The 87,770-nt window shown below is 36.0% G+C and carries 79 protein-coding genes, 1 pseudogene, 1 riboswitch and 1 other annotated feature; of the genes and pseudogenes, 15 read left to right on the top strand and 65 right to left on the bottom strand.

Annotation, left to right across the window (positions count from 1 at the left end; genetic code table 11):
• Positions 1-778 precede the first annotated feature (778 nt).
• The 12 genes from lysS to pth form a co-directional block, all read right to left on the bottom strand.
• Positions 779-2,275: a lysine--tRNA ligase gene (gene lysS, locus EVI01_RS04360; protein ID WP_010750192.1), complete on the bottom strand. Its 1,497-nt coding sequence runs from the start codon at positions 2,273-2,275 to the stop codon at positions 779-781.
• A gap of 118 nt (positions 2,276-2,393) precedes the next feature.
• A complete protein-coding gene (gene dusB / locus EVI01_RS04355) occupies positions 2,394-3,389 on the bottom strand; it encodes a tRNA dihydrouridine synthase DusB (RefSeq protein WP_010750191.1) in 996 nt (331 codons plus the stop codon).
• On the bottom strand, positions 3,390-4,277 hold the full coding sequence (gene hslO, locus EVI01_RS04350) for an Hsp33 family molecular chaperone HslO (RefSeq protein ID WP_010750190.1): 888 nt from the start codon (positions 4,275-4,277) through the stop codon (positions 3,390-3,392).
• Between the two features lie 168 nt (positions 4,278-4,445).
• Complete coding sequence (gene ftsH, locus EVI01_RS04345; protein ID WP_010750189.1) at positions 4,446-6,533, bottom strand: ATP-dependent zinc metalloprotease FtsH; 2,088 nt, start codon at positions 6,531-6,533, stop codon at positions 4,446-4,448.
• Positions 6,534-6,622: 89 nt separating this feature from the next.
• A complete protein-coding gene (hpt, locus tag EVI01_RS04340) occupies positions 6,623-7,168 on the bottom strand; it encodes a hypoxanthine phosphoribosyltransferase (RefSeq protein WP_010750188.1) in 546 nt (181 codons plus the stop codon).
• The gene (gene tilS, locus EVI01_RS04335; RefSeq protein WP_010750187.1) at positions 7,168-8,604 is read right to left on the bottom strand and encodes a tRNA lysidine(34) synthetase TilS; all 1,437 of its coding nucleotides are present in this window, start codon (positions 8,602-8,604) and stop codon (positions 7,168-7,170) included. The genes hpt and tilS overlap by 1 nt, the downstream gene beginning before the upstream one ends.
• Before the next feature lie 111 nt (positions 8,605-8,715).
• Positions 8,716-9,198: a S1 domain-containing RNA-binding protein gene (locus tag EVI01_RS04330; RefSeq protein WP_010750186.1), complete on the bottom strand. Its 483-nt coding sequence runs from the start codon at positions 9,196-9,198 to the stop codon at positions 8,716-8,718.
• Between the two features lie 44 nt (positions 9,199-9,242).
• Positions 9,243-9,656, bottom strand: a complete 414-nt coding sequence (locus tag EVI01_RS04325) for an FtsB family cell division protein (RefSeq protein WP_010750185.1) — start codon at positions 9,654-9,656, stop codon at positions 9,243-9,245.
• 63 nt (positions 9,657-9,719) lie between these two features.
• Positions 9,720-9,995 (bottom strand): RNA-binding S4 domain-containing protein, encoded by a 276-nt coding sequence (locus tag EVI01_RS04320; RefSeq protein ID WP_010750184.1) that lies wholly within the window; start codon positions 9,993-9,995, stop codon positions 9,720-9,722.
• Positions 9,996-10,004: 9 nt separating this feature from the next.
• On the bottom strand, positions 10,005-11,606 hold the full coding sequence (locus tag EVI01_RS04315; protein WP_010750183.1) for a putative polysaccharide biosynthesis protein: 1,602 nt from the start codon (positions 11,604-11,606) through the stop codon (positions 10,005-10,007).
• 15 nt (positions 11,607-11,621) lie between these two features.
• Positions 11,622-15,143 (bottom strand): transcription-repair coupling factor, encoded by a 3,522-nt coding sequence (gene mfd, locus EVI01_RS04310; RefSeq protein ID WP_010750182.1) that lies wholly within the window; start codon positions 15,141-15,143, stop codon positions 11,622-11,624.
• A gap of 16 nt (positions 15,144-15,159) precedes the next feature.
• Positions 15,160-15,720: an aminoacyl-tRNA hydrolase gene (gene pth, locus EVI01_RS04305; protein WP_010750181.1), complete on the bottom strand. Its 561-nt coding sequence runs from the start codon at positions 15,718-15,720 to the stop codon at positions 15,160-15,162.
• 353 nt (positions 15,721-16,073) lie between these two features.
• Here pth and EVI01_RS04300 point away from each other — a divergent pair, with 353 nt between their 5' ends.
• The 3 genes from EVI01_RS04300 (at position 16,074) to EVI01_RS04290 (ending at position 19,241) form a co-directional block, all read left to right on the top strand.
• On the top strand, positions 16,074-17,048 hold the full coding sequence (locus EVI01_RS04300) for an L-lactate dehydrogenase (RefSeq protein WP_010750180.1): 975 nt from the start codon (positions 16,074-16,076) through the stop codon (positions 17,046-17,048).
• Between the two features lie 169 nt (positions 17,049-17,217).
• Positions 17,218-18,624: a L,D-transpeptidase family protein gene (locus EVI01_RS04295; RefSeq protein WP_010750179.1), complete on the top strand. Its 1,407-nt coding sequence runs from the start codon at positions 17,218-17,220 to the stop codon at positions 18,622-18,624.
• 113 nt (positions 18,625-18,737) lie between these two features.
• Positions 18,738-19,241: a hypothetical protein gene (locus tag EVI01_RS04290; protein ID WP_010750178.1), complete on the top strand. Its 504-nt coding sequence runs from the start codon at positions 18,738-18,740 to the stop codon at positions 19,239-19,241.
• 182 nt (positions 19,242-19,423) lie between these two features.
• Here EVI01_RS04290 and EVI01_RS14225 read toward each other — a convergent pair whose 3' ends face one another.
• The 3 genes and pseudogenes from EVI01_RS14225 to EVI01_RS04275 form a co-directional block, all read right to left on the bottom strand.
• Positions 19,424-20,758: a S8 family peptidase gene (locus EVI01_RS14225; RefSeq protein WP_010750177.1), complete on the bottom strand. Its 1,335-nt coding sequence runs from the start codon at positions 20,756-20,758 to the stop codon at positions 19,424-19,426.
• Positions 20,759-21,175: 417 nt separating this feature from the next.
• Positions 21,176-21,295, bottom strand: a pseudogene (locus EVI01_RS04280) (protein adenylyltransferase Fic); the annotation flags it as partial.
• Positions 21,296-21,454: 159 nt separating this feature from the next.
• Positions 21,455-21,961, bottom strand: coding sequence for a VanZ family protein (locus tag EVI01_RS04275; protein WP_010750176.1), 507 nt, complete (start codon positions 21,959-21,961; stop codon positions 21,455-21,457).
• A 121-nt stretch (positions 21,962-22,082) separates the two neighbouring features.
• Between EVI01_RS04275 and EVI01_RS04270 the strand changes: the two genes are divergently transcribed.
• The gene (locus EVI01_RS04270) at positions 22,083-23,882 is read left to right on the top strand and encodes a M3 family oligoendopeptidase (protein ID WP_010750175.1); all 1,800 of its coding nucleotides are present in this window, start codon (positions 22,083-22,085) and stop codon (positions 23,880-23,882) included.
• A 273-nt stretch (positions 23,883-24,155) separates the two neighbouring features.
• On the opposite strand, the gene EVI01_RS04265 is transcribed toward EVI01_RS04270, so the two are convergent.
• Positions 24,156-24,566 carry a hypothetical protein gene (locus EVI01_RS04265; protein WP_010750174.1) on the bottom strand — a complete coding sequence of 137 codons (411 nt, stop codon included), beginning with the start codon at positions 24,564-24,566 and terminating at the stop codon, positions 24,156-24,158.
• A 184-nt stretch (positions 24,567-24,750) separates the two neighbouring features.
• Between EVI01_RS04265 and EVI01_RS04260 the strand changes: the two genes are divergently transcribed.
• Positions 24,751-25,185: a helix-turn-helix transcriptional regulator gene (locus EVI01_RS04260; RefSeq protein ID WP_010750173.1), complete on the top strand. Its 435-nt coding sequence runs from the start codon at positions 24,751-24,753 to the stop codon at positions 25,183-25,185.
• A 206-nt stretch (positions 25,186-25,391) separates the two neighbouring features.
• Positions 25,392-26,132 (top strand): hypothetical protein, encoded by a 741-nt coding sequence (locus EVI01_RS04255; RefSeq protein ID WP_010750172.1) that lies wholly within the window; start codon positions 25,392-25,394, stop codon positions 26,130-26,132.
• 379 nt (positions 26,133-26,511) lie between these two features.
• Here the strand turns inward: EVI01_RS04255 and EVI01_RS04250 are convergent, their stop codons facing one another.
• The 18 genes from EVI01_RS04250 to EVI01_RS04165 all read right to left on the bottom strand — a co-directional run bounded on the left by EVI01_RS04250 (position 26,512) and on the right by EVI01_RS04165 (position 44,877).
• Entirely contained in the window at positions 26,512-28,029 is a 1,518-nt protein-coding gene (locus tag EVI01_RS04250; protein ID WP_010750171.1) for a C40 family peptidase, read from the bottom strand.
• A gap of 218 nt (positions 28,030-28,247) precedes the next feature.
• Complete coding sequence (gene mreD, locus EVI01_RS04245; RefSeq protein ID WP_010750170.1) at positions 28,248-28,757, bottom strand: rod shape-determining protein MreD; 510 nt, start codon at positions 28,755-28,757, stop codon at positions 28,248-28,250.
• 3 nt (positions 28,758-28,760) lie between these two features.
• Positions 28,761-29,615: a rod shape-determining protein MreC gene (gene mreC, locus EVI01_RS04240; RefSeq protein ID WP_010750169.1), complete on the bottom strand. Its 855-nt coding sequence runs from the start codon at positions 29,613-29,615 to the stop codon at positions 28,761-28,763.
• Positions 29,616-29,771: 156 nt separating this feature from the next.
• Positions 29,772-30,410, bottom strand: a complete 639-nt coding sequence (locus EVI01_RS04235; RefSeq protein ID WP_010750168.1) for a thiamine diphosphokinase — start codon at positions 30,408-30,410, stop codon at positions 29,772-29,774.
• Positions 30,411-31,061, bottom strand: a complete 651-nt coding sequence (rpe, locus tag EVI01_RS04230; protein WP_010750167.1) for a ribulose-phosphate 3-epimerase — start codon at positions 31,059-31,061, stop codon at positions 30,411-30,413.
• Positions 31,062-31,073: 12 nt separating this feature from the next.
• A complete protein-coding gene (rsgA, locus tag EVI01_RS04225) occupies positions 31,074-31,973 on the bottom strand; it encodes a ribosome small subunit-dependent GTPase A (RefSeq protein ID WP_025480580.1) in 900 nt (299 codons plus the stop codon).
• Between the two features lie 318 nt (positions 31,974-32,291).
• On the bottom strand, positions 32,292-34,358 hold the full coding sequence (pknB, locus tag EVI01_RS04220) for a Stk1 family PASTA domain-containing Ser/Thr kinase (protein ID WP_010750165.1): 2,067 nt from the start codon (positions 34,356-34,358) through the stop codon (positions 32,292-32,294).
• Entirely contained in the window at positions 34,355-35,095 is a 741-nt protein-coding gene (locus EVI01_RS04215; RefSeq protein WP_010750164.1) for a Stp1/IreP family PP2C-type Ser/Thr phosphatase, read from the bottom strand. Before EVI01_RS04215 ends, pknB begins: the two co-directional genes overlap by 4 nt.
• A 12-nt stretch (positions 35,096-35,107) precedes the next feature.
• Positions 35,108-36,466: a 16S rRNA (cytosine(967)-C(5))-methyltransferase RsmB gene (gene rsmB, locus EVI01_RS04210; protein WP_010750163.1), complete on the bottom strand. Its 1,359-nt coding sequence runs from the start codon at positions 36,464-36,466 to the stop codon at positions 35,108-35,110.
• On the bottom strand, positions 36,466-37,407 hold the full coding sequence (gene fmt / locus EVI01_RS04205) for a methionyl-tRNA formyltransferase (RefSeq protein WP_010750162.1): 942 nt from the start codon (positions 37,405-37,407) through the stop codon (positions 36,466-36,468). The genes rsmB and fmt overlap by 1 nt, the downstream gene beginning before the upstream one ends.
• Positions 37,400-37,891 carry a peptide deformylase gene (gene def / locus EVI01_RS04200; protein WP_010750161.1) on the bottom strand — a complete coding sequence of 164 codons (492 nt, stop codon included), beginning with the start codon at positions 37,889-37,891 and terminating at the stop codon, positions 37,400-37,402. The genes fmt and def overlap by 8 nt, the downstream gene beginning before the upstream one ends.
• A 13-nt stretch (positions 37,892-37,904) precedes the next feature.
• Positions 37,905-40,313 carry a primosomal protein N' gene (gene priA, locus EVI01_RS04195; RefSeq protein WP_010750160.1) on the bottom strand — a complete coding sequence of 803 codons (2,409 nt, stop codon included), beginning with the start codon at positions 40,311-40,313 and terminating at the stop codon, positions 37,905-37,907.
• Positions 40,314-40,570: 257 nt separating this feature from the next.
• Positions 40,571-40,876, bottom strand: coding sequence for a DNA-directed RNA polymerase subunit omega (gene rpoZ / locus EVI01_RS04190; protein WP_010750159.1), 306 nt, complete (start codon positions 40,874-40,876; stop codon positions 40,571-40,573).
• Positions 40,877-40,880: 4 nt separating this feature from the next.
• Entirely contained in the window at positions 40,881-41,495 is a 615-nt protein-coding gene (gene gmk / locus EVI01_RS04185) for a guanylate kinase (protein ID WP_010750158.1), read from the bottom strand.
• Positions 41,496-41,760: 265 nt separating this feature from the next.
• On the bottom strand, positions 41,761-42,045 hold the full coding sequence (locus EVI01_RS04180) for a hypothetical protein (RefSeq protein WP_010750157.1): 285 nt from the start codon (positions 42,043-42,045) through the stop codon (positions 41,761-41,763).
• Positions 42,046-42,061: 16 nt separating this feature from the next.
• On the bottom strand, positions 42,062-42,952 hold the full coding sequence (locus EVI01_RS04175; protein ID WP_010750156.1) for a YicC/YloC family endoribonuclease: 891 nt from the start codon (positions 42,950-42,952) through the stop codon (positions 42,062-42,064).
• A gap of 18 nt (positions 42,953-42,970) precedes the next feature.
• The gene (locus EVI01_RS04170) at positions 42,971-43,189 is read right to left on the bottom strand and encodes a YdbC family protein (RefSeq protein ID WP_010750155.1); all 219 of its coding nucleotides are present in this window, start codon (positions 43,187-43,189) and stop codon (positions 42,971-42,973) included.
• On the bottom strand, positions 43,159-44,877 hold the full coding sequence (locus tag EVI01_RS04165; RefSeq protein ID WP_010750154.1) for a patatin-like phospholipase family protein: 1,719 nt from the start codon (positions 44,875-44,877) through the stop codon (positions 43,159-43,161). The genes EVI01_RS04170 and EVI01_RS04165 overlap by 31 nt, the downstream gene beginning before the upstream one ends.
• Positions 44,878-45,156: 279 nt before the next feature.
• On the opposite strand from EVI01_RS04165, the gene EVI01_RS04160 reads away from it, so the two are divergent.
• Entirely contained in the window at positions 45,157-45,933 is a 777-nt protein-coding gene (locus EVI01_RS04160) for a hypothetical protein (protein WP_010750153.1), read from the top strand.
• Positions 45,934-46,079: 146 nt separating this feature from the next.
• On the opposite strand, the gene thiT is transcribed toward EVI01_RS04160, so the two are convergent.
• From thiT to mprF, 9 genes are all read right to left on the bottom strand, one after another.
• The gene (gene thiT, locus EVI01_RS04155; RefSeq protein WP_010750152.1) at positions 46,080-46,640 is read right to left on the bottom strand and encodes an energy-coupled thiamine transporter ThiT; all 561 of its coding nucleotides are present in this window, start codon (positions 46,638-46,640) and stop codon (positions 46,080-46,082) included.
• Positions 46,641-46,729: 89 nt separating this feature from the next.
• A riboswitch (TPP riboswitch) is annotated at positions 46,730-46,832 on the bottom strand.
• 19 nt (positions 46,833-46,851) lie between these two features.
• Positions 46,852-47,820 carry a ribose-phosphate diphosphokinase gene (locus EVI01_RS04150; protein WP_010750151.1) on the bottom strand — a complete coding sequence of 323 codons (969 nt, stop codon included), beginning with the start codon at positions 47,818-47,820 and terminating at the stop codon, positions 46,852-46,854.
• 93 nt (positions 47,821-47,913) lie between these two features.
• Entirely contained in the window at positions 47,914-49,287 is a 1,374-nt protein-coding gene (glmU, locus tag EVI01_RS04145) for a bifunctional UDP-N-acetylglucosamine diphosphorylase/glucosamine-1-phosphate N-acetyltransferase GlmU (RefSeq protein WP_010750150.1), read from the bottom strand.
• Positions 49,288-49,677: 390 nt separating this feature from the next.
• Positions 49,678-50,499, bottom strand: a complete 822-nt coding sequence (gene purR, locus EVI01_RS04140) for a pur operon repressor (protein ID WP_010750149.1) — start codon at positions 50,497-50,499, stop codon at positions 49,678-49,680.
• 165 nt (positions 50,500-50,664) lie between these two features.
• Complete coding sequence (locus EVI01_RS04135; protein WP_010750148.1) at positions 50,665-51,489, bottom strand: metal ABC transporter permease; 825 nt, start codon at positions 51,487-51,489, stop codon at positions 50,665-50,667.
• On the bottom strand, positions 51,462-52,142 hold the full coding sequence (locus EVI01_RS04130; protein ID WP_010750147.1) for a metal ABC transporter ATP-binding protein: 681 nt from the start codon (positions 52,140-52,142) through the stop codon (positions 51,462-51,464). Before EVI01_RS04130 ends, EVI01_RS04135 begins: the two co-directional genes overlap by 28 nt.
• A 17-nt stretch (positions 52,143-52,159) precedes the next feature.
• Entirely contained in the window at positions 52,160-53,098 is a 939-nt protein-coding gene (locus EVI01_RS04125; RefSeq protein ID WP_010750146.1) for a metal ABC transporter substrate-binding protein, read from the bottom strand.
• Between the two features lie 559 nt (positions 53,099-53,657).
• Positions 53,658-54,506, bottom strand: a complete 849-nt coding sequence (ispE, locus tag EVI01_RS04120; RefSeq protein WP_035007921.1) for a 4-(cytidine 5'-diphospho)-2-C-methyl-D-erythritol kinase — start codon at positions 54,504-54,506, stop codon at positions 53,658-53,660.
• Positions 54,507-54,757: 251 nt separating this feature from the next.
• Complete coding sequence (mprF, locus tag EVI01_RS04115; protein ID WP_010750144.1) at positions 54,758-57,331, bottom strand: bifunctional lysylphosphatidylglycerol flippase/synthetase MprF; 2,574 nt, start codon at positions 57,329-57,331, stop codon at positions 54,758-54,760.
• A gap of 175 nt (positions 57,332-57,506) precedes the next feature.
• Between mprF and proC the strand changes: the two genes are divergently transcribed.
• Positions 57,507-58,310, top strand: coding sequence for a pyrroline-5-carboxylate reductase (gene proC, locus EVI01_RS04110; protein WP_010750143.1), 804 nt, complete (start codon positions 57,507-57,509; stop codon positions 58,308-58,310).
• A 125-nt stretch (positions 58,311-58,435) separates the two neighbouring features.
• Here the strand turns inward: proC and rny are convergent, their stop codons facing one another.
• From rny to yfmF, 7 genes are all read right to left on the bottom strand, one after another.
• Positions 58,436-59,992, bottom strand: coding sequence for a ribonuclease Y (gene rny, locus EVI01_RS04105; protein WP_010750142.1), 1,557 nt, complete (start codon positions 59,990-59,992; stop codon positions 58,436-58,438).
• A gap of 513 nt (positions 59,993-60,505) precedes the next feature.
• Positions 60,506-61,546 carry a recombinase RecA gene (gene recA, locus EVI01_RS04100; protein WP_010750141.1) on the bottom strand — a complete coding sequence of 347 codons (1,041 nt, stop codon included), beginning with the start codon at positions 61,544-61,546 and terminating at the stop codon, positions 60,506-60,508.
• A gap of 105 nt (positions 61,547-61,651) precedes the next feature.
• Positions 61,652-62,899, bottom strand: a complete 1,248-nt coding sequence (locus EVI01_RS04095) for a competence/damage-inducible protein A (protein WP_010750140.1) — start codon at positions 62,897-62,899, stop codon at positions 61,652-61,654.
• Between the two features lie 329 nt (positions 62,900-63,228).
• Positions 63,229-63,807: a CDP-diacylglycerol--glycerol-3-phosphate 3-phosphatidyltransferase gene (pgsA, locus tag EVI01_RS04090; protein ID WP_010750139.1), complete on the bottom strand. Its 579-nt coding sequence runs from the start codon at positions 63,805-63,807 to the stop codon at positions 63,229-63,231.
• A 483-nt stretch (positions 63,808-64,290) separates the two neighbouring features.
• Positions 64,291-65,181: a RodZ domain-containing protein gene (locus EVI01_RS04085; RefSeq protein WP_010750138.1), complete on the bottom strand. Its 891-nt coding sequence runs from the start codon at positions 65,179-65,181 to the stop codon at positions 64,291-64,293.
• A gap of 233 nt (positions 65,182-65,414) precedes the next feature.
• Complete coding sequence (yfmH, locus tag EVI01_RS04080) at positions 65,415-66,704, bottom strand: EF-P 5-aminopentanol modification-associated protein YfmH (protein ID WP_010750137.1); 1,290 nt, start codon at positions 66,702-66,704, stop codon at positions 65,415-65,417.
• Positions 66,697-67,968: an EF-P 5-aminopentanol modification-associated protein YfmF gene (yfmF, locus tag EVI01_RS04075; protein WP_025480578.1), complete on the bottom strand. Its 1,272-nt coding sequence runs from the start codon at positions 67,966-67,968 to the stop codon at positions 66,697-66,699. The genes yfmH and yfmF overlap by 8 nt, the downstream gene beginning before the upstream one ends.
• Before the next feature lie 231 nt (positions 67,969-68,199).
• Here yfmF and mscL point away from each other — a divergent pair, with 231 nt between their 5' ends.
• Positions 68,200-68,658, top strand: coding sequence for a large conductance mechanosensitive channel protein MscL (mscL, locus tag EVI01_RS04070; RefSeq protein WP_010750135.1), 459 nt, complete (start codon positions 68,200-68,202; stop codon positions 68,656-68,658).
• 795 nt (positions 68,659-69,453) lie between these two features.
• Here the strand turns inward: mscL and EVI01_RS04060 are convergent.
• The 12 genes from EVI01_RS04060 to EVI01_RS04005 form a co-directional block, all read right to left on the bottom strand.
• Positions 69,454-69,888, bottom strand: coding sequence for a GNAT family N-acetyltransferase (locus EVI01_RS04060; RefSeq protein WP_010750134.1), 435 nt, complete (start codon positions 69,886-69,888; stop codon positions 69,454-69,456).
• Positions 69,889-69,982: 94 nt separating this feature from the next.
• Entirely contained in the window at positions 69,983-70,228 is a 246-nt protein-coding gene (locus EVI01_RS04055) for a Veg family protein (RefSeq protein ID WP_010750133.1), read from the bottom strand.
• Between the two features lie 113 nt (positions 70,229-70,341).
• Entirely contained in the window at positions 70,342-70,920 is a 579-nt protein-coding gene (locus EVI01_RS04050; protein WP_010750132.1) for a sigma-70 family RNA polymerase sigma factor, read from the bottom strand.
• 80 nt (positions 70,921-71,000) lie between these two features.
• Positions 71,001-71,528 carry an NYN domain-containing protein gene (locus EVI01_RS04045; protein ID WP_010750131.1) on the bottom strand — a complete coding sequence of 176 codons (528 nt, stop codon included), beginning with the start codon at positions 71,526-71,528 and terminating at the stop codon, positions 71,001-71,003.
• Between the two features lie 4 nt (positions 71,529-71,532).
• On the bottom strand, positions 71,533-72,402 hold the full coding sequence (gene rlmB, locus EVI01_RS04040) for a 23S rRNA (guanosine(2251)-2'-O)-methyltransferase RlmB (RefSeq protein WP_025480577.1): 870 nt from the start codon (positions 72,400-72,402) through the stop codon (positions 71,533-71,535).
• Positions 72,395-72,790: a Mini-ribonuclease 3 gene (locus tag EVI01_RS04035; RefSeq protein ID WP_010750129.1), complete on the bottom strand. Its 396-nt coding sequence runs from the start codon at positions 72,788-72,790 to the stop codon at positions 72,395-72,397. The genes rlmB and EVI01_RS04035 overlap by 8 nt, the downstream gene beginning before the upstream one ends.
• The gene (gene cysS / locus EVI01_RS04030; RefSeq protein WP_010750128.1) at positions 72,787-74,199 is read right to left on the bottom strand and encodes a cysteine--tRNA ligase; all 1,413 of its coding nucleotides are present in this window, start codon (positions 74,197-74,199) and stop codon (positions 72,787-72,789) included. The genes EVI01_RS04035 and cysS overlap by 4 nt, the downstream gene beginning before the upstream one ends.
• Complete coding sequence (gene epsC / locus EVI01_RS04025) at positions 74,196-74,732, bottom strand: serine O-acetyltransferase EpsC (RefSeq protein WP_010750127.1); 537 nt, start codon at positions 74,730-74,732, stop codon at positions 74,196-74,198. Before epsC ends, cysS begins: the two co-directional genes overlap by 4 nt.
• 75 nt (positions 74,733-74,807) lie before the next feature.
• Positions 74,808-75,047 (bottom strand) — a binding site (T-box leader).
• On the bottom strand, positions 75,035-76,504 hold the full coding sequence (gene gltX, locus EVI01_RS04020) for a glutamate--tRNA ligase (RefSeq protein WP_010750126.1): 1,470 nt from the start codon (positions 76,502-76,504) through the stop codon (positions 75,035-75,037). It overlaps the preceding feature by 13 nt.
• 236 nt (positions 76,505-76,740) lie before the next feature.
• Positions 76,741-77,886 carry a PIN/TRAM domain-containing protein gene (locus EVI01_RS04015; protein ID WP_010750125.1) on the bottom strand — a complete coding sequence of 382 codons (1,146 nt, stop codon included), beginning with the start codon at positions 77,884-77,886 and terminating at the stop codon, positions 76,741-76,743.
• Between the two features lie 25 nt (positions 77,887-77,911).
• Positions 77,912-79,282, bottom strand: coding sequence for a DNA repair protein RadA (gene radA / locus EVI01_RS04010; RefSeq protein WP_010750124.1), 1,371 nt, complete (start codon positions 79,280-79,282; stop codon positions 77,912-77,914).
• 51 nt (positions 79,283-79,333) lie between these two features.
• Complete coding sequence (locus EVI01_RS04005; RefSeq protein WP_010750123.1) at positions 79,334-79,864, bottom strand: dCTP deaminase/dUTPase family protein; 531 nt, start codon at positions 79,862-79,864, stop codon at positions 79,334-79,336.
• A 205-nt stretch (positions 79,865-80,069) separates the two neighbouring features.
• Between EVI01_RS04005 and proB the strand changes: the two genes are divergently transcribed.
• From proB to EVI01_RS03990, 3 genes are all read left to right on the top strand, one after another.
• Positions 80,070-80,876: a glutamate 5-kinase gene (proB, locus tag EVI01_RS04000; RefSeq protein ID WP_010750122.1), complete on the top strand. Its 807-nt coding sequence runs from the start codon at positions 80,070-80,072 to the stop codon at positions 80,874-80,876.
• Positions 80,873-82,117 (top strand): glutamate-5-semialdehyde dehydrogenase, encoded by a 1,245-nt coding sequence (locus EVI01_RS03995; RefSeq protein WP_010750121.1) that lies wholly within the window; start codon positions 80,873-80,875, stop codon positions 82,115-82,117. The genes proB and EVI01_RS03995 overlap by 4 nt, the downstream gene beginning before the upstream one ends.
• A 104-nt stretch (positions 82,118-82,221) precedes the next feature.
• Entirely contained in the window at positions 82,222-82,566 is a 345-nt protein-coding gene (locus EVI01_RS03990) for a hypothetical protein (protein ID WP_010750120.1), read from the top strand.
• 136 nt (positions 82,567-82,702) lie between these two features.
• On the opposite strand, the gene EVI01_RS03985 is transcribed toward EVI01_RS03990, so the two are convergent.
• From EVI01_RS03985 to EVI01_RS03975, 3 genes are all read right to left on the bottom strand, one after another.
• Positions 82,703-83,014, bottom strand: coding sequence for a hypothetical protein (locus EVI01_RS03985; RefSeq protein ID WP_010750119.1), 312 nt, complete (start codon positions 83,012-83,014; stop codon positions 82,703-82,705).
• Between the two features lie 486 nt (positions 83,015-83,500).
• Complete coding sequence (locus EVI01_RS03980; RefSeq protein WP_010750118.1) at positions 83,501-83,941, bottom strand: DUF2798 domain-containing protein; 441 nt, start codon at positions 83,939-83,941, stop codon at positions 83,501-83,503.
• A gap of 300 nt (positions 83,942-84,241) precedes the next feature.
• Positions 84,242-85,090 carry an SDR family oxidoreductase gene (locus EVI01_RS03975; protein ID WP_010750117.1) on the bottom strand — a complete coding sequence of 283 codons (849 nt, stop codon included), beginning with the start codon at positions 85,088-85,090 and terminating at the stop codon, positions 84,242-84,244.
• Between the two features lie 128 nt (positions 85,091-85,218).
• On the opposite strand from EVI01_RS03975, the gene EVI01_RS03970 reads away from it, so the two are divergent.
• The 3 genes from EVI01_RS03970 (at position 85,219) to EVI01_RS14020 (ending at position 87,048) form a co-directional block, all read left to right on the top strand.
• Positions 85,219-85,686, top strand: a complete 468-nt coding sequence (locus EVI01_RS03970) for an Rrf2 family transcriptional regulator (RefSeq protein WP_010750116.1) — start codon at positions 85,219-85,221, stop codon at positions 85,684-85,686.
• 127 nt (positions 85,687-85,813) lie between these two features.
• Positions 85,814-86,323 (top strand): SWIM zinc finger family protein, encoded by a 510-nt coding sequence (locus EVI01_RS14025; RefSeq protein WP_010750115.1) that lies wholly within the window; start codon positions 85,814-85,816, stop codon positions 86,321-86,323.
• Positions 86,324-86,343: 20 nt separating this feature from the next.
• Positions 86,344-87,048: a hypothetical protein gene (locus EVI01_RS14020; RefSeq protein WP_051093413.1), complete on the top strand. Its 705-nt coding sequence runs from the start codon at positions 86,344-86,346 to the stop codon at positions 87,046-87,048.
• Positions 87,049-87,770 lie beyond the last annotated feature (722 nt).

Below are 87,770 nucleotides of genomic sequence, written 5' to 3'. Positions count from 1 at the left end.
GTTTCAGCAACTCATTTACCATAACTTATCGTTTGTTATTTGTCAAGAACTTTTTTGAAGTTTTTCTTGATGAAACCAAGCTTCTTCATCGGTTCTTTTTTAACGACTTCGTTATCTTATCATGTGATCTCTCACACGTCAAGAACTTTTTAAAGTTATTATTTAATTTGTTCAGAAATTATGATTCATAACTTTTGAACAAATAATAATATACCAACTAAAACTTTATCGGTCAACGAATTTTTCGTATTTTTCCAAGTTTTTTTCAATCAACGATCAATCTCTCTATTCTTAAAATAATCATTCGTATTTTACGCATCATTGTTAGTCATTTCTATTTATAAAAATACAATCATTCGTCATCAATTTATCATTTATATTCAAACACTAGTGGACTATCGTTATCTTGACATTCTAACATACTCAAAATTGATCATTTTTATGATGGTCAACCACTTTTTAGGTAACATCTTTTGGGACAAAGTCCCTCCTAAAAACATAGAATGCCATAAATGTATTTAAACGATAATTTTTTTCACTTCACGTTGAAATGTTCTAACTCTATTAAGGATGATGAAAAAGTAAAGAGCATGAGAAAAAAGTAAAGAATACTTTCTCCTCACGCTCTAAAATGTATAAATTTCAATCAAAGTATTGCTTCTGCGAAATTTATGCTCAAAAATCCAAAAATATGAAAAGCTATTTTAGAAGACTATCTTTTAATTGCGCAGAGTAAAATACTTCTGTCGTTGCCATTTTTCGGCAATTAATGAATGGATTAGCGCATTGTTGGGAATAACAAAACATCTCGGATCGATTGCGCATCTGTTAGTAACATAACTAAACGGTCAATCCCGATACCTAATCCGCCAGTTGGTGGCATACCATATTCTAAAGCTTCTAAGAAATCTTCATCCACACCATGAGCTTCGTCATTTCCTAACTCACGTTCTTTTTCTTGTGCTTCAAACCGTTCTCTTTGATCAATAGGGTCATTTAATTCCGTAAAGGCATTTGCAAATTCTCTACCAACGATAAATAATTCAAAACGATCTGTGAAACGAGGATCTTCTGGGTTCTTTTTCGCTAGTGGAGATACTTCTACTGGATGTCCGTAAACAAAAGTAGGTTGTGTCAAAGTTTCTTCTACAAATGTTTCAAAAAATTCATTGACTACGTGTCCGACACCCATCGCTTCTGTTACCTCTACGTTGTGTTCATTAGCAATTGCTAAAGCTTCTTCTAATGTCATTTCTTTCCAGAAATCTACACCAGTTTGTTCTTTAATCGCATCAACCATATGAATTCGTTTAAAATCACTTTCTAAATCAACCGCTTGTCCATCATAAGTGATTTTCGCTGTTCCAAGCACTTTCTGGGCAGCGTTACGAATAATTCCTTCTGTTAGATTCATAACGTCTTGGAAATCAGTGTACGCTGTATAAGCTTCTAACATCGTAAACTCTGGATTATGAGTTGTGTCGATACCTTCATTACGAAAAACGCGTCCAATTTCGTAAACTTTTTCCATTCCCCCGACAACTAGACGTTTTAAGTGAAGTTCTAATGCAATACGTAAATATAGATCAATATCAAGTGCATTATGATGCGTAATAAATGGACGGGCAGCAGCGCCACCTGCTTCATTGTGTAGGACAGGTGTTTCTACTTCAATATACCCGTTTCCATCTAAGTAACGACGAATTTCACTAATAATTTGGCTACGTTTCATAAAACGGTCGAAACTTTCACGGTTACTGATCAAATCAAGGTAACGTTGACGGTAACGTTGTTCAATATTTGTTAATCCGTGGTATTTATCTGGTAACGGACGTAAAGCTTTTGATAAAATTGTGATTTCTGATGCTTTGACTGAAACTTCTCCAGTATCAGTTTTCATAATTTCACCTGTTACGCCAAAGAAGTCCCCTAAATCAGCATGTTTAAACACCTCATAGGCTTCATCTCCTACTTGGTCTTTGCGTACATAAATTTGGATTTGTCCTTCACGATCTTGTAAATGAGCAAAACCTGCTTTTCCTTTTCCTCGACGTGTAACCATACGCCCTGCAATACTCGCAGTTAATCCCATTTCTGCTAATTCTTCTTTTGTTCTTGGATCAAATAATTTATGCAACTCTTCTGAATTGTGCGTACGCTCAAATCGCTTACCAAAAGGATCGATCCCATTTTCTCTTAATTGTTCCATTTTTTGACGACGAACAAGCATTTGATCATTTAAATCTTCTACTTGATGTTGTTGTTCCTGTGTCACAAAAGTTCCTCCATTCTCATGTTATTCTCTTTCCTATAATGCCAATGAAACACAAAAAAAGCAAGCCGAACTTAAAGTTCGACTTGAAAACTCACAAAAAATTTAGAATCTCACTGTATCATTTTACAGATATTTTTTCTGTTTTCTCTAAAAACTGATCCAACAGCTTATTGATTTCTGCTTGTTTTTCTGCTTGATTAATGGCAACTTTTACTTTTGCTGCCCGAGAAACTCCCTTTAAATAATACGCAGCATGCGTTCGAAATTCTCGGCAAGCAATCCCCTCGCCTTTTAGATCAACTAAGCGATTTAAATGAAGTTTGGCTGTAGCTATTTTTTCTCTTGGCGTAGGTTCTGGTATCAGTTCTCCAGTTTCAAGATAATGCTGTGTCCGATGGATCATCCAAGGGTTCCCTAAAGCAGCTCGTCCAATCATGACCCCATCTGCGCCAACGTATTCTAACATTCTTTTTGCATCTTCAGGTGTTTTTACATCCCCATTCCCCATAAACGGAATTTTAAGATGACTTTTCACTTCTTTTAATACTTCCCAGTTCGCTTGGCCTTCATACATTTGCACTCTCGTACGACCATGCATAGCAATGGCACTGGCACCTGCAGCTTCAGCGGCCAATGCATTTTGTACAGCAAAAATATGTTGTTCATCCCAACCAATTCTCATTTTTACGGTTACTGGGATATCTACTGCTGAAGAAACTGCTTGAACCATTTCATAGACTTTATCAGGATCTAATAACCATTTGGCACCTGCTTCTGCTTTAATGACCTTATTCACTGGACACCCCATATTGATATCAATAATATCAGCTGCGGTATTTTCTTGAACAAACTGTGCTGCCTCAACGAGAGTATCTTTGTTCCCACCAAAAATTTGTAAACTTAATGGGTGTTCAGTTTCTTCTATATGAAGCATCTCTAACGTTTTTTTGTTTCGAAAATGAATGCCTTGGTCACTGATCATTTCACAAACGACTAATCCAGCACCAAATTCTTTAACAGTTACGCGAAAAGCAGCATTAGTAATTCCTGCCATCGGTGCAACGACTACTCGATTGGGGATCTCCACCTGACCAATTTTCCATGTATGTTCCACTTAACTTCCTCCTAGTGCTTCCGCTTTTAGCTTGTACAAATCTTCTTCGCTATATTCATATTTACTATTGCAAAAAGAACAGACAGCTTCTGCACCATGATCTTCATCAATCATTGCTTGAATCTCTTTTGCCCCTAACGCAATAATCGCTTCACCAAATTTTTCTTTTGAACAATCACATTTAAATTGCACAGACATTTTTTCTAGAATATTTAACTCGTTCGTATCAAGTAATCCTTCTAAAATTTCTTCAGGCGTTAAGCCTTCATCTAATAACGTAGAAATTCTTGGCGTTGTTTTTAACTGTTCTTCAATTTTACTGATCGTTTCTTCATCTGCACCCGGCATAATCTGAATCATAAAACCACCAGCTGTTTTGATGCTATCATCTGTATTAACCAAAACACTTAATCCAACAGCAGAAGGAATTTGTTCGGAGATCGCTAGATAATAAGTAAAATCTTCGGCAATTTCACCAGAAACAATTGGTGTTTGTCCAGAGAATGGTTCCTTTAGGCCCAAATCTTTGGTCACGCTAAACATTCCTTGCGTTCCCACAGCACCACGAACATCAATTTTTCCAACCTCATTTAAAGGCAGGCTTAGATGTGGATTTTGGATATACCCTTTGACCTCCCCTTTTCCGTTGGCATCCACGACAATCCCATTTGCTGGCCCATTCCCTTGGATTCGGACGGTTAACTTATCTTCTCCTTTTAAGGTTGCGCCCAATAAAAGCCCCCCCACTAATGTACGACCTAACGCAGCAGAGGACGTGTGCCAAGTATCATGTCGTTCTTGAGCTTCTGCGACAGTGTTTGTTGCCTGAACAGCGTATGCGCGTACAAACCCATCGTAAGCTAGAGCTTTAATTAAATAATCTTCCATTTATGTACCTCATTTCCCGTTTTTGAACTCATAGTGAATCATACTAGTTACGCTGATAATTTTCAACTTATGAATTTTATCTTTTCGTTTATTTATTGTTTTGATAATAAAATAGACAATAAACGTATAAAAAAGAACCACGACTTTTGTCATGGTTCTTGTCTTCTTCTATTGATCTTTTGAATCATCTTCTGAAGAAGTAGAATGATGATCTTCTTCATTTAATTCTTTTTTCTCTTGTTCAAAATCTTTCTTTTCTTCCGCTTGTTTTTCTGCGTCTTTTTCTTCCAAAGCACGTTTTGCTTCTTCAAAAGTTTGCGCTTCTTTTTCGCTTGGATAATTAGCTGATTCTGAACCTTCTGGCATGACACCTTTTTCAAATAAAGATTTGATTGCTTTAGCATCTAATGTTTCAAACTCTAACAGTTTTTCAGCGATTAATTTATGTTGTTCACGATGCGCTTCGATGATTTCGTGCGCTTTTTGATGTGCTTCCATCAAAATCTTACGAACTTCTTGATCAATCTCAAAAGCGACTTGTTCAGAGTATGATTTTGTTTGACCGTAGTCGCGTCCAACAAACACTTGATGATTTCCTTCATATTGAACTGGTCCTAAGCGATCACTCATTCCATATTCCGTAACCATGCTTCGTGCTAATGCCGTTGCTTGTTCAAAGTCATTTGAAGCCCCTGTAGATTGTACATTGAAGATGATTTCTTCAGCTGTACGTCCACCAAGTAATCCAACGATTTGTTCAAACATATCTTCTTTTGTCATCAAAAATTGATCTTCTTTTGGCAGAGCGATCATATAACCGCCAGCACGTCCGCGTGGGATGATCGTTACTTTATGAACGACACGTGCACGACTTAAGACTAAACCAACAATGGTGTGACCAGCTTCGTGATAAGCCACCATTTCGCGTTCTTTTTTACTGATCACACGATCTTTCTTAGCTGGACCAGCGATTACACGATCTTCTGCTTCATCAATATCAGAAGCATCGATTTTCTTTTTATTACGACGAGCAGCAACTAGCGCTGCTTCGTTTAAAACATTTTCTAAATCTGCACCAGCAAAACCTGGTGTTTGTTGTGCAACAACTTTCAAATCAACATCGTCTGCCATCGGTTTATTTCGAGCATGCACGCGTAAGATCGCTTCACGACCTTTAACATCTGGGCGACCTACTAAAATTTGACGGTCAAAACGTCCTGGACGTAAAAGAGCAGGGTCAAGTACATCAGAACGGTTTGTCGCAGCGATGACTATTACTCCTTCGTTTCCATCAAATCCATCCATTTCAACAAGTAGTTGGTTTAACGTTTGTTCACGTTCATCATGACCACCACCCATGCCTGCGCCACGTTGACGACCTACAGCATCAATTTCATCAATAAAGATAATGGCAGGTGCGTTTTTCTTCGCTGTTTCGAACAAGTCACGAACACGACTTGCCCCAACACCGACAAACATTTCCACAAAGTCAGAACCTGAAATAGAGTAAAACGGTACACCCGCTTCTCCTGCTACAGCTTTTGCAAGTAATGTTTTACCAGTCCCTGGAGGTCCTTCTAAAAGAACTCCCGCTGGTATGCGTGCGCCCAGTTCAACGAACCGTCGTGGATCTCTTAAGAATTCAACTACTTCCACAAGTTCTTGTTTTTCCTCTTCCGCACCAGCTACATCTGAAAAACGGACACGATTTGCTTTTTTGTCTGCTTCTTTGGCTTTTGATTTTCCAAAGTTCATGACACGGCCACCACCGCCGCCGCCACCGCCTTGTTGTCCCATCATCATGTAGAAGAAGAAAATGATGATAATGATCGGCAAGAAGCTTAACAATAAGGATACCCATACACCACTACTTGATTCTTCTTTGACTGTCGTAGCTACATTATGTTCTTTGGCCAAATCAGTTACTTGGCTAAGTGTGGTATCATTTGGCAGAATAATCGTTGTAAAATGGGTTGTTTTTGTATCTGTCGAACCTAAGATAGCAAGTCCACCGCTATTTGCGACTGTTTGCTGTTCTTTGTATTCACCAGTGATTTTATATACACCATTTGCAGGTTGGACTTCAAATTCTTTGATCTTCCCTGCTTGTAATTGTTCTGTAAATTTTGTGTACTCGATATCTGACGATCGTTGGCCGTTGTTACCAAAAATAAAATAGACGACCATTACCATCGCTAAGATTACGAGGACATAATACAAGGCATTTTTCATCATGCCATTGTTCTTTTTGTTCATAGTTGCCCTCCCTATGCGTTATTTTAATTTAGCATTTTTTTATCAATCCTGACCATTCTATTGTAACACAATTCATAGCAGATACAGCATTAATTTGATTGATAAACGCTTGGTTTTAAGACGCCGATATATGGTAAGTTACGATATGCTTCAGCATAGTCTAATCCATAGCCTACGACAAATTCATTTGGCACGTTAAATCCGACGTAGTCCGCTTCGATATCTACTACTCGACCTTCTGGCTTATCAAGCAAAGTCACGATTCTCACTGATTTTGCTTTACGATATTTAAAAAGATCCACTAAGTAAGCAAGTGTTCTTCCACTATCAATAATGTCTTCAACGATCAGTAAATCACGTCCTTCAACATTTGTATCCAAGTCTTTAACGATTTTTACTTCTCCTGATGAAACAGTTGCATTACCGTAACTTGAAACATCCATAAAATCAATTTCTAAGTTTGCGTCAATCGAGCGTATGATGTCCGCCATGAAAGGGACAGCGCCTTTTAAGACACCAACAACGAGTGGATTATTATCCTTATAAGTTTCTGTTAATTCTTTGCCCAGTTCTTCACAACGAACTTGTATTTCCTCTTTTGTAATTAAAACTTTCTCAATATCCTTTGCTAACATCAGGTTCTCCTTCCAATTGCTTCTTCGTGATATTTATAAAGAAGTATGTAGTGTATTTTATCAGTTTCTACACTAATACTCAAATGGGAATAGGTAAATGGGACTAAACTATAAATATTTTTATTTTCATCTCTGACAACCCACGCTTTTTGTCTTTGTGCAGTAGGTATTTTATTATCAATAAAATATCTTGCTATTTTCTTATTTAGTTTTTTAGTTAACGCAATACGCTCACCCGCTTGTTGCTTTCCTACAACTAATTCTTGTTGCGGAGATAACCAAAGCTCATGAGAAAATTCAGACCAGTTGTCTATAGTTCTAGCTTTTTCGATTTTTTCTGGTGTGAATAATCCAATCCATTCAGTTTCATTCAAAACAATTCGTTGGTTCGGTTTTAATGGATAAGTTTCTTCCATTGGTTTTTTCTTTTTGTTCTTATTTTTAATTAAATAAACCTCTTCATAAATGCGTTGTAACACCCATCCACCTTCAAGCATAATTTGCCATTGCCCTTTTGGTTGATAGATTTGTTGCATAATCAAATGAATTTGTTGTTCTTTTATAACAATTTTCGTTTTTGCAACCGTATATTCAAATAGCGCATACAAAAAATAATAGCACTCTTCTCGGGGCATTGTCTCTAACAACTTCCAAGAAAAACGAAACGCATTCTTTTCTTCATGAACATTGGCTACGAGAATTTGCTTCATGTATCTGCTGATGAGTTGATCCGCCCACTGTATTTGTTGAGAAAATTGTTGAAAGTGAGACATTGCTTTTGGGTTTTCTTTTTTTAATTGTGGAATCACTAAGTGCCTGAGACGGTTTCTTTGAATATCAAGTGCTTGGTTTGTGTGATCCTCAAAGTAAACCAGCTGTTGTTCTGCTGCATATTGATATAACTGCTCTTTACTAAACTCTAACAAGGGGCGAATCAATTGACCGCTAGAAAAAGGTTGGTTTTCTTTGATACCAGCATACGTACCCAGTTGACCACCACGTAACACTTTCATTAAAACCGTTTCCATTTGGTCATCTCCATGATGCGCCGTCATCAAACAATGATGATTGGCTAACTTCATATGTTTATCAAACATCTGATAACGAAATTCCCTTGCTGCAGTTTCTATTGCTTTTTTTGCTGGTTTCTCCCATGTTTCTATTATCAAAGGCAGTTGATGAAGATGACAATATTCCTTTAGATAAGCCTTTTCTTGAACTGATTCTTCCCTTAACTGATGATTAATATGGATTACTTCTAAAAAGAAATTCCATTTTTTTTGTGCCTCCACCATTAAATCCAGAAGAACCATGGAATCCACGCCCCCAGAAACAGCGAGTAATACGCTCGCATTTTCACTCAGATATCCTTGTGTTTCCCCTTTTATGAAAAATTTCTGTCTGAGTTTTCTTGTCACTTCCCCCTCTTTGTTCATCCGGTCATCCCCTTTTTATTACTTACATCCATCAAGAGAACTCTTTCAGCTTTAAAAGAAAAAAAGAGCGGACAAAAGTCTGCGACAATTGCCTGCTCTTAAGTTGTGATTTTAGCTACGACGTCCGCCGCGTCCGCCACGTTTACCTTCTGTGTTACGTTTCAAGGAAGTCAATCGATCATCACTATCCTTTAAAAATGAACTCATTAGCGAATCGAAGTCTTCTTTATGATTGTTAGAAGATTGACTGCGAGAAAAAGGTTTTTTCTGTGTTGAACGACCTCGATTATCTCGAGTATCTCTTGGTTGATATTTTTTTGGACGCTTGTCGTCAGTTAACTCTGTTGATTCTGCTGGTTTTTCTTGTGTCTGACGAATAGATAAACCAATTTTACCATCATCGTTGACCGAAATAACTTTAACAGTTACTTCATCACCTACACTTAAAACATCATGAATATCTTTGATATAGCCATTTGATACTTCGCTGATATGAACTAGTCCAGTCTTTCCAGCTCCTAAATCAATAAATGCGCCAAAATTTGTAATCCCTGATACTTTTCCTTGCAGTTTTGCTCCTACCTCGATTGACATAAAAAAAATGTTCCTCCTAATTATTAACCTTTTTATAATACTGCCTAGTTAGCAGTTGTTGAACTAGTTGTCTGATTGGCTTCGTCCGTATTAGATTCTAATACTGGATAAACCTGCTCGCCCTCTTTTGAATAAAAGTATTTGCTTCTCGCAAGTTTAGCTACGTAGTCATCATCTTTTAACATTGTCACTTCTTCTGTAAGCTGATTCACATCAGCATTGACTTGGCTCAATTCCGTATTTGCTTCTACTTTCAATTCATTTAATTGATTCATTCTTTGCATATCACGAAAAATTTGAAAACCTAAAATTGCGAAAATGACCAAAGCGCCTATAAAAATAACTGCTAATCGCCGTCTACGAAAAATCAATTGACGTTGTTGTTGTTGAAATTCGACATATTTTTTCTTTGCATACTCTGTATCTAAAGCAGCAATTTTGTTGCTTTTTTTCGTCACTTCACTTCGCTCCAATCTTTTTTTGATTGTCGTTTTCATTATACCAATATCATTGAGGCTTGTCTAATCTATTTCGTCAGTGATTTGCTTACGTGTTTCAGAGATGATTTCATACATTTTTTGTGCATCTTCTTTTTTAGTTGATTCATGCAATTCGTTGATTTTTACTTCCATCGTTTTATTACCAAATTGAATTTTTAGTTGGTCACCAACTTTTACATCTGTTGATGACTTCGCTAGTTTTCCATTGACTTGAATTCTTCCTTTATCCGCCACTTCTTTGGCTACAGAACGGCGTTTGATAATTCGTGAAATTTTAAGAAATTTATCTAATCGCATCATTATTCCTCACTTTTTATTTTTAATTTGTTTGTTCCATCGTAAGATTTTTTTCCCAAAAGGCAACATCAGCCATTCTCTAATTGTAAATAACTTTGTCCAAATGACAGCATTGATAAAAACGAACACGCCTATCCCTACTCCTGCTAGACTTGCAAAAAATGCAGTCGAGCGATGTGCCACCGGACCGAAAAGAAACGTTAATACTCCATAATATAAAAACAACGATAGGATCATCCAGCCTAAACATTGGGCTAGTTTTTTACCAAAGCTGCGTTCTTTCCAAAACTGATTGATTTCACTTGTTTCTGCATGAACGAAATAGCCGAGGGTAACCGCCAATCCTAATAACGTAGATACACTAGCACCTACTGTACCAAGATACCCTGTCAGTAAAGGAGTGGCTAAAGCTTTAACAAATAATCCCCATCCAGCTGCTTTTAAAGATGGACGAAAAGAATTTTTGCTTTGAGCGATACTCTGATAGGTCTGAATTACTGCTGTTAATGCAATCGAAAAGACAAATAGCACTAATGCAGCATTGCCTGCATAATCTTTAAACAGGGCATAGTTGATATACGGAAGGAGCATGGCTAGTCCTACTGTAGCAGCTAAAGCTAATGTCGTTGTTAAACGTAGGTATATTTTTGCTGTTTTTAAAAATTGACTTTGTACAGCATTCACCAAATAACGAGTTAAAGCGGGTAAAAACGTAGCACTTAATGCCGTTGCAATCACCAAACCCAACTGCACTAAAGGCTGTCCTCGATCATAGACTCCTTTAGCGATTTTGGCGCTGTGTTCAGATAATCCATAAACTTGTAGTGCGTTTTTTACAAAAAACGAATCAATTAGTTGAAAGAAAATCAATAATCCACTATAAATTGATACTAAACCACCCTCAATAAGAAAACGACGAATCAATCGTTTAGACGATCGTTTTAGAATAGAAAAATGGCGAAAACTTAAGGTACCACCATGAATTTTTTGTTCGTAATAGCGCAAAACACCGTATGCACATAATCCCCCGATAACTGCACCACTCATAGCTGCTGTTCCGGTTTGATAAACCGACCAACCAAATAGGCGAAAGGCAAAAGCGCTAAATACAATAATAGAAACTCTCACAAATTGCTCAACAACCTGGGAAACAGCTGTAGGTTCCATCAAAAATCTTCCTTGAAAATTTCCTCGATAAAAAGATAGTCCCGGCATAAGCAAGAAAGTGAAGGAAACAATTTGTATTAACGGTTTCAGTTGCTGGTCGCCCATCATTAGTGCAATCCAGTGGCTGAATAAAAAAACGAACAGCCATAATAGCAACCCCGTCCAAAAGACTAATGGATAAAGCATTTGAAGTGCTTCTTTACGTTTCACAGGGTCTTTTCTTTCAGCCACATATTTTGAAATGAATTGTGGCAAGCCCGATAATGCTAAGGTCATCGCGATCCCATAAATGGGGTATACTTGTTGGTACACATAAAAACCTTCATCACCAACTAAGTTTTGGAGCGGAATTCGATATAGCGCACTCAATACTTTTGCTATAAAAGAAGCAATCGTCAAGATAAATGCTCCATGCATCACTCGACGCATCTCTTTATGATCCAAATTCTTCGCTCCTTCCTAAGCCACTAAATATTTTTGTTCACGTAATGCTTTAACGAATTGTTGTAGTTCTTGCATCCACACAGCATCATCTGTTTGATTAGGGATCGCTAAGCGGATCACCATCTTTTCTTTTTCAACACCCAAGCTAGCTTTTAATTTAGTAGCAGATAAAGCTTCAAATAGTTGCTCAACGGTGTAACGTTTTGTCCCCACTTTACTTAAAGTAAAAGTGATGGTTTGTTGATTCTTGCGAATTGTTTCGATCAATGCGCGGTCGCCATCCATTTTGATTTGTCCAATCGTTAATAGATGGGCAACTTCTTCTGGGTATTCACCGAAACGGTCTAAAAGATCATCTTCTAATTCATCCAACATTTCTTGCGAATCCAGTTCTCGAATACGTTTATAAATTTCAATTTTTTGACGTTGATCAGAAACATATGTCTCTGGTAAATAGGCATCCACGCCAAGATCAATCTCTACTGCTGTTTTTTCGACTTGGTTGTTTTTCCCTTGTTTACGTAAAACTGCATCACTTAACATTTGTGAGTACATATCAAATCCAACTGCATCAATAAATCCATGTTGTTGCGCGCCTAAAAGATTGCCGGCACCTCGGATCGATAAATCACGCATAGCAATTTTAAAACCAGAGCCCAGCTCTGTAAAATCTTTGATTGCCTGGAGTCGTTTTTCACTCACTTCATTTAGTATTTTTTGTGGTTCGTACATAAAATAGGCATACGCTACTCGATTACTCCTACCAACACGTCCGCGGAGTTGATAAAGTGTGGATAACCCCATATAATCTGCATTTTCTACGAATAAAGTATTCGCATTAGGGATATCAACACCTGTTTCTATAATGGTCGTTGTTACTAATACGTCATACTGTCCTTCAATAAAATCAAATAACGTATTTTCCAGTTGTGCTTCTGTCATTTGACCATGGGCATAGCCAATACGCGCTTCTGGAACCAACTCTTGAATTTCTTCTACTTTTTGTTCAATCGTTTCCACTCGATTATAAAGATAAAATACTTGTCCTCCTCTTCCCATTTCGCGATGAATGGCTTCTCGAATCGCACCAGGATTTTTTTCCATCACATAAGTTTGGATTGGGTATCGATTCGCTGGAGGCGTCTCAATAACAGAAAGATCACGTACACCTAGCATTGACATATGAAGCGTGCGCGGAATCGGGGTAGCCGTCAAGGTCAATACATCAACTTGCGCACGTAATTGCTTCAATCGTTCTTTATGTTTTACACCAAAACGTTGTTCTTCGTCAACAATCAATAAGCCTAAATCACTAAATTCAATGTCTTTAGAAAGAATTCGGTGCGTTCCCACTACAATATCGATTTGACCCGTACGCAATTGTTCAATCGTTTCTTTTTGTTGTTTCTTTGTACGGAAACGGCTTAATAGTCCAATATTTACCGGAAATCCTTCAAAACGTTCAAGCATCGTTTCGTAATGTTGTTGCGCAAGGATCGTTGTTGGGACCAAAAAGGCAACTTGTTTGCTTTCCTTTACCGCTTTAAAGGCTGCACGTAAGGCAACTTCTGTTTTACCATAACCTACGTCCCCTACGAGTAATCGATCCATCGGTTTTTCCTTTTCCATGTCCCGTTTGATTTCAGCAGCACTTCTTAACTGGTCATCTGTTTCAGAATAAGGAAAGGCATTTTCAAATTCTTTTTGATACCCATCATCTGGACCAAAAGCATAGCCTCTTTCTGATTCTCTTGCAGCATATAGTTTGATTAGATCATCTGCAATATCTTCAATTTTAGACGAAACTTTCCGCTTGGTTTTCGTCCATTCACTACTACCCAATTTATTAATACGTGGCGCCTTTGATTCAGAGGCAACATATTTTTGAATCAAGTTCAATTGCGTCACAGGAATGAATAATTTATCATCGTTTTGATAAAGAATCGTCATGTAATCTTGATGGACACCGTCCACTTCCAGTGTCTCCATACCGATGTATTTACCAATCCCATGATTGGCGTGAACAACATAATCCCCAGATTTCAACTCATTATAACTTTTCAAGCGTTCTGCATTGGTCACTGTTTGTCTTCGTGTTTGTTTTTTTGTTGTTTTTTGAAAAATCTCTTTTTCGGTGATGGTGACTATTTTTTCTTGAGGAAGTTCAAACCCAGACTGTAGTGCTCCTTCGACTAATTGGACTTGCCCTCTAATCAGTTTGTCTTTTTCTGTTTCCACTACCAATATGTCTTCATCACGCAACATCTGCTCCGCTTTTCTGATCCGTTCTTTCGTAGGAATAAAAATGACGACTGTTTGTTTTTGTTTACGCCAACGATCCATTTCTGTTTTCAGCAATGACATTTGTCCAAAAAATTGTTGCATGGTGCGATATTGAAAATTATAAATGGCTTGAAATCGTAAATTACCCATTCCTTTTTGAAAGAGTGCAAAGAAAGTCGTGACAAATTTTTCTTTTTGAATTAATTTATGCACATCACTCACAAATGTTTGCTCTGAAAAAACACGTAATTCGCTAATTTTTTGTGTCTGCCATTCTGCCGCCTCTCTTTCGATTTCACGATTCGTTTCCATGATCCTTTGATAATCATCGACAATCAATAGACTATTGGTAGAAAAATAATCAAGAATCGTTGTTTCTTCTGAGTAAAGAAAATCTGCATATAGTTTTGCTTCTTCCGTTGGATTTCCTGCTTGCCATTGAGACACCAACTGACCAAAATAATCTTGCAAGAACTGGCGATCTGTTTCTTGAGAAGTTGTCGCTAATTTCTTTTCTAATAATTTTTCTAATTGTCCAATTCCATGAAGCAAATCTTCTTGACCGTAGATTTGTTCACTTGTTGGAGCAATCCATATTTCTTCCATCTTTTCAATGGAGCGCTGTGTTTCTGCTTCAAAATACCTCATGGAATCAATCTCTACATCGAATAATTCGATTCGTACAGGATATTCTAAGTTGATCGGATAAATATCAATAATACTTCCTCTGATACTATACTCACCGGTTTTTGCTACCATTTCAACCCTTTCATACCCTAGTAAAGACAGTAGATGTGGCAGTTTGGCTACATCTATTTCCTGGCCTGTTTGCCAATTCAATTGGGCCTGTTTCCATGTTTTAGGAGTTGGTAAACGTTTATGCAACGCTGCGACTGGCAATAAATAAACGCCCGGTTGTTTTTGTTGTAAAGCATTGAGAGTAGTCACCCGTTCCCTTCTTGCTTCTGGCGAAGAAAAAGCCATTTCTGCAGAAAGTATTTCATCCACTGGAAAAGAATGGATTTGTTCTGCCGGTAAAACGTGTTGTAAATCTTCTGCTAATTGATTAGCATAGTAGAGATTAGGCATCAATATGATTAAGTTCTTTTTGGTTGATTTAAAAGCTCTGGCAAAAAGAAGTGTTTTCGCTGAACCGGCTAATCCGGTGATCAATTGCCTAGGCATCTTTTCTTCTAGATGATCGATCCATTCCTTCACTTGCTGATCTTTACCTATTAATTGAACGATATCCATTGTTTTCCCTCCTTATCTAATTGAATTTATTCATGGTATCCACAAATGAATGACCTTCAAGTATAAATTCTAGGGCTGCCACAGATTGATCAATACTCATTTCAATGAGCGGTTGAGTTTCTTTTGTGAACGGACTCAACACGTGTTGAACCACAGTCTTATTCCCCTCTGGTCGTCCAATTCCTACTTTGATACGATTAAATACATTTGTATTCAAATGTGAGATAATGCTTTTGATGCCATTATGACCGCCAGCACTTCCTTTTTGGCGTAAACGAATCTTACCAATCGCAAGATCCAAGTCATCATAAACCACGACTAATTCTTCTGGATAGATACCAAAATAAGTCATCAACGGCCCAACAGCACGTCCAGATTCATTCATAAAAGTTTGTGGCTTAACTAATACTATTTTTTCTCCTTCATAAAAAAACTCCGCTACTTCGGCTTCAAAACTATTCTTTTTAAAAACAGCTTGATACTTTGCAGCCATGCGATCAACGACCATAAAGCCGATATTATGTTTTGTTTGTATATATTTTGTCCCTGGGTTTCCAAGCCCTACGATCATTTTCATTATCCATTCCACCTAATCTAAAAAAGCAGCACAAAAGGCTGGAGTGCAAAAAAGCAATCCAGTCTCTGACACATTTTTTCTTTTTTTATTTTCTACTATAGTAGTATAACACATTTATGCATATTTCAACCAGAAGGTAAAACTTAACAAATGATAAATAAATTAAAAATTTCTCTAAATTCTAACAAAATTGTTTCCTTAATAAAATAGTGAAACGTCGCACATGTAAGCTTTTACATATAATACAACCTTGTTATCTGTTATATTTTATAGCCAAATAGCGTGACAGCAAGCTTGATACATGTTAGCATAGGCATGGGAAAAAAACAAATCAATGGAAGGATTGATATATAATGACTGCAGTTGCAGAAAAAAAAGACCACCAAAAAGTGATTCTTGTCGGAGATGGCGCCGTAGGTTCTAGCTACGCTTTCGCATTAGTTACTCAAAACATTGCTCAAGAAGTAGGTATCATCGATATCAATACAGCAAAAACTGAAGGAGATGCGATTGACTTATCACACGCTTTAGCATTTACTTCACCTAAAAAAATCTACTCTGCTACTTACGCAGATGCTCACGATGCTGATTTAGTTGTGATCACTGCTGGCGCACCACAAAAACCAGGTGAAACACGTTTAGATTTAGTAAACAAAAACTTAAAAATCAACCGTGACGTAGTAACACAAATCGTTGAATCAGGCTTCAATGGTATTTTCTTAGTTGCTGCTAATCCAGTAGATATTTTAACTTACTCCACTTGGAAATTCTCAGGATTCCCTAAAGAACGTGTCATCGGTTCAGGTACTTCACTTGACTCAGCTCGTTTCCGCCAAGCACTTGCTGAATTAGTTGACGTTGATGCACGTAACGTCCATGCTTACATCTTAGGTGAACATGGAGATTCAGAATTTCCTGTTTGGTCACATGCGAACGTTGCTGGTTTACAAATTTATGAATGGGTTAAAAACAATCCAGACGTTGATGAAGAAGCAATGGTTAACTTGTTCTTTGGTGTACGTGATGCCGCGTATACAATCATCGAAAAGAAAGGTGCTACTTTCTATGGTATCGCTGTAGCATTAGCACGTATCACTCGTGCTATCCTTGATGATGAAAATGCAGTTCTTCCATTGTCTGTATTTATGAATGGTGAATATGGCTTGAATGATATCTACATTGGTGCCCCTGCGGTAATTAACCGTCAAGGAATCCAAAAAGTCATTGAAATCCCTCTAAGCGACAGCGAACAAGACCGTATGACTGCTTCAGCTAAACAATTAAAAGATATTTTAGACGAAGCTTTCGCTAAATTAGACGCTGAGTAATAAGAATATGTTGTAATGGATAAGGCAGAATTTGTATAAATTCTGCCTTATTTTTTTACTAAAAGATCGTTAAATTTTCTATAAGTCATTCGTTGGTTTCGTCTTTTTTTTTAAATTATGCTATGATTAAAATGTTATATTTTACATTATCAATTAAGGAGTTGTCCTAATGACAAGATCTTCTCATCGAAAAAAATTAAAAGCGTGGCACATCGGTCTGTTCTCTGTATTGGGTGTAATCCTTGTATTCATCAGCTTTTACGCTTACCGTAGTACATATTACACAAAACATTTCTTGCCTAATACCCACATTAATTCCATTAATGTAAGTAATCTAACGGTACAACAGGCAAATGCCAAATTAAAAAATACCTATTCCAACCAAAAGCTCTCTATTGAAGAAAATGGAAAAGTTTGGGAGGAAATAGCAAAATCTGAGCTAGGCTATAAAGATGATTTTTCTTCCGACTTATCACGTCTATTAAATCAACAAAATGCTTGGTCATGGGGAATGACTTATGTTTCTGCTGCTGAAAAACAAGAAATTGATCCACAAGCGACTGATCACCAAAAATTAGATGCAACAATTGAAACAGTGACAAATAAATTAACAGATTTAAACAAAGAACGCACACAAACACAAGATGCTACCATTGAAAAATCTGGCAATTCTTTTAAAATTAAACCCGAAGTCAATGGTAACGCTATTGATGTAACTGCTGCAGTCCAAGCATTGAAAAGTAGTGTTAAAGATGGAAAAAATAAGATTGACTTAACAGAATTTCAAACAAAACCAAAAATAACCTCCTCTGATAAAAAACTAACTGAACAGCTAAATACAATGACTGCTATTGCGAATGTTAAAGGAACTTATAGCATTAATGGAGACACCTTCCAGATACCTGCTTCTGCTATTTCTAGCTGGCTGACTTACTCGGATGGTCAGGCACAACTGGATACAACCAAAGTAAAACAATATGTAACAGATTTAGGTAAGAAATATAACACAAGTACCAATGAAACCAAATTTAAAAGCACAAAACGTGGCGAAGTAACAGTTCCCGCAGGCACTTACAGTTGGACAATCCAAACAAATGCAGAGACGGAAGCTTTAGAAAAAGCCATTCTAGCAGGAAAAGATTTTACACGCTCTCCGATTGTTCAAGGAAGCACAACAGCTGATCATCCATTAATAGAAGATACGTATATTGAAGTTGATTTAGAAAATCAACATATGTGGTATTACAAAGATGGAAAAGTTGCTCTTGAAACAGACATTGTTTCTGGGAAACCAACGACGCCTACCCCAGCTGGTGTCTTCTATGTATGGAATAAAGAAGAAAATGCGACACTAAAAGGAACCAATGATGATGGTACACCTTACGAAAGTCCTGTAAAATATTGGATGCCTGTAGACTGGACGGGCGTGGGTATTCATGACTCAGATTGGCAACCTGAATACGGTGGCGATTTATGGAAAACCCGTGGCTCTCATGGCTGTGTCAATACGCCTCCAAATGTCATGAAAGAATTATTTGGTTTAGTCGAAAAAGGAACACCAGTATTAATTTTTTAAACCTTTCTATTAAAATAGTAAATCATTAAAAAACTAGTCCATTGAAAAAGTTTATTTTAAACTTTACAATGGACTAGCTTTTTTATTTTAAATAAATTTATGGGAGGAAACCAATGGAACAATCATTTCAACAAAAAGCATCCTACTATGATCAGCTACTTCGGTTTACAAACAAACAACTTGAAACTTTAGAAGAAAAAATCACTTTAAATCAAGCTACTCTCCAAGTAAGAGATTTTAAAGAACAGACAAAAATAAGGGCAACGATCATCCAAGACCAAGAAAAACAGCAAAAACTCGTCACAGAAAAAACACTCATTCTATTAATTCTAGATACGCTATCTACTGTTAGCACTTTGATGAATAATGAAAGTAAAAAAACTCATTGGTCTTATTTTTTCAACTCTTCCTCAAAAGAATTAACTAAACAACAAGAATTATTGAAAACATATGAAGATTCTTATACCAAGTTAAGTCAGAAATTACATATAACAAAATCCAATCATGCACAAAATCAAAACTCACTCCAAACAAGGCTAAAACAAATGAAACCAGCTGAAGGTTCTCTATCAACATCTTTAAACCTTCACAAATCAAAGAGTAGTCAACAACGTTAGTCACTACTGCCAAATTTCTTACAATAAATACAAATTTTGTGACTTATATGATTATTAGGCATTTGAAAGAAATAGCTAGAGACTTGAAAAATTTAGGGTGATTTATAAAAAAGCGTGAGGCAAACTCTCAAGAGTGTTTGCCCCACATTTTTCTAGTACTATACACTATTATCGTATTTAAATTAATCTAAAAGTTTCGCAGTATTTAAACGTCCACCTGTTTGACAAAACTCTGATAATGAAGCTTTTTTATCAACTGAATTTAAAATTTTATTTTTTAATTGACTTGTCGTTAAATTAGGATTTTGAGCCAATGCTAGCGCTGCACTACCTGCAACATGTGGAGCTGCCATTGATGTACCGCTCTTAGTCCCATAACTACCAGGGATCGTACTAAAAATGCTTTTACCCGGAGCAAATAAATCCACTTTTGTTTTGCTGTAACTTGAAGATGAAGAACGTTGATCTTGTTGGTCTGAATTTCCTACAGTGATCATATTTGAAATATCTAAAGCAGGTGGATAACATGGATCTGATTCTAAACTAACGCCTTTGTTCCCAGCCGATCCAACAAATAACCCTGGGTAATTTTTAATAGCTGTTTCTTTTGATGCACTATACTTGTCACCACTTATACTATAATTAGCAATGGGGATCTTTTTTTCTGTTGCCCAGTTAATACCTTTTAATATATTCGAAGTACTTCCTTTCCCCTCATTATTTAAGACGCGAATCGGTACTATTGTTACGTTCCAGTTAATTCCTGGTACACCTAATCCATTATTTGCTTTTGCTCCAATCGTTCCTGCAACATGTGTTCCATGTCCTTTTCCATCCTGTGGATCAGCATCATTATCTACAAAATCATAACCCAGACTAACATCAACGTTTGCAGCTAAATCAGCATGTTTATAATCAACACCAGAATCAATGACTGCTACCTTCACATTTTTAGAGCCAGTAGTTTTATTCCATGCAGTAGGCATTTCGATTTTTTGTAATCCCCACATTTGACTCCAATATGGATCGTTGGGAATAATTTGCGTTGCTTTTAACACATGATTTGTCTGTTCCGTTGAAACTGTGGCTGGTTCTACTTCATCAGAACTAACCACGTAATTGGGTTCGGCATATTCTACCTCTGGTAACTTATGTAGCTGCTTGATCACTTGGGATAATTCCAATGCTGTAGAAAATTGAATTAATAGTACTTGGTTATGGTTTCGGCGCTCTTTTTCATTTGTGCCTAAAGTCAAATCATCAACGACTCTTGCATTAATACCAAATAAATTGGATGATGATTTTTCTTTTAGATCGATACGATGATTTCCTGATAGTCCTACTATCAGTTCACCTGGAATAAAGCTTTCTTCTTTATCATCCAATTGATCTACTTGAGTTTCAATTAGTTGTCTTTGTTCAGCTGTAACATCCGCATGTACATTTGTCTGACTTAAAAAAAGACAACTCATTAAAACTGCTATTCCTAAACCAACCTTACCCTCTAATTTTTTCATAACCTTTTAACTCCTTTGATAATTAGTTTTTGTGAAGAATTTTATCTTCTTCACAAATAGTTTACCAACGTATAAACTAAATGTTTTTTTTTAATCAAAAAATAGCTTTATATCGTCAAAACCGTCACTAATCATTTACAACCAGAAAATTAAAAAAGCCTATAAATCAACATTTCATTGAATTTAATTATTAAAATATTCAGAATATTTTTATGTTAATATAAAATAAAGATGTTATTTTATTGCGTTTTTTATTTATTAAATTGAGAACGATCTCATTTTGCTCCAGTAAATTTTTTCGAAAAAAATTTTATTTTATCCCACTACGTTCAATAATTGTTGCATTTATTCTTTTATAGTTGGAGAAGCAGTTGAAACGCATACATTCTCATGTTTCGTCATTTATTTCATCTTCGTTTACAAATCACCAATTGTATATTCGGAATATCCTTCATAGAAATAACTAACATCAATTCCTTTCATGTATAGTTCACGATCGAAAATTTTATCTGTTAGTGCATTAGAAATCAAGTATCGGAAATATTTTTAGCTAGTTTATGAGTACCTAACATCTCTACAAAAACGACACCCATCACCCATCGGTAGAAGATGTAGGATAGATGCCGCAATTTGTAAAAAACATTACAACGATTCGTACACACACAATTAGATATATGGCTAGTGAGAAATAGTAGATTATAGCTTTCTCTTGATCCATCCGATAAGTATACATAAAACAATCGCTGTTAATGCTCCCATGGAATCAAGCATGACATCTTGAAACATCGGTGATCGTCCGCCTGTTATCATTTGATGAAATTCATCTAAACCAGCATAACCAGTGGCTGAAAGCCATGCTAGAATACCTGTTAACCACCAAATTTTCATTTTAGGAAATACACCTAAAAATAGGCTCCCTCCCAAAATAAAATATGTTCCAAAATGAGCACCTTTACGGATAAAAAATTCGATGAATTTACCATAACCTAAATGATCAATACTAACCATGCTATCTCCATAGGTAAAACGAATATTACTCAAAGCTTGTCTGAACGGATGATTAGGAAACCATTCCTCGATCCTTGAAACTTGGGATTGTTGTTCATAAGTTTGTGATGAACTATAAAATAAAACAGCCACGATAAGTACGGCCACAACTAAATAAAAATTCCCATTTTTCATTTGTTTTTTTATTGAATTCATAAGTCACCTCTGCTATTTATAATAGCTCTTTTTTTACCAAACAACAAATTTTTCCTAGAGACTTCTATGAGAAAATAATGATATACTAATAATTGTATTATAAAATGAAAGGAGTTTTTACATGACATATTCTTTAAATTGGGATCTCGATTCAATTTTTTCAGGAGGTAGTGATTCTCCAGCATTAAATGAGCGCTTAAAACAATTAGAGGCTCAAATCAATTCATATTACCAATTGGTTAGTCAGTGGGATCATTCGACAAATACAAACGAAGAACTTGCAGCACTTATCGAATTGCAAGAAACAATTACTGAAGGTTTTTCTCAATGTAATAGCTACATTACAGCTTTATTATCAGCAAATGTTAAAGATTCTCAAGCAAAAATCTTATCCGGAAAATTGTACGCACTGTTGCCAAGATGGCAAGCAGCAGAAACTGTTTTATCTAAGAAATTTGCAGAAATATCTGACAATGATTGGCAAGCTGTGCTTCAAAATGACGCATTTTCATCGATTGCTTTTCGAATGAATGAAATCAGAAGAGACGGTAGTCGCCTATTATCTGAATCAGAAGAAAACATCATTAATACCCTTTCATTAGATGGACTCAATGCTTGGAGCAATCACTATGATACGATCGTTGGAACCATTTCGATTCCATTTGAAGAAGATGGCAACGTATCTTCTCTTTCTGCTGGACAAGCTTTTAATAAAATGATGGGTGATCCTGATCCACTCGTTCGCGAAAAACTGTTTATCGCTTGGGAAGAAGCTTGGCAAGAAAAAGCCCCTTTATTGACTGATACATTGAATCACTTAGATGGATTCCGTTTGTCTACTTACAAACTTCATAATATGAACAATTATTTACAAAAGCCTTTAGAATACAATCGCTTAAAAAAAGAAACCCTTGATGTCATGTGGGCGACCATTCAGAAAAATAAACAACCGCTTGTTGATTACTTAACTAGAAAAGCCAATCTCTTCGGTAAAGAAAAGATGGCATGGCAAGATCAAGATGCACCGATTATTTTAGGTAATCTAAAAGAAAAAAGTTTTACTTTTGATGAAGCTGCTAGCTTTATTATTGAAAACTTCAAAAAATTTAGTCCTAAAATGGCTTCATTTGCACAATCAGCATTTGAAAAAAGTTGGATCGAAGCAGAGGATCGCCCTGGAAAACGTCCAGGTGGTTATTGTACAGAGCTTCCAGAAACCAAAGAATCAAGAATTTTCATGACTTATAGCAATTCGGTGAATGAAGTGGCTACTTTAGCTCATGAGTTAGGTCATGCATTTCATAGTAGCGTCATGTGGGATTTACCTGCACTAAATCGTGATTATGCTATGAACGTTGCTGAAACTGCCAGTACATTTGCTGAATTAATCGTAGCAGATGCGACATTAAAAGCAGCCAAGTCAAAAGAAGAAAAAATTAACTTACTTGATACAAAACTTCAAAATGCTCTAGCCATGTTTATGAACATTCATTCTCGCTTTATTTTTGAAAATCGTTTCTACTCTGCTCGTCAAAATGGTCTCGTTTCAGAAGAAGAAATAACTAAAATGATGATTGAGGCACAGCAAGAAGGCTATCACGATGCATTGGCTACCTATCATCCTTATTTCTGGGCAGCAAAATTACATTTCTTTATTGATGATGTGCCTTTTTATAATTTCCCTTACACTTTCGGCTATTTGTTTAGCCTTGGTATCTATGCTCACGCAAACCAACAAGGCACTAGTTTTGAGCAAGAATATATTGACTTATTAAGGGATACAGCTTCTATGACAACCGAAGAGTTAGCTCAAAAACATTTAGGAGTCGATCTAACAAAACCAGATTTCTGGCAAGCAGGAATTAACATGGTCTTGGAAGATATACAAGAGTTCATGGAGCTTTCTGAAGAATTTATTTAGTAATTTTTCTAGTAAGTGGATGAAGAAGCTAAAAAGTAGAAGTATTTTTCTACATTTTATCATTAGAACATCAAAAGAAAATGGAACAAAAAATCAGATTTTTTGCTCCGTTTTCTTTTTTATCAGATATTTTTAGATTTTTGAAACATGTAAAATATACTAGAGGTGACACCAAAACTAAACGCAAGAACATATAACTCTTTAAACAAACATACTAGCATCAATAATATAAAAATGATTTGAAATAGACGCAATCTTTTTTTAATACTTCTCTTAGATCCCATAGAAATAATCATCAAATCCTATAGCAGCAGGAATACCCGCTACTGCTGAAATACCAGCTCTCCACCACCAGCGATTGGATTTATAACTAGGAGCACTTAAACCAAAACGTTTATGCGCTTCACTAGCCGCCCAGTGTCCAGCAGCGTATCCTGCTCCAGCAATAACTATCAATTCTAAAACATCATCAATGCCAATTATTCTTCCTGAAATACGTTTATTTAAAAGTTGGTCTATTTTTTCTTGTTGCTCTTTAGTCAGAGTAAATGAAATCGTTCTATTAATAGAATGCATAAAATCATCACTCAAATTGAATTGTTGCTGAATATCGCTTTTAGTAACAGAAGTAGCGCCTTGAGAAATCAATGGTTCAGTTTCTGAAGCAAGTGTTGTAATTGGCATGATCGCACTCCCAATTGTCATAAAAGTAGTCACTAATGTTCCATAAAACAAAAAATTTTTTTCATATAGCCTTCCTTCTTTTATTTTTTTAAATTACAATTTTATTATGCCAAATTGTTTAAAAAACGTCTGTCTAAATCCTTTTACATATGCTTTACATCAATAAAACTGGAGGTATGATGATATGAAAGAAAAATTAAAAAGATTAAGAAAAGAACATGGTTTAACACAAGAAAACTTAGCTGAAAAGCTTCATGTTTCTCGTCAAACTATTTCAAATTGGGAAAATGGGAACACTTTACCTGATATAGAAAATCTGAAATTACTTAGTCAATATTATCATGTTCCTTTATCTTTTTTATTTACTGAAAAAGAAGAAACCTGTTTACCTCTAGAAAGACCGAATAAAGATTTAAAGAAATTCTTACTCTTTTTATCTATTGCTTCATTTATCACACCTTTAGCTAGTTTTGTTCTATTATATTTTTTGATTGAAGAAAAAACAAAGCTTTCAATGAAATTTTATAAAACACTCTTTTACTTTGCTTTAACTATTTCTTTGGTAAATGTACTGTTCATTTTATTTTTCTCTATAGATAATTTGTTTTTAATTAAATAATTGGAGTAATTTGTATTACTTAAATTACTATAATTTATTTTTGAATACTTTTTTCAATTTTATGGTTCCAATTCAAATTAGAATTTTTAGCCCCAGACCTATCAATAATGTATTGGATTTTTTTTTAAGAAAAAATTGAGTTAGAAAAAATTTATTTTTTTGTATAATTAATTAAAAGATATTTTTGCAAATAAGGAGTGATAAATTTGGATCAAGAATCAAATAATACCTTTCAAGACGATGGAATATCTCATAAAAGTACATATGCATCAGAATTGCTGGATTTTTTTGTTGCTATTCTCAATAAAATAATTGTAGATTCAGCAAATCTACCTACAACTACTATGTTAAATAGATTAACTACTTATTTTACATCAATGAGTATAACTGTACCAACTTATATAAATACAATTATTGATAGACTTAATTTAGATGTGGATACACGTAAGAAATTCAAAACAGAACAACTTGTGCCAGCTGAAAGAGCTCGTTTAGATAGACGACAATGTTCCCTTGAAAATCATGATCTATTTTCTGGAGTTAGTAACCCTATGGATATAATTGCACACAATATTGTATTTGAAGCTAGAGAACGTTTCTCTTTTTTGGAAGCAAAAATTGACTTATCAGGTCAGCAAAAAGTTGCACAACGAGAAAAAATATTTGAAAAATTACTTTTAGAAAGCTTACGTGAACATGAAACTTCTGGGGTTTATAAAGAACTAAGTATAAAACTTTCTGAATTATTTCCAGAAAAGCAAAGGGAGGTACAAAAAAAATTAGAAAAAGTTGTTCCAAGTTCTTCAAAAAGATTTAAGGAAGTTATAGAAAATGGCACTACTAGAAGATTTAATGAAGCAGTGAAACCATACGAGAATGACATGAATAAAGCGATTAATGAAAGACTTTCCAAAGAAAAGACAAAGGGTCTTTCGCTGGAAAGGTAGATTTATTATCCATCATCTTATTCAGATAATGATAACGATAAATAGACGTCCTGGAAACATTCTAACGTTCAGCAATAAACTTGAGTGATGTGACACTGTCTACTACACACAAAACTTTATTTCATAACTGAAGAGAAATAGAAGCAATAAGACTGTACACGAAAATTTGCAAGTTTGCAGTAAGGATGCTACACTTTAAGCACGAAATGTGATAATTTGGTTTATTACAACACGAAAGCCGACCCTATGCCAGTAGGGTCGGCTTTATTTTTTATTTAATAGAGGACATTTGGGTATACTCTATTGTCACACCCTCAAGTAGGTTACAAAAACCAAAAAAAGAGTTAGAACTATTCTCACGGTCTAACTCTTTTCATTATTACATGCTTACTGCAAAGTCAGGTGCGTACCATTGAACTGAACCAACTTTAACATTTTCACCTGGTTGAGGTGCATGGATATATTGTCCGCCACCTAATGCAATGGCTACATGGTAAGTTCCGCCTGGTGATCCCCAGAATAATAAATCGCCTGCTTTTGCTTGAGAAACAGAAATTTTAGCTCCAGCTGATTCTTGAGGAACAGTCCAACCACCGATGTCACGACCAGTTACTTGTAAGTAAACATAGCGTGTGAATCCTGAACAGTCAAATCCACTTGGATCTTTACCGCCCCAAACATATGGTGTACCAATATACTTGTATGCTTCTGCGACAATCGCAGCACCGTTTACGCTACCAGAAGGCGTTGATGGTGTTGACGGAGTCGTTGGTGTTGTAGCATTATTTGAATTATTGCTATTGCTAGTATTTGTACTTGTTGTTGAATCTTGTGTAGAAGATTCAGGAACTGTTGAACTTTCTGTTACTGATGATTCAGTAGTAGAAGAGTCAGTTGATGAATTTTCTGTTGTTGTAGAAGATTCAGGAACTGTTGATTCTTCAGTTGTCGTTGTTGAAGACTCAGAAGTTGTTGATTCTTCAGTTGTCGTTGTTGAAGACTCAGAAGTTGTTGATTCTTCGCTTGAAGATTGTGCAACTGATGAGCTTTCTGTTGTTGAAGATGACACAGTTGATGAACTTTCTGTTGTTGAAGTTGCTTGTGATAAAGCAGCTTGTGCAGCGGCTTGTTCACGTGCTTCTTTTTCAGCTTTTTCTTGAGCTGCTTGTTGACGAGCTTGTTCTGCTAAACGAGCTTGTTCACGAATACGTGCTTGCTCTGCTTCTGCTTCTGCTTTTTTACGGTTCAAGTCAGCTTTCTTATCTTCTGCTGTTGCTTGTTCAGCAGCCAATGAAGTTTTTAAGACATTTAGATCAGCTTGTTTTGCTAGTAAATCACCTTTTTGTGATTCTAAAGCAGCTTGGTTTTCAGCAAGTTCTTTTTGTTTTGCTTCATTTTCAGCTTTTTTCGCTTCTACTGCTTGCTTATCTTCTTTTTGCTGTTGTACTAAGTCTTGGTTCGCTTTTACGATGGAAGACATTGCTTGGATACGACCAACAGCATCTGCTAATGAATCGGCATTTAATACAGCATCAATATAGTTTGAGCTAGTATTTTTTACTTGAGTTTCACGTGCTTGTTTTTGGATTGTTGCTTCACGTTTTTCAATACGTTCTTGTAAATCTGCAATTTCTTTTTTTAATTGAGTAGATTCTTTACGTAATGTATCTTGTTTTGCCAATAAATCTTGTGCTTTTGTATTGATAGCAGAAACTTGACCTTCTAATGCTTCAATTTGTGATTGTGCACTTAATTGTTGGTTTTGTAAATCTGCAATTTTTTTGTCTTGTTGTTGTATCTGTGAATCAAAATCGTCCGCCGCGGCAGCGATCGGTGATCCCACGGCAGTTAAAGCGATTGAACTTAGCATTACCGCTGATAATAAACTCTTTTTCACTCTTCATTCCTCCGACTGGCTTAATTTAATAAATATCTAAATATATTTAAGTCTTTCTTAACGATATAAAAATTGTACCATAGCAGTATGTCAACGAGATAATAGTTATGTTACAAAAACATTTCAAAATAAAATTTTAAAATGACAAAATTGAAAGTTTCATTCTTTATTCATTGAACACTACGTACATTTCAGAAAAATGCATAAAAAAAAAGAAATTATTCATCACTGAATAATTTCTTAAAGGGAAAAACGAAGACGACAAAAAGAATCATCGTTAGTAATAATGTTGGACCGAGGTATCTTGTAATAAAGTACGTGTTATTTACAGAGACCAATTTGAAGATCAGTTGGACAACTAGCGTAAATAATTCATAGCCTGTCACAAAAATGATCATACTAAAAAATTCTGTAAATATATTGAAATGGATGTAGGCGCTCATTGAATACATGAGTAATACCATCAATGGGATCGCTACAGCATAAATACCAATTACTCCTATATAGTAGGTATCAAAGATCGCACCTAAAATGATGGTTGTAATCAACAAATACCTTTTTGAAAATTTCAAACTACAAAATAGCAAAGCTAAAATTAGAAAATGTGCACTAGCCATGTATTCTCCGTTTGACCATTCAATAAACATTCTAGTTAAATGTCCATCGATCAACATAAAAAGAAATAATACAACTGGCAAATAGTATTTCATTGTTTCTTTTTTCAGCATACATTAATCCTCCACTAGCCGCTGCACGATCGTCACCACTGGCAAATCATACATCCCGGCATAAGGTTTAACATATACTTCTCGATCCAATCCATAACTGTCTGGTTTAGTTTTGATTACTGTGCCAATTGGTAAATCTGCGGGTGAATTTCCACCTAAACCAGAAGTTTGAACAACATCGCCTTCTTTGATATTAGTATCACCAGTCAATTGTGTAATAACCAAAGCTTGCAGTTTTTCATCGTAATTTTTTAGCAACCCAAATGCTTCGCCACTAGAAGAAGATACACGTACTGGGAAATGATTTGAACTTTCATTTGATGATGTGAGCAATTCAATTTTAGATGAAGCATTATTCACTTCCACTACACGACCAATCAGCCCTTTTTGTGCCATCACGGCCATGTTGACTTCAATACCATCTTTTGAACCTTTATCAACGATCAACATATCTTGCCACGTATCCGGTGAACGTGTAATAACGTTTGCGGTTACCTTTTCATAATTAGTCAATGTTTGATTTAAGTTAAGTTCTTTTTTTAAAGCTTCGATTTCTTTTTGAGAATTTTTATTTTTTAACGCTAGTTCGTCATAACTATCGATTTTCTCTTTTAGGCGCTCGTTTTCAGAATACGTAGAAAAGAGATTATGGACGGAATCCACGCCATTTTCCACCCATCTTACTGGCGCAGAGATAGCACGATCAACAAATGAAACACTGTCATTAACGAGAGATTGGAAGAAATTTGGTTTTCCTTCATTCGCTCGCTGCGCAGCTGTCACACTTAATATCGTCACCACAATGATAACAATAACTAAGGTAATAATAATATTTTTATTAGGATTGAACTTCTTCACAAAGACACCTCGAATTAATTAGACTCTTACGCTCAATTTTATCACTAATTGAGGCGAAACAAAAGATAAGACACCTCTCTTAAGCTTTTTTTTAGTAAATAATTTGATTTGTCTTTTTTTAACAGCTTCTGTCCAACTGAGGAACAAAATGCCAACTTAATCTTTACTTTGAATAACTGATACCATTCCAGATGTAAATGAAAAGGTGGCAGTATTTGAAATAAATTCATTGCTTGCATAAGAAGTCGCCTGTAAGACATCTGTCGTTTCTAATTCATATTTGCTATTTTTTATGGTTAACTCCTTTACTGGGGTTAAGCAACAGTAGGCCAAATAACTCATTTCTGGTATTTTGGTAATGACGTGTTCTCCTGGCAAGTAATAAGTCACATAATTTTGGTTATCCCAAATGATTAGATTTTGAGCATATGGCTTAAACCGTGGCTCTAGTGGTAACCAAAGATTGGCGAGAAGATGGTCTAAACGTCCTCCCGTTGCTCCGATAATCGTTATTGTCGCTTTAGGATAAAGCTCAATGGCTTTCTTTAAACCTAATTGTGTATCCGTGTCATCTTTTTCTGCAGGAGCTTGAATAAAATGAGTGGCTTCTTTTCTAATTACTTCTTTTTCTTTAACGGACAACGAATCAAAATCTCCAATTGCTAAATCTAATGGAAAATCATGTTGAAGAAGGTTCCATGAACCACGATCAACTCCTATATAACAATCATAACTTTTTTTAAGTTCTTGCGGCCAATTTTCAGGAGAACCTCCTGCCACTAATAAGACCTGCATTTAACTCAAAGCCTCTTTAAGCTTCGTAATCTGTCCTACTGGATTTTCTGAGCCATAGACATAAGAACCCGCAACAAAAATATCTGCTCCAGCCTCTTGGCAAATTTGAGCTGTTTCTGGCACAATTCCTCCATCCACTTCAATTAAGTAATGCCAATCGTTTTGTTCACGTAAGTCTGCTAATTCCACAATTTTATCCACTGTTTCATTTATAAAACTTTGTCCCCCAAAACCAGGGTTAACGGTCATAACTAAAATTTGATCCACCATTGATAAAACTGGCTTAATCATCGATACAGGTGTGCCTGGATTAATGACCACACCAGCTTTTACACCTAAATCTTTCATCATTTGAAGTGCTCGATGGATATGTGGGGTTGCTTCAACGTGTACGGTAATTATATCCGCTCCAGCTTTTGCAAATGCTGGAATATAATTTTCAGGATCAACGATCATTAAATGAACATCTAAAGGTAATTTCGTAATAGGGCGAATTGCTTGGACAATATTTGGCCCAAAGGTAATATTTGGAACAAACTGGCCATCCATCACATCTACATGGATATAATCGGCTCCGCCTTTTTCTACTAATTCAATGTCCTTTTGTAAATTAGCAAAATCTGCACTTAAGATAGATGGTGCTATTTTCATCAATCATTCCTCCTACTTTCGTTTTCCCTCTTTTTTTGAATACATTGGTTTACGATTTTCGATTTCTTGTAAAAATTGTAAATAATTATCATAACGTGTTTGTGCAATGTCACCAGCGCTTACTTGTCGCTTTACTTCACAGTCTGGTTCTTTCGCATGCATACATTCTCTAAACCGGCAATGCTTTGCTGCAAGGACAAATTCAGGAAATTGTTTTGGTAATTCTGATGCTTCGATCGTTAAAAAATCGATTGAACTAAATCCAGGAGTATCTGCTACTAGTCCATCATACAGTGGAATCAGTTCTACATGTCTAGTTGTATGTCTGCCTCGCCCTAACGAATCAGAAATCTCGCCAGTTTCCAAATTCAATTGTGGTGAAATTTGATTTAACAATGTTGATTTCCCAGCTCCAGATTGTCCCATAAAAACAGATAGGCGTTCTGGGAAATAACGTACTAATTCCTCTGTATCCCCTGGATGGTCGGGAATAATCACTGGGTAACCAATTGCTTCGTACGTTCGTTTAATTTCATCAATCATAGGGTCATTAGGTGCTAAATCTGTTTTAGTTAAAAAGATAATTGGTTCAATTAATTCGTATTCCAACATCACTAAAAAACGATCCAATAAATTATAAGAAAAATTGGGTTCGACTAGACTCGTAACCACCACACCTAAATCAACATTGGTCACTGGTGGTCGTACCAGTTGATTTTTACGAGGCATCACTTCTAATAAATAGCCATCTGTTTTATTTTCGCTTTCAAATAGAACCTGATCACCAACTAAAGGAGTGATTTTTCGGTTACGAAAGTTCCCTCTGCCTCTGGTTTGATAGGTCTCACCATCTGAGTATACATAATAAAATCCACTGATTGCTTTTCTGATTTGTCCTTTGATGTGCGCCACCTCCATTTTTATTTATTTTACCACAGGAAGGAAAAATCATGTGCCATTCCTTGCTAGAAACTTAGCGAAATCCAATAAAAAAAGGACAACGTTCATCTATGTACATAAGATTTTGAATTGATTCTAGCGTTTTCAAAAAAAATTGGTTGTCAATCGTTTTCTTCTTATATGATTGCTTTTACAATCATTCATTATAGGCGGAGTGACGATATTTAGAAAATGATGAGGAACGTTTTGCCCACAAGTTTATGAGCTCCTTTTTGACAGAGATTAAAAAGAAGAGACAATCATGAATGAATGTCCCTTCTTTTTTCACATTTATTTTTCTGTAGAACTAGTAGTGCTTTCTTCCTCTTTTGACGTGCTACTACTTGTACTGTCTTTACTGCTACTTGTTGTCTCTTTTTGAGTACTAGAGGATTCTTTTTCTGGTTCAGGTCCTTTTGAGTAAATAACATTAACAACCGTTCCTGGTGTGACAGAAGCTCCCACCCCAGGTACTGTACGAATCACTTTGTCTTTTTCAACAGTGTCAGAGTATTCATAGGTTTCATGTCCGATATATTCTGCGCCAATATCTGACAAATAGCTTTGGGCATCACTCTTCGTATAACCTGAAATATCATTTAGCGTTTTGGCCTTTGGTCCTTGGCTAACAACAAAACTTATATAACTAGATTCTGTCAATGGCTCACCATAACTAGGTAATTGACTAATGATAGAACCTACTGGAACCGTATCACTATAGTCATAAGTTGAGCTGATATTCTTATAGCCGTTTGAGCTTAATATGCCACGGACTGTTTCATAATTTTGCCCAGTATAATCACTCATAACTGTTTCATAATTTTGCCCAGTATAATCACTCATAGTTGGTTGAGATCCTTTACTTACAACAAATGTGATGGTATCTGTCGTTGGGTCAACTTTCGTTCCCTCATCATCTGATTGAGAAATGATTCGACCGTTTTCGACTTCATCACTAAATTCTTCTTCCTTTTTGATACGATCAGATGAAAAGCCAAGTTTTTTCAGTTGATTGTTTACCTCATCGTAACTCATGCCACTGTAATCATCTAGTTTGATTTTTTTCTTGCCTGTACTCACATAAAGTGTGATTTCACGTTTTTGTTTGACTGTTGTTCCTGCTGCAGGATCTGTTTTAACTACATCGCCTTCTTCAATCTTGTCGTCAGGAATTTCTTCTGTTTTTGTCGCTACTTCTAATTTAGCTTGTGTTAATGTATCTCTTGCTGAGGCTTCTGATAATCCAGAGACATCAGGAACCACTACTTCACCACGTCCACCAGAAGCAAATAAGACAGCTGTCCCGACCCCTAATAATGCTAAAATAACTAATAAAATGATCCACCATTTTTTATGTTTTTTTGTTTTTGGATCTGGAACAGTTTCTTCAGCTAACTCTGATTTTTCTTCTTTTTCTTGTGGCAATGGCATAGACTTAAACGATTCTGGCATAGGCATATCTTCATCCACAGGCGAGAGCACTTTGGTTTCATTGATCATGGCATGCGGTTGCCATCTGGCTTCTTGGGCTCTTGCAGGAGATAAAGCCGTTGCTAAATCTTCTGACATTTCTTCAGCTGTTTTATATCGATCAGCGGGTTCTTTTGCTGTCGCTTTCAACACCACATTTTCTAAAGCTTGTGGTGTTGTTGGATCTAATTCTTTAATTGAAGGTAGCTCATCTTGAAAATGTTTTAATGCAATAGTGACAGCTGATTCTCCATCAAACGGGACACTGCCTGTCAGCATTTCATAAAGGATAATCCCCAGTGCATAGATATCTGACTGTTTAGTAGCCATACTTCCTCTGGCTTGTTCTGGAGACAAGTAATGGACAGAACCTAACATCGTATTCGTTTGAGTGATTGATGTTTCAGATAAAGCAATGGCAATCCCAAAATCGGTAATTTTGACAACACCTTCATTATCAATCAAAACATTTTGCGGTTTCAAATCACGATGGATGATTTGATGATTATGTGCTAAAGAAATCGCCGATAAGATTTGCTGCATAATATTGACAGCTGTTTCATAAGGAATGGGATAATGCGTTTGAATATATCTTTTTAGATCCATTCCCTTGACATACTCCATCACTAGATATTGCATGTCATCTTCTTCTCCTACGTCGTAAACACTAACGATGTTGGGATGAACCAGTTCTGTCGCAGCCAATGCTTCTCGTTGAAAACGTCGGATCGCTGTTTGATCGTTTTGAAAATCAAATCGCAATACTTTTATTGCTACGTCACGATCTAAAATAAGGTCATGAGCTAGAAAAACGTTTGCCATGCCTCCACTTCCGATATTCCCAGTAATCTGGTAACGTCCATTCAATTTTTTGCCAGGCTCGATCATGCGACGTCCTCCTTATATTCAATCAGAAGAACGGTGATATTATCTGCGCCACCGGCTTCATTGGCGCGTTTAATCAATTCCGTTACTTTGTCTAGCAAATCTCCATCTTGGTTGACGATCGTACCAATCATCTCTTCAGACAACATGTTAGTCAAACCATCAGAACACAATAACAAGCGATCTTTCAGTTGCCAAAAATAAGTAGAGACATCCACTTCTACTGTTCCAGGCATACCGACTGAACGAGTTAAAATATTTTTTCGTGGGTGATTAACAGCCATTTCTTCACTAATCTCTCCCGATTTCACAAGTTCATTCACTAAAGAATGATCTTCCGTTAACTGAATGATTCTGTCTTCGCGAATAAGATAAGCACGACTATCCCCTACATGAGCAATAGTGAACTGATCTTTTGACAAAGCAGCAGCAACAATTGTCGTTCCCATTCCATTATATTCAGGTTGTTCTTGTCCGCGCTGATAAATACGCGTGTTTTCTTCCTGAATGGTTTGAATGAACCATTGAGCTACTTTTTCATCATCGCTTATACTCAAACTTTCCCAAGCAGTTCCTAAATTTGTAACAGCCATTTGGCTAGCAATATCGCCGGCACGATGCCCGCCCATTCCATCAGCTAACACGGCTAATTTGATTCCAGCTTGATTAGTAAAGACGCTTGCATAATCTTGATTTGTATTACGTCGTTTTCCTACATCGGATTGATATTCAATCTGCATTCTTTCACCTCATTACTTTTTACGCAAACAACAAATGAAAAACCCATCTGTATCGAATTGATGTGGGTATAAAGTCAACATCTTATCTTCGATTGATGATTGTAGCACAGGATCAACTAAAACATCAATCCTCTCAAAATCAGAATGTCGTTTCAAAAATGTTTCAATCACTTCTTGGTTTTCTTCTTTAAGAATCGTACAAGTACTATAAGTCAATATTCCAGAAGATTTTAACACACTTGCACAGCTTTCCAAAATCGCTAACTGAATCGCTGGTAAATTAGCTAAATCTTTGGCATTTTTTTTGTAACGAATATCAGGTTTTCTTCTAAGTAGTCCCAATCCTGAACAAGGTGCATCTACTAAAATACGATCAAATGTTGCAGTGGCAAATTGATCTTTTACTTCTCTTGCATCCATTTTTTGCGCGTATACAGCAGAAAAAACACCTAAACGCTCAGCATTTTCTTCAATTAACTTTACTTTATGTTCGTGAACATCTAATGCCGTCACTTCTCCACCACATGTAGGATCCAAAAATGTTGCGATATGGGTTGTTTTACCACCAGGCGCGGCACAAGCATCTAATACATGATGCTCTGGCTCAATTTGCATCGTTGGTGCTACGAGCATAGAACTTTCATCTTGAATAGTCATTATCCCATCATGGAATAAGGAACTTGAAGCTAAACGTCCTTTTTCAGCAACAACTCCATACGGACTCAGCTGGCTTTCTTTGGCAGAAATTTCTTCTGATTGCAAAGTCATGATCGCTTGCTCTCTCGAACATTTTCTAGTATCTACACGTCCACTCACCCGACTCGGTTGATAGAGAGAAAGACCTAGCTTTTCCGTTTCTTCATAGCCGATTTGTTTAATTAAACGTTTGGTTAACCATATCGGTAAACTAATCTTTATGGCTAAACGTTCAACAGGCTCACTGATTTTTTCTACGTCTGGCTTTTCCTGACGTTGATAGTTTCTTAAAACACCATTAACAAATTTCCCAGTCCCTGGATTTCCTTTGATTTTAGCAATTTCAACAGCCTCATTTAAAATCGCATGAGCAGGTACTTTATCTAAAAATTCTAATTGATAAACCGATAAACAAAGCAATGTTTTCACCCAGTCATCCACTTTTTTTGCATGAGTAATCAACGGAGCAATATAAAATTCAAGCAAAAGTTGACGACTAATGGTTCCATAGACTAATTCAGTAAATAAACCGACATCTTTTTGATTTAAATTACCTTGTTTGATCATTTCATTTAATAATAAATTTGAATAAGCTCCACCTTTGTTCACTCTTTCAAGTGTGACAAGCGCCATATAACGTACTGATTTTTTCATTTTTTTTGGTATTTTTGCCATTATTTCACCTGCTGACCAATCGTTACTTGCTGGCCACTACCATTTAAAAATTCGCTAATGACTTGCTTGCTTTTGCCTGCTGGTTGTAATTCTTTGATAGCTAGTACTGTTTGATTGCCACAAGCAACCCAAAGATTTTTCTTATCTTTCTTAATAATGGTTCCTGGTTCAGCCGTTGTTTTTTCATCCAACACTTCAACAGCCAAGAGTTTCCAACGTGTTTTTTCATATGTGGTAAATGCAATTGGCCATGGACGCATCCCACGTACTTGATGATCAACTTCTTCAGCTGTTTTCTTCCAATCAATTGCTTCTTGTTCACGTGTAATATTTGGTGAAAAAGTGACTTTTGATTCATCTTGCGGATATGGCATAAGGTTGCCATTTAAAATACCAGGTAATGTTTTTAATAATAACTGTTTACCTAAAATACTTAATTTCTCAAACATACTACCTACATCGTCTTGTTTGGTAATCGGTATGCTCTCTTGGGCATAAATTCCACCAGCATCCATTTTTTTGATCATTTCCATGATTGTCACACCGGTTTCTTTTTCCCCATTAATAATTGCATAATGAACAGGTGCACCACCTCGATATTTTGGTAGCAAGGACGCATGGACATTCACGGCGCCATGCGTTGGTACTTGTAATAATTTTTCTGGTAAAAATTGTCCAAAGGCTGCTGTAACAATCACGTCTGGTTGTAAAGCAATGATTTTTTCCATTTCTTCTGAACCAGCTATTTTTTCAGGCTGCAACACCAGTAATTCGTGCTTGACTGCGGCTTCTTTTACTGGCGAAGGGGTAATAACTTTTTTCCGTCCGACCGGTCGATCAGGTTGAGTAACAACCGCTACCACTTCGTAACCTTCTTCTAATAAGCCCTCAAGGATCGGCACCGAAAAAGCAGGTGTTCCCATAAATACTAATTTAGTCATTCAGATGTTCCTCCATATAATTTTCTAAATCGGCTTCTGGAATTTGCTCAATCATTTTTTCAACAAATAATACGCCATTTAAGTGGTCAATTTCATGCTGAAATGCTCGAGCCAAGTAACCAAAAGCTGTCACTTCTATTTCTTCTCCTTCACGATCATAATAGCGAACTGTCACTTCGTCAAATCGCTTGACTGTTCCATATACATGAGGAATACTTAAACATCCTTCTACATCAATGTCTTCACCTTTTGCATCAATAATTTCTGGATTGATTAGTTCAAATTTTTCCCCTTCATCAACTTCAACGATGGCTATTCGTTTGTTTTTTCCTACTTGTGGTGCAGCAATACCGATGCCATCATTGGCCACCATGGTTTCATAGAGATTGTCTAGTAAGTCAATGGTCTCATCAGTGATGATGTCTATGGGTTGAGAAACACATTTTAATTTATCATTGGGGTGGATCAATATAGGATAACGCATATTATTTCCTTTCTTAAATAAAGTTTAAAGGTTCATTATCGATGGCCACAAATAATCCTTGTCGCTGATCTTTTTGGCTTTGATCTAAAATATTTTTTAAGATATGGGCTAAATCAGGTTCTTGTTTATACTTAATAATCAGTTGATAATGGTAGCGATTTTTAATACGGTTCACTGTACTAGGTGTTGGCCCTAACAATAGACTTTGCGCTCCCAGCACTTCTTTTAACTGCTGGGAAATTTCAAAGATTTTCTTTGCTGCAACTTGCTCTTCTTGATGGCTCGTTGTGATCTTTACGGTAAAATAATAAGGAGGATAGCCACTACGATGACGAACAGCCATTTCTTGTTGATAAAAACGTTCATAATTTTGTTCTTTAGCCAATTCAATCGCATAATGTTGTGGATTAAATGTTTGAATAATCACTTCTCCTGCTTTTTCGGCACGTCCAGCACGACCAGAGACCTGCGTGAGCAATTGAAACGTATGTTCACTGGATCGAAAATCGGGAAGATTAAGCGAAGTATCAGCATTAAGAACACCGACCAAAGTAACATCTGGAAAATCCAATCCTTTTGCGATCATTTGAGTTCCCAATAAGATATCTGCCTTTTTTTTCCCAAATTGTTGTAAGATACGTTCATGAGCGCCTTTTTTTCTTGTTGTATCAACATCCATACGTAAAATACGAGCTTCTGGATAAAAGTCTTTTAATTCTTCTTCTACTTTTTGTGTCCCCGTACCATAATAACGGATTTTATTGCCTCCACAATTTGGACAACGATAAGGAATTGCTTCTTCATGCCCACAATAATGACAACGCATGGAACGCGTATCCATATGAAGAGTCAAAGAAATATCACAGTTTGGACAAGGTAGGACAAAGCCACAATCTCGACACATCACAAAAGAAGAATAACCACGACGGTTTAGTAGCAATACCGTTTGTTCTTTTTTTATTAAACGATCTTGTATTTTTTCTTGCAATTGTTTTGAAAAAGTAGAAGTATTTTGTTGTTGCAATTCCTGCCGCATATCTACGATTTCAATTGCCGGAAGTTGCGCAGAAAACTTTGCTCGTTGATTCAAACGCAATAACTCATAAACGCCTTTTTGTGCCCGGGCTCGTGATTCAAGTGATGGCGTGGCACTTCCTAATACTACTGGACAATGATGATATTGCCCTCTCCAAATAGCTAAGTCTCTTGCGTGGTAACGTGGGGTTTCATCTTGCTTGTAACTTGATTCATGCTCTTCATCAATGATGATTAACCCTATATTCGTCAACGGTGCGAAAATCGCAGAACGCGCACCAACAACAACTTGTGCTTCCTCTCTTTCGATTTTACGCCACTCATCGTATTTTTCTCCTTGAGAAAGCCCGCTATGTAAAACAGCAACAGCTTCTCCAAATCGACCTTTAAAACGTTCAACCATTTGCGGTGTTAAAGCAATTTCTGGAACTAGCATAATCGCTGTTTTATTTTGAGATAATACTTCAGCAATTGCTTGAAGATAAACTTCTGTTTTTCCGCTTCCTGTAATTCCTTCTAATAAAAAAGTTTGACTCGCTTTTTCTTGTCCAGCTTTAATGATCCGCGTCACTGCATATTCTTGTTCTTCGTTTAATTTGAATGCCTTAGTTTGTTCAAAAATTCGATTTTCATAAGGATCACGATACCGTTCTACCTCTACAAAGGACAGCCATCCTTTTTCTTTTCCTTGATTTAAAGTGGCTAAACTGATTCCTCTTTCTTTGTAGTAAGAAACTGGTTCAGCTTTTTTTTGCTCAGCTAAACATAAAAGTAATTCTTTTTGTTTTTTTGCATTTTGCCTTAATTTATTCCATTCTTCCTCAATTTGGACTTTATTTAAATTCTTTTGAACTAATCTTATTGTTTTAACTTTATTTTTCGTGCGGACTTCGTATCTGATATCTACTAACTTTTCTTGTCGCCAACGAATCAATTGAGATAAAACGCCTTCTTCTTGTGCTTCTTTCCAAGAAATTTCTTTTCGACCTTTAAAAAGATTGGTTATTGCTACAGTATCGGTCAATGGATAAATTTGCTTGTCATATGCAGCTTTCATGACACTTGGGAGCATTGTTTGTAGACAAGTAATCTTAAACGCATAAGTGATTTGTTTCATATAATCAGCTAGGCGAAGTAATTCTTGATTAACAACAGGCGCTAAATCCAATAGTTGAATAATTGATTTTAATTCGTTCAAGGTATTTCTATCTGTTTCTCGTAAATTTATGATAAAGCCTTGGACATGACGGTTACCATTACCAAAAGGAACTTCAACTCGCATTCCAATTTGTATCGCTGTTTCCAATTCAGAAGGAACCAGATAAGTGAAAGGTTGATCGGTTTGCATAGTGGGTACATCTACGATTACATCAGCAATTACTGACATGGCTTCCTTCCTCCTTTATTTTTTCTAAATAAATAGACAAAGTCATTTTTGCTTATTTTACTAGAGATTTCTTTGTTTGTCTTATTCTCTGATGAATTCTAACAAAAAATTAACGGCACAAAAGTCACGTAGAAAAATCTCTTTATTTCCGATAGGCATAAATCCAGAAACTTTTCGAAAAATAAGCCGAAATTTCACAAAAATTTGCGGATACAAATTTCGGAAATTTCGGCTTATCCAAAGAATCTGACAAATGTTTATTGATTTTGTTCTTCACGGATACGTAACTCTAATTCTTGTTGTTCACGGTCTTTTTTTGCTTTACGTTCTTCCTCTTCCATTCTTAAGCGTTCCCGTTTTAATTCAGGATGTGGATCGTTGATCACATTTCCTGCTTCAATTTCTTCTAGTGCTTGCCCCACACTTTTTACTGATTCAAATGAATCCAATGTTGGTTGTGCCTTAGCATCTAATTCATGCGCTCGTTTGCTTGCTAAAATAACTAGAGAATACTTTGAATTTACTCGATCTAATAATGAGTCGATTGAAGGTTTTAACATCATAAGACTACATCTCCTTTAACATTTTTATATATTTGCCGATTACACGGTCCACACGAAAGTGTTCACTCGCAATAATATTTTTAATCCGTTCTACTGCTAGTGGCACTTCGTCATTTACTACAGCATAGTCGTAAAGAGCCATCATTTCAATTTCTTCTTTTGCAACACTCATTCGTTTTTCGATTACTTCATCTGCATCTGTCCCACGTCCGACAATTCGTGATTTTAACTCTGCTAAATCGGGGGGAGTTAGAAAGATAAAGACGCCATCTGGTACTTTTTCTTTTACTTGTTGGGCACCTTGGACTTCGATTTCTAAAAACACATCTTTTCCTTCGTCCAACGTTTTATTGACATAAGACAATGGCGTTCCATAATAATTCCCCACATATTCTGCATATTCTAGCATTTCGCCCGCTTCGATCATTGCTTCAAATTCTTCTTTGCTTCTAAAGTAGTAATCGACTCCTTCAACTTCTCCTTCACGCATCTTACGTGTAGTCATTGAAATCGAATATTGGAAATCATTATCCTCACTCTCAAAAATTGCTTTTCGCACTGTGCCTTTTCCTACACCTGATGGTCCAGACAACACGATTAATAATCCACGCTCTGACATGACGACGTCCTTTCAACTAGTCTTTTTATACTAACGTTTATTTTGCACTTTTTTTCGACAACTTTCAAGGGCATCTTTCATTATAGCAAAAAAAATGCCTACTTGCTTGAGAATCCTTTGTTGTTTATTTTATTTCTCATCTCTTTTCTCAACTATTTTTTGACAATTATTATAATTAGTATCATATACAAAAAGAAAGCAGCAAAAAAATTTTGCCGCTCTCTTTACCGTTACTTTATTTAAATTTATTTTTTGTATCTTTTTGCTAAAACCCCATGTTTGATAAGGTATTTACTACACCCATAATTTCGTCTTTTCGAGATTGTGCTTTTTCGGCAGGATCTGTTACTTCTTGTGCATCAATTCTTACGATAAACTGGCGATTCATCACAACATACGTTCCATCATTTACTAAAAGTTGGATCTCTTTATCATTAATCATCACACAAGCATCTTGCCACGCTTCAAACCCTTCTTTTTCTGACGGGATGTTTCTTTTGATGACCGTTTTACCGCTTAGTTCATGAAAAGTAATATCATAATATTTCATTTTTTTCGACTCCTTGCTATTCAATATTTTGGATTTGTTCGCGAATTTTTTCTAAAATTGTTTTTAATTGGATGACTTGATTTTTAATTTCAATTGCACTTGACTTGGAACCAATCGTGTTGATTTCTCGATTCATTTCTTGAATCAAAAAGTCAAGTTCTCTACCCACTGGCTGTTTCGCTAAGAGCAGTTCATCAAGTTGTTGAGTATGAATGACTAAGCGGTCTAGTTCTTCATGAATATCTCCTCGTTCTAATAAGATAGCTAATTCTGTTAGGAGCCTTTGTTGATCAACGGAAGTTCCTAGAAAATCTTCTAATTTCTTTCGATATTTCTCTTGATATTCTTGTTCATACAAATCAACAAACTGTTGTAATTGTGCCAACACTTCTTTCAATTCATTGCTTTTTTTCTTGAGAATAGAAGCTAATGCAGTCCCTTCTTTTTGACGACTGTTTTCAATTTCTGCAAGTGCCTCATGAACTGTATAAAGGACGAGTTCAGCCAATTCGTTCGTATCATTGTCTACTTTTTCTTCAATGATAACAAAAGATTCATTCGTCGTTAATAATTCATACAGTCGGCCAATATCTAATTGTGTGTCTTTTCCGTAACATTGTGCGATTCCTTCGGTTAGTTCGCAAACCAATTTATCAATCAACGGCCAATCAATAAAAAGTTGCTTATGATTTTTTCCTATCTGCGTGAGATTGATAAAAACCTCTATTCGACCACGACTTAAATGTTGTTTGATGAACTGGCGGATTTCATTTTCAAGAAAATTTAATACTTTGGGGCTACGTATCTGTACATCTAAAAAGCGTTGATTGACGCTTTTAATCTCAACTTCCAATTGGTATTCCTGCGTTTCGCGGGTGGCTTTGCCAAAACCAGTCATACTTTTCATTCAACAGGGTCCTTTCTGTTACATATTTTCGATTGCTTTTTGTAACGCTTCAAATTCTTCATTCGTAAGCGTCAATCCTTTGCCCATTTTTTCATGGTCAGGCGCCCAATCACGCAGATCAAATTTAGGTGGACGTCCGTTCCAACTAACTAAATTTAATTCTTTTTTCCAACCTTTGTTGTTTTCGGATAAAACAGCAATCTCTTCTATGATTTCATATGAAAATTCTTGTGCCATATTTGTTCCTCCTTTAGATAATATAAATATAGGTTTAATAACGACTCAAACGGCTGCGTGCGAATTTGTGCTTGTAATTTTTCTTGTTTACTTTGTTTGATTAAAGAAACAATTTCTATAAATTTTTTCTGGTCATTTTTTTGTTTTTTTCGATATTTTTGTAGTCTTCGCCATTCGTCATTATTTAATTGCCCAATTTCTCGGATGCTTTCATTCGTTTCTATCCACATTTTACTTTTACAGATTTTTTCAATCATTTCATGGACATGATAGACTTTATTCGGTAAAACCAACTTTCGTTTTGCTAATAATTCTAGCATTGCCACCCCACATGTTTCAATTACCACCCTGTCTTTATATATATTACGCAAGGATTGCAAAAATTTCAGATCATAAATAAAAGATAAATCTAAACGAAGTTCGTTTAATAGATACTTCAAGAATTTTCGCCAATAAATTGTCGCATCCTTCGTGGAATAAAATGTATACCAATGCCCCTCGTAGTCACCTAAGCTTTTTTTGGCTTCTAAATATCCTAATTGAATGTTAAATTGATTCCGCTGACAATCAAAAATCAAAAAACTACCTAGCGACCAAGCAGATTGGCAAGACCACTGAACAACTTCTTCTGGTAAAGTCATTCGCTTATTTATTCCCGGGCCGTACACATCTACGACGAAACACTCGGTTGCTCCTTCTTGAATCGCTACATCCACAGGCAAGTTGTTACGATAACCACCGTCAATGTACTTTGTCCCTTTAATTTGTCGATAGGCCATGGCTGGATAAAAAGAAGCAGAAGCAAGAATCCAATCAGCTATTTCATCTGCTGGTAGTTGTTGAATGGGCGTAACAATTTCCGTAAAATCTGGAAGCCGTGTTGAAATTGTAAATAAGCGCGGATGTTTCACCTTTAGAACTTTATGGGGATCCAACTTTCTTTTGAGTAATTTTTCTAAAGGTGCAATTGATGCGCCACCTTCAGTAATGGCTGATCTTGTCATTAAACGTGTTTCTTGGATAAATCGTTTTCTAAGGTCTTCTGATAAGTCAACTTCTGAAAGCTGTAATACTTGGTTTGTTGATAATGTTTGCCATAAAGAAATAGCTTGAGGCAAATCGTCTTGTAAAATCAATGCCCCATTTAAAGCCCCAACTGAGGTTCCAGTGAGTATGTCAAAACAAATACTTTTTTCTTTTAATGCTTTCCAAACACCAATTTGATAAGCGCCATGTGCGCCACCACCACCTAAAACTAACGCCATATGATATGCCACTTTTTTTTGCCACCCATGTTGGATCCTTAAAGTGTTGTCTTGCATATATCCATAACGAGACAAAAGAGAGATCCACTGCATATGTAGCGAATCACTAAATTGAAGAAAACAAATTTTTTTAAAGAAAAAACGAGCACACCACTCTATGTCCTTAAAAAATGAAGTCCAACTGGGCAACTTGCCCTTTACTAGTAGATTTTTGATAACCAATTGTTCTTTTGTACGTTCAGCTACAATATACATCGTTCGTTTTTTGTTCACGATTTGCCAAGCTTCATTTTTCTTCACCGATTGCCAAAATTCTCCCCGGCTTTTTTGATGAGACGAGTAAAACGGTAAAATTTGTTTAGACTCTCGAAGGGCACGGTGATGTATAGCTTTTTCTGAGCCGTATACCTGTTGAATATACATTGCTTTCTCCTTTTTATTATAACAAGTACTTACCCAAATGTAATAGAACTAAGCTTTCATTTAAAGTATACTATGTTTTATTGGGAACTAAAACGAATTTATCATCTGGTTTAGCTAATAGGATGGGAGCGAGCAATGCCCCTTAAACACAAAGATTAACTATTCATCTATTTCTCAGTAAAGCCGTGTTTTTGTAATGGAATTTTAAAATAAAAGAAACAAGCTTTTTTGTAATAAATGTTGTAAAATGAAAGTGATAAAAACAAAAGGAGGAGCATGATGGCTGAGTCAGTTTATGTACATATTGATACTACAAGTAATGCAGTTGTGACCAAGGGACTGACTATTAGTGATTTTTCTAACAGCATCGTGCATTTCCCACAAAATTTGTTGTTACTAGATCCTTCAGCAAGTGCTGGAGATTATGAATCACACACCGGTTTAAAAGTCATTCGTGGGACAGAAAACATCCAACGCTTTTTTTCTTCTGCACGCAATAAAAGTCAAGTTGGTGATTTAAAATGGATTGACTTTAATGATTTAACAATGCTAAAAGAATTAACGCCTTTGGAAATTTCTGAATTGCTTTATTTTGGTCACATGAAAACTCATCTTCATTCGCCATTTTTCTATAAATTACAAAATAATTTTGTTTATTTTGACCTTAATGACCAACTAGAACGTATCTATTATCGTTATTTAGATGAATTTTATCGCATCTTTGCTAATAAACTAAGTGCAATTTTGTCAAAAAAAGTTAACGAAAAAAAATCATTTTTTAAACGAGACATTCCTGTCGAAAAAATCAGTGTGGAATTACTGAAAAATATGCGTAACTTAATGCAAGAAGGAATTATTTTTTCTTTTGAACAAGGTGGTTTGATTGATAACGACTACCACATTCCTATCTATGTCATCGAAGATTATATTTGGAAGCTAAAGGGAACAAGATATCTGGAAGAAGAAGCAATTGGTACGTTAGTTTATCATTCTGCTGAGAGAACTTGGGAACTCTTAGGTGAAGCTGCTGACGTCAATTACAACCCCTTAGGATAATAAAGAACAAACCAAACTTTTTGAAGTGAGGTCCAATAGTTTAACCAAAAATGTTGGAACCTCCAAATGTAGTGCACTCCATAACTTGGACAAATATCCAAGTTATGGAGTGCACTACATTTATGGTCTAACTTAGGGAGCTTTCTTTATTTCTTTCCTGTGAATAATGATGGAATCGTACGTTTAATACCAAGTAAAACGATTAAGGTTACGATTCCTGTAGCCAGTCCACTTGCACCATTCATGACTAAAGAAAATAGCCAAGGATTCATTCCCCATAAAGCATAGCTCCCCCAAAAAACAACACCTGCCACAAAATGCCAAAAGTACCTTGCCCCTACGCCAACAAAAGTCCCCCATACAATATTTGCTGTTACGCCTTTCTTATTTCCATTTTTTAAGCTCTGTTGTAATCTACTAGAAAATAATCCAGCAAAACCAGCAAACGTAAAAGCGATCGGGTATTCAATCAATACTTGGATCACACTAAGGTAATAAACTTGCCCAGTAGGAAAATGTAGAATCCCCCATATAAATCCTGCGAATATCCCTGCTTTCCAACCTCTTCTAAGTGCAAATAACGTCAATGGAATTTGACCAAGTGAAATAGAAAAGCTACTACCTATTTGAAGAGGAATGAATGATAACACCAATGCTAATGCTGCTACAATTGTTCCTTCGATCCATACCTTATATTTTTTTTCCATAAAAAAACTTCCTCCTTTAATTTAAAATCACAAAGGAGGAAGTAAAGTTGTTCCAATTACTTCTAAAAATAGAGGCTAATCAATTAGCCACTATTGATCGTCACAATTCCTACGCTCGCATAACCGATACAGGTACGAAGGGTTTAGAAAAAATTCAATCTCAGCCTAAATCAGGCTCCCCTTTGTGATAGTATTTAATTTTTATTTCCTTTTATTTTTTTGTTTCAAATAAAGGGCTAACTGGTTTATTTTCGTGGATACGTTTGATGGCATCTCCCATCAAACCACCGACACTTACTTCATCAATTTTATCAATTTTACGATCATCTGGAAGATAGATAGAATCTGTTACAACTAAACGTTCAATTGCAGAATCTTCAATACGTTGTAAAGCTGGACCTGATAATACTGGATGTGTACATGAAGCATAGACACTTACTGCTCCTGCTTCTTTCAATGCATTTGCAGCTAGCGTGATCGTCCCAGCTGTATCAATCATATCATCAATCAAGACGCAGGTTTTTCCTTCTACTTGCCCTATGATATTCATTACTTCTGCTACATTCGCTTTTGGACGTCGTTTGTCAATGATCGCAATCGGCGCTTTTAAAAACTCAGCTAATTTACGTGCACGTGTTACACCACCATGGTCAGGTGAAACAACAACCACGTCGTCCCCTTTAATCCCTTTTTCTAAGAAGTAATTTGCAATTAATGGTGCACCCATCAAGTGATCCACAGGAATATCAAAGAACCCTTGAATTTGGACAGCATGCAGATCAAGTGTCAACATTCTGGTTGCTCCCGCTTTTTGGATCATATTCGCAACTAATTTTGCAGTGATCGGCTCTCTTGCGCGAGCTTTACGATCTTGACGCGCATAACCGTAGTAAGGCATAACCACATTGATTGTTTTTGCACTGGCGCGTTTTAAAGCATCAATCATGATCAACAATTCCATTAAATTATCATTGACAGGGCTACTCGTTGATTGAATAACATACACATGTGAACCACGAATACTTTCTTCAATATTGACTTGGATTTCTCCATCACTAAATTGAGTAACCGATGATTTACCCAATTCGACACCCACAGCTGCAGCAATTTTTTCTGCTAACGGACGGTTTGAATTTAACGCAAAAATTTTTAATCTTGGGTCAAAGTAATGTTTTGACATGGGGACCTCCACTTTCTTTTTCACAACTCTAGAATTCTACCAATTAAATACTAGTCATATTTTCTAAATAAATCAAGGCTTTTTGTAAAAGTCTTAGTTTAGATAAGGGAGTTTTTTAGCGTATTCTTCTTTATTTACTTGTCTAGCACGTGCAATAGCCATTGCATATTCAGGAATATCGTCAGTAATTGTCGATCCCGCAGCAATAGAAGTATGCTTAGCCACTTCAACTGGAGCAATGATATTGGCATTTGAGCCAATAAAGCTATGGTCACCAATGGTTGTTCGATGTTTGCTTTTTCCATCATAATTGACGAACACAACACCACAACCTACATTGATCTCTTCACCTAAAGTCGCATCACCAACATACGTTAAATGCCCAACTTTAGTATTTTTACCAATTTCGGCATTTTTTACTTCAACAAAATTCCCAATATGCACTCCTTCACCGATTTCAGCATTTGGACGTAGATGAGCAAATGGTCCTACATCAGCATGGCTTTTCACATGACTATTTTCTATTACAGAATTTTCAATAACCACATGTTCTTCAATGACACTATCAACGATACGTGAATGTGCACCAATGACACAATCTGAGCCAATTACTGTGTTTCCTTGTAGTTGTACTCCTGGTTCAATTACTGTGTCTGCACCAATCACGACACCATCATCAATATACGTCGTTGCTGGATCAACAAAACTTACCCCATTGACCATATGCATCTTGTTGATACGATGTCTCATGAGCTCATTAGCTTTTGCTAAAGCTATGCGATCGTTAACACCCATCGATTCGTCAAAGTCTTCTGTTTGATAAGCAGCTACCGTGTTTCCAGCCTCTTTGAGAATTTCAATGATATCTGTTAAGTAATATTCCCCTTGTGCATTGTCTGTACCAATTTTATTTAAAGCTTCAAAAAGTGCTTTATTATCAAAACAATAAGTTCCTGTATTGATCTCTTGTACTAAAGCTTCTTCTGGTGACGTATCTTTTTGCTCGACGATTTTTTCAACGATTCCAACGTGATCACGAATAATTCGACCATAGCCGGTTGGATCTTCGGCTTGTGCCGTTAAAATCGTAGCACTAGCATTTTTTCCTTGATGATATTCAAACAGATTATTTAATGTTTCAGTCGTTAGTAAAGGAGTGTCTCCACTAATCACAAGCGTTGTTCCTTCTTTGCCTTCTAAAAAAGAAGCGGCTTGTAAAACCGCATGACCAGTTCCCAATTGCTCAGCTTGCAAAGCATATTCGCTACGTTCTCCTAACTGCGCCTTTACTTGTTCTGCGCCATGTCCTACGATCGTAATAATTTGATCTGGATTTGTTTCACTTACACGATTGATAATATGTTCAACCATTGGCTTTCCTGAAACTGGATGTAAAACTTTATATAATTTTGACTTCATACGCGTACCTTTTCCCGCTGCCAAAATAATTGCATAACGTCCGTTCAACTGAGTCACTCCTAAATATATTTGATATTTGATGGTTTTAAGTTTAGCCTACTCTTCTTATTTTTTCAACCAAGACACCTATACTCATGAACTAGACCATTTTTCTATCTGAACTTAAGAAAGTACCAAAAAAAGTGTCTGAAAAAATAAAGTTTACTTTTTGCTCATCTTCTAAACCAGAAGAAACAGTAAAAAAAGAAGTATCCTGTTCGAAAAATAAGCCAGAATTCTCAAAAATTTGAAAAAGAAATTTTCGTGAAATCTGGCTTATTGTGTCTGTGGTTACTCGCCACAGTTATTTTCTAGTTAGTACTTTGAAACAAGTGTCGCTATTGAAAAGTACCTACTTGTATACTTCAGCTTAATACTTCTGTGCTGAACACTATCTAATCATTTATCATTAAAATAATTTCCTGGTACAACTGTAATATTTTTTGTCTTTGTATCCACATCTTTTACATAAAGTAAAGAGGTATAATCATCAATCGCCCGGTGTCCATTGAATTTTGATTCTGCAAACACAGTAATCCCTACTAGCTCTGATTCAAATTCTTCGATTAAGCTCTTCATTCCATTCACTGTGCCGCCGCCTTTCATAAAATCGTCGACAACTAAAACACGTGAACCACGTTTAAGACTTCTTTTTGACAATTCCATTTTTTCAATACGTTCAGAAGAACCTGAAACGTAATTGACGCTAACGGTTGAACCTTCTGTAATTTTAGAATCGCGACGAACAATAACAAATGGCACATTTAGATAATAAGATACTGCTTGAGCAATCGGAACGCCTTTCGTTGCTACCGTCATGACTGCATCAATCTTCTCACCTAAATATTTAGAAGCAATAATTTTTCCCACTTGTCGCAACAATTCCGGTTCCCCAAGCAAATCAGATAAATAAACATATCCTCCAGGTAGTAAACGATCTTGTTCAGATAATCGCTCCGCTAACGACTCAATATATTTTTTTGCTTCTTCGTAAGAAATTTCCGGTATAAACAAAACGCCTCCAGCAGCTCCTGGAATGGTTTCTAATGTTCCGCAACCTCTTTCCTTAAATGTTTTTTTTATAATGGCTAAGTCCTCACTAATGGAAGATTTAGCAGATTCATAACGTTCGGCAAAACTTGTTAATGATATTAATTCATGAGGATGGTCTAATAAATATTGAGTCATATCAACAAGTCGTTCACTGCGACGTACTTTCACATATTTCAGCTCCTTTTAAGAAATTATATCGTTTTACATTATATAAGTTTTCACTTAAAAATTCGAGCATTTTGTAAAAAAATAAGAAAATAGTTCGGTATTTATTTTAAAAAAAGAAAAAGCAACGAAAATTTTTCGTTTTCATTGCTTTTTCTTTTTACTATTTTATCTATTTTTTCTTTTGAACGATACGGTTAGTCGTTTAATCAGATTAACCAATAAAAATAAAGCAATAAAGACTAAAGTAATTGTGGCCCCTGGTGGAGTATCTAAATAAAAGGAACTGGTTAAACCTGACAGCATTCCAATAAAGCCTACACCAATACTAATAGCAATTACTACATTGAAGCTTTTTCCTAAACGCATGCCAATAGCTGCTGGAAGGACCATGATTGCTGAGATCAACAAGGCACCTGCAATCGGAATCATTACGGCAATGGCCACGCCAGTAATCACGTTAAAGAGCATTGACATACGATGGACTGGGAGCCCATCCACATGTGCCGTATCTTCATCAAAAGTTAAAACATACATCGGTCGCTTGAATAAGAAAAACAAAATACCAATAACGATAAATAAAATACCTAAAAAAATTACTTGATCCCAAGTAATTGTCACGATTGAACCAAATAGATATGACTGGATACTTGTAGCTGAATTTCCGCCACTTAGATTCATCAAGACTAGCGCAAGTGCAAGTCCACCTGCCATTAAAATAGCAATTGAAATTTCTGAATAGGTTCGATAAATGGTGCGTAAATATTCTAAAATCACGGCTGCTAGTGCCACAATGAGCATAGTCGTCATCGTAGGATTGATATTCAAAAAGAAGCCTAAAGCAACCCCTGCTAAAGAAACATGAGAAAGTGTATCTGCCATCAAAGATTGCCTGCGAATCACCAAAAAGACACCTAACATCGGCGCAATTCCAGCAATGAAGACAGCGGCTAAAAATGCCCGTCTCATGAATTCATATGAAAGCAACGCCATGGAGAATCCTCCTTCCTGACCAAACGAATTTGTCGATCTGCATATTGTTTAATGTCTTCATGGTCATGAGTAATCATCAAAATTGCTTTCCCATGTTTATGAGCACTATGTCGGAGCAAGCGATAGAATTCATTGCGAGATTCTTCATCCATTCCTGTTGTCGGCTCATCTAATATAAATAAATCTGGATCAGTCGCAAAAATACGAGCTAGGCTAATTCGCTGTTTTTGTCCACCAGACAATTCGCCAATTCGACGGTGTCGCATTTCCCACATACCTACTGATTCTAAAGCACGTTTTACATGCTGATGGTCTTTTTCCGAAAGGCGCTTGAACCAACGCCCCCTTGGATACCGACCCGATCGAACTAACTCTAATACTGTACTAGGAAAACCTGCATTAAAAGAAGCAACTTGTTGTGGGATATAACCGATGCTTAATCTCTGTCCGTCTTGATTTTTTTTTGCAATGGTTATTGTTCCTTTTGAAGGTTTTAACAAGCCTAAAGAAGCTTTGATCAATGTTGATTTTGCTGCACCGTTTTCTCCAGTTAAAATAACAAATTCCCCTGCATCGACATGATAAGATACATCTTCTAATACAGGTTCATCGTCATAATAAAAAGTTAAATTGGCTATTTCGATATAACGCACGCGCCATACCTCCGTTCTTATTTAATACTTTCTTTTAATGCTTCTAAATTCTTTTCCATCACCGTAATATAATTTTCTCCAGCTTTCATTTGATCGTTGGTTAAACTTTCTAATGGATTTAATACTTCTAATTTTACACCTGTTTCTTTCGATAACGTTTCAGCCACTTTAGAAGAAGCATTTTCTTCAAAATAGATCACTTGAACGTTATTTTTATTAACAAAATCTTTTAATTCCGCTAAACGGCTTGGGGTCGGTTCTTGGTCTGGTGTCACGCCTGCAATGGCTTGTTGATTCAAATCATACTGATTCGCTAAGTAAGCAAATGCGGCATGTTGTGTCACAAATGTTCGATTTTTTGCATCTTTTAATTCATCAATATATTTTTGATTCAATGCCTCTAATTTTTTCGTATATGCCTCGGCGTTTTTATCAAAGGTTTCTTTCTTCTCTGGGTATTTTTCACCGAGTTCAGAAGCAATCGTTTGAACTTCTTTAATAGCTAGAACAGGGTCTAACCATACATGTGGATCATATTCATGAGAATGATGGTCTGAATCCTCTTCTTCATGTTCGTGCTCTTCCTCTTCTGATTTTAAGCGATCAATACCTTTTGCTGCTTCGATCATTAGTGTTTTTTTCGTGTCAACAGAGTCTTTGAGTGAATCTACAAAAAATTCCATATCTGGACTATTATAAACAAAAACATCGGCATCAGCAATTTCTGCTTGTTGTTTCGCACTTGGTTCGAAGTCATGTGGCTCAGTTCCAGCAGGTACCAATAGTTTTACATTTCCTTCATCCCCAACTACTTCTTTTGTAAATTCATACATCGGATAAAAAGTAGCAACAATCGTTAACTCATCATTTTTTGAAGTTTCTTGCGAAGTATTTCCACAAGCCGTCAATAGAAACATTCCTACAGCTAATGCAGCACCAAAAAGATATTTTTTCATAATATTCTCCTTTCATTCAAATCGTAAAATTACGATTTATCAACGGAACTTAATTTATCAGAATAAAAAAAGAGAGTCAATAGAAATCCTTCAATTTCTGATTTATACGAATAATTTCAATATAAAACGTAAAATGAATGACAATCTATTCATGTTTATATAGTAATATACTTGATGGTTCTTCGGCAAAAAGAGAGAGAAGAAATAGGTCTTTCTCCTCTCTCTAATTAAATTAAACAATATGAAAAGCCATTTTCCCTGTTTGTTCTTATTGCTTGATGTAGACCAGCCTTCTCACAACCAATCCACGGCATTCAAGTAGCACCTCCTCAACAATAAGCGAGTATTTTTCAAAATATGGAAAGCTATTTTAAAATTTATTTGCTTATTTGCTCGGAGCTAAACGCTACTTTCATGACCTTATCCACGATGTTCCATAGCCAACTCTTCGGTATTAAGTCAAAACCAGAAAAAATGAAAGAGCCATTTTCTCTGGCGTTTCCTTAATACTCAGAGCTAAGCGGCTCTGTCACAACCTATCCACGGTGTTTACAACCTTTTATAACGTACGGACTAAGTATACTTCATCGCAGAATCCTTTTAGTCCGTTGAAAACTCTTTGTGCTCTTGAATAGTGTCGGCATAAAGCAAAGACTGTTGGTCCACTGCCACTCATTAGTGCCGCATCTGCGCCATATTTTAACATGCGTTCTTTAATTTGATGGATAATTGGATGACGTTTACCAGTAACGTCTTCTAAACTATTCCCCATATGAGCAATCATTGATTGATAGTCTTGTTGTTGGATCGCTTCGACCAAACCATGAATTTTTTGATGGTTGATTTGTTGCATATCTACTTCTTTAAAAATAGTTTTGGTAGATACACTCATTTTAGGTTTTACTAAGATTACCCAACATGGTGGCATGGAAGGTATGACTTGAACATTTTCTCCCTTTCCTCCAACAAATGCTGTATTTCCATAAACACAATAAGGAACATCTGTGCCAACCGCTAATCCAATTTCTGCTAATTCCTCTAGAGAACAATCAAGATTCCATAATTGGTTAATCCCTCTTAGTGCAGCAGCACAATCTGTACTTCCCCCGCCTAGTCCCGCTGCCACTGGGATATTTTTTTTAACAAAAATTTTGATTCCTTTTTTGATTTGATACTTATTTTTTATTAATGATGCAGCTTGATAAACATTGTTTCGTTGATCTACTGGTAAAAAAGCCTTATTCGTCTCTACAATGATTTTATCTTCAGGTAGCTCTTCAAAGAATAAGTGATCTGCCAAATCTATACTCGACATCACCATTTCCAATTCATGGTAACCATCGGGGCGTTTATATAATACATCCAGCCCTAAATTAATCTTAGCTGGTGCTTTTTCTATCAGTTCCATCCTCTCACCCATTCAAATAGTCTAAGTCGAAAGTATTCTATCACAGAGAAAAATAAAAGTATAGCTTATACTCAAGTTCTCCTTACTTTCCTATTCATTTTTCTTTCATTCTTTTTATAAACAACAAAAAATAATAGTATCTAACTTTTGAAAAGTACATAAAGTAAATCTTCTCTAGCTTTCTCTCTCGAAAATATCAATTTCTACAAAAGTAATTGTGCCAATGTCGCTCTACTAACAAACTTTGGGAATTATAATTCTGTTAGTACTTCTTCTGCAAAACTGATTGTTTTTTCTTTGCCTTTCCCAATTAAAATGAACAATTGCAATGTTGCAAATAAAAAACTACTGCCCTTCATATAAGCAAAGTACCTACCTTCCCACCGAGTAACATAACGAAGTTTTTCCTCATAAGCAGATTGAAAAGAATAAAAAAAGTTACCATAATTATAAACAATATGCATCATTCGTTCTTGAAAGAAAGAGAAATCTGTTTCTCCAACGTTTGCTAGTGGTGCCAAACCAAGATTTGCTTCAAGGTAACCTTTTTCTCGGTATATGATAAATAGATTAACTAGTAAATAATCTGCAAGTTCTTGCGGTTCATCAGGTAGTGTACGTAGTAAATCATAGCCTGCTTGGTGAGCTGAAATAGTTTGTTCAGTAATAAATCCTACTATTTTTTGTTCTTTGCGTACAATCCCTATACCACTAGTTAGTAGATATTCTTCATTAAAGCGCCCAACTGAAAAATGTTTTTCTCTAGCACCATGTAACCAACTCTTTGAAACTTCTCTCACGGCAGACAATAGCTCCTCCGGCAAACGGTTATACCAAGTGAAATGGTACCCATCATTTGTTAAACGTTGGTATTCTAATTGTTGGTTAACCCAAGGCATTTCTTCCGTTGTCAAATCAGCAATTCCTGCTTCGCCAACTTTTGTAAAATAAAAACCCGCTTCATGAAGCATAACCACATGTTTTTCTGAAATTTTATAAAAAGCAATTTGATAACCTAAACAATCAGCTTTTTTCATAAATTCAGTTATAGCCGGGCGGATCAATTTTGGGTTACCAATCGGATCACCTAAAACAAAACATTTATTCCCTTTCATTTGATACCCAAAAACCACTTGATCTTCACCGTTTTGTTGATAATAGTAATATTTATACCCAGGCAAGAGGAGGTAATGGCTAGCAGAAGTCCCCGAATATGTTGATAATAATTTCTCAAAGCGCTCTTTTTGTAAAGTCGTGCCTAACTCACAAGGTTCAATCGCTAGATATTGATACAGGGCAACTAACGCAAGTAAAGAAACCCCTAAACCAATCAAACCTGAAAACCAAACTTCATCTGATGGAAATAAAATAAAATGGTTAGCGGTCAATCGGTTACCCCAAAAACTACCACTATGGTATCCAGCAATAGCATATACAATAAATAAAAAGCCAAATAAACAGGAATCAAAGAGAATTGCTCCCCACGAATAAACAAACTTCTTCCGATAAAATTCTTTCCGAGATAACCAAACGGCAAGTAAGATTAAGACATAAACTAAAATCAATTGCCAAGACAATGTTCGAGTGACGGTATTGAGAATACCAAATACTAATAAAATAATCGTGGGTAAAAAAGCTTTTTTCACTTTCATTGCCAATGCTCGACCTAGACCAAGTAATAAAAAGCCGATCAACAAATTCAATGTCTGATCTAAAAAATTAAATGAAAAAGGAAGCAAAATTTGAAATAAACGACTAATTGCAGAAAGATTTGTAATTGTAGAAAGTAGTACCATCATAATCCCTGCAAAATAAACCGCTGTAACTAATACAAAATGTGCAAATTTTTGAAAAAGTAAGCGAGGAATATTATCAAAAAAACGATTCACTTTAACTCCTGTATGTGTCAAAAATAAAAACAAACCAATTACAAAGGGCACTACATAATAAAACAAACGATAATAAAGCAGCCATACTACAGCAACATCTTGACGTACGGATAGCTGAGTCATCCCTAAAATCATCAAAACATCGAATGTTCCTGCTCCGCCAGGAACCATCGTCAGCATGCCAATCAACGTAGCGATAATGAACATTGGATAAATAGAAAATAAGGAAATATCCACATTCATTAAATAACCAAGCACTAAAAAAACAGCCAACGCTCCCGTCCATTGTCCCACAGACGCAAACAGCAATCCTATAACACCCTTGGGATAAAACTCTGAAAATAGTGTTCTTCTTTTCAAGTAAACAAATAAAAAAATAGCCGGTACGATCAAACTACCGCCAAGTAACCAAATCCAATACCCTCGAAAAATACTCGTTGTTTGCAGAAAAAAGACATCAATAAATGTGAAAAAAGACCAAAAAGACAAACCAGTAAGCATAAATAATGCAACTTTTGAAACCGTAGCAAGTACCATTTTACGATTGGTTTCTTTTCCATAAAAACTTGCGCGAAGGCTCGCACCAACGATCCCACCAAAACCCGCCAAATTATTAATCGTATTTGTAATAAAAGCGGCTAAGAAAAAATCTTGTGTCTTCATTTTTGGTTTTCCTTGTTTTTCCAAAACACGAATGGTGACCCCGTCATACAGCAACATTGGTATCACGCCAAGCAAGCCGACTAAAATCATCAAACTCATGGTAAGATAACTTTGTTGTCTCATCGTTTGCCAAATATTTTGCCAAGTCATGCCGTGAGCAATATTTACTACTTGATTCGCCACAAAAACTAAAATAGAACCAAAAAAGATTAACTTTATAATTAAGCTATGGTCTTTCAACCATTGAAACACTATGCGGCGTTTATTTTTCACATTTTATCCTTCCTAACTTGAAGAGTTTCGTTATATAAATCAATGTTATCTTATTTACTTTGTTTTTTCCACTTTTGCACCATTTCCTCTTTTTTATTCATTTAGAAAATCTCCCCATTCTTTTCTTGCTCTTCATTAAAAAGAAAGCTATGCTAAAACTAAAGGAGAGGATAATATGAAAATTGGATTTATCGGCACAGGAAACATGGCACAAGCCATCATCAATGGGTTAATTGAAAAAGAAACTGTTGCTAAAGAAAATATTTTTGTATCAAGCGGTCACTATGAAAATGCGCAACGTTTCGCAGAAAAAACTGGCGTTAACGCTTGTCAAAACAATCAAGAAGTAGCTGAACAAACAGATATTCTTTTACTTGCTGTCAAGCCAAAAATCATTGAACAAGTGTTGCAGGATTTAAAAAATTATAGCAACAAGTGTCTCTTTATTTCGATTGCTTCTGGGAAATCACTTAGTGACTTAGAAAAAGCCTTGAAGAATCCAGAGGCTAAAATTATTCGTGTCATGCCCAATGTAAATGTCAGTGTAGGTGCAGGTGTATCGGCTATTTGTAAAAATCATCGTGTATCATTTAGCGAATTCAAGCAAGCAACAGAGATTTTTGAAGCGATTGGTAGTGTCTATCCATTAGCAGAAACTGATTTTAGTACATTTATTGGGTTGGCGGGTAGTTCACCAGCATTTATCTATATGTTGATTGATGCAATGGGACGAGCTGGTGTATTTAACGGCTTGCCTAAAAAAATGGCGACTGAAATTGCAGCAAAAGCTATCATGGGTTCTTGCCAAAAACTTCTTTCAAGCGAAGAGAATCCTTGGGAACTTGTAGATCAAGTTTCTTCTCCTGGAGGAACAACGGTCGCAGGGGTGGTTGCTTTAGAAGAAGCTGGGTTCATTCCTGCAATCATCAAAGGCATTAATACAACAATTGAAAAAGACCGCGAAATGCTAGATAAGTAAGCCATAAAAAAGTGGAATATCTCCAAAATGAATCATAGAAACCATGATTTTATTTTTTGATTTAAGAATAAACAAAAAGACCTATTTTGATCTTGAATATCAAAATAGGTCTTTTAGCATTCATTTTATTTGGCGTAATCTGTCGCGCGTGTTTCACGGATGACAATTACTTTAATATGTCCTGGATAATCCAGTTCTTCTTCAATTCGTTTTCTAATATCTCTCACTAGGCGAACAGCATCTAAATCAGAAATTTCTTCTGGTTTGACCATCACGCGAACTTCTCGTCCTGCTTGAACGGCAAAACTAGATTCTACACCAGCAAAGCTATTAGAGATATTTTCTAGGCTTCTTAAGCGTCGAATATAGTTTTCTAATGATTCACTTCTAGCTCCTGGACGAGCCGCTGAAAGGGCGTCTGCTGCTGCTACTAATACTGAAATAATCGAAGTTGCTTCAACATCGCCATGATGAGAAGCAATTGCATTGATTACTACAGGATTCTCTTTGTATTTTGTCGCTAATTCTGCTCCAATTTCCACGTGGGAGCCTTCAATTTCATGATCTAACGCTTTACCAATATCGTGAAGTAACCCAGCTCGTTTCGCTAATTGGATATCTTCTCCTAGTTCAGCAGCAAGTATGCCTGATAATTTAGCCACTTCTACTGAATGTTTTAAAACATTTTGACCATAGCTCGTTCTAAAATGAAGACGACCCATAATTTTGATTAAATCTGGATGAAGCGTGTGTGCGCCCACTTCAAAGGCTGCTTCTTCACCATATTCGCGAATACGTTCATCCATTTCTTTACGAGATTTTTCGACCATTTCTTCAATTCGTGCAGGATGAATACGACCATCTTGGATCAATTTTTCTAGCGTCATCCGTGCGATTTCTCTACGAATTGGGTCAAATCCTGAAAGTACCACTGCTTCTGGCGTATCATCAATAATTAAATCAATACCAGTCAATGTTTCCAGTGTTCGGATATTTCGACCTTCACGCCCAATGATGCGGCCTTTCATTTCATCATTTGGTAAAGTAACCACAGATACGGTTGTTTCAGATACTTGGTCTGCCGCACAGCGTTGAATGGCTAATGACAAAAGGTTTTTCGCTTTGCGATCTGCTTCTTCTTTTGCTCGCTGTTCCGATTCTTTCACCATTATTGTCAATTCATGGTTCAACTCTTCTTCGGTTGATTTCATGATGACTTCTTTTGCATCTTCTTTTGACAAACCAGCAATTTTTTCTAGTTCTTTTTGTTGTTCTTCAATTAACTTTTCAACGTCTTTTTCTCGCTCTTCAATCAATTGCTGTTTTGAACTAAGTGCTTCTTCCTTGCTTTCAAGTGAGCTCTCACGTTTTTCTAATGAGTCATCTTTACGATTCAACGTTTGTTCACGTTGAATCAATCGATTTTCTTGAGATTTTAATTCTAACTTGCTTTCTCTCAGCTCACTTTCAACTTCAGAACGATATTTCTGATTTTCTTCCTTAGCTTCTAACAATGCTTCTTTTTTTAGAGTTTCTGCTTCTTTTTTTGCACTATCAATAATTCCGGCTGCTGATGATTGTGCACCAGCAATTTCTTTTTCGTGACGTGACTTTGCAACCATAAACCCTAAACCAAGACCGACAATTAAACCGATGATAGCGAGGAGAATGTTGACTACCATAAAATCCACCTCCATACTATCTTTTTCATTTTTATCATCTACATAACTTTTATGATAAAGTACTCTAAACTTGTTAATATGCATCATGCATAGGTGTACAAAAACATGCACAAGTTTATTCTAATGTTTGTTCCCCGTAGTGTCAACTTTAAATGCGTAAGTAACGGCTTTCTTCTTTTTCGTTTAAGGATCATTTTATGAATAAAAAACAATGTTAAATAATAACGTAAACAGTTTAAAAACAATTACTTTTTATTTAGACAGTGAAACAAAACGTTTTTTATACAATTTTTACTGCTTAAACGTTCTTAATAAGTAGCGAAAGCGATTACTTCCTTTGCTGAAAAAAATACGCTTTGCTTTATCCATCCGTTTCAGATAGCCAAAGATTGTCATACATACAAAAATAAGCCGAAATCTATTAAAAATTTCGGCTTATCAAATGAGAATAGACAGCAAGTAACCTTCGCCCATTTTTCATGTTTTTATTCTTATTTAGCTATTTTATTTCTTTTATTCTTCTAAAGGTAACTCTTCTTGTGTTTCTTCAGGTATCTCTACTTCTTCTCCAATACCATAAGCTGCACGAACTAGAGCAGAGATTTCTGCCATCATTTCTGGATGATTTGCCATATAAATTTTTGCATTCTCTCGACCTTGTCCAATACGATCTTCCTTATAAGAATACCAAGCACCACTTTTATCTACAATATCTTTTTCAACCGCCATATCTAGTAATTCTCCTTCTTGAGAAATACCTTGTCCATACATTACATCAACTTCAGCAATTTTGAATGGTGGTGCTACTTTATTTTTGACTACCTTGATCTTGGTACGGTTACCAACGATATCTGTTCCTTGTTTCAATTGCTCTGCACGGCGCACTTCTAAACGAATTGTCGCATAAAATTTCAGCGCACGCCCACCAGGTGTGATTTCCGGATTACCAAACATCACGCCAACTTTTTCACGAATTTGGTTAATGAAAATGGCAATTGTTTTTGTTTTGTTGATTGAGCCAGATAATTTACGCAATGCCTGTGACATTAGTCGAGCTTGTAGACCAACATGTGAGTCACCCATTTCGCCGTCGATTTCAGCACGTGGAACTAAGGCTGCAACCGAATCCACCACGACAATATCCACAGCACCACTAGACACTAAAGCATCTGCAATTTCTAAACCTTGTTCGCCAGTATCTGGTTGCGAAAGAAGTAGTTCATCAATATTTACACCGAGTTTTTGTGCATATTGTGGGTCTAAAGCATGCTCAGCATCGATAAAAGCAGCCGTTCCCCCATTTTTCTGCACTTCGGCAATCGCATGTAATGCCACCGTCGTTTTACCTGAACTTTCTGGTCCATAAACTTCAATAATCCGTCCACGCGGATAACCACCCACACCTAATGCAACATCTAATGCAAGAGATCCACTTGGAATAGTAGAAACTTGTTGGTCGATTTTTTCGCCCAATTTCATAATAGATCCTTTGCCGTAGTTCTTTTCAATTTTTTTCAACGCAGCATCCAAAGCTGCTTTACGATCATCTGCCAATACGATAATCCTCCTTATATTCACAAATCAGTGCGTCATTTCATTAAGCTAATCATATCGTTTTTATCCATAAAAAGCAAGAAAAAACCGAACAAATATTCGTATTTATTTTTTTCTTAATAGTTCTCTTCTAATAAGATCAAATCCTTGCATTACCGCACTCTTTCTTATATACGCACGATCTCTAGTAAAGCGATATTTCTGTGAAAAAACCTTTCCATTCCTTGAAGCAACAGCAATCCAAACTGTACCAGCTGGTTGGTTCTCTAAAGCATCAGGACCTGCTACACCAGTAAATGAAATACTGTAATCTGTATCTGCAAGCTTTCTTGAATGGATGGCCATTTGTTCGGCACATTCTTTGCTGACTGTTCCATACTTCTTCAAAAGGTCAAGATCAATACCTAGAAATTCAGCTTTTGTTTTTAAAGAATAAGTAGTGAAGCCCCCAGGGAAAACTGCAGAAACGCCTGGAATATCTCCTAAAGCTGACTGAAAGGCACCTGCTGTCAAACTTTCAGCTGCAGTGATTGTTTGCTTTCGTTCTTTTAATAAATCAACCACCACTTTAGGTAGAGAGTTGTTATCTCCATAGCCGTAAAAGTATTCACCGACTCTTGCCAATATTTTTTCTTCTAATGCTAGTAACGCTTGATTGCCAGCTTGTTGATCTTTTGTTTTTACAGTTAATCGTAAAGTTACCTCATTGGGTTTCGCATAAGAAGCGATCGTTGGATTGATTTGTGTTTCAATTAAGTCTTTTAACTCTGTCACTAACTGTGACTCTCCGATGCCATAAAAACGTAGAACTTTTGAAATCAATCGTTCTTTTGTAGGAAACGTTTCTTCTAATAAGGGACGTACCTGTTCTATGAACATCGGTTTCAATTCACTAGGTGGCCCTGGTAACAAAATGTAGGCATGCGTATCTGTTTGATAAAATGTGCCTAAAGCCAATCCTGCACGGTTAGGTAAAGCAATTCCACCTTCTATTGTCTGTGACTGTTGGAGATTATTTACCGTCATTTTCCGTTTCGTTGTTTCAAAAAACGCCAGTAGTTTTTTGTATCCTTCGGTATGTTGAATTAATTCTTTTCCAAGGTGTTTGGCAACCACTTCTTTTGTTAAATCATCTTCTGTCGGGCCTAATCCTCCGCATAAAATGATTAATTCACTTCTTGTTTCTGCCAATTGGATCAATTCTTCTAGACGGGTGGCATTATCCCCTACTACTGTTTGATAATAGACATCAATTCCTAAATCCGCTAATTGTTCAGATAAAAAAGTAGCATTGGTATTGATCACCTGACCAAGCAAAAGTTCCGTTCCTACAGCAATAATTTCTGATTTCATCGTTTCCTCTTCCTTAACTTCAACTGATTTTTTCTTAATAACTCGCATGTTTGATTTTTAGACAAGACAATTACCTACTTAATAGTATACGTCATTCATTAAAGGAATCTTTTATGATTTGCTCACTTCCTCCACACATCATAAAAAGGTTTCAGTGAAAATAGCTATTAATTATATTCTTTCAAATCAACATGGCTCTTCTTTATAAATGACAAAAGAAGAAAAAAATACTTCTACAGAAATAAGCTTCCCTTATCCAAAATAAGTAAAGTTCATTTCGGATAAGTTAAGCTTATTTCTTGAAAAAACATTTTCCTCGTATTCTTCTCTTACATCGAGCCTTTAAAAACGCCACTATTTTTTGCAAAATAATCGACACCCGAGTAAATTGTAAAGATCAAGCAGGAATATAACATGATTTGATCAACTGGTAATCCAATAAAGTTAAATGGAATATTATTAATAAATAATAAGATGATTGCTACCATTTGTGTAGCAGTTTTTACTTTTCCTGGCCAAGCAGCGGCCATCACTTCTCCATGTTCGACTAACAATAAACGCAGTCCAGTAACAGCTAATTCACGACAAACAATAATGGCCACTACCCATCCTGGTGCTTTTCCTTGTCCTACTAACATGATAAAAGCCGTCATGACTAACATTTTATCTGCTAATGGGTCAGCAAATTTCCCAAAATTTGTGACTAACCCTCTAGCTCGAGCAATTTTTCCATCCAACCAATCAGTAATACTTGCTAATGCAAAAATAATCGCTCCTACTAATTGAGTAACTGCAAGTGTTGTTGTTCCTACAGATAATTGTCCCCAATCTAGTGGTAATCCGACCACTAAAATAAAGATCGGGATCATACAAATTCTAAGGACAGTTAATTTATTTGGTAAATTCACACTATCGACTCCTTTCTTCCCTATTCTACGTGAGTCTACTTAAACTTTCCACCGATAATGATCAGTTTTTAAAAAGAGGTTGTGAACAAAGCGATCAGCTCCGAACAAATAAGAAGTGATTTTCTAAAATAGCTTCCCATATTTTGGAAAATCAGGGCTTATTGTTGAGGAGCTGCTTTGTGAACACCGTGGATAGAGGTTGTGAACAGCATGCTCTGCTTCAAGAATTAAGAACGAAAAATCAGAAATAGTTCCTCATATTTTTGATTTTTTGAGCTTAATTCCGCAGAAGCAATGCTGTGAACACCGTGGATAGAGGTTGTGAAAACAGTGTTTAGCTTTGGTGACAATACAAAAAACAGTTTCTCATATTTTAAACGTTTGGGCTTTCCCCAGTTAACATCAAGAATTTTCTTTAATCTAACTAAAAAAAAGACAAGTGTTTAAGAACAGAACGGACTGTCTTAAACACTTGTCAGTTTCTTATTCTGCATATTGCAAAGCAAGTGTGACATTTTTAGGGCTTTGGTTATTTTCACCTGGATTAACTGGAATTTCTTCGCCATTTGCCTTAATGGTCGCATTACTTGCAGCACCTAAAGTAATCGTAGCGTTTGTGGCCGTTTCAGGTAACTGCGTGCTTTGCGTTTCATTTGCTGTTAGTGTCCCTTGATAGACATAAGCATTATCTACCAACACACCAATCCAAACCCGATTCGTCGCATGAAATTCAAGTGTAAGGGGTTTTTTCGCCTCCGTAATATTCACTGCAATGGCACTTCCTGTATCTTGACCAGCAGTTATCGTCATCTTTTTTTCTTCTTTTGATGTCTCAGTCGTTGATGCTACCGTCGTTGAAGAAGTTTCACTCTTTTCTTTTATTGAAGAAGTTGTTTGGGCAACAGAACCATCTACTGTAACGGAGGATGCTGTAGCGCCAATAATTGGATCAGATTGACGATCTTGCCAAGTCATATAACCAACAACGGTAATAATTGCTAATGCCACTAACCCAAGTAAGATAACTGGCAGGCTCGTCCAAAATTTACTTGGATCTGTTTCTTCCTGATGCATGGCTTTTCTAGAACCGCTCACAGTTTCTGGTTCTGGGCGTTCGACCACTTCACCAGCCGATAATTTGCTTTTTCCATCAAACACATCAACTAAATGGTTGCCATCTTCACCGACAGCTTCTGCATATTGTCGAATAAATGCACGAACATAAAATTTACCAGGCAACTGATCAAAATCATCATTGTCAATTGCTTCTAAATAACGTTTTTGAATTTTTGTAATCTGTTGTAATTCATCTAAAGATATTTTTTTATTTAGGCGTGCTTGCCTTAATGTTTCCCCGATGGTTTCAAAAGCCACTCGTTCACCTTCTCCAGTATTTGTATTCTAACCAGCATATGTGAAAACTGGTTGTTTTAATTTTCGTTTTTGTTAAAAGTATCAAAGAGCGATGTATCAATGCACGACTTATCCTTTAACCACTTTAAGAATACCATAAATGAAACAAATCTAGGAGATCATTCAACTAACTCTATAACGAAATTTAAAAGTTTGCTTTACTGATATTTGAAATAATCGTTTATCCATCCTGTTTAAACGTTTGGTTTCATATAAAATTCGCTCAAAGCTTCTTCTTTAATAAAAGACCGTCCTGCTTTTAACACATCCGCCAGTTCGATGGATTCAATAATTGAAGGAAAATCAAATAATGTCTGATCACCAAATAGACTTTGTGTGAACTGGTTCGCAATATATTCGATGGAATTTAACGATTGAAAATATTGTCCTAGCATTTTTTTCTTCAGTAAGAGAAGATTTTTTTCAGTTAATCCTTCATCCTGTTCAAAATGAAGGAGAATCTCTTTTACTTCTTTCGTTGCTTTTTTCGGTTGATCTGTATCCCCACTAAAATCAGCAAAATGAAATTCCCGATCTAAGCTAAACTCAAATCCAAAACTATCATCAATTACTCCTTCATTGTACAATTTTAAGTAATTTTGTGAAGTATTTCCTAATAAAAGCTGGAATAAAAGATTAAGAGCTGTTTTGTAGCGCCATAGTTCCCTACCTTCTGTAGGCAAAGGATCTAGCCCCTTTAATCCGAGAACAAATTTATCTCGCGCAATGGCCGCCTGCAATGTGTTCTCAGTAATGAGACTACTGCTACTTTCTGGGAAATAACGTTGGATTTTTTGTGCCGGTGGAAATTCTTTCGCTGCTTGATTGGTACGAATCAATTCCATCAACTTTTCTGGATCTAATTTTCCAACAACAAATAATACCATATTACTAGGCTGATAAAAAGTTCGGTAACATGTATATAAATCTTTGGCAGTAATTGCCTCAATGCTTTCTACAGTTCCTGCTATATCAATATGCAGAGGATGATCTGGATATAAGTTATTCAAAATACCAAAAAACATGCGCCAATTTGGGTCATCTTCGTACATTTGAATTTCTTGTTCAATGATTCCTTTTTCTTTATTAACTGTCTCTTCCGTAAAATAAGGTGCTTGAACAAAATCTAACAGGGTGGTTAAATTTTTCTCTACTTGATTTGTGGTTGAAAACAAATAACTTGTTTTAGTAAAACTTGTAAAAGCATTGGCTGAGGCACCTTGTTGACCAAACAACTGGAAAACATCACCTTCTTCTTTTTCAAATAACTTATGCTCTAAAAAGTGAGCAATACCATCAGGCACTCTCACTTTTTTATCTGAGCCATATGGAATAAATTCATTATCAATTGATCCGTAATTCGTGCTAAATAAACCATATGTTTTATGGTAATCATTTTTAGGTAATAAATAAACAGTTAAGCCATTGGGCAGTATTTCGTGGTACAATGTTTCATTAATTTGAGAATATTCTGTTTTATTCATCTATTGTTGCTCCTCCATCTAAAAAGAATATCGCCTGCAACTCAATTTGACGAGCCACTTTTTGAATATCTTCAATTGTCACCTTCTCCATTTGTGCTAACCATTCTTCATGGGTTAGCTTCGTATTTGGCAACCAATTATCTAAATACGCTGTCTCGATCGCTACTTGAGGAGCATCTAATGATAATAAATATTGATTTCTTAGCATCGCCTTTGTTTGAGCCAATTCAAGTTTTGTTACTTCACCATTTCGCAAACTTTCTAATTGTTCATGGATCAGATGCAGCACTTGATTGCGTTTGCTTCCATCGATTCCTGTTTGTACACTCATAAATCCACGAAAAGTATCGATGCTACTAGAAGCGTAGTAAGCTAGACTTTCTTTTTCACGCACGTTCATGAATAATTTAGAGTGTGGGAAGCCACCAAATAAACCATTGAAAACCATCAAAGAAAAACGTTCAGGTTCGTCATAGTAAATATTTGTCTGATACGCAAGATTTAATTTTGCCTGTGTCACTGTTTCTTTTACTTGTCGCTCTTTGATGATATTTTCTTGAAACTGTGTATAAAAAATTTCTGGATGTAAATTTTCTCTTGCTGTAAATGGCAGTTTACTTAAAGATAAACGAGCTTCCTCAGCAGATACATCTCCAACAACGAAGATATCCACCTGATCTTCCGTCATCATTTTGTGATAATACGTAGCTAGTGACTCTGCTGTGAGGTCTTGTAAGTTCTCAATTGAACCAAAGCTTGGCATTTTTTGTGCCTCTGATTTTTCAAAGTATAAATCTTGAAGCGCAAGAGATGCCATGGTTTGTTTATCTTCATTCAAGCTTTCTAAATACAGTTTTAAATTGTTTTTTTCTAAATCAAACGTCAACTGATCAAATTTTCGTTCTTTAATATTTGGAAAGAAAAGAACTTCTTTTAAGAAATCTACCGCTTGGTCTAACATACTTTTATCATTTACATATTGACCATTTACAAAACTAATACCAACATTCAACCAATGAAGATTTCCTTTTTTTCTTACGGACGATCCAAAACTAGCCCCATAAATATCAGCTAATTTGGCGCTTAACTGCGTTTGATCAGGATAATTTAAACTGTTTGTTTCTAACAAACTACTTAAAAGTGAACGTTTCGTGATCTGCTCTTTTTCCAAACGTGTGGTAAAGCGAACAAAGAGACGAACCGTTTTATATTGCTTTGTTTGCAACAAGTGAAGGTTTACTCCTTCTGCCAGTTGATATGTCATCATATACTCTCCTTTATTAGCAGTCCGTTCTCCTATATGGTTGATTTATCTCAGCGGATAAAAAAATCTGAGACTACTTTTTTACTGTTTTGTCACTCTTTTTCGTCATCCAAGAGTCACCTTCTAGTATAGCATAGAAGTGTTTGAACTAAAGAGCTTACCTTAAATGCGTGTTGTTTTTCTATTTTTTTATTCTTCGTTATACTATTGATAAAAGAGAGGAGGAAAAAAATGATTAAAGAGTTTAAAGAGTTTATCATGCGTGGAGACGTATTAGATTTAGCTGTGGGTGTCGTTATTGGTAGTGCCTTTACAAGTATTGTTAACCAAGTCGTTCAAGGTTTGATTACCCCACTTGTTGGCTGGATTGTTGCTATGATTACTGGCACTTCTGATTTAGAAGGTGCGCTTTCGATTTTGGATTGGTCTCCTACAAAAGGAGTCACTTTTGCTTTTGGAGATGTAATTAGTGCAATCATTACATTTATCATTACTGGTTTTGTATTGTTCTTAGTTGTGAAAGCAGCCAATCATGCGAAAAAATTGCGCTCCACTAAAGAAGAAGAAACGATTGCCACACCGACTGCAGAAGATTATCTTAGTGATATTCGTGATCTTCTTGCACAACAAACAGCAGAAAATAATGGACGTCCGACAACACAAGCCACGGTTGATCCAACAAAAAAATAAAACAGTCCAAGTTTGAGAAAAGAATATGGAACTGGGAAATAAGCCGAGGAATCCGAAAATAGCTTTTTCTATTTTTCAGATTCTTCGGCTTGTTATGTCTATGAGAGCCCCTCTTTGGTCTGAGGACTGCGCGTTTTTTGTTTTATTTTCACCATTTGTTGCTACTTCTATTTATTCTATGACATATTTAGAAAGATAACTAGGAAGATAACGATACAAGTAAGTAACATTTCAATGATATTTTCTAATCTTCTCGTATGATTTTTCAAAATAATGCCAGGATGAGTAGAATAAAAACTAGAACGGTATTTAAGTGGAATAAAATATGCGATTAATATACCTATTAATAAGAGATAAAAAGGCCAGTTTACTGAAGCTCCTTTATCCAAAAGCGCTCCTGTTATGGAAATACCATAAATCAAAAGCTGAATGACTTTTATAGCAATACTTTTTTTGCTTCTTTATCCATAGTGATCACCTCCAATAAAAATTAGAAAAACAAACGAGACTTTACTGTTAAAAAAGCCTCATTTGTTCATTTTCAAATTCCTTTACTACCAACGATTATCATAATTTGCCGACCATCTCGCTTCAGTCAGTGTCATACGCGCAGTTCCAGTATTGCCATGACTATCAATTTGATCTCTACAAGTCTTAGCAAAACTTGCAAAATAGGCATTTGCTCCTCCAATAGCCCCAAAAATTACTCCTGCAATCCAACTAGCTTAAGTTTACAAAAAAATAAAGGTACTGTTGAACTACTTTTTTCATTAACAAGAAAAAATGAGGACCAAACTAGGCTCTTTTCATATCAATATGAGGGATGTCATCTTCTAAATAAACATCTGAAATTGCTTTAAACCCAAACGATTCATAAAAAGATTGAAGATAGACTTGTGCACCAATAACGATAGGCATTGCAGGATAGTTGGCTTCAATGACGTCAATCGTACGTTGAACGATTTTTCTGCCTAGCCCTTCTTTTCGGTGGTCTTTATTTACCAACACACGACCAAAATGGATCGTTCCAGCTTCTTCATAAATACGTGTATAAGCTGCCACATTCCCCTCTTCATCTTTGAAGTAAGTGTGCCAAGATTGTGCATCAACGTCATCTACTTCTTGGTAAGGACAATTTTGCTCGACTACAAAAACGGCAATCCGTTCTTTTACAATTTCGTAAAATTCTTGAGTGGTTAAATCTGCAAATTTTTTTACATAATGTTCCATTGAAAATACCCTCCCAATTGCTCTTTTTTAACAGCATACCGATTTCAAAACAAAAAAGCAAACGAACCTTATAAAAAATAGGCTCGCTTGCTTTTTAAACTGCTTCAGTTAAAAATTCAATCTCAACGGTACGAGTAAGTACATCTGAATAGCTGTAAGATACTCGTTCAAAAGAATTTTCTTCAGGATCCAAATCAACAACAAATACTGAAGAATAGGTTTCTGTTAAAACGCCTCGGCGTTCTGTTTGACGCTTTCTTCCTGTCTGAGCAACCAGCATGATTGGGCTGCCGATACGACCTTCTAAATCTTTTTTGATTGTAGCTAAAGTTGTTGGCATACAATTCACCTCATTAGTTAATATACCATACTTTTTTGAAATTTTCAAGTTTACCACAGAGAAAAAAGAAATGCAATAAAAATAACTAAGAAAAACACTAATAATTTTATAAATTATTCCTCATTATAGTTTTTCAAGTGTTGTTTTATTTTAAATTTTACACGACTATAAGCACTTTTTACCTGTTTGATATCCATGGAAAGTTCTTCTGCCATACTCGCAAAATCTGCCCCCTGCATGTAGTAATAAAATATCTTTGCTTCTTTTTTTGAAAACTTGATATCACAATCTTCTATGGCCTCGTTTAGTAAAAGGCGCTGCATTGCTAGCGGTTCTTGGGTAGTGATTTCTGCTAAAAAATCAGGTCCTTCGGTTTCAATTTTTTGTTCGATTGACAATTCATCTTTTTGGTCTCTACGTTTTAATGCATTTTGTTTTCTTAATAGTGAATAGATCTGATTGCTGATAATACTTTTATAATAACTGCCAAAACTAACTCCTTTGTTATTTTCATAAGTTTTTAAAGCTTGATACAGGGCGATTCTTGCTTCTTGTTCCCAATCTTCATAGACATAATTTCTTAAGTAATACATATTTTTTAAACGTAACAAAAGTGGAAAATATTTTTGATACAGGGCAGCAAATGCTTCTTCATCACCGTTACGTGCGGCATGCAATAACTCCTCAGACATAAAATAATTCCTCCATATCTTTCGATTATGGAGGAATCTTATCATCAAACATTCTATTTACTAACGATAAAAAGGTGTTATCAATCTTTTCGCATTAAATCGTCTAACTTTTGGGACAATTTTTCTAATTGTTCTTTGTTCCAAGGAGAATTGCGTCGAAAATCAACAAATCGCATATTTATATTATCTTGTGCTATGTTCTTCTCTGTTTTTTGAATCGCTTTGTATAGTTCATATGCAGACGTTCGTAATGCACCTTGTGAAAAAACCATCCACTGCTCCGCTAAATCACTGGTTGCAACGGTTACCTGGGTCAATCGATCATTTAGTTGCCCAGCAATTCGTTCAATATAACTATCTGCTGTTTCATCTTCTTTGGTAAATACTACTTCTAATTGATACTTTTTATAGTTTTGCTGAATCCCCGGAACTAATTGTGCATCAAATACCACAATCACTTCAATGCCTTCATATTTCGCATAATTAGATAAACGATGGAGTAAGGACTCTCTGGCATCAGACATTTTCTCTTGTTTTTTCAATAAAACAAGTTCTGGCCAGGAACCAATCATATTATACCCATCAACAATTAGTAGCTGTTTTTTCATTGGCTCACTCTCCTTGTCGTTGAGAGAAAGCTTGATACATCAAAAGCCCAGCAGCAACACTGGCGTTAAGACTTTGCACGTGCCCAACCATAGGAATGGTCAAAAGTTCGTCCATTTCTTTTTTTAGTCCTTGGCTCATACCTCGCCCTTCATTTCCAATGACCAACGCAATGGAGCCTTTAGCATTCCATTTTTGGAAATTTGTGCCATTCATATCTGTTCCAAAAACCCAAAAACCTGCTGTTTTCAGTTGTTGAACGGCTTGAATAAGATTGGTTACACGAGCAACTGGTACATGCTCAACTGCTCCTGTTGAGGTTTTAGTGACAATCGGCGTAATACCTACTGCTCGATGCTTAGGAATAATCACGCCATCCACGCCACTTGCATCTGCCGTTCGCAAAATAGATCCAAAATTGTGAGGATCTTCAATGCTATCTAAAATCAAAAAGAAAGGTTCTTGTGTTTTTTCTCTTGTCTGAACAAGTAGTTGGTCTAAGGATAGATATTCATAAGGTGTAATTGCTAAAACAACCCCTTGATGCACCCCATGATCACTCAATGTATCTAATTTTTGCTTAGGTACCCATTTAACTGGCACCGCTTGTTCCCTTGCATGTGTCTTCAACTCTTCTACTTTTTCACCGCGAGCGTCTTCTTGCAAAAACAACTTATTCCCTCTACCTTTTTGTAAAGCTTCAACTGCTGCATGATGACCAAAAACAAAATTATCTTCTACTGTTTCTTCTTTTGATGAGGTAGAAGATTCATAGGTTGACACCACGTTCTTTCGCTGTTTATGGGCAGAAGTAGACTGTAACTTTATTTTTTTTGAGTGTTTGTTATCGTGTCGCTCTTTTTTTTCTCTAACCATTTTTTTCACCGACTTTCTGGATACACCAATCAATTAATTCTTCCAATCTTGCTGTTTGCTTCGTCAGATGTAGGTAGCCCATCAATGATTCAAACCCTGTAGCAATACGATAGGTCGTAACATCTGCATTTTTTGCACTGGTATGACTTTTGGCATTTCGACCACGACGATAGAAGTTTTCTTCATCATCCGTCAATAGATTATCTTTTAACATTCTCTGGATCAAATAAGCTTGCGCATTGGCTGAGACATAATTCGTGGCTGCTCGATGTAATTTATTGGGTTTCGTTTCTCCTTGTTCAATCAAATAATCACGGATATAGATCTCATAGATTGCATCTCCTACATAAGCTAAGGCCAAACCATTTAATTGCGTATAATCTTTCATGCTTCTCTTCTCCAACGAGTGCCTTGCGGTGTATCATCAAGCAAGATACCCTTTTCTTTTAATAAATCACGAATTTCATCACTACGTACAAAATCACGATTTTTTCTTGCTTGTGTCCGTTCTTCAATTAGCTGTTCAATATCTTCGTCCAGCAACTCATCCGCTGTAAATAAAATACCAAAAATGGATAACCATTGAGTAAATAGCTCTTCCCCTTTTGTTAACACAGTACGTGAGACTGTCGTGTTTTCCAAATAAGTATTCAACCATTTTGCTAATTCATAAACAACCGTAATTCCGTTTGCGGCATTAAAATCATCATCCATTTCTTCAATGAAACGCTGCTTCATCTGGTCAAGCTCTGCTAAAAAGGTGGCATCTGTATCTAAGTCTTCCTCAGCTATATCAAGTCGGAATTTTAGGTTTTCAAATGTATTTTTTAAACGTTGTAAGTTTGTCGCTGCTTCTTTCATCGTTGTTTCACTGTAACGGATGGGACGTCGATATTGCGTAGTTGCCATAAAGAAACGTAGGACTTGTGGATCAACGGTTTGGATCATTTCATGAACCGTAATGAAGTTTCCAAGTGATTTGCTCATCTTTTGGTCTTCTTCTCCAATCGTCACATACCCATTGTGCATCCAATAATTCGCAAATTTCTTTCCTGTTTTCGCTTCGCTTTGCGCAATTTCATTTTCATGATGAGGAAATTCTAAATCTTGTCCGCCGCCATGAATATCGATGGTCTCCCCTAAATGTTTGGTTGCCATAACCGAGCATTCAATATGCCAACCTGGTCGCCCTTTTCCCCATGGTGAATCCCACGAAATCTCGCCTACTTTCGCTTTTTTCCATAAAGCAAAATCAAGAGGATCCTCTTTTTGATTTTGTTCTTCACCTGTCCGTTGACTGGCACCTACTTCTAATTCATCAATAGACTGGTCGCTTAACTGCCCATAGGATTTGAATTTTCGTGTACGGTAATACACATCGCCATTGGCTTCGTACCCGTACCCTTTTTCTATCAACACTTGAATAAATGAAATAATATCAGTCATATGGTCCATAACACGAGGATGTGCTGTAGCCGGTTCGACATTCAATGCCTTCGTATCTTCTTCAAATGCTTGAATAAAACGATCGGCTACTTCTGGTGCTGTCACTCCTAATTCATTAGCAGCACGAATGATTTTATCATCAACATCCGTAAAATTAGACACATAATTCACCTGATAGCCTCGATATTCAAAATAGCGTCGAATCGTATCAAATGCAATGGTACTACGTGCATTCCCAATATGAATATAGTTGTAAACGGTTGGCCCACAAACATACATGCCAACTTGCCCTTCTTTGATCGGAATAAATTGTTCTTTTTCTCTTGTTAGTGTGTTATAAATTTTTATCATTCTGAGCTCCTCACTTTTTCACCATTTATACGTACCACTTTTGCAGGTACTCCTACCGCTGTCGCATGATCTGGAATATCTTTTAAAACAACCGCTCCTGCGCCAATTTTAGTATTTACACCAATCGTAATTGGGCCCAAGATTTGGGCATTTGCAAAAATCTTGGCACCTTGTTTCACCGTTGGATGACGTTTCCCTGTTTCCTTTCCGGTACCACCTAGAGTCACACCATGAAAAAGAATCACATCGTCTGCTACTTCTGCTGTTTCACCAATCACAATTCCCATCCCATGATCGATAAATACTCCTTGCCCGATCTTCGCACCTGGGTGTATTTCTATTCCCGTTATAAATCGCCAAAATTGGGCATTGATTTTCGCTAACAAATAAAATTGATGTTTATATAAGTAATGAGATATTCGATGCCAAAACAAGGCGTGAAAACCTGGATAGGTCAAAACAATTTCTAAAGTTGAACGTGCCGCTGGATCATTCCTTTTAGCTGCGTCTATTGCTCGAGTCATCCAGCCCATCAACGCCACCCCTTTCTTTCCTTGATTTATGTATCGATTTTATAAACAAATAAGCGTCTTTAATAAGTTCCCTTATTAAAAGACGCTAATTGGCGTGGTTCCACTTTTATTTATAATCGCACATGATTACCTCTAGCTGTTAACGCATGCTTTGACGTCCTCGGCTACCTGAAGTAAAAAAGAACGACTTCTTCAACTTCACTCGCCGAGACCACTCCCAGAGGCATTTCAGTGAACGTTGACTAGCGACTTTCACCAACCGTCGCTTCTCTTAAAGTCAACCATTCCTTACTTCTTTCTGTTCATCGTGTTTCGTTTATTATTTGATTTAAATGCGCTAATGATTTTTCACAGCCAAGTAGTTCGATCGTTTCTGGTAATTCCGGACCGTGCATTTGACCTGAAACAGCTACTCGGATCGGCATGAAAAGGTTTTTCCCTTTTACGCCTGTTTCTTTTTGAACAGCTTTAATAGCTGCTTTCACTGTTGGCGCATCAACGACTTCCATTTGTTCTAGTTGTGCTTTAAAAGCAGTCAAGACAGTCGGAACTGTTTCTCCAGCTAAGACTTCTTTAGCCGCCTCATCTAATACAGGATGTTCATTGAAAAACAATGAAGAGACATCCACGATTTCAGCTGCATAACTCATTTGAGGTTGATAAAGGCGAATGATTCGCTTTACCCATTCAATTGTTTTTTCATCAGGATTTTCTGGTACTCGTCCATCAGCAATCAAATAAGGCAAGCTCATGTCTGTGAGTTTATCAAGATCCATTTCTTTTATATAATGATTATTTACCCATTGCAATTTTTTTGCATCAAAAGCCGCAGGTGATTTACTCAATCGATTTGGATCAAACATTTTTATTAATTCTTCTTGACTAAAAATTTCTTCTTCGCCAACTGGTGACCAACCTAATAAAGCAATAAAGTTAAACATCGCTTCTGGCAAATAACCAAGTTCACGGTATTGTTCAATAAACTGAAGAATTGATTCGTCACGTTTACTCAATTTTTTGCCTGTTTCAGTATTGATAATCAACGTCATGTGTCCAAATGTTGGAGCCGTCCAGCCAAAAGCCTCATAGATCATCAACTGTTTTGGTGTATTGGCAATATGGTCATCTCCACGTAAAACGTGTGTAATTTTCATCAAGTGATCATCAACCGCTACTGCGAAGTTATAAGTTGGCATACCATCACGTTTTTGAATTACATAATCGCCACCGATATTATCTGACTCAAAAGAAATATCCCCTTTTACCATGTCTTTAAAGGTATATTCGGTGTTACGTGGGACACGGAAACGAATCACAGGTTCTAATCCTTGCGCTTCTTTTGCTGCTTGTTCTTCTGGCGTCAAATTCGCACATGTGCCCGCATAATGAGGCATTTCTCCACGTGCACGTTGTTCTTCTCGTGTTGCTTCTAATTCTTCTTCTGTACAGTAGCATTTGTATGCCCGATTGCTTGCAAGTAATTGATCAATCAAAGGCTGATAAATTTCTTTTCTTTCAGATTGACGATAAGGACCATATTCTCCAGGATTTTCAGGAGATTCATCCCAATCGATACCTAACCAAGCCAAGTTTTCTAATTGGCTTTTTTCACCATCTTCAATGTTTCGTTTTTGGTCTGTATCCTCAATACGAATAATAAAGTCTCCATCATTATGGCGAGCAAATAAATAATTGAATAATGCCGTTCGAGCATTCCCAATATGTAAGTGCCCAGTTGGACTTGGTGCATAGCGTACGCGTACTTTCGTCATTTTCTTCCTCTTCCTTCAAACTAGACTTTAAGAGATATGGAACAAGTGATTTTGATATTCAACAAACGAAACATTGCGAAAAAATGTTGCTTTGTTTCGCATGACCATATTTCTTTTTGGCTTTTTAATCAAATAGTAAAGCCACTCAGCACAAATTTTACCTTTAATAGGACAAATAGTAAAGCCAACTGGTTGAATTTCCTCAACAGTTGGCTATTTTTATGCTTTATTTTGATTTATTTGTTTTTTTCCGTTTCTTTTTTATTGTCGATTCCACGTCCGGCATGTGCTGGTTTTGCAAATATCATTCGACCAGCAGCCGTTTGTAAGGCACTTGTTACTACAACTTCAATGCGTTCATTCATATAATGTTGCCCATCTTCAACGACCACCATGGTACCATCATCTAAATAAGCCACCCCTTGTTGGCGCTCTGTCCCTGCTTTTACTACTAAGACATTCATATTTTCTCCTGGAATAACAACAGGTTTCACCGCATTTGCTAATGCATTAATGTTTAGCACCGGAACATTTTGAAACTCTGAGACTTTATTTAAATTGTAATCGTTTGTAACAATTACGCCATCTAAAAGTTTCGCTAACTTGATTAATTTGCTATCCACTTCGGTGATATCTTCAAAATCACCATCGTACATCTCGACAGATATCCCTTCTTCTTTTTGCAAAGCATTTAAAATATCTAGCCCACGACGTCCACGTACTCTTTTGAGACTATCACCTGAATCAGCAATATATTGCAATTCATAAAGAACAAAATTAGGAATCATCAAGGTTCCTTCTAAAAATCCAGTTTTTGTGATGTCATAAATTCGTCCATCAATAATAACGCTTGTGTCTAAAATCTTATATTTATGAAAATTTTCACCAAGTTTACGTTCAAGTAATTGGCTCTCAATTTGGCTCGGCGTTTCTTGTTCGACTTTTTTATTTCTTGAACCGAAAATTCGTTTCCATTCTTCAATGCGGGTTGTTCCCATCCTCAATCCTAGATATCCTAAGATAACCATCAATAAAATGGGCAGTACACTATTCACAAAAGGAATTTTTAAATTATATAATGGTGTGGAAATAACAACTCCTAATGTCAATCCAATAATTCCTCCGACTGCACCAAACAATAGGTAAGTTAAGCTAACCTCACTTAATTTTTCTTCAATTTGTTTGATAACAGCTGAAATATGTTTTGCCAATAGCAAAGACAATAAAAAGAAAATAAGTGCACCAAACAAGCTATTGGTAAATGTATTATTCAGCCATCCATTGGATTGCTGACCAATTGTCTGCCAAGCTGTAGGCAAAAAAGAAATCCCTAGGCTGGCACCGATAATGATCATTAACAAGGTAATGACACGTTTTTGCATACTCTTTCCTCCATTTCTTTATTTTTTAACGAAAAACTCGCTTTAAAGTTTCAGCTAAGGTGGCTACACCAACTACTTCAATCCCTTGAGGAGGAGCCCATCCGCCTAAATTATTTTTTGGAAGATATACTTTTGTAAAACCAAGTTTTTGCACTTCCTTCACTCGTTGTTCAATATGGCTAACACGTCTAATTTCACCTGTTAAGCCGATTTCACCAATAAAACATTCAGTCGGTTGTGTTCCTTTTTCTTTATAGCTTGAAGCAATACTGATCGCAATTGCTAAATCAATTGCTGGTTCATTTAATTTTACCCCACCAGCCGCTTTTAAGTAAGCATCTTGATTTTGTAAGAGTAATCCTGCTCGTTTTTCTAATACAGCCATGATCAACGACACACGATTAAAATCTAAGCCTGTAGTTGTTCGTTTCGCATTTCCAAACATAGTTGGCGTCACAAGAGCCTGAATTTCTACTAAAATCGGACGAGTGCCTTCCATTGCTACAACAATTGCAGAACCAGTAGCTCCATCTAATCGTTCTTCCAGAAAAATTTGCGAAGGATTAGCTACCTCTTCTAAACCATGTTCGTGCATCTCAAAAATACCAATTTCATTTGTAGAACCAAAGCGATTTTTTACCGCTCTTAAAATGCGGAAGCTATGGTGCTGTTCGCCTTCAAAATACAACACCGTATCAACCATATGTTCAAGCATACGTGGTCCTGCAATTGACCCTTCTTTCGTCACATGTCCCACGATAAAAATTGCGATACCATTTGTTTTAGCGATTTTTAATAACTCAGCAGTTGTTTCTCTCACCTGACTGACGCTACCTGCTACACTAGTAATATCGGGTTGTGTCATTGTTTGAATGGAGTCAATAATAACATAATCAGGAGAAATCTGTTCAATTGCACGACTAATTTCATTCATGTCTGTCTCAGCGTATAAATAAAATTCTGTATTAATTGATCCTAAGCGTTCTGCACGTAATTTGATTTGTTCCGCACTTTCTTCTCCAGAAACGTATAAGACTTTCCCACCAATTTCAGCTAATTGTTGCGAAACTTGTAAAAGGAGTGTTGATTTACCGATTCCTGGGTCTCCACCAATCAAAATCATCGAACCGGGGACTACTCCTCCGCCTAATACTCGATTCAATTCAGCTAATTTTGTTTTCACCCGTGGTTCTTTTTTGGGGATAACTTCTGCAATTTTCGTGGGTTTCGCTTTTTCTCCTGTTAAACTCGTTCTCGTTCTGCGGTCATTCGTATCTGGTTCGATCTCTTCTACCATCGTGTTCCATTTCCCACAATTTGGACAACGACCTAAAAATTTAGGCGAAACATAGCCACAATTTTGGCAGACAAATTGGACTTTCGCTTTTTTTGCCATTGTCTCGCCTCCTTTAAATTATTATTGTTAAGTTAAATGAAACTTAAACTATTAGGAATTTGACGAACCAAAGCCACCTATACGTTCTTTCGCTGTTTGATCTTGATCAGCTTTTAAAAACGGTAAGAAAATACCTTGTCCGATTCGTTCCCCTTTTTTGATCTGTACATCTTTAAAACCAAAGTTCGTAAATTGAAACATAATGTGCCCTTCATTCGCTTCATTATTGTAATAATCGCTATCAATTACACCGATTCCATTACTTAAAACCAAAAAACGTTTTAAGGGATTACTTGATCGATTGGCTAACTGTAGAAATTCCTCTTCACCCATATAAGCTTTAATCCCAGTTGGAACAAGTACAGGCTTGATTTTCTTTTCTTCAGCCCTCATTTCCTCATTTTTCAATGCTTCAGTCACAGCAGTCAAACCTTGCTTTAATCCAGCTTTCCAGATACTGGGAATAACAATATCCTCCGCTGCTTCAAAATCATACCCAGCCGCATGATGCGTTGCTCGTTGGGGTAAATTTATATTTTGATGTGTATATGTTGAAATCACTTCAAATCCTCTTTTTTTCACCGAATTTCCTCCCAAAATAGACTAGGTTTATTCTACCATAATTCATGCTCACAAAGGTCGTCTTTAAAAATTCTTCATCAAATTATGTTAGGATGGGAAACATAAAGCTGAACTGTAAAAATTTAAATTTTATGCATGACTTTATTAACTAAAACAAGTAGAATAGAACGAAATCAATGCGTTTATTTATTAGTTGAGGTGTCACATGCGAAAAGAAGTAAAAAAAGCCAAACGAATTGTTATAAAAGTAGGAACCAGCACGCTAATCTATCCCAATGGAAATATTAATTTAGCCGCCATTGATCAGCTCGCCTTTGTCTTATCCGATCTTCATAATCGCGGAAAAGAAGTTATCTTAGTCTCATCTGGTGCAGTCGGTGTAGGAATGCATAAAATGAACCAAACAAAACGTCCAACTACTATCCCCGAGCAACAAGCTATTGCAGCAATCGGTCAAGGCGAGTTAATGAACATTTATAATCAACGATTTAATGTATATAATCAACAAATCGCCCAAATATTGGTAACCAGAGATGTCATTGATTTTCCTCAAAGTCGAAGAAACGTGATCAATACACTTGAACAATTACTCGCTATGGGGACGATACCGATTGTAAACGAAAATGACACAGTAGCAATTGATGAACTTGACCATTCAACAAAATTTGGTGATAATGATCAATTATCTGCCATCATGACTAACTTAATCGCTGCGGATTTATTGATTATTTTATCTGACATTAATGGATTTTATTCTGCTAACCCTACCATCAATCCAAAAGCTAAGATGTACCAAAAAGTCACAGTAATTGATGAGATGCTAATGGCACAAGCTGGCGGAGCAGGTAGTACTTTCGGAACTGGAGGTATGTATAGTAAATTGCAAGCTGCTTTGCGAATCTTTGAAACCAATAGCACCATGATCCTAGCAAATGGGAATGACCCAACCATCATTTTTGATATTTTAAATGGAAAAGAAATCGGCACATTATTTAAGGAGGAACATTCATGACTGATTTAATCCAACTTGGAAAAAATGCGAAGCAAAGTGCACAAACACTTTCTTTAATGAGTACGACCCAAAAAAATGACCTACTCAAACAAATGGCATTAACCATTAAAAAAAACCAAGAGGCTATACTGGAAGCTAATCAAAAAGATCTAGAACAAGCCATCGAAAATAACATGAATGAAACCATGCAAGATCGCTTACGTTTGACTCCAGAACGCATTCACGAGATGACAGAAGAAATAAATAAGATTGCTCTTTTAGATGACCCAATTGGCAAAGTCGAACAAATGTGGAAAAACACCGATGGTTTACTCATCGGAAAAAAACGGGTCCCACTAGGCGTGATTGGGATCATTTATGAATCAAGACCAAATGTTACAACTGATGCAGCTAGCTTAGCTTTTAAATCAGGAAATGCGGTCATTCTTAGAGGAGGAAAAGAAGCATTCTTCTCCAACCAACTACTCGTCAATTTGCTTCAACAAACATTAACTAGTGCTGGCTTGTCGCCTTATGCCATTCAATTTGTAGATGATACTTCTCATGAGACAGCGACAGAATTAATGAAATTAACTGAATACCTAGATGTTTTGATTCCTCGCGGAGGAGCAAAATTAATCCAACGCGTAAAAGAACAAGCGACTGTGCCCATCATTGAAACAGGAACTGGTAATAATCATGTTTATGTAGATAAAGATGCACAACTAGCAATGGCTGTAAATATTATTGTTAACGCAAAAGCTTCTCGTCCTTCTGTTTGCAATGCCGCTGAAACTTTGCTCATCCATTCAGAGATTGCTCCTTTCTTTTTGCCAGTTATCGAAAAAGAACTCGTTGATCTAGGCGTTACTCTTCATGCAGATGCACGTGCGATGGCATACTTAGAAACGGCTACTCTTGCAGAAGAAACAGATTGGACTACCGAGTATTTAGATTACATTTTAGCTGTAAAAGTGGTTGATTCGCTAGATGAAGCTATTGCTCATATCAATCAATACAATACAAAACATTCTGAAGCCATTGTTACTGATAGCTACCAAGCAAGCCAACGATTTTTAAATGAAGTAGATGCTGCTGCTGTTTATGTGAACGCCTCTACTCGCTTCACAGATGGAGCTGTTTTTGGTTTCGGTGCAGAAATTGGTATTTCTACCCAAAAATTACATGCAAGAGGTCCAATGGGATTGAATGAATTGACTTCTACCAAGTATATTATTTACGGAGATGGTCAAATCCGATAAAATGTTTCACACGAAACATTTTTTAGTCTTCACAATTAAAATATGACAAAATTTTTCTTTATTCTTTATTATTTGAAAAGTTTTCTAGTTAGAAAGGTTCTCCAATGTTTGAAATTTTAACCATGTTCTTTGTTTATTTAATCTCTTTAAATTTAGCCGCTTTTTTAGGTGTTGCGCTTTTAGCTTTTTATTTTCAATTAAAAAAAAGAAACCTCAATGCTACACAAGAAAAATGGCAGGGCTATCTCCAAAAAATCGGACCAAAAGGAATCGTGCAAAGGTTACATGTGAGTTACATGATTGCTTTAAGTTTTCTTGCGATCATTAACTACAATTTAACCTTTAAACACTCCATGGCTTATACCGTCACTTTATTGATTGCTGGGATCTTCCATTTAACTTATAAATATCAATTGAATAAAAATAACTTAACAAAGAGATTTAATTAAGCCATCAAAAAATAGCCCTTCATTTTCTAAAATAAACCACCATTTACGAATCATTTTATGTGTTCGCAAATAGTGGTTTTTATCAGTGCTTCAAAAAGAAAGATAGACTATCATTATGATAAATAGGACAATTTTATTATTCCTGATCCTCATCTTCAGAAAAAATAGAAAAACCATCAAACGTCTCGCCGTCATAATAACGCAATAATTCTTCCATAGATAAATTCATTGTTTTTTCTTTTTCTTCTTCTGCATCTACAAGTAGCTGTTCACGATAAACTTGGTACATTCCAGCTAATTTTTGTTGCATGATTTTTCTGGATTCACCGGTTGCATTAATGGAGGGTAATTCTTTCAAATAGCCCTGATAAACAGGCCGATCATCAACCCAGTCTATAGGAAGTTCAATTAATGTAAGTCCAACTTCTTTAAAATATTCCTCAATCATGTTTTATCTCCCTTTTGATTTCATCGATTTATCTTTTATACTATCATGACGAAAAAAAAAACGGCTCTTTTCATTCCTTTTTTAATGAAAAATGAACGTGGAACACCATTTTAATTGCACTAATAACTAAAACAAGCGCAGCAAAGTAAAAAACATGTTCCCTATTTTTGCCCCATGTCCCCTCAATAAAAAGAGGGCTAATCAATGACGCTCCATTCAGAGACATCGATCAAGCTCAAAGAGAGATATTTAAATATATTGCAACTTAATATACACTAAACAATTGCATTTTGCTCTTAGCTATCCATCTCCTAGAGACTCCGAAAGAGTTTCCACTTATTCTCTAGTTTTTCTTGACAGTTCCAATTTATTCTCTTAATTAAGAATCTAGTTTTTTGATAATTCCACAATTTCCTCAAAGTTAGAGTCTAGATTTTCAGATCCACTTCATTTAGAAATTGGTTTCTTTTTGTGTAAAAAAATTATTTATTTTTGAATCATACTCAATGCAAATCGAGATAATGGTCCCACAATCAATAATTGTAAAGGTAACGCTGCGAGGATGTTCATCTTCCAAGCATTTAAATAAACCGGTAGTAAATGATCAGGTATACCTTGTTCCATAATGACTCCAAATAAAGACATACAAGTAACCATCCCTAAGATCATAAGACAAGAGATTGTTACAATCATTTGAAATTTACTTTTTTGATTCACAGGAAGTTTGAATGCAATTTTTTTTGCAATCACTCCAACCACGAAAACATCGAGAATAAAAGCCACAATAAATCCTGGAACCAATCCTATCATTAGATCCGAGACATGAAATGCGTCATGAAGCCATAGATTATAAGCGCTCATTCCTAAGACCATCGGAAAACACATAAACGTTGTAAAAATAATTCCTTCTTTTTTATTTGTAGGCAAAAATACCACTCCTTTTAATTTTTCACAAAAGTCATCCTAACATATTCAAAATATTCTCGTAAGTGTTTTTTTGTATTGCTTAAAAAAAACATCTATGACTTTTCTTTTACAAGGAGAAAATAAAGACAAAAAAGGCTGATACGTCTGTACGTGTCAGCCTTCTACATAGTATTCGAGATAAATAGTGATCAAGTAGTTATTCCTCAACAATAAGCCCAAACTTTCCGCAATATAGGAAGTCATTTTAGAAAATCACTTCTTATTTTACTCAGAACTGATCGCTTCTGTACCAATCTTTTCCTACTTATTTAATAATTCTTTTAACCCCTCGTATAAAGAAATAAGTGGTTTGCCTAAAGCTTTTTCAAAGTCTTTTGAAGAAACATCCAATTGATGGTTCTTTATATCATTTTGTATAGCGGCAAGCATATGTGCACCTGATTCAGGAAAACCAGCATTTTCAAGGTTCTTCACAAATTCTTGCTCATCTGTAGAAATAATTTCAATTTGTTTACCTGTCACTTTCTTCAACGTTTCAGCTAGTTCTTCATAAGTCACTGGTTTTCCTGATAATTCAAGCACTTCTGGAAAATCAGCACCTGCTACTGCTTTAGCAGCAACTGCCGCATATTCTCGTTTTAATGCCCAACCAACTTTACCTTCTCCTGCTGAATAAACAAATTGCCCACTCATTAATGCAAGATCAATTAATGGTCGTTCATTTTCTAAATACCAATTATTGCGTAAAAAAGTATGAGGAATATTTGATTCTTTGATCATTCTCTCCATAAATTGATGATCTGGTGCTAATATACTTGTCGAGTGGTCAGCATCGGCAAAACTAGTATAAGCAATATAAGAAACGCCATTATCTTTTGCAGCAGTTACAACATTCTCATGTTCAGCTTGACGATTACCAGGCGCCCCCGAAACAAATAATAATCGATCAATTCCTTTTAATGCCTTTTCCATAGAAGACCGATCCGCATAGTCACCAATGCGAACATTCCATCCTTCTTCTTTCAGAGCCTTTGCTTTTTCTTCGTTACGTGCTAGCACATAGATCTCTTCATGAGAAACCAATTCTTTTAACGCATGTCGTGCATAATTGCCAAAACCGCCTGTTGCTCCTGTAATTAAATACGTCATTTTTAAGACTCCTTCTTCTAAATGTTAAATTTTTATCAAAACTACAACATGTACATTTATAAGTTACACCATTATCTTAAAGAATATGTTAAGATAAGTCAAGTAGAACAACTGAAAGGATGATATAGATGAAATATTCTTTACAATTTAGCGATGCTATCCATATTTTGGCGTATATCGAAATCTTTCAACAGACTGATTTATTATCCAGTGAAATGATTGCAAAAAGTATCGAAACAAGTGCAGCTAATGTACGTAAAATCATGAGTAAATTAAAAAAATCAGGATTGATCATTACCAAAATGGGAAAAGCTGCTCCTTCTCTCGCAAAAGAGCCTAAAGACATTACTCTTTTTGACATTTACCAAAGTATCGAAGGAAATACCAATCTCATCCAAGTTGATCCCAAAACAAACCCAAATTGTATCGTTGGTGCAAATATTCAAGAAACATTGACAGAAAGTTATTCTCAACTCCAAAGAAAAGTAGAAGAAGAAATGGCTAAAATCACTTTAGACACATTACTCCACAGAATTGCAGTATTAGAAAAAGAAAAACGTCCAGATAATCAAGAAATCATAAAAAAATTTTTATAAAAACAAAGTTGAACACAAAATAGACCATTTCCTAATTAAATAACTTATGTATTGATAAAAAACACTATCTTTCCTTTATTTTTCCATTAAAATAATTAAGTAGATACTTTGTTAAGGAGGAAAAAAAATGAAAGATTGGAAAGAATATTTTTTAGAAGCTACGATAGAGCGAGGGTATTCCTATTTTATAGAAAAACAAGTCAATAATTTTAAATTCAAGAAAAATTTAGTAACGGCAAGCGTTTCCGATAAAGAAAGCCATAATATAGTCATTGAAACAACTAAAAATGGTCATTTTGAAAAAATGGTTTGCGATTGTTCATGTCTATCTAACGAGGAATGCCCGCATTTAGTCGCCGTTTTATTTGAATACAATAAATATTTACAAAATAAAAGTATAAATAACATTACATATTTAGTTTCTTCTGCATATGAATCGCAAATTCGTCATTTCTTAAAGGTAATTTTGAAAGAAAACAAACAGCTAGCACAACTTTTTCAGCGCCATATTTTTTCTGATGAACAACTAGATCTAAAAAAATATATTGATAAAGACGGTAACGTACTCATTCCTTCCCCAGTGGATAATGATTCATCTAACAAATTGAATCAAACAAAAAAAGAACTCATTTTTTAACAGTCAAGCAAATGAGGCTCTTGAATTATTCAAAACAAAAGATCCGTCAACATATCGAAGGAGATTGGGAGTCTCCTACAGTAAGAACTCAATACGTCAATTATTTATTAGAAAAAAAATTGTATGAAGAAGCAGAAGAAGTCTTAAAAGAAAGTATCACCTTGGACAGCAATTTGCCTCATCTAATATTGTTGCATCGATATTCCTTAAAGAATCTTTACCATAAGTTGGGGCGAAAAGAAGAGTATATTCATCAAATGAAGCGATTACTCATCGAAAATGAAACGGTCGATATGACTTTAATTCATCAACTGAAAAAAAATTGTGCACCCATGGAGTGGGAAAACATACAAGAACAGCTATTTAAAGACTTAAGCAACCATGCAGGTGTTAGCTTATTATACTTACAAGAAAAACGCTATGACCTATTACTAGATTATGTTTTAGAAACGCCTGGTCTCACGGAAGCGAACCGCTATTTTGACTTGTTAAAAGAACAAACTCCTGAAGCACTTCTCCAAAAATACGAATATGAATTACGTAAAATGGCTCGTACAACCACTTCCCGCCCTCACTATCAGAAGATAGCATTATACATTGAAAAAATGGCTACTTTACCAAATAGTATGATCTCCGTCCACCTTCTGATTAAAGAACTGAAAGAAAAATATACGCGAAGAAAATCACTGATTCAAATATTAGAACAATTAGAAAAACGGATATAAGCACCTACTTATTGGAGGGTATGAAATGATTGGCTTACATTTAGCAGTAAGTCTAAACAGCTTCTATTGTTGTTCCTCTGTAGAGTTAATTGCTACAGGTGTATATCTTTAGATGAATCTAACTGCCAAAATTTAAACGAAAAAAATAATTTTTGGCAGTTAGAAAAACAAAAAATAGCATTCATTTAAGGTTGCAGGTAGACATAGACTGCTTGTAACCTAGAAAGAAATCAATATGTCTTACTTTTGTTGTTTTTAAAGTATTTCAACAGTCCCACCAATAAATATAAAACAGTGGATAGACGATTTCTATCTGAAATATGTTAAAAAGTAAACGAATCATTTGTCTCTATGGGGATAACAATCGTTTCTAAATTCCCGTCCTTTAAGCTATATAACCAATTGCTATTAGCCAAACTCTTTTTCCAATTAAAAGCAAAATCTTCTAGAAACAGTTCTGCCTGTAAACTATCTCCAAAAAGAAACTGATGAATGGTTTCTTTGACGATATGAATCATTCCATTATAGGTATTACTTAGTTTCCTGAACCTCCCACGATTAAAATTGCGGGGTTCTGAGCCCTTACGGACTTAAAACCCTTTAATCCTAATGTAGTTTCCTCTTGCCTGAGATACGGGATACCTAAGAAGTCGCCATTCAGCGATATAACCGAGATAACCTAATCATTCGGTTCATGGACAAACAAAGTATTGGCTCTCATT

Origin of the sequence: Enterococcus villorum (assembly GCF_007990225.1) — a bacterium.
GTDB lineage: Bacteria > Bacillota > Bacilli > Lactobacillales > Enterococcaceae > Enterococcus_B > Enterococcus_B villorum.
This window is presented reverse-complemented; position numbering and strand designations above follow the sequence as displayed.

Coding starts and splice junctions, on each gene's coding strand:
- hslO (WP_010750190.1), bottom strand. CDS start 4,277: ATGGAAGATTATTTAATTAAAGCTCTAGCTTACGATGGGTTTGTACGC.
- ftsH (WP_010750189.1), bottom strand. CDS start 6,533: ATGAACAAAAAGAACAATGGCATGATGAAAAATGCCTTGTATTATGTC.
- hpt (WP_010750188.1), bottom strand. CDS start 7,168: ATGTTAGCAAAGGATATTGAGAAAGTTTTAATTACAAAAGAGGAAATA.
- tilS (WP_010750187.1), bottom strand. CDS start 8,604: ATGAACAAAGAGGGGGAAGTGACAAGAAAACTCAGACAGAAATTTTTC.
- EVI01_RS04330 (WP_010750186.1), bottom strand. CDS start 9,198: ATGTCAATCGAGGTAGGAGCAAAACTGCAAGGAAAAGTATCAGGGATT.
- EVI01_RS04320 (WP_010750184.1), bottom strand. CDS start 9,995: ATGCGATTAGATAAATTTCTTAAAATTTCACGAATTATCAAACGCCGT.
- mfd (WP_010750182.1), bottom strand. CDS start 15,143: ATGGATATCGTTCAATTAATAGGTAAAGATCAGCAAGTGAAGGAATGG.
- pth (WP_010750181.1), bottom strand. CDS start 15,720: ATGAAAATGATCGTAGGGCTTGGAAACCCAGGGACAAAATATATACAA.
- EVI01_RS04300 (WP_010750180.1), top strand. CDS start 16,074: ATGACTGCAGTTGCAGAAAAAAAAGACCACCAAAAAGTGATTCTTGTC.
- EVI01_RS04295 (WP_010750179.1), top strand. CDS start 17,218: ATGACAAGATCTTCTCATCGAAAAAAATTAAAAGCGTGGCACATCGGT.
- EVI01_RS04290 (WP_010750178.1), top strand. CDS start 18,738: ATGGAACAATCATTTCAACAAAAAGCATCCTACTATGATCAGCTACTT.
- EVI01_RS14225 (WP_010750177.1), bottom strand. CDS start 20,758: ATGAAAAAATTAGAGGGTAAGGTTGGTTTAGGAATAGCAGTTTTAATG.
- EVI01_RS04275 (WP_010750176.1), bottom strand. CDS start 21,961: ATGAATTCAATAAAAAAACAAATGAAAAATGGGAATTTTTATTTAGTT.
- EVI01_RS04270 (WP_010750175.1), top strand. CDS start 22,083: ATGACATATTCTTTAAATTGGGATCTCGATTCAATTTTTTCAGGAGGT.
- EVI01_RS04265 (WP_010750174.1), bottom strand. CDS start 24,566: ATGCCAATTACAACACTTGCTTCAGAAACTGAACCATTGATTTCTCAA.
- EVI01_RS04260 (WP_010750173.1), top strand. CDS start 24,751: ATGAAAGAAAAATTAAAAAGATTAAGAAAAGAACATGGTTTAACACAA.
- mreD (WP_010750170.1), bottom strand. CDS start 28,757: ATGCTGAAAAAAGAAACAATGAAATACTATTTGCCAGTTGTATTATTT.
- EVI01_RS04235 (WP_010750168.1), bottom strand. CDS start 30,410: ATGCAGGTCTTATTAGTGGCAGGAGGTTCTCCTGAAAATTGGCCGCAA.
- rpe (WP_010750167.1), bottom strand. CDS start 31,061: ATGAAAATAGCACCATCTATCTTAAGTGCAGATTTTGCTAATTTACAA.
- pknB (WP_010750165.1), bottom strand. CDS start 34,358: ATGATCGAGCCTGGCAAAAAATTGAATGGACGTTACCAGATTACTGGG.
- EVI01_RS04215 (WP_010750164.1), bottom strand. CDS start 35,095: ATGCAGATTGAATATCAATCCGATGTAGGAAAACGACGTAATACAAAT.
- rsmB (WP_010750163.1), bottom strand. CDS start 36,466: ATGGCAAAAATACCAAAAAAAATGAAAAAATCAGTACGTTATATGGCG.
- fmt (WP_010750162.1), bottom strand. CDS start 37,407: ATGACTAAATTAGTATTTATGGGAACACCTGCTTTTTCGGTGCCGATC.
- def (WP_010750161.1), bottom strand. CDS start 37,891: ATGCGTTATCCTATATTGATCCACCCCAATGATAAATTAAAATGTGTT.
- priA (WP_010750160.1), bottom strand. CDS start 40,313: ATGTCAGTAATTGCTGATGTAATCGTAGATGTACCCACTATGCAAACC.
- rpoZ (WP_010750159.1), bottom strand. CDS start 40,876: ATGATGTTAAAACCTTCAATCGACTCATTATTAGATCGAGTAAATTCA.
- gmk (WP_010750158.1), bottom strand. CDS start 41,495: ATGTCAGAGCGTGGATTATTAATCGTGTTGTCTGGACCATCAGGTGTA.
- EVI01_RS04180 (WP_010750157.1), bottom strand. CDS start 42,045: ATGAAATATTATGATATTACTTTTCATGAACTAAGCGGTAAAACGGTC.
- EVI01_RS04175 (WP_010750156.1), bottom strand. CDS start 42,952: ATGAAAAGTATGACTGGTTTTGGCAAAGCCACCCGCGAAACGCAGGAA.
- EVI01_RS04170 (WP_010750155.1), bottom strand. CDS start 43,189: ATGGCACAAGAATTTTCATATGAAATCATAGAAGAGATTGCTGTTTTA.
- EVI01_RS04165 (WP_010750154.1), bottom strand. CDS start 44,877: ATGTATATTCAACAGGTATACGGCTCAGAAAAAGCTATACATCACCGT.
- EVI01_RS04160 (WP_010750153.1), top strand. CDS start 45,157: ATGGCTGAGTCAGTTTATGTACATATTGATACTACAAGTAATGCAGTT.
- thiT (WP_010750152.1), bottom strand. CDS start 46,640: ATGGAAAAAAAATATAAGGTATGGATCGAAGGAACAATTGTAGCAGCA.
- EVI01_RS04150 (WP_010750151.1), bottom strand. CDS start 47,820: ATGTCAAAACATTACTTTGACCCAAGATTAAAAATTTTTGCGTTAAAT.
- EVI01_RS04135 (WP_010750148.1), bottom strand. CDS start 51,489: ATGGCGTTGCTTTCATATGAATTCATGAGACGGGCATTTTTAGCCGCT.
- EVI01_RS04125 (WP_010750146.1), bottom strand. CDS start 53,098: ATGAAAAAATATCTTTTTGGTGCTGCATTAGCTGTAGGAATGTTTCTA.
- ispE (WP_035007921.1), bottom strand. CDS start 54,506: ATGGAACTGATAGAAAAAGCACCAGCTAAGATTAATTTAGGGCTGGAT.
- proC (WP_010750143.1), top strand. CDS start 57,507: ATGAAAATTGGATTTATCGGCACAGGAAACATGGCACAAGCCATCATC.
- rny (WP_010750142.1), bottom strand. CDS start 59,992: ATGGTAGTCAACATTCTCCTCGCTATCATCGGTTTAATTGTCGGTCTT.
- EVI01_RS04095 (WP_010750140.1), bottom strand. CDS start 62,899: ATGAAATCAGAAATTATTGCTGTAGGAACGGAACTTTTGCTTGGTCAG.
- yfmH (WP_010750137.1), bottom strand. CDS start 66,704: ATGAATAAAACAGAATATTCTCAAATTAATGAAACATTGTACCACGAA.
- yfmF (WP_025480578.1), bottom strand. CDS start 67,968: ATGACATATCAACTGGCAGAAGGAGTAAACCTTCACTTGTTGCAAACA.
- mscL (WP_010750135.1), top strand. CDS start 68,200: ATGATTAAAGAGTTTAAAGAGTTTATCATGCGTGGAGACGTATTAGAT.
- EVI01_RS04060 (WP_010750134.1), bottom strand. CDS start 69,888: ATGGAACATTATGTAAAAAAATTTGCAGATTTAACCACTCAAGAATTT.
- EVI01_RS04055 (WP_010750133.1), bottom strand. CDS start 70,228: ATGCCAACAACTTTAGCTACAATCAAAAAAGATTTAGAAGGTCGTATC.
- EVI01_RS04050 (WP_010750132.1), bottom strand. CDS start 70,920: ATGTCTGAGGAGTTATTGCATGCCGCACGTAACGGTGATGAAGAAGCA.
- EVI01_RS04045 (WP_010750131.1), bottom strand. CDS start 71,528: ATGAAAAAACAGCTACTAATTGTTGATGGGTATAATATGATTGGTTCC.
- rlmB (WP_025480577.1), bottom strand. CDS start 72,402: ATGGTTAGAGAAAAAAAAGAGCGACACGATAACAAACACTCAAAAAAA.
- EVI01_RS04035 (WP_010750129.1), bottom strand. CDS start 72,790: ATGAAAGATTATACGCAATTAAATGGTTTGGCCTTAGCTTATGTAGGA.
- cysS (WP_010750128.1), bottom strand. CDS start 74,199: ATGATAAAAATTTATAACACACTAACAAGAGAAAAAGAACAATTTATT.
- epsC (WP_010750127.1), bottom strand. CDS start 74,732: ATGGGCTGGATGACTCGAGCAATAGACGCAGCTAAAAGGAATGATCCA.
- gltX (WP_010750126.1), bottom strand. CDS start 76,504: ATGACGAAAGTACGCGTACGCTATGCACCAAGTCCAACTGGGCACTTA.
- EVI01_RS04015 (WP_010750125.1), bottom strand. CDS start 77,886: ATGCAAAAACGTGTCATTACCTTGTTAATGATCATTATCGGTGCCAGC.
- radA (WP_010750124.1), bottom strand. CDS start 79,282: ATGGCAAAAAAAGCGAAAGTCCAATTTGTCTGCCAAAATTGTGGCTAT.
- proB (WP_010750122.1), top strand. CDS start 80,070: ATGCGAAAAGAAGTAAAAAAAGCCAAACGAATTGTTATAAAAGTAGGA.
- EVI01_RS03995 (WP_010750121.1), top strand. CDS start 80,873: ATGACTGATTTAATCCAACTTGGAAAAAATGCGAAGCAAAGTGCACAA.
- EVI01_RS03990 (WP_010750120.1), top strand. CDS start 82,222: ATGTTTGAAATTTTAACCATGTTCTTTGTTTATTTAATCTCTTTAAAT.
- EVI01_RS03985 (WP_010750119.1), bottom strand. CDS start 83,014: ATGATTGAGGAATATTTTAAAGAAGTTGGACTTACATTAATTGAACTT.
- EVI01_RS03975 (WP_010750117.1), bottom strand. CDS start 85,090: ATGACGTATTTAATTACAGGAGCAACAGGCGGTTTTGGCAATTATGCA.
- EVI01_RS03970 (WP_010750116.1), top strand. CDS start 85,219: ATGAAATATTCTTTACAATTTAGCGATGCTATCCATATTTTGGCGTAT.
- EVI01_RS14025 (WP_010750115.1), top strand. CDS start 85,814: ATGAAAGATTGGAAAGAATATTTTTTAGAAGCTACGATAGAGCGAGGG.